Here is an 84,666-nt window from a genome sequence, read left to right as displayed (position 1 = left end):
TAGAGCACCTGGTTTGGGACCAGGGGGTCGCATGTTCAAATCGTGTCATCCCGATTCGAATCGAAAGACTGCTTTCAGTGTAACTGAAGGCGGTCTTTCTTTGTTATAGGTTGAAAATAAGGCTGATGGCAAAGCGGAACTGAATAATTTGGCAGCTTCCCGGTCACAATATGAAAAACATTGAATAGAAGGGGATAACCTTGAGTGTTTTTCATTTCTTTAAGAAGCTGTTCAGGAAACGCTGGAGACGCTGGAGACGCGCGATATGGTCCTGTGCGATCCTGATGGTCGCAGGTATCATGATATGGTCCGGCCAGAATATAAAGGATCAGATGAATAAGCTGCTCACTGCGGCATCTGACGAAACGCCACTGGCCGTAGAAACGATGCATTACTTGCAGATCGAAGATGATAAGTTGGAAGAACGCCGGCAGGATCAGAGGGAATTTATGCAAAAGCTGAATACCTCGAAGGGAAAGAAGCATGTTCATGTTCGGATCACCTATGTATGTGGCATCGAAGAGCAGGATATGGGAAAGCTTACGGCGGACGGTATTTATGAACTGATGAATAAGAATCCTTTATGGCAGGGACGATTGGATAACAAAGGCGAAGTCTGGCTGGAGCAAACCGTATCCGACCTTTCACCCACCTGTAAGCGGCAAGCCTATATGAGCATTGATTCCAACGGAAACTTAACCTTGTTTGATGGACCACCGGAGGAAGAGAAAGTGATGCGGACCTTTTTTCAGCTGGATGTCGGTTCAATGGAGTCGTCTTTGCCTAAAGATGTGATTCAGCAGCTTGAGGAAGGTATTCGAATTCAAGATATGGAAGAGTATAACAGTGTTCTGTCAACCTTTAGCGACTATGCACGGGACATGGCTGAAAATGTCATGAACCCGACCCCATAGATCCTTTCGGCCTTGACGCTTGGTGACCGAAAATGCTGCTGCCCGGAAATTTCCCGGGCAGTTTTTTGCGTTGGACGGGTATGTCAGCGGTCTCAACATACAGGATACGTAACCGGTGCTTAATGGATCAAAGTTTTTCCTCAACAGAGGCCGATCTTTTGTTATAATGGGAGAACGATACATATGTTCGCTTCATCAGAGGAGAGATTGTTTTGCGCATTTTAGGGATCGACCCCGGGATTGCGATTGTAGGTTTCGGGTTTGTAGATAAGGTTGGAAGTAAAGTCACACCGGTACAGTATGGCTGTATCCAGACGGAAGCCCATACACCGGATGAGGAGAGGCTGCACCACGTGTACGAGGGCATGACGCAGCTTATTGATAAATATGAGCCTGAGGCCGTTGCTTTCGAGAAATTGTTTTTTAACCGGAATGTAACCACGGCGATGTCCGTATCCCAGGCCAGAGGGGTTCTTATCCTGGCTGCGGTCCAGCGCGGGCTTCCGATAGCAGAATATACACCGATGCAGGTGAAGCAGGCCATTGTCGGCTATGGTAAGGCCGAGAAGAAACAGGTACAGGAGATGGTCAGGATGTTCCTGAAGCTGCAGAGCATTCCCAAACCTGACGATGTGGCGGATGCACTGGCTGTAGCGATCTGTCACGCTCATTCCTATACACTGAATTCCAAGTTAAATGAGGTATTGCGAAAATGATCGATTTTTTACGCGGACAAGTTGTCCACTTAGAGAGTGAATATATTGTATTGGATGTTCAAGGGGTAGGGTATCAGGTGTTCTGTCCGAATCCGTATGCCTTTGCCAAAACCGAAGGAACGATCACGGTGTTTACCCATCATCATGTCCGTGAGGATGCCATCCTGCTGTTTGGTTTTCCGACGCGGGAGGAACAGAAGCTGTTCCGTAAACTGATCGAAGTCTCGGGAATCGGCCCGCGTGTGGCGCTCGGCATATTGGGCGGGGGATCTCCGGATCATGTGGTTTCCGCGATCTACCAAGAGAATGTATCCTTCTTGATCAAGCTCCCGGGGATCGGTAAGAAAACAGCGCAGCGCATGATCCTGGACCTGAAGGACAAGCTCGAGGGATTCGGTAATGCGAGCATGATGACCGGTCTGTTTGCCATTCAGGAGCCTGAACCGGAAGCTGACGGCTCGGCGTGGTCTGAGGCACGCGAGGGACTTAAGGCTCTTGGATATACGGATAGCGAGCTGGACAAGGTCTGGCTTAAGATTAAGGATTCTGCCGCAAGCGGTGAATCCGTCGATGTGCTGATGAAACGGGCACTGCAGCAGCTGTACGCCGGCTAGAGGATCGCTGCAGGAGAGGAGTTTAATAGATGGATGATCGAATTATTTCCGCCAATCTGATGATGGACGAGCAGGCTGTCGAGCTTAGTCTGCGTCCACGCTATTTGGCTGAATATATAGGGCAGAATCAAGTTAAGGAAAATCTCAAGGTATATATCGAAGCCGCAAAAATGCGTAACGAAGCGCTTGACCATGTGTTGCTGTACGGTCCACCGGGACTCGGAAAAACGACGCTGGCGAATATTATCGCCAATGAGCTTGGCGTTAATCTCCGTACGACTTCCGGTCCGGCCATTGAGCGTCCGGGAGATCTCGCTGCGCTTCTCACCAATTTGCAGGAAGGAGATGTCCTGTTTATTGATGAGATCCATCGCCTGCACAGGACGGTAGAGGAAGTGATGTATCCGGCCATGGAGGATTTTGCGCTGGATATTATGATTGGCAAGGGGCCAAGCGCACGCTCGGTTCGCCTGGATCTGCCACCGTTCACCTTAATTGGTGCCACCACCCGGGCTGGATTGCTCTCTGCGCCGTTAAGGGACCGTTTTGGCGTGGTAAGCCGTCTGGAATTCTATACGGTCGACGAGTTGAGTTACATTGTGTCGCGTAATGCCGATCTTTTGGGGATCGAGATATTAGGAGAGGCAGCGGAAGAGATTGCCCTGAGATCGCGGGGGACGCCACGCATAGCCAATCGACTCTTGAAAAGGGTGCGTGATTATGCCCAGGTCCGAGGAGATGGCATGATAACGCCTGGCATCGCTCAGGAAGCGTTGAAGATGCTGCAGATCGATCCGATGGGTCTCGACTTTATTGATCATAAAATGTTGAATGCCATGATCAAAAGCTTCCGCGGAGGACCGGTAGGTCTGGATACCATTGCGGCAACCATTGGAGAAGAAAGCCAAACCATTGAAGATGTTTATGAACCGTATCTCCTACAGATCGGTTTCTTGCAGCGTACACCCCGGGGACGAGTTGTAACGCCCACAGCTTATCAACATTTAGGCATTCCCTTCCCTGAGGATCGTCGTTAGATAATTTAATCATTACATTTCATACCAAATCCTAATAGCTAGAGGAGGAATTACGCAAATGGATAGGAACTGGACGAAATCATTATTCGGTTGGACCACCAAAGGATTTTTGTCACTGGCTGTTGCCGGAACCTTATGGAGCGCGCCTGCGGTACATGCGGCCGCTCCTTCATTAGATACGATTCGTGTTGCGATGTTCCTGGATCTGGGAAGCCAGTATAAATCAACAACCAATGCCGTAACACTGAAATCCGCTGAGGCTCTGACGGCATCGCTGCTTGCATCCGGTGCACAGCAGGCTTTGATGAACATCCCAGCAAACCAGCAGGTCCGAATGAGTGTGGATACATACCGCGTCAAGGTGCTTGAGACCACGGATTGGAAAACGGCTTCGGAAGCAGCAAAAAAACTGCAAGCGACGAATGACAAACCATTGCTGTTTGCGGACGGCAATGTATATAAACTATATGCCGGTATGTACGAAACAGAGAAAGCGGCCTTGGACGGGGCTGCGCGTACTGCGAAGACGGCAGCTGCTCATCTGAGTGGTCAAACGCCTTCGGTTAAAGGCGGGCTGCATCTGTCAGCAGGATCGTACGGATCGGAGGCAGAAGCCGAGTCTGTGCGTAAGACGTATGCAGATGCCGGCATGGATGCTTTTAACGTTCTGGTGCCCAGCGGAGGTGCATCCGTTTATGAGGTGTGGGTCGGCGAGGCAGCCAATACAGCCGATCTGGCTGCAGTCAAACAGGAGGCTTCTAAAATATCCGGCTCCCTCGTTGAACAGAATGCGTCGGCTTCGGGTCTGATTATGAGACGAGATGTAGGCCTCAACCTGGCGTCTCCTCAAGAGACACAGCATTATATGTTGTCGGGTGCTCAGTCCGTTCTGCGGCTAGAAGGGACTTCAGGCGCCGGGACGAATGTAAAGGAACGATCGGATCGTTCGTATCGAGGCGCTTTGGAAATCGGACAAAAGAACGGTCAATTGTATCTTGTCAATGAGCTGCCGTTCCAGCAGTACCTGTATTCCGTCGTTGGAGCCGAGGTGCCGTCTACCTGGGGGGCTGAAGCACTGAAAGCACAGGCTGTGGCAGCGCGCAGCTATGCGCTCTTCCAAGGTAATAAGTTCGAAGTAGCTCATGTCGTGGATACAACGTTAAGCCAGGCTTATTACGGAACCGCCTATGAGTATCCGAGCATTATTCAAGCAGTGGATGCAACCGACGGCGAAGTGGTCATGAAGGACGGCAAAATTGTGGAAACCGTCTTTTCTTCCAATAGCGGAGGAATGACGGCAGATTCCAGCGAGGTGTGGGGTAACCGTAACGATCTGTTTGCTGCGGTGGAAAGCCCTGGAGATTCCTCATCCCAGGCAGCGCTTAAATCCTGGTATCATGTACTTCTTCCAAGTGGTGTTACAGGCTATGTACGTGAGGACAATGTGAAGGAAACCGGAAACAAAACCTCGGCAGGACTCCTGTATATGACGGTTACCGCCAAGGATACGAACGTACGCCCACTCCCATTGATCCAATCGAGCGTTGAGCCTGTAGGCAAGATGAATCCGGGCGAAACGGCCGTCGTCCTAGAGAAAGTGGCTGAATCCAACAGCTATGACTGGGTCCGCGGTCCCTATACTTCAGATCAATTGCTCGCCTCTCTAAAAGGAAAAACCTCCAATAGCCTGCCTGCTTCCATTACTTCGCTGGATGTAACGGAGCGAGGCCCGTCGGGACGTGCCCTTGCGGTTAAAGCCAACGGCCAAGTGCTGGACGTAAAATATCCGGATATGTTCCGCTCGGCTTTTAACGGTCTGCCTAGCACATTGTTTGATATTGAATCAACCGGAAGTTATACTGTATTGAGCGCGAATGGTGCAGTATCAACGGTTTCAAGCGGCCAAACGGTGCCCGTCATCTCAGGGAGCGGCAACGGAAATGTCAAAGGTTCCGGTACCGTTGTGATGAATGGAACGGGGAAAGCACGCGTGATTGAAAGCTCTTCCGGCTTTAAATTTACCGGTAAAGGCTTTGGTCATGGACTGGGCATGTCCCAATGGGGTGCCAAGGGAATGGCAGACGAAGGGTATGATTACAAGCAGATACTCCAACACTATTACCGCAACACGACTATTACGAAGGACTGACCGACATGAATGTGGATTTGTATGATTTTGAATTACCCGAACATTTAATTGCGCAGACACCGCTGCTGGATCGAAGTTCTTCCAGGCTCCTCACGCTGGATAAACAGAACGGAGATATACGCCATCAAACGTTTGCGGACATCATAGACGACCTGAATCCGGGAGATACGCTTGTATTAAACGATACCAAGGTCATCCCGGCCCGATTATTCGGTGCAAAGGAAGACACCGGTGCGAAGGCAGAGGTCCTTCTGCTGAAAAATATGGGCCAAGACCGGTGGGAGGCACTTGTAAAACCTGGAAAGAAGCTGAAAAAGGGAAACGTCATTTCCTTTGGCGACGGAAAATTAAAAGCAGTCATCGAGGAAGAAGGGGAGATGGGTGCCCGCACCTTATCCTTTTCGTATAAGGGGATATTCCAAGAAATCCTCGATGAACTGGGGCAAATGCCACTCCCGCCATATATTAAGGAAAAGCTGGATGACCGCGATCGTTATCAGACCGTGTATGCGAAGCATGAAGGATCTGCAGCCGCACCGACGGCTGGCCTGCACTTCACGGAAGCTCTCCTGGAACAGATCCAGGCCAAAGGGGTGGACATCGCCTTCATCACCCTGCACGTGGGGCTGGGGACATTTCGTCCGATGTCCGTGGATCAGGTCGAGGATCATGTCATGCATGAAGAGTACTATTCCCTCTCCCAGGAAACCGCTGAGCTTCTGAATGAGACGAAGCGGCGAGGCGGACGGATTATCGCTGTGGGAACCACCTCTTGCAGAACGCTGGAGACGGTTGGATCGGAGTTGAACGGCGAGCCTCTGCGCGAAAGCAGCGGCTGGACGAGCATTTTCATATATCCCGGTTATGCTTTTACCGTCGTGGATGCGCTGATCACGAATTTTCATCTGCCGAAATCCACGTTGGTTATGCTGGTCAGTGCGCTGGCCGGTCGCGAACACATTATGAAAGCGTACAAGGAGGCTGTTGAGAAGGAATACCGGTTCTTCAGCTTTGGTGACGCGATGTTTATCTATTAATTCGGAGGTTGGTTATCACAATGGCAGCAGCTGTTACTTATGAACATATTAAAACGTGCAAACAATCAGGCGCCAGGCTCGGCAGAGTGCACACCCCGCACGGGGTGATCGATACGCCGACATTCATGCCTGTCGGAACCTTGGCAACCGTAAAAACCATGAGTCCGGAAGAGTTGAAAGCCATGGATGCCCATATTATTTTGAGCAACACCTATCACCTCTTCCTGCGTCCTGGACATGATATTGTGAAAGAAGCGGGCGGACTGCACAAATTCATGAACTGGGACCGTCCGATCCTGACCGATAGCGGCGGCTTCCAGGTATTCAGCTTGGCAGAAATGAGAAAAATATCGGAAGAAGGCGTACATTTCCGTTCTCACTTGAACGGAGATAAACTGTTTATCTCCCCGGAAGTTGCGATGGAGATCCAGAACGCACTCGGATCTGATATTATGATGGCTTTTGATGAATGCCCCCCTTATCCTGCGGAGTATGAGTACGTTAAACAATCTACCGAGCGGACCTCTCGCTGGGCTGAACGCTGCCTGAAGAGTCATGCCAGACCGCAAGACCAAGCCCTGTTCGCTATCGTCCAGGGAGGCATGCATGAGGATCTGCGCCGTCAGAGCGCCTATGATTTGACTTCCATGGATTTCCCGGGTTATGCTATTGGTGGACTTAGTGTGGGAGAATCGAAGCAGCTTATGTATGAAGTGCTGGATTACACGGTGCCCCTGCTGCCGAACAATAAGCCTCGCTATTTGATGGGAGTCGGATCACCCGATGCGTTGATTGAGGGCTCGATTCGTGGTGTGGATATGTTCGATTGCGTGCTTCCGACGCGGATCGCTCGCAACGGGACAACGATGACAAGTCAAGGCCGTCTTGTCGTTCGAAATGCTCAATATGCCAGGGATTACGGACCGCTGGATCCGGAATGCGACTGCTACACTTGCCGTAACTACTCGCGTGCTTATCTGCGTCATCTGATTAAGAGTGATGAAACGTTTGGATTAAGATTGACGACGTATCATAACCTGCATTTCTTGATTAATTTGATGCGTAACGTGCGTCAGAGTATTATGGAAGATCGTCTGCTTGATTTCCGCGATGAGTTTTTTGATAAGTACGGCCTACATGATAATGAAAAAGGGTTCTAAAGCAAGATTTTGGCCATCATGATAAGTTTGTGAAAGGGGGGAAAGAAATGTTTGGAACTACATTTGATCTCGCAGCAGGACAGACCCAAGGCGGCGGAGGCATTTTGGGATTGATTTTGCCGTTCGTGCTGATGTTTGTCATCTTTTATTTTCTGCTTATTCGTCCACAGCAGAAAAAACAGAAGACCAGAAATGCCATGCTTAGCGCCTTGTCCAAGGGCGACAAAGTGGTAACGATCGGAGGTCTTCACGGCACGATTGTGGAGATTACCGACGACATTGTGGTCTTGAAAGTGAACGATGTAACGAAGTTAACCTTCGACCGCAACTCGATAAGCCATAGTGTGAATGCGGATGCATAATGACGTGTCGCATACATATGGAATATAATCGTTCAAACAAAGGACCGACTCCCTCATGGGAGCCGGTCCTTTGTTTTATATGAGCGTGAAGAATGGGAGGGCAGAAGTCCATTAAGTCATGGAGAGAGCATTTGAGCCAGCGTTATTTTTTCAAATTGACCCCAAACATCCCCCCGATGGCGCCGCCAGCAAATACTGTAGCAATCAGCGTCAAATCTCCGAGAGATAAGGAACTATCCAAAGCAAGAAAGCCAATGACGAGCAGCGTAATGCCATATACCAGTCCTGTCAGGCAGCCGTAATACCAACCTTTGTTTCCTGCGCGCTTGCCGCTCACACAACCTCCGATAAAGGCGGAGACGGCATGTACAAGAAACGTGTAGAACGATAAATCATCTTCGGCCAGCCCGCTGCCCCATAGAAGCAGGGATAACGCCAACGCGCCAAGAAACATCCAGAAAAAAGAATACAACAGTCCTGAAAGAATCGGATTGGTGATCCTGAAAGTGAAGGCTCGCCGGATCGGTTCCATGAATCATCCCCCTTAACTAATCTTGATTATTAAATTGTATGGCCAAGCCTGTACATATAGTACAAACTGAACATTTTGCTGCCGGTTTAACATGATTTCCATTAATTAATTGCTTGTAATCGAATGGGAACAGCGCTAGCAGGTCAGAATAGCTGTACATGAGAATGTTCGACAAGCTAGGAGGGATTGATTATGTCTCATATGACTATTCTGATTCTGCGGACCATTCTGATGTACGTGGTCATCTTTATCACCATGAGAATCATGGGCAAACGGGAAATTGGAAAGCTATCCATCTTCGATTTGGTCATATCCATCATGATTGCAGAGATCGCCGTTTTTGTTCTTGAAGATATCAAAAAACCGATATGGGAGGGACTAGCTCCTATCGTAGTTTTGGTTGCCATTCAAGTAGGACTTGCATATATCGGTCTGAAAAATCGGAAAATAAGGCTGTTTGCTGACGGAAAGCCGAGCGTGTTGGTGTCCCGGGGCAGACTCCATCGCAAAGAGATGGCAAGGCTTCGCTATAATTTGGATGATCTGATGCAGCAGCTGAGGGGCAAAGATATTGACAGTCTCGCGGACGTGGAATTTGCGATACTCGAAACATCCGGCCAGCTTACCGTGATTCCGAAGGATACGGGCAGCAGCTCCAACGGCAGTTCGAATAGCTCTTCAAGTTCATCCAACACCTCAGGCGTCACCAACTCTTCATCCACTTCATCTCCATCCGAAAAAGAAAACCCTACAGTCGTAGATATTCCTTACGATAAAATTACGTATGAAGGACTGCCCATACCTCTTATATTGGATGGAAAGGTGCAGGACGAGAACCTTGAACTGATCCAAAAAACGCGGTTCTGGCTTAAGAACGAAATACAGCATTACGGTGCGAAGGATTTTAAGGATATTTTTCTATGCTCCATTGACCATAAAGGCCGGATTTACATTGACCGTAAAGACAGGATCTAACGGCGGCTGAATTTATTGAACCAGGAACCGATGACAGGCACTCGCTCCATATCTCGCGGTGTTACCAGCTTGGTCATAAAAATCATGATGGAATAAACCAGGATACCAGCTGCGATGGAGGTCCAAAATTGCAACCATGGCGCGGTCGAGAACGGAAGATGTTTGTACCCATAGAGAACGCAGGCACCCATAATGATCATCACTGCCCCGATTTTGACATAATCCAGCAGACGGAATCGAAAGCCGATCAGTCTCGATAGGCTGAAACCGTGGAGCAATGTAACGGCAATGCTGTTTACGATAATGGCAATGACGGCTCCTTTTATGCCAAAGGCGGGATTGGATGCCAAATACACGATGAGGCTCATTTTGATGATCGCCCCGAATAACGTATTAAGTAATGCCCTACCCGGACGGTCCAGTGCTTGCAAGGCAGCTTGAAGCGGGGACTGCACATACAGGAATAAGGCGAACGGCGCCATGATTTTGAGCATATCGCTAATCTCCGCGTTGTTGTACAGGAGCAGACATAAGGGCTCAGCCAGGACAAACATAATGATGGCGAACGGAGCTCCGGAGACAAGCGCCAGCCGAAGGGATTGATTCATACGTTTGTGGATCGTAGACCGGTCATTACGGGCAGCTGCCTCCGAAAGCGAAGGTACCAGAGAGATGGCAAGGGAAACCGTCAGTGCACCGGGCAGCAGCAGGAGCGGGATGATCATCCCTTGCAGCGCACCGTACTGGGCTGTGGCTACGGATGTCGCTATACCTGCCATGGCCAAGCTGCGATTGGTCAGAATCGTCTCCAGCAGGTAGGAGAAGGACCCTACCATCTTCCCCCCCGTTACAGGCAGTGCAATGCCGAGTAAACGTTTCAGGATACCTTGATTCGACGGGGAGTCTTCTTCTGCTTTTTTTTCAGATACCGCTTCTTGGGGCTTGGGTAAAAGTTTACTCGTTCGCCGTCCCTCGCCGGAGTATTGCAGCAGCAGCGCGATCATGCCAATCAATTCCCCTACGGCTGTTCCGAGCATGGCACCCGCTGCGCCGTAAGCAATGCCTTTGGGCATCAAGAGATGTGCAAACCACAGCATGCATATAATGCGGACAATGGTTTCGATCACGGAGGAGCTTGCGGAGGGAATCATATTCTGTTTGCCCTGGAAGTATCCGCGGTAGACTGACGAAACGGCAATGATGATCATCATGGGCGTCATACTGATAAAGGTCTGGTATACACGCTCGTCCGGCAAAAGCACGCCGGTTACCCAAGGGGCAAGGAGCAGACTAAGTCCCATAAAGAGGGTTCCTGCTGTAAGCGTCAGCATTAAACTGACATGCAGAATTTTTTGGGAAGCATCCTGCTTCCCGGCGCCTTCCGCTTCGGCAACCATTTTGGCAATGGCCAGCGGAATTCCGCCCGTAATGATGGTCACGAGCACGATGAAGAAGGGGTAGCCGAGCTGGTAAATTCCGACACCCTCGGGTCCGATGATCCGGGGGAGGGCGATCCGGGGGATAAAACCGAGTAGGCGGTTTAATATGCCGGCTGCAAGTAAAATCAGCGTTCCTTTAATAAATGATTGCTTGTTCACTGTCCATCCCACTCCCTGGTTAAGACTGAATACGATGACACGACATGGCTATTCTTATGGATATGCCCTACCTGTCCCATCTGATGCCTTTACTTTTTTTTCAGGACATGGTAGGAATAGAAGGAAAGCAATGTATCATGTCGAATGTAACTTAGGGACAACAGGGAGTCAGTGAGGAGGCCATATGCATGGAACTCGAGCAAATGAGCGAGGAAGAATTGATGAGCACCATTGAAATGGTATGCTTGAGCAAGGTTGAGGAAATGCATTTGATTGGGTACGAGTATGTGACCAGCGACGATATTTGGAACTGTGTCAGCAGCAAATATGAAAAGGAAGGCGTTCCCTCCCTCCATAAACTGGTCAATGACATTCTGTCCTTGAAGGCGACAGCGTTAATGAACTATATGACAATATCAGCATATAAGGGATCTTCTTTCGATTAATCGAAGAGGTCCCTTTTGCCTTGCGGATATAAGGGTTCATTCATAAGCCCGACAAATTTTGATAAATTGACTGGGTTTTATGACATCGCTATAATAGGAATATTGAGTAAAAAGGGGGAACAAAGGACGGCATGAAGAGAATTATCAGTTTCGTCGGAACCGTACTCGTGATCACTGTATTAATGGCCGTTACAACTCCGGGCTTGCTGAAAGACGTCCGTCTAGGTTTGGATCTTAAGGGTGGATTCGAAATCCTTTATGAAGCAGAGCCTTTGATGGAAGGGCAGCAAGTCACAAAAGAAGCACTGCAGGAAACCGCTAAGAGTTTGCAAAAGCGTGCGGATGCAATGGGAACATCAGAGCCTGAGGTTACGCCTGAAGGGGCGAACCGGATTCGCTTAAAGGTGGCAGGCGTAACGGATGAGGCTGAAGTTCGAAAAACAATGAAAGAACCCGCAAACCTCACATTCCGAAGCAATGACGGCTGTAAAGAAGGCGAGGAGTTCTGTAAAATTGAGCTCCGCGGCGACGATTTCGTCGAGAACGGCGCATCGGTTGCCTATGATCAGCTTAATCAGCCTATGATAGATATTAAAGTGAAGGACAAAGGGAAGTTTGCTGAAATTACAGAACGACTTCTCGGTCAAGAGCTGGCTATCTTCATGGACGACCAATTGCTGTCAGCTCCGACGGTGCGAGCCGTATTAACGGACGGTACCGCACAAATTACGGGGAATTATTCGCTGGATGAAGCAAAGCAGATCCGGGATACGATCAATCTCGGCGCCCTGCCGCTGAAACTGGTCGAGAAGTACTCTCAGAGCGTAGGAGCTACGCTTGGTATGAAGTCTCTTACGAAAACGGTACAAGCAGGTCTTATCGCGTCTGTTGCGATTCTGCTGTTCATGATTATCCGGTATCGCGTACCGGGTTTACTGGCAAGCTTTGCACTTATTTTGCATACATGGCTTCTGATCCTTATTTTCGTATGGGCTGACTTTACGCTGACGCTTCCAGGTATTGCGGCATTTATATTAGGTATTGGTATGGCGGTTGATGCCAATATCATCACCTATGAGCGCATTCGGGAAGAGATCAAAACTGGCAAGAGTGTTCCATCTGCGGTGAAAGCAGGCGGTAAGTCATCCCTGCGAGCTATTATGGACTCCAATTTGACGACGATACTCGTTGCCGCTGTTATGTTCGGATTTGGTACCGGCGCGGTCAAAGGTTTTGCGCTTGTATTGATTCTGGAGATCATCGTGAGTATTGCCACGAACGTTTATTTCTCCCGTTTCTTGCTCAATCTGCTTGTGAATATTGGTTGGGCCCGCAAACCTAGCCATTATGGCGTAAAGGAGCGTGACATTCGTGAGCTTTAAGAACTTTGATTTCGTAGGCAAAAGCAGATTTTTCTATATATTATCCATTGCAATTACGATTCTGGGCTTGGTCTTCCTCCTGACTCGCGGTCTTAACTACGGAGTTGATTTCCAATCCGGCTCGAACGTGGATATTTCCCTTTCCAAACCGCTGACTACGGAGCAGATTAATACCGTATTAGACGATGCAGGAATCGGAGAAGATGCGAGTATTACACCTGGTAATGATCGAGTGAATATTCGATTCAGCGAGGTGCTGACCGAGGACCAGGATCTGAAGCTGCGTTCCGGCATTGAGAAGCTGGATAATACGGCAACATTCGAGATCAATACGGTTGACCCCGAGATGGCTAATGAGTTAGGTCGGAACGCAATCTATGCGGTGCTGCTTTCCTGTATCGGGATTATCATCTATGTCAGCATCCGCTTTGAATGGCGCTTTGCGATTGCAGCAATCGTAGCCCTTCTGCATGATGCATTCGTGGTTATCAGTATTTTCTCTATCCTCGGTCTTGAGGTGGACCTGACATTTATCATCGCCGTCTTGACCATCATCGGTTATTCGATTAACGATACCATCGTCATCTTTGACCGAATCAGGGAGAACCTGAGGTTTGCCAAGATTAAGAGAGCCTCGGATCTTAAGGATCTGGTTAACAAAAGTTTGTCCCAGACGATCGGACGTTCGATCTATACGGCCTTGTCCGTGTTCATTGCTGCATTCTTCATGCTTCTCTTGGGCGGTGAGTCGATCCAGATGTTCTCGCTGGCGATTTGTATCGGTTTGGCATTCGGCGCGTACTCTTCGATCTTTATCGCGAGTCCGTTGTGGCTCCTCCTTAAAGGGCGCAATATCAGCAATAAACCAAATTCGCCTAAGCCAAGCAAAGACAAGATTGAAATCTAATTCAGATGCTGTTGGCGTAGCAGTCTAGATAGCAGAGGATCCTATACAAGTGAAAGCCGCGTCGCAGGCGACGCGGCTTTCTAAAGTTAACAGCGTGATAAGCACAGGATCACTAGTGACATTGAGGGGGGCCTCAAGTGAGCAATGAACGTTTGAATCATACGGAGACTGTCCTTTGGACAGGCATTGTAACGGATTTTGCATTGGCTTTGTGCAAAGGGGTCGCCGGTTATTTATCCGGCAGTAAGGCTCTAATCGGAGATGCTCTGCATTCTGCCGCGAATGCCGTGACTTTATTGGTGGACCGGTTGCCAAGCCTAGGTATATTCGGTAATAAAAACTTAATTCGGGACAAACGGAACGTTTCGGGCACAACGGAGCCGGTGATCTCGATCCTATTTGCCGTTTTATTGATCATGGGCGGTATTCAAATTGCGGTATTCGCGATCCAAACTATGGCATCAGGCGACCTGGAGCCGCCGACCGAATCGGCATTGCTTGCAGTTTTCATATCACTTGCGGTGAATGAAGCCGTGTTTCAGTACCAATCCCGGCAGATAAAAAGAAACAATGACCCTAGGTACGAGATGCTGTCCGCTGATCATCGATTTACTTTGTACTCTTCGCTAACGGTATTGATCGGCGTGTCACTAGCGATGGGGGGCTCCTACTTCGATTGGACACCCCTGCTCTATATGGATTCGGTTGCGGCTTTGATTGTAGCTTGCCTCGTGGTCCGCAAGGGGTATAAATTAATCGTTCATTCCGTTTATGGTACCCTCGTGGAAGAGAAGCGGCATGAGCACGAAGCCGAATTCATGGACACGATTCAGCGAGTACATGGCGTGATCACGATCGAGGAACTGAAGGTTCAGGAATACGGGCAGATCCGTCATGTGAACATTGAAGTGAAAGTTACCGTAAATCCCCGGACGTCCGTGTTGGAGGCTCAAGAAATTGCCGAACGCATCCGGAAGCTGTTAACTCATCGTTTTATTCAGGTTACGGATGCCAAGGTTCACGTTGTACCCTATGAACCGGGTTATCCGTATAAATCGAACTATGACTTGATGGACAACGATATGCCGACACTGCCGCAGTAGCGTCTGGAGGTAACAGGTAGAAGACAGCAGGAAAAAGGCAGGAAAAGGAAGGTGAGTCCCTGTGCTGTATTCCAAATATGAATGGAGAATACGCTCGGCAGAGTCATCGATCACCGATAGGCTGGCCCAGAACCTGTCGTTGCCACCCATGGTGGCTACGCTCATGGCGTCACGAGGGATACAATCAGCCGAGGATGGACGGAGATTTCTATATGGAACGTTTGAGCTGACGCATGACCCTTATCTCATGCAAGGGATGCAGGAGGCTGTTCCGCGTATTCGTAAAGCGCTGGAGGATCGGGAGCATATTCTAATTTACGGCGATTATGATGCGGACGGTGTTTCCAGCACGTCATTGATGATTCATCTGATGCGTTACTTGGGTGCATCTTATGATATTTATATACCTCACCGATCCAATGAAGGTTATGGCTTACATAATCATGCGCTGGATTGGGCCCATCAACAAGGGGTCAGTCTGGTCATTACCGTCGATACCGGGATCAGCGCAGTCGAGCAGATTGCGTATGCCAACAGCCTTGGCATCGACGTGATTGTTACGGACCATCATGAGCCGCCTGAGGTGCTGCCAGAAGCTTATGCGCTGATCAACCCGAAAATCCCTACATGTCCCTATCCCTTTAAGGGGCTGGCGGGCGTAGGCGTGGCTTACAAGCTGGCCCAGGCACTTGTTGGAGAACCGCCGGAGGAGTGGCTTCAGATTGTTTCTATCGGAACCATTGCTGACTTGATGCCGCTCACGGGGGAGAATCGGGTGCTTGTGAAGCACGGGATCGAATCGATGCGGAATACGAGGTATGAAGGCATTCGATGCCTGCTTGAGGTATCAGGGATCCATGTGGAGCAGGTGACAGCGGTTAACGTGGCATTCTCCATGGCACCACGGATTAATGCCAGTGGCCGTCTGGATCATGCAGGCCGTGCCGTCACGCTGCTTACAACAGAACACCGGGAAGAAGCCGAGCGGCTTGCCTGGGAATTGGATGGACTGAACAAGGATCGGCAGCAAGTGGTCGAACACATCGTCCAGGAAGCGCTGGGCATGGTTCAAAACCGCTGGAGAGGACAGGAGATTCCTTCTGTAATCGTATTGGCGGGTGAAGGCTGGAATGTTGGCGTGGTTGGCATCGTGGCCTCCAAAATACTGGAGCGATTCTACAGGCCGGTCGTTATCCTCGGGATTGATCCGGAGACGGGGAACTGCAAAGGTTCCGCCCGATCGATTCCGGGATTCGATATTTATGCGGCTCTGCACTCCTGCAAAGACGTCATGGACCATTTTGGGGGTCATCCATCCGCAGCGGGCATGAGCCTCCATCGGGACCGCTTGGAGGAATTTGAACAGGGACTTCATCGCTATGCGGAAGAAGCGCTCGAAGCAGAGCATCTGATTGCAATCTGTGAAGCGGACCTGGAGGCCAGCTTGTCGGAGGTATCGGTACCTGTTATTGAACAGATTGAACAGTTAGGTCCGTTTGGCATGGCCAATGCCGTACCGAAGATTGTCTTTCGGGATGTTGTCATCAAGGACGTCCGAAAAATCGGCAAAGAGGGGAAACATCTGAAGCTTCGTTTGCAGCAAAAGCGGGAGGTTATCGATGCAATCTCATTCGGCTGGGGACATCTAGCCGATATTTTGCCGGTGGGATCGGTTGTGGACGTGCTTGGCGAGCTTTCCGTGAATGAATGGAACGGGAGCCGTAAAGCACAGCTCATGATTCAGGATATCTGCGCCCCTTATCAGCAGGTGTTTGACTACCGCGGAATCAAGGAGCCGATACAGGAAATTCAGAGGTGGAGAGCGGAGCTGGAGCCGCATCTGCGCTGCCCGGCAGTCCGTTCGGCAGCAGTGTACGCAAAAGATTCACACCCGGAAATAAAAAGTCAATTGTATGATATGTGCCTTTGGGTATATGATAGGAATGCTGGCATCATGCCGGATAATGATATTGCTGAGAACAGTCAAGAAGATATTTCCGTTTTGTTCGTACTGGATGTACCGGAGACGGCTGAACAACTGGATGCATTCATGTCAGCCTTCCATTCCGTTCCCAATATATTCATGCTGCATCCGACCCGGAACCTGCGCGAACGGCTGCAAATTCCGGACCGCGAACAGTTTAAAAAGCTGTACGTTTCACTTGCCGGAATGACGTCCGCTCCCGTGTCGGAGAATGAGGTTGTAGCGCGTCTGCAGAAGCAGACGTCCTTGTCCGAACGCATGCTGTTCAAAGTACTGGATGTGTTTGAGGAATTGGCGTTCATCGAGCGCGTCCAGGGACAGATTACCTTTATACCGAAGCCGGAGAAAAAACCGCTGGACGCTTCCCGTCATTTTCGTGAACTGAGCGATCTGGCAGATATGGAGCAGCATCTGCTGCATGCCGGTACGGAACAATTAACCCAATGGATGATGTCCCGCACAAAAGGCGTATCTTAACCGCAACTATACAGGAGGAGATTATTTTGGATTTTAAAGATTATATTCGTGTCATTCCCGATTTTCCGCAGGCGGGGATCAGCTTCAAGGATATTACTACACTGCTGAAGAATGGTGAGGTGTATCGTAAAGCCATCGAAGAATTGAAGGTCTTGGTATCCGATCTCAAAATTGATGTGATAGCTGGTCCCGAAGCCCGTGGATTTGTTGTAGGTGCTCCGCTGGCTTATGCGCTTGGCGTAGGATTTGCGCCTATTCGCAAAAGCGGAAAGCTTCCCTACGAAACGATCGAAGTGGGATATGACCTTGAATATGGTAAAGATCGCTTGGCGATGCATACCGATGCCATCGAGAAGGGTCAAAATGTATTGATTGCGGATGATCTTCTTGCAACAGGCGGTACGATTGCGACTTCGGTTAATCTCATCCGTCAATTGGGCGGAAACGTTGTTGGAGCTGCTTTCATGATCGAGCTGGCTGATCTCAATGGCCGTTCGAAGCTGGATGGAATCGATGTATTTACATTGATGCAATACGAGTAATCGACAACTTTCTTCCCGATTTTCCCGGGAAATAATAAAATGCCCTGAGCTGACAGCTGCTGTCAGCTCAGGGCATTTTTCTATTTTGCAATCAAGTTGTCGTTTCAATCCGGCGTTTTTTCTACGAGAGGCTCATCATTTTTTTCATTGGAGAGGCCGGTAATCTCGAAGACTTTGAAGAGGAGGGCCATGAGAACACCTACGATGGTAGCCAGGGCCATACCCTTCAGCTCGATGTCAGTGTTAGGAATCTTCAATGTTACGCCGCTAATCCCCGTAACCAGGACCAGCGTAGCCAGGATCATGTTGCTTGCTTTAGAGAAATCGACCTTTTGCTCAACAAAGATCCGAAGGCCGGAAGCTGCGATAACCCCGAACAGCAACAGAGATACGCCGCCCATTACAGGCGTAGGAATGTTCGCCACAACGGCGGAGAACGTTCCGGAGAAGGAGAGCAGAATCGCAATAATGGCTGCTCCGGCAATTACGAATACCGAGTATACCTTTGTGAGTGCCATGACCCCGATATTTTCACCATAGGTGGTATTTGGTGTGGAGCCTACGAATCCTGACAGGATGGTGGATATACCGTTGCCGAGAAGGGAGCGGTGCAGGCCAGGGTCTTTGGAGAGGTCTTTGCCCACGATATTACTTGTTACCAGCAAATGCCCGATGTGCTCAACGATCACAACGATTGCCACCGGTATGATGGACCAGATCGCCCCGTTATCGAATACCGGGGTTGTCAGCTCCGGAGCCGACAGGAACTTCGCGTTCGCGATTTTCTCGGTGTCTACCACGCCTAGAGCGAAGGAGAGAGCGTAACCGACAACAATTCCGATCAGGATGTGAATGATTTTGGCGAAGCCGCGGAACAGGATGGATCCGAGTACGGTGACGCCGAGTGTTACGAGTGAAATCGTAATGATTTTAGGATCAATGGATTGTCCCTCTTCTGGCAAGAAGCCGGCCATACCAGCGGCAACCGGTACAAGCTCAAGCCCGATCATGGCAATAATGGCACCCATGACCGCTGGCGGGAATACAAAGTCGATCCATTTGGTTCCTGCATATTTAACGATAAGAGCTACCAGGCAGAAGATAATCCCTGTTACGATAAAGGCGCCCAGTGCCTTGCTATAGTTGGCTTCCGGATCTTTGGCGAGCACGACCAGAACCGGTGCGATAAAGGCGAAGCTGGAGCCGAGGTAGGCCGGGATCTTCCCTTTACATAAAAAAATGTAGAGCAGCGTGCCGATGCCGTTCATCAGCAGGATCATGCCGGGATCCACGCCGAATAGGTTCGGTACAAGCACCGTACTTCCGAACATGGCGAACAAATGCTGCAGGCTCAGAAGGAAACCTGGGCCAAACGGAAGTTTCTCATCTACTTGAATTTCTCGTTGCAAACCATTTCACTCCTCTTAGGACTTTAAATATAGGACCGTTCGCGTACGATCTTTAATAGATTAAATACAATCGTTCGTTTTTTCAACACTAAATTTTACAGTTCGTCAAAATATCCATTTCATGTCAAGTTTTGATGTCTCCGAGCCGGAAACGGGCATACTATAAGTGTCAGAACGCTCGACATGTTGACGTATATCGTCACAAGCGTCATAATGATAGGAAAACAATCACGAGGGAACCTGCACGTTTTGACAAGGGCGGGTTCCATTTTATATAGAAAGGGAAGAGAAGGACTCCAAAATGGGCATAGAGCGATTACTCGAAAAGGCCAGCGCCTATATAAAAGAACCCGATCTTCTCCGCATCCAGGAAGCTTATGAATTTGCGGAGCAAGCCCACCACGGACAAGTGCGGAAATCGGGAGAACCTTATATTCTTCATCCGCTTGCGGTTGCAGACATCGTGGTGAATATGCAGATGGACACGTTGTCTATTATTGCTGCGTTGCTTCATGATGTCGTTGAGGATACAACTGTATCACTCGAGCAGATCCGTGAGCGCTTCGGGGATACCTGCGCACTGCTGGTGGATGGTTTAACGAAACTGGAACGTATCCAATTCCGATCCAAAGAAGAACAGCAGAACGAAAATTATCGTAAAATGTTTATCGCGATGGCCCGGGACATCCGGGTGATCGTGATCAAGCTGGCGGATCGGCTTCACAATATGCGCACGCTTAAGTATCAGTCCGAGGAAAGCCAGCGCCGTATTTCCTATGAAACGCTAGAGATCTTTTGTCCGATCGCTCATCGTTTAGGTATTTCCGCGATTAAGTGGGAGATGGAGGATATTGCGCTTCGTTACTTAAATCCGCAGCAGTATTACCGCATTGCGAATTTGATGCACAAGAAGCGGGCTGAACGTGAGCAGTATATCGACAATGTCATAGTCTGTATTCATGAGAAGCTCGACGAGATGGGCATACAAGCCGACTTATCGGGCAGACCGAAGCATATCTACAGCGTGTTTAAGAAAATGACGGTGAAGAACAAGCAATTCAACGAAATTTATGATCTTCTTGCAATCCGCATTATTGTGGACAATATCAAGGATTGTTATGCTACGCTTGGCATCATCCATACCTTGTGGAAGCCGATGCCTGGCCGTTTCAAAGATTACATCGCCATGCCAAAAACGAATATGTATCAATCCCTTCACACGACGGTGGTCGGACCGAATGGGGAACCGACAGAGGTTCAGATCCGGACCTGGGAGATGCATCGTACGGCAGAGTACGGTATCGCGGCTCACTGGTCCTATAAAGAAGGTTCCGCAGGCAACGGAGGCAGCTTCGATAACAAGATGACGTTCTTCCGTGAAATATTGGAGCTGCAGCATGAGACGAAGGATGCCTCGGAATTTGTAGAATCTCTGAAGATGGACTTTTTCTCCGATTTGGTTTTTGTGTTTACGCCAAAAGGTGAGGTGATCGAGCTGCCTTCAGGCTCCGTCCCTCTTGATTTTGCCTACCGGATTCATACTGAAGTAGGTAATCGAACGATTGGTGCCAAGGTCAACGGCAGAATCGTTCCGCTGGATCATCAACTCAAGACCGGCGATATCGTGGAAATTTTAACATCGAAACATTCGTACGGTCCTAGCCAGGACTGGTTGAAGATTGCCCAATCCTCCCATGCCCGCAGTAAGATCAAGCAGTGGTTCAAGAAAGAGAAGCGGGAAGAGAATGTGGAGAAGGGACGCGATATGCTGGAGCGCGAAATCAAGCGCCTCGGTCTTGAGGTGTCCGAATGGACGACCGATGATAAATTAATGGAGGCGGCCAAGAAATTCGCCTTTAATGATATCGAGGATATGTTATCCGCGGTAGGCTTTGGCGGGATCACTGCCGCGCAAATCTGTACCAAAGTGACCGAGAAGCTCCGTAAGGAGCAGGAGGAAGCGAATCAGCTTGAATTGACTTCCGAGATGAAGGAAATCAAGCCTGCGGAGAAACGAAGCCGTCCGACTAACGGCGTGCGCGTGAAGGGGATTGATAATCTGCTCGTGCGTTTCGCGAGATGCTGCAACCCCGTACCCGGCGATGATATTGTCGGTTACGTTACCCGCGGACGCGGTGTATCGGTCCATCGTTCGGATTGTGCCAATCTGCCGTCCATGGGTGAAGGCGAGGATGCCGCGCGCGTCATCGAGGTGGAATGGGAAACGGCGGTCGAGGCTAATTACAGCGTCGATATCGAAGTGACGGGCCATGATCGCAACGGACTGTTAAATGAAGTTCTTCAGGCCGTTTCAGAGAGCAAAACGAATATTTCCGCTGTGACCGGCCGATCTGACAAGAACAAAATGGCGATGATTCACATGACGATTTTGATCCGCAACACGGATCACCTCCATTCCGTAGTGGAGCGAATCAAGCGGGTGAAGGATGTATATACCGTTCATCGAATCATGCAGTAACGCCAGTGATGGCACGGTAGCGTGGTTACGGACTCCGGGGTTTCATGGACATGGACAGTCTCGGATGATAATACGAATGCGGTCTGTTATCCTGCGGGAGACAGGCCGTTTTATTTTAAGATGTCAGTGTATAGACTTCGGAGGATCTGCTGCCTGATATCACAAGAGAACTGCCGATAAACGCGGTCTTCTTAGAGAGCACATCGATAGACATTTTTGTTACGGAAAAGAAGGAGCTAAACACGATGAGAGTGGTTATTCAAAGATGCAAGCATGCGCAAGTCACGGTTGACAATGAAATCGTTGGCCAGATTGAATCGGGATTGATGGTGCTGGTCGGTGTGACGCACGAGGATGAAGAGAAGGATGCCAAATACCTTGCTGAGAAGGTTGCGGGGCTGCGCATTTTTGAGGACGAGGATGGAAAAATGAATTTTAGCGTCCAGGACGTGGGCGGAGCCATTTTGTCGGTATCCCAGTTTACACTTTATGGTGACACCCGCAAGGGAAAACGTCCGAATTTCATGGCCGCCGCCAAACCGGATGAAGCGAATGCATTATATGAGGCGTTTAACCGCGAGCTCATAGCGAAGGGGTTGCAGGTTGAGACCGGGGTGTTCGGAGCCATGATGGACGTGTCGCTAACCAATTGGGGCCCGGTTACCCTGATCATTGACAGCAGATCATAAGCGGGCAAAAAAGACGGGCAGCATGCATCATATTGGAGAGTTGGGGCATCCTGAGTGAACAAATGCTTGTGAGGCATTCACACAAAAAAGGAGCCGTGTTTGCTATGCGCCAACCTCCCAAATTTTCGATATGGAGCAGTTTGCCCACGATGGTCGGGTCCGGAGACATTAGGGAAGCAGCGAGTACAGAGCGCATGGTTGCAGCTTCGGAAGATCCTGTACAACTCATCAGCATAAAAGGACATATGCGGAAGCAGCTGCCGAGATCGTAGGACCAAATAGGATAGGGTGTCACTTCTGGTGACTTCATGAAAGAGCCTGAGAATATTCTCAGGCTCTTTTTCATAATTCGGGAGTCCCACACAACCCTGTCATGACCCTGTACTTGAATGGTGCAGATCGCAGGGCTTTGTCCATTCCGCTGTTATAAAAAGGACATTCCAGGGTAATAACAAATCGAGGACAATCATGAAGGGAGACATGCCAGATGAGTAAAGTTGCATTTCTACTAGCTGACCAATTCGAAGATTCCGAGATGAGAACTCCTTATGATGCCGTGAAGGAAGCGGGGCATCAAGCTGATATTATTGGGTTGAAGCAAGGACAAGAGGTTAAGGGTAAACAAGGCAAGGCATCGTATACAACGGATAAAGCCATTGCCGACGTCAATATAAACGATTATGATGCGGTGGTTATTCCAGGCGGCTCTTCCCCTGAAAATTTGCGTCTGGATTCCCATATATTGCAGTTTGTTGCAGCAGCGGACAAGGCAGGCAAACCGATTGCCTCGATATGCCATGGGCCGCAAATTCTGGCAAGTGCCAACCTGCTAAAGGGACGCACGATCACTTCCTATCCTCCGCTTCAGGATGATATGGTAAATGCCGGCGCTAACTTTAAGGATGAAGAAGTCGTCGTGGATCGTAACTTCATTACGTCCCGGACGCCGAAAGACGAGCCGGCCTTTGTGCGCGAGCTGTTAAAGGCACTGTAAGAAGAAAGCAGCTGATGCTGTATGGTTGTCCATGGTATACCGGTCTTTCAAACAAATGGGTTGAAAAAAAGGAGGAATGGACATGTCTAGACAAATTCAAGCTTATTTCAGAACGGAAGACGACGCCGAAGGCGCAAGGACGAGGCTGTTAACGTACAACACGGAGCAGCTGGAGGTGGGACAGCTTCAGGATTCGGTTCGAGGCGGAGGCAATATCCTCGTGCCGCTGGTGCCGTGGGGTAATTCCGGCACGGGTGGAGCGACTGCAGGGGCTACAACGATGGGAGTTCCCGGCGGAGTCGTCGGGGCTCCCGGGGTCATCGTGGGCTCCCGTGACGCCAATGACAGCCGCGATATAGCGCAAGATAGACCGCACGGCGATGACACGCTGGGCGACGCGTGGCGCGAAGCAGACGTAACGGACCGGGACTATGATGATCTGAGATATACGTTGTCCGTTAAGGTAAGGGACGAAGATTACGATCAGATCGTACATGATTTGCGGGCGAATAACGCTTATGTGGAGCGATTTGACTAAATAGCGAAGAAACTAGCAGCGTTATTCCCTTTGGGAGATGGAAGATCATCATTCTCGGGGAGCTGTCCCTGGGAACGCAAAAGGGCTGTTCCGCGAATGGAGCAGCCTTTTTACGGCTATTACATTAAAAGCGCTTTCTCGCTTGTAACATAACTGTAATGTTTGTTCAATGTTCCTTTAATATTCCCTGTTTATAATAACAGCATGACCCCCTTTTTTATATAATATATGCTTTGGACCTACAACGTGGTTTGTAGGTTTTTTTCTTTTTTCGGGCAATTTCAACAAAGTTTCTTGACTTTAGCGTGGTAGTTCATTAGAATCTAAAAATATAATGTTTTGGGTATGATATATTTATCAATAACAGATTTCATGACGGGAACAAGTACTCCATCCCCACAAGACCAGAGAAGAATCCCTAGGCTGTAAGGATTCGCTTGATGAGTGGACGAATGACCTCCCCGAGAACAGACGGCGAAGCAAGCACCGGTTAATAACCCGGTGGGATAGACAGTAGCCGAACTGCGCGGCCGGGCGTTATACGGATGAAGCGGATGATTGAACGCACTGATTAAGGTGTGTCAACGCCGGAATGTGGGTGGTACCACGGGTGATTATATGACTATCTCTCGTCCCTGTTGTCTTAGGACAGCGGGGCGGGAGATTTTTTAGTTTTCACGGCTTGTTGCGAAATGACTCCCTAGGAGTTTTTCCATAATTAGTTCTAAGTTAGTTTCAAGAAGTGAACCAGATCAAGGCCATGGACATGTTCCAAGGGTGAAGATGTCATAGGACGTGGAGGGATGAAGATGGCAAACGAGAAATTCGAGAAACCGACAGGCACGCAGGACATCCTGCCAGGTGCCGTCGAGAAATGGCAGTTTATCGAGGAGAAGGCACGCGATTTGTGCCGGAGATACAACTATCGCGAAATTCGCACACCGATCTTTGAACAGACCGAGTTGTTCGAACGCGGGGTGGGCGAAACCACCGACATCGTAGAGAAGGAAATGTATACGTTCAAGGATAAAGGGGATCGCAGCATGACCCTGCGTCCAGAAGGAACGGCAGGCGTCGTGCGGGCATATGTGCAGAACAAGCTGTATGGAGAGCCTGACGTCACGAAACTGTACTACATGGGTCCCATGTTCCGCTACGAGCGACCACAGGCGGGACGTTACCGTCAGTTCCATCAGTTCGGCGTCGAGGTATTCGGGACGGCAGATCCGGCTATCGATGCCGAGGTAATTGCGCTGGGGTACAGCTTCTACAAGGAGCTTGGGCTGAACGGGGTAAAAGCAGAGATTAACTCGGTAGGGACGCCTGAAGTACGGGCGGCTTACCGCAGTGCGCTGCTTGCTTTCCTGGAACCTATGAAAGAGAACCTATGCTCGGATTGCCAGTCGCGCATGGAACGCAACCCGCTGCGCGTGCTGGACTGCAAGAAGGACCAAGGGAAGTTCGATGGTGCGCCTTCGATTCTGGACAGCCTGGATGAGGAATGCAGCACGCACTTTGAGAAAGTGAAAGGGTACCTGGATGCGATGGGCATCGAGTATGAAATCAATCCAAGACTGGTTCGGGGATTGGACTATTATACGCATACCGCATTTGAATTCAAGGCCCAGGGCATCGGCGCGATCGACACGGTAGGCGGCGGAGGGCGGTTCAACGGACTGGTCGATCAGATCGGCGGGCCGGACCAGCCTGGCATTGGGTTCGGGATTGGTCTTGAGCGAATCCAATTGATTCTGGAGCACCAAGGGGTCAATCTGTCGGCAGCCAAGCCGCTGGATGTCTATCTGGTGGCGCTGGGTGAAGCCGCTGAGCGGGAAGTGGCCAAATTGATCTACGAACTGCGAAGCAAGGGCGTAGCTGCCGAACGCGATTACCTTGGCCGGAAAATGAAAGCCCAGATGAAATCCGCAGACCGTTTGCAAGCTCGTTATACCGCCATTTTGGGTGAAGACGAACTGGCGCGCGGAGAGATTGCACTGAAGTCGATGGAGACCGGCGAGCAGCGTACGGTTAGATTGGACGGTCTGGTTCAAGAATTGGTTTAATCGTCGCATGAAGCGACTTAATTATAGTAAAGGGGAATGATAAACGATGAAAAGGACGCATCAATGCGGTCATCTGACAACCGCGAACATTGGAGAAACTGTAACACTGAACGGCTGGGTACAAACCCGCCGCGACTTGGGCGGCGTGCTGTTCATCGATCTTCGTGATCGGAGCGGCATCATGCAAATCGTATTTAACCCGGATTTCTCAGGCGAAGCTTTGGCTGTTGCCGATAAGGTCCGCAGCGAATTCGTGGTGGCCGTATCCGGTAAAGTCGTAAAGCGCGATCCTGAAACGTTCAACCTGAATCTGCCTACTGGCGAAATCGAAGTTCAAGTGACAAGCATTGAAGTGCTGAATGCAGCCAAAACGCCTCCGTTCTTTATCGAAGACGGCGTGGAAGTGGATGAGCAGCTTCGCTTGAAGTATCGCTATCTGGACCTTCGTCGTCCAGAGATGCAAAAAACGCTGATGCTGCGCTCCAAAGCGTCGAAAGTATTCCGCGACTTCCTTGATGACGAGGGCTTCGTGGACGTAGAGACGCCAATTCTGACCAAGAGCTCCCCGGAAGGCGCACGCGACTATCTCGTACCGAGCCGCGTACACGCAGGTGAATTCTTTGCGCTTCCGCAATCTCCACAAATTTATAAGCAGCTCCTTATGGTGAGCGGGCTTGAACGTTACTACCAAATTGCACGCTGCTTCCGTGACGAAGACTTGCGGGCTGACCGTCAACCCGAGTTTACCCAGGTCGACATCGAGACATCCTTCATGGAGCGCGACGACCTGCTGAACATGATGGAGCAGCTGATGGTGAAGCTGTTCAAGGAAACCATCGGCGTTGAGCTTGCAACGCCATTCCAGCGTATCAGTTACGCTGATGCGATGGGTAAATACGGCTCCGACAAGCCGGATCTCCGCTTCGGTATGGAATTGATCGAAATGAACGATATCGTTGCAAGCAGCGGCGTCAAAGTATTCTCTTCCGTCATTGAAAAAGGCGGCGAAGTGAAGTGTTTGAACGCTAAAGGCTGCGGGACTTGGACGCGTAAGGAAATTGACGATCTGGGGCCATATGCAGCCCGTTACGGAGCGAAGGGTCTTGCTTGGATTCAAGTAAAAGAAGGCGAGTTCAAGGGGCCGATCGTGAAATTCTTCAGCGAGCAGGAAATTGAAGCGGTGAGAGAACGCACAGGAGCCGAAGACGGCGACTTGCTGCTGTTCTCCGCAGACAATAAAAAAGTGGTTGCCGACGTGCTTGGCGCACTCCGCTTGAAAATCGGACGTCAGCTTGGCCTGATCAACGACAACGAGTACAAGTTTGCTTGGGTTCTGGACTTCCCGCTGTTCAGCTATGATGAAGAGGCGAAGCGCTATGTGGCCGAGCATCATCCGTTCACCCGTCCAAAAGACGAAGATCTGGAGTTGATGGATACGGATCCGCTTGCCGTGCGCGCGGAAGCTTACGACATCGTTCTGAATGGATACGAAGTAGGCGGCGGGTCCATGCGGATTTTCAAACGCGAGATCCAAGAGAAAATGTTTGCGGCTCTCGGCATGTCACCGGAAGTGGCGCACGACAAATTCGGTTACCTTATGGACGCCTTTGAGTACGGTACTCCTCCACACGGCGGAATCGCGTTCGGGTTGGACCGTTTGGTGATGCTGCTTGCCGGACGCACGAACCTGCGTGAAACGATTGCGTTCCCGAAAACGGCCAGCGCAACGGATCTGTTGATGGACGCTCCTTCCCAGGTGGACGGAGGACAGCTGGAGCAGCTGCATATCAAACTCGCCAAGAAGCCGGGCGACGAGAAATAAGTCCGTTGTTCTTGATAAAGGAGGTTGCCTGAATTATGCTGCACCAATTTTCCCGTACGGAATTAGCCATAGGTCCTGAGGGCCTTGAGGTCATGAAGAACAGCACGGTGGCGGTGCTCGGTATCGGCGGCGTGGGATCCATTGCGGTGGAGGCCCTCGCCCGTACCGGGGTTGGCCGTATCATTCTGATTGACAAAGATGTGGTGGATATCACCAACATCAATCGGCAGATTCATGCGTTAACGACCACGGTAGGCCAGAAGAAAGCGGATCTGATGGTTGATCGGGTCAAACTGATCAATCCGGAGTGTGAAGCAATCGCCCTGAACATGTTCTACACTGAAGAGACGTATGAAGAGTTATTTAAGTTTGATCTGGATTACGTGATTGACGCGTCGGATACGATTATTTATAAAGTACATCTGATCAAGGAATGCCTGCGGCGAGGTATTCCGATCATCTCCAGCATGGGGGCAGCCAACAAAATGGACCCCACGAAGTTCCAGGTGGCTGACATCTCCAAAACGTCCATGGATCCGATTGCCCGTATTGTACGCACCAAGCTGCGCAAAGACGGCATCAAGAAAGGGGTCAAGGTCGTATTCTCACTAGAGGAGCCGATGAAACCCCGCCAGGACGTTACGGAGAAGATTGTACCCGAGAATGCTCCTGAAATCCGGAAAGCGAAGCAGCCTCCGGCAAGCAATGCATTCGTTCCGCCTGTGGCCGGACTGATTATGGTCAGCGTAACGGTAAAAGAACTGCTCGAAAAAGGCGGCGTCTCGTTGTAATGAGAGGTCCGGGCAAAATTAAACCCGGATCGAGAGAACGATAGATAAACGGAAGGCAGCGAGTAAGAACAGCCTTTCGGCAAAGTTGATCGTGGTTAACCAAACGCAGCGTCCAGCCAAAGGACGCTGCGTTTTTTGCTGCCGTGGACGAAAGCGATCAGGACAATAAATCAAAATAATTGTGACAGAGCTTTGCTAGTATATCCGGGCCAGGTGTGCTACAATGAAACTCCTTTTTGTGTCACGGCCCTCAAAGCCAGACTTTCGATGCGAAAAAAATATGTTTCTTAGGAGGTAACTGAAAGTGTCAGAATCTTTTCAAAGTGCCTATCAAGAAGAAGAGTCAAGGCTAAACGAGGTTATCGTTGAAATTGACCGTCAGCTTGAACGTTTGCGCGGGATTCCGGTATACACGGGTCATGATTTTACGGAGCAGGTGCTCGAAGCGGGGCGGGAAGAGAAACGGCAGGCCCTCGCCAAAAGTTTGCCGGAGCCTTACTTCGGAAGGCTGGATTTTCAGGAGAGCGGAACGGGAGCAAAGAAACCGCTCTACATCGGGAAGATCGGCTTCGATAAGGAAGATGCCGGGGATCACCCGATGGTGATTGATTGGCGAGCTCCGGTCGCGAGTCTTTTTTATTCGTTTACCGGCGGTACCGACCCGGCTTCGTTCGAAGCACCCGAAGGAATCATCGAGGGGCTAGTGTATTTAAAACGCAACGTCGTGATCCGGAAGCAAATTTTGGAACGGGTATCGGATACGTACAATCGGGAAAGCGGCGGACCTGCGGTATCCGATGAGTTTTTGGTTTACCGTCTCGGGGAGAACAAGGATAACCGGCTGCGGGATATCGTATCCACGATTCAGGCGGAGCAGGACAAAATCATCCGGGCTGCCAAAAATACCGCACTTATCATCCAAGGGGTGGCGGGAAGCGGAAAAACGACGGTGGCTCTGCATCGGCTGGCATATTTGCTCTATCAGTACAAGGAGCAGGTAACCGCGGAGAAAATGATCATATTCGCACCCAACCTGATGTTCCTGGATTACATATCCGATGTGCTGCCCGAGCTTGGAGTCGGCGACATTCAGCAGCGGACCTTTGGTGATTGGGCAGCGGAGCTGCTCGATATTCAGCTTGCATCGGATGATCATGCACAGACGCTTCATCAGTGGTTCGAGACAGAGCCAGGTCAGGGTACCCCGAATATTGACGATAATGTCAGCGGGCGCTACAAAGGCTCCTTGAGACTGATGGAGATCATCCGGCGGTGCGTGGAGTCCATCGAAGCGGAGGCTCTTCCGGACGGGGACTTCTCACCATGGGATGGGGCTGTACTGAAACAGGAGACGATCGCGGAATGGTTCTACCAGGAATATAAGCCGTATCCCCTGGCCAAACGGAAGGAACGGCTGCTGGCCAGATTGCACCGCTGGGTGGAGATGGAGCTGAAGAAATCGCCATCAGCGGCCGTAATGAAGGAACGGAAGAAAAAAGCGGCTCAAAGAGAAAAAGCTTATGGGAACCGATGGCCGAAATTTGAGCCGGTCTCATTATATAAACAATTGTTTGGGGCGGTTAAGGCAACGGGATCGTGGTTTGAAGAGCTAGCCGCTATGATTCCGTCCGAGGTGCTCGCCGCAACGCGTAAGGATCTGAAGAAGAACGTGGTCCGCGAAGAGGATTTGCCTGCCTTGCTGTATTTCCACTGCTTATTGAATGATATTACCGGAGAGCAGCGTTTTGACCATATCGTTATTGACGAGGCTCAGGATTTCTCTCCATTTCAGGTGGCGGTGCTGGACCTGTTCGTCAGAGGACATTCTTTCACCATATTAGGTGATTTGTCGCAGGGCATTCATGCCTATCGCGGCGTTCATAGGTGGGAAGAGATGAGCTCCCTGTTTAAGGAAGAGGAAACAGCCTATTTTGCGCTGACACGCAGTTATCGCTCTACGATGGAGATCATCGAATTTGCGAACGGCATTTTGGAGAAGGGTGTCAGCAGTGATCTGCTTGCAGTACCCGTATTCCGAAGCGGCGATGCCGTTCGCCTGATTCCATATGATTCGGCGAATTCCAGAACGAGAGATTTGGAACGGGCGATGGAGGCACTCATCGCTAAGGAATACCGGACGGTCGCTATACTTACTCGAACCTTGCGAGAAGCGCAAGAGCTGCATGAGCAATTCGTTAGTGCGTGGCCGATGCTGAATCTGATCGATGGCAGCAAAGGAACGTATCAGGGCGGCTACTCGGTGCTTCCTGTTTATTTGTCCAAAGGACTTGAGTTCGATGCGGTGGTAGTTGCGGATGCGGATCGGGAGCATTACGCGGAAAAAGCTTGGGATGCCAAGCTGATGTATGTGGGATGTACGCGGGCACTGCATGAGCTGTGGCTGCTGCATGGTAAAGCTCGTCCTTCTTATGTCACAGCAGACGCATCGGATATTACAGCCATCGGCTGGCCTGCGGAGTAAGGTGAGATTGCGTTACTGACGTTGTAGAGTTAAGTGTGAAATGGAAAGATGGGAAGATGTCCCGTAGGGTGGCACATGTCTCAATGTGCTTACTCTGCGGGACTTTTTGTTCTGCTTTTTGCTTAACCTAGCATTTGGTAGGAAGAGCCCAGATTCTCGATATACCGGATCAAGGTCCAAACGATGAGGATGGAAAGTGCGGCTGCCAAGATGATCAAGAGGGTCATTTTTCGCACAGGTTTTCGTTTCAATTCAAAAGCCTCCCTTCGAGCTCTCATGGTCTAATGAGAATTCGTCTTCCTCACTGCGGATACCCTGTTTAATTTCCTATAATATGTAACGCTCCGGAAAGATAAAAGTTGGTTAACAGGTTAAGCGATAGCGAATTTCGACGGATTTCCGAATCACGGGAGTGGATGTCATAGGGTTGCTACAGGCATGGCGAAATTGAATATGGTATGATAGAGTGTGACGGATTTGATTGAAACCGGCTTATCTTTACATTGAAATCAGACAAGGAAGTGTAGCAATGGATTTATTCAGTATCGGGCGTGAAGGGGACCGGGATTCCCGGCTGCTGGCCGATCGGATGCGCCCTTCGTCGCTGGATGAATATATAGGACAGGAACATATTATCGGTCCGGGCAAACTGCTCAGACGGGCCATAGAGGCAGACCAGGTTTCCTCCATTTTATTGTACGGCCCGCCGGGATGCGGCAAAACAACGCTTGCGCATATTATCTCACAGCATACGAAGGGGTACTTCGTTCGGCTGAATGCGGTGGAGGCCTCGGTTAAGGACGTCAGGGAGGTCATTGAGCAAGCCCAGAGCAACCGCAGTCTGTACGGCACCAAAACGATCCTGTTTCTGGATGAGGTCCACCGCTTTAACAGCTCAAGACAGGACGCGCTGCTGCCTGCCGTGGAGAACGGCACGATTATATTTATCGGCGCGACGACAGAGAACCCCTTTCATTACGTAAATGGGGCCTTGATGAGTCGTTCAACCTTGTTCCAGCTTGAGCCGCTGAATAAGAATCATTCCATGGTCGCGATGCAGCGAGCTTTATCCGATCCGGATAAAGGTCTTGGATTCATGGAGCTCCAGGCAGATGAGGAAGCATTGGAGCATATTGCAACGATGGCGAACGGCGACATCCGGCGTGCATTGAATGCGCTTGAGCTCGCTGCGATGACGACCCCGCCTGATACGGGCGGGACGGTCCATATTACGTTGGATGTGGCCGAGGAATCGATACGCAAGCCGCTCGTCAAGGCGGACGAGTCCACGCAGTATGACGTGCTGTCCGCCTTCCATAAAAGCATTCGGGGTTCCAGCGATGCGGCCTTGTTCTGGTTCCTGTATGCGGTCGAAAAGCTGGGGATGGATCCGATGGTATTCATCCGCCGCTTGATTGCTGCCAGCAGCGAGGATATCGGGCTGGCTAATCCGCAAGCGATGGTGCAGGCGGTAAGCGCCCTGGACGCCTACCGGAATAACGGCTGGCCGGAAGCCAAGCTTAATATCGCCCAGGCTATCCTGTTTGCGGTGGAAAGTCCAAAATCCGATGGCGTTGTGACCGCCATCTCACGGGCGATGTCCGCCATGGATGAAGTAAAATCGGCGGAGGTCCCGCTGCATTTGCGTGATGCGCATTATTCGGGGGCGGTAAAGCTGGGGCATGTCGGCTATAAGTACCCGCATGATTATCCAGGCCATTACGTGAAGCAGGAATATTTGCCGAAGGAGCTCTCCCGCCGGGTGTTTTATCAGGCGACGGAGCAGGGGAACGAAGCCAAGATCGCTCACAACCAGCGATTACGACGCGAAGAATAGGGTCTTACAGCGATAACGGGATCTACGGCTGCCAGTTTAGTTAAATGGAGGAAACGAATGATGAAAACAGGGAAACAACGGTTTGTCATCCTGCTGCTGTCCGCCGGCCTTATGCTGAGCGGCTGTTCGGGGAAGAGCGCCCAGGAGCAGGTCGAAGGTGGACAGGCAACCGAGGCAGCGCATGAGCATGGACATCAGACGCAGCTGTCCAACGGGGATATCCAGGAAGCGACGGCTTCGATTGATGAGCTGCCTGCCTTTTTGAGCAGCCAGACCAGCGAGCTCCAAACGATCTATGCCTTGTCCGCGCAGGTCAGTGATGTCCTGAAATACATTCCTTGTTATTGCGGCTGTGGGGACAGTGCCGGTCATGAGAGCAACCTGAACTGTTTTATTGATGAGATCCAGGAGGACGGCACCGTGGTATGGGACGATCATGGCACCCGCTGCGGGGTATGCCTGGACATTGCCGTGGAATCTGCCAAAATGAGCAGCGAGGGCAAAAGCCTGACGGATATTCGGAACGCAATCGACGAGAAATACAGCACAGGTTACGCTCAGCCGACAGCAACCCCGATGCCGCCTGCCGAGAGTTAATTCTATTGTGGTTAAACAAGAAGGTACCCGATGTGATCAATGGATCACTCGAGTGCCTTTTTTCTGTTGGGATTCATATCTCTAAGGACGTTATCAGGAATCGCTGATACGCTTCATAGGATCAACAGGGGTGATCTATCTCACAGCATTAAACTATATATGGATGTAAATTGATTGAGCGAAACCATATATAGTGTTTGAATGATCTTGATAAGAAGGAGTTGATCGTTTCATGAAAGTCATGAAGAGAGACGGATGCTTGGTGAACTTTGAGATAAGCCGGATTGTGAAGGCAGTGGATAAAGCTTTTATAGCTGTTGAGGGTGTATCCCGCAAGGAGGCTTCCCTGCAGCTTGGCGAGGAGGTTGCTCGCGCCACCGCGGGGATGGAGCAGGTGAGTGTGGAGGAAATTCAGGATATGGTTGTTAAGCATTTGGAAAGCACAGGTTATGCAGCGGCCGCGGCAGCTTATCAACATTACAGGGAGGCCCGTGATCTGGAGCGGATGCGGCGGGGAGAGCTCTACAAGATCAGCAGGGATGTGATTGGGGTAACGAATCTGGATCTGCTGCGGGAGAATGCGAATCTGAACGGGGAATCCTTCAGTGGAAAAATGAGTCGGATCGGCTCCGAGTACGCCAAATGGATGGCAAGCAAATTTATTCTGCCCGGAGAGCTCATGAGAGCGGTGAGGGATGGTTATGTGTACGTGCACGACCTGGACCAGTATGCGCTTGGTACGACGAACTGTATCTTCATCCCCTTTGACCGTCTATTGGCCAAGGGATTCAATACCGGTAACGGATCGGTCAGGCCGCCGCAGAGCATCATGACCGCGATGGCGCTGGTGGCCATCATATTCCAATCTCAGCAGAACAGTCAATTCGGCGGCGTGTCGGGAAATAAAATCGATTGGGATCTGGCCCCGTATGTCGGCAAATCGTTTCGCCGGCATTTTCGGAAAGGGCTTGCCTACTTCGGAGAGGTGGAGCAGGTCGAGCATAGACCCCATGTACGAGTTCTACCCGATAACGAATTATACATAGATAATGAGCAGCTGAAAGACATGTACCCGCGAATATATCACTATGCATATAACGAAACGGTAAATGAAGTAAAGCAGGGTGCGGAATCCCTGATTCACAATCTGAACACGATGAGCAGCCGCGCCGGCGGACAGATCCCTTTCACATCGTTGAACTACGGCATGTGCACGTCAACGGAAGGAAGGCTGGTGTCCCACGCTCTGCTGGATGCCACGATGAGAGGGCTCGGCGGGGGAGAGACGCCGATATTTCCGCAGCATATTTTCCAGTGCAAGCAAGGGGTAAACCAGGCGGAAGGGGAACCCAATTACGATCTGTTCCTCAAGGCCGTTGAGTGCTCCAGCCGCAGGCTCTACCCGAATTTTGTCAACGTGGATGCGTCGTTTAATCTGGTCTACTATAAGCCCGGCGAGCCAGACACGATTATTGCCACCATGGGCTGCAGGACCCGGACGATTTCAGACCGGTTCGGGCGAAACCGCCTGAGCGGAAAAGGCAACTTGTCCTTCAATACGATCAATCTGGTTCGTCTCGGCATCGAGCATGGCATCATCGAAGGCAAGCGGGATATGCCAGACCTGAGCCTCTTCTACGAGCAGCTGGATCTGTATATGACGATTGCGGTAGAGGGTTTGATTCACCGTTACGAGCTGCAGGCGGACCAACCGGCCAAAGCGTCCGATTTTATGATGCGGGAAGGCGTGTGGGAAGGCGGCGAAGACCTGGCCCCGGAGGACAAGGTACGGGAACTGATTAAGCACGGCACTCTGGCACTTGGATTCATTGGGCTTGCAGAATGCCTGAAGGCGTTGACCGGGCTGCATCACGGGGAGGATGAAAGCAGCCGCGGGCTGGGGATCGAAATCATCCGGCATATGCGTCAGTTCTGCGATGCGGCCAGTGAAAAATACGATCTGAACATTACGTTGTTTGCCACGCCGGCCGAAGGGCTGTCCGGAAAATTCACGAAGCTTGACCGGCAAAGCTTCGGTGTGATCGAGGGTGTGACAGAGCGTGAATATTATACGAACTCGTTTCATGTTCCGGTGTACTATCCGATGGCCGCGTACCGCAAAATTCGTTCCGAAGCTCCATTCCATGAGCTGTGTAATGCAGGAGCGATTTCGTATGTGGAGCTTGACGGCAATGCACGGCAGAATACGGCTGCTTTTCGGGACATCGTGCAGTTTGCCCTGCAGCAGAACATTGGATATTTCTCCGTAAACCATCCCGTTGACCGCTGTCCGGCATGCAACTACGAAGGGATCATCGGAAGCTCTTGCCCTGGATGCGGCGCTACGGAAGACAATGGGAACTTCCAGCGGCTGCGGAGGGTGACAGGATACTTAACGGGCAATTATACGGAGCGCTTTAACTCGGCCAAGCAGGCTGAGGTCAGGGATCGGGTGAAGCATCTGTGAATGTGTGCGGTTATATCCCCGAGAGCATTAATGAAGGCCCAGGACTTCGGGCCGTTTTATTCGTGAGCGGCTGCCGTCATGCCTGCGCCGGATGCTTTAATACGGATTCCTGGGACTTTGAAGCGGGGGAGCCGTTTACAGAAGAATTGTCCGCGTCCATACTGCAAGATATCGTCGACAACCCTTTGCTGGATGGCGTAACCTTATGCGGTGGGGACCCGTTCTTCTCGCCGGATGAATGCGCGGCATTTATTCGCAAGCTCAGGACCCTCTGTCCTGAGAAAAGCATATGGGCCTATACGGGCTTCACCTTTGAAGCGCTGATGAGGCAGCCAAAGCTGCGCGAATTGGCAAAACAGTGCGACGTTATCGTGGATGGCAAATTCCAGTTGGAGCTAAGGGATGTCTCGCTTCCCTTCCGAGGCAGCTCGAATCAGCGTTTCATTGACGTATCCGCCAGCCTGGAACGCGGGGAAACGGTAGAATATGTTCTTCGCTAACATGTAAAAAAAAAGAGCACACACTTCACGGAATCTTCCGTGTTAAGTGTGTGCTCTTTTCGTTTAGGCCAGCGGATTAATAAGGAACTTTATCCGCCGTTTCGATCGTTCCGCCGCCAAGGCATTCGTCCCCTTGGTAGAAGACAACGGCTTGGCCAGGCGTGATTGCTTTTTGCGGCTTCGCAAACGCGACATGAACGGTTCCGTCTTCGCGCGGAGTGATCGTTACTTCCTGGTCCGGCTGGCGGTAGCGGAATTTCGCGGTGCAGGTGTAGGCGTCTTTGGGCATAGCGTCTTGTCCTGCAATCCAGTTCATTCCGGAGGCAACGAGTCCGGTTGAATACAAACACGGATGATCGCCTTGAACAACGTACAGAATATTGGTAGTCAAATCCTTGTCGGCAACAAACCAAGGCTCTCCGGAGCCTGAGCCGCCGATTCCGAGACCTTGGCGTTGTCCCAGCGTGTAGTACATCAGGCCATCATGGCGGCCTTTCACCTCACCGGTGACAATGTCCACCATATCGCCGGATTGGGCGGGGAGGTATTGTCCAAGGAATTCTTTGAAATTCCGTTCGCCGATGAAACAAACGCCGGTGCTGTCTTTTTTCTTGGCGGTATACAGTCCGGCTTCTTCGGCGAGTCGGCGGACTTCCGGTTTCGGCAGATGCCCGATCGGGAACATCGCCTTGGAGAGCTGCTCTTGGCTCAGCGCATTGAGGAAGTAGGTTTGGTCCTTGTTGCTGTCGACGCCGCGCAGCAGCCGGTACTGTCCGTCTTCTTCAATGACGCGGGCGTAATGGCCGGTAGCCACGTAGTCGGCTCCCAGATCCATGGCCTTGTTCAGAAATTCGCCGAATTTGATTTCACGGTTGCACATGACATCGGGGTTCGGCGTTCTCCCGGCTTTATATTCATCGAGGAAATAGGAAAATACTTTATCAAAGTATTCCTTCTCGAAATTGACGGTATAGTAGGGAATGTCGAGCTGCTCGCACACGCGGCGCACGTCTTCAGCGTCCGCTTCAGCTGTGCAGTAGCCAAGCTCATCGGTATCATCCCAGTTTTTCATAAAGATGCCGATCACTTCATAGCCCTGCTGTTTGAGCAGGAGCGCTGTTACGGAGGAGTCGACGCCTCCCGACATGCCGACAACGATACGAGTGTTATGTTTTTCTTTTGACATCGTTATCACCATTTTCATATTGAATTGTGCCCATGGAGGTATTTTAACATATTGGAACAAGGTTCACACGTTTCATTTTGTCCACTCAGGGTGAACATTTTTCAATCTTTCCAACTGGAATATTACCCATTGAGGTTCAGGATATGTTACCATAAGCTGAGGGTAATGATCGGAATACGGAGAAAAATAATGGATAAGCTGTTTCACACGTAGATTAGTCCGTATTTATCGCTCACCCGCCACCTACAAATCATGTACAGGATGGACATAATATACAATTACCGAAAGAGGTGTCACCTTTGAAGATATCAACAAAAGGAAGATACGGATTAACGATTATGATGGAGCTGGCCGCCAGGTTTGGTGAAGGGCCGACTTCGCTGAAGAGCATTGCCGAGAAGAACCAGCTGTCGGAACATTATCTTGAGCAGCTGATCGCGCCGCTGCGGAATGCAGGACTGGTCAAAAGCATACGCGGCGCATACGGAGGTTATATCCTGTCCCGTGATCCGGCATCCATAACGGCCGGCGACGTCATCCGCGTATTGGAAGGGCCGATATCTCCCGTGGATTTCACGGAAGAGGACGATCCGGCGAAGCGGGATCTGTGGCTCCGTATCCGCGACAGCATTGCTGAGGTGCTGGATTCCACGACGCTGGATTATCTGATCAACTATCAGGAACAGTCTGCTGCAGACAACTATATGTTCTATATTTAAGGGTGACGGATATGAGATCAGTATATTTGGATCATGCCGCATCAACCCCGGTTCATCCGGAGGTGGCCGAGCGGATGATGAAGGTGATGACAAGCCAATACGGCAATGCTTCAAGCGTTCATGCTTTTGGACGGGAAGCCAAGAAGATCGTGAATGGGGCGCGTGATCGAATTGCGTCCCTTTTAGGATGCCAATCGGACGAGCTGGTGTTCACCGCCGGCGGAACCGAGAGCGATAATCTGGCTATACTTGGATTGCTGGAGTCGCTTGGTGCGAAGGGCAAGCATGTGATCACGTCGGCGATTGAACACCATGCGGTGCTTCATACATGCCACGAGCTGGAACGGAGGGGCTGTGAGGTTACCTATGTACCCGTCGACTCTACCGGGCGTGTCTCTGTGGAGGACATTGCGGGCGCAATTCAGGACAACACAGTGCTTGTCACCATTATGTATGGCAACAATGAAGTAGGCACCGTTCAGCCGATCATCGAAATCGGTGAGCTCTGCCGCAGCCGGGGCATCGTGTTCCATACCGATGCTGTTCAGGCCTTGGGATCGGAACCGATCAACTGCCGCGAGCTGCCTGTGGATATGTGGAGTTTTTCCGCCCACAAAATCAACGGGCCCCAGGGCGTCGGAGCATTGGTTGTCCGCAGAGGTCTCAGCGTATCTCCGCGTCTGTTCGGAGGGCTGCAGGAGAAGAAGCGTCGCGCCGGAACAGAGAATATGGCTGGAATTGCCGGTTTTACGGCAGCAGTGGAATGGACCGTTAAGAATATGGAGGCGCGTATCCGGCATTATCGCGAGCTGAGATCGACGCTCCTTGAAGGGCTTCGTCAGGAGATTGGCGAGGATGCTTTTGTGATCAACGGAAATTCGGAACATTACCTACCTCACATCCTAAATATCAGCTTTCCCGGTGCCAATACGGAGACGATGCTGATGAACCTCGATATGGAAGGAATTGCGGCGGCAAGCGGCTCGGCTTGTACGTCGGGTTCTCTGGAAATATCCCATGTACTCCAAGCAATGAAACTTTCTGATCCTGTTTTGCGCTCCGCGATTCGTTTTAGTTTCGGTTTGGGTAATACTACACAAGAAATGGAGTACACTGCCCAAAAAATTGGAACCATCCTTAATCGGTTACGTAAATAGATGTTAAGGGATTTCTCCTTCTAGGGAATAGGGGGTATGCGTTCGTCCATTTCATCCTTGGAAATGGCCCGTCAGGCTAACGAAATTTTGACCGGCGGCTGATTTCAAACCATGAAGGATGAGGAGGTGTCCACCGTATATGAAACTTCAAGAAATGATTGGACTGGCTGTATTCGACGTGGAGAACGGTAAGGAAATCGGCAAAATCCACGATTTTATACTAGATGAGAACTGGTTGATTACCGGGTTGGAACTGGAAGGCAAGGCTTTGTTTTCCTCGCATGTGAAAAGCGTCTCATGGGAAGATATCGTAGCATACGGGGAAGATGCCGTCATGATCCGGAGCCAAGAGGCTGTCCGCAAGCTGGGCGCCAATGATATACCGCTTACGTACCTTTTGGGCAAACGCAAACTGAAAGAGATGCAGGTCTTGACAGAGGATGGCATCCTGCTCGGGCGTATATCGGATGTTTATTTTGAGCAGGAACAGGGCAATACAATACTAGGGTTGGAAATATCCGATGGATTTGTCTCGGATTTGATCGAAGGTCGCAAATGGCTGCCTTGCACAGCGGAAATGGCTATCGGCGAAAGTGCCGTTATGGTACCCCCGATGAGCGAACAGCGTCTGGAAAAAGCCATTAATTCTGTGAACGGATAGGGTGAGGTAGGATGAAATGTCCAAACTGTAGTTCCAAAGATATCGGGAAAATCGGCTCCCACCAGTTTTATTGCTGGGGTTGCTTTATCGAATTGACAGTCAACGGAGAGAAAATGTCCGTATACCAGGTAGAAGAGGATGGCACGCTCAGCTCGCTGGATGATTTGTTCTTCGGTGATGAAATGCAGCCGGATTTCCCTCCTATGCACGCGTCTTCCTAAAGAACGCGTACATATTGTAAGATAACGACTCCTTGCTGAAGGCCTGTACGGCTGAGTAAGCAGGAGTCTTTTTCACTTTGACCGGCGGAAATGTTAGTTTATTTCTGGATGCTTGTACATATACTACAGGGTAGCTTTCGAAAAAGGAGGGTGCCTGTGTGGAACAGCTGACCGAGAACAAATGGTTTCGATTGTTGGTATGGTTAATGCTCGGACTCATCTCTCTTTACTTTGTCTGGCTGCTGCGTCCGCTGTTTCTGGATGTCTATCGATTTCTGAAAGCAGTCCTGGCACCATTTCTGGTTGCCATGATCATATCTTATGTGCTCAATCCGGTTGTATGCATGCTCTCTGACCGCAAAGTTCCGCGGAGTATGGCGGTGCTCCTCATATATGCCGTTTTTCTCACGTCGCTTGCCGTCATTCTGATAAACATGATTCCGATGCTGATTCGGCAGCTGGAGGAGCTCAACGAGCACTTGCCTGAATTAACGATGAACGCCCAAAGCTTGATGACCAATCTGGACAGCAGGCTGCTGCCTCCTGGAGTAAGGACAGGCGTCAACAGCTGGTTCCTTCAGATGGAATCGAGGCTGGCCGGAGGGATCTCGAATTTCATGGACAATATCGGCAACACGATTAATATCCTGTTTAACGTGTTAATTGTTCCATTCCTGATCTTTTACATATTAAAAGATTTTGAGGTGTTCCAGCGAACCGCCGTATCCTATCTGCCGCGGAGCCGCCGGAAGTCGATTGTTACGCTGCTTAAGGAAATCGACACGGCTCTTGGCAACTATGTCCGCGGACAATTCCTGGTATGCTTAATCATCGGCGTACTGGCTTATGTAGGCTATATGATTGTTGGTATGCCGTACGCACTGCTGCTGGCAAGCATCGTGGCGGTGTTTAACATCATTCCGTATTTGGGCCCCTTTCTCGGAGCGGCTCCTGCGCTCGTGATGGCATCCACGATTTCCTGGAAGATGGTGCTGCTGGTGGCGGCCGTTAATATGATCTGCCAGACGCTGGAGAGCAACATCATTTCGCCCCAAGTGGTAGGGAAAAAGCTGCATATGCATCCGCTCCTGATCATTTTTGCGCTCCTTGTCGGCGGTCAAATCGCAGGAACCGTGGGCTTGATTTTGGCTGTTCCCGTCTTTGCCGTCATCAAAGTGCTGTTGCAGCATTTTTTCGCTTATTATGTCAGAAGGAAATCCGGCTGAAGACTCCAGCCTGTAGCGGCAATGTTCACGCATTGACAGATAGTTTCGCCCTATATATACTTGAAATGATAAACCTATAAACGTACAAATCGATGAGAAAATCAAGTAGGCTTTGCGTACCTTGCCCAGAGAACAGGTTCCTGCCCGGAAAGTTTCCGGCTGGCTGCGAGAACCTGGAAGCGAACCTGAGCCGAATGCTAATTTTTGAGTGTGATTCAAATTCACCGGGTGGCCCCCGTTATCCAGCCGTTACGAGGCGATCGCCACATATGTTGTTCCAGGAGAACACTGCTGGAGGATGAATGGGCGATAACCAGGGTGGTACCGCGAGAACATCGTCCCTGAATTCAATTCAGGGGCGTTTTTTGTGTTCGGAACCAAGTGATCCGGGCGCCATATTATGACTGGAGGAAGTGTAGAGATGAAAGCTAGTGAAATCCGTTCCAAATGGCTAGAGTTTTTTGCAGAGAAAGGCCACAATATCGAGCCAAGTGCATCGCTTGTTCCGCACAATGACCCGTCCCTGCTCTGGATTAATGCAGGCATGGCTCCGCTCAAACCTTATTTTGACGGGCGCGTGAAGCCGGAGAATCCGAGAATTGCGAATTCGCAGAAATGTATTCGGACCAATGATATTGAGAATGTCGGCAAAACCCGTCGTCACCATACATTTTTCGAAATGTTGGGCAACTTCTCCATCGGGGATTATTTTAAGGAAGAGGTTATCACCTGGGCTTGGGAGTTCCTGACGGACAAGAAGTGGATCGGATTTGATCCGGAGAAGCTGTCCGTTACCGTGTATCCGGAAGACGAGGAAGCCTTCAAATTATGGAACGAAAAAATCGGACTTCCGAAAGAACGCATCATTAAGCTGCAGGATAACTTCTGGGATATCGGCGAAGGACCTTGCGGACCTTGTACCGAGATTTTCTATGATCGCGGTGAAGGATACGACACGGATGCTCCGGAATCCGAAATGTTCCCTGGCGGTGAGAATGAACGCTGGCTCGAAGTATGGAACCTCGTATTCTCCCAGTTCAATCACAACAAGGACGGCAGCTATACACCCCTTCCGAACAAGAACATTGATACGGGTGCGGGACTCGAGCGCTTTGCTTCCATCCTGCAAAATGTGGCGTCCAACTTCGATACCGACCTGTTCCAGCCGATCATCCAGAAGACGGCAGAGCTTGCCGGCGTTAAATACAATGAAAAGACGGAGTACGATATCGCGCTGAAAGTCATTGCAGACCATATCCGTACAGTTGCATTCGCAGTAGGCGATGGCGTGCTGCCTTCCAACGAAGGACGCGGATATGTCATCCGTCGATTGCTCCGCCGTGCGGTTCGTTACGGAAAGGTGCTCGGTCTGGACAAACCATTCATGTATACTTTGACCGGAACCGTAGGGGATATTATGGGCGTATACTACCCAGAGGTCGTTGAGAAACGCGCCTTTATCGAGAAGGTCATCGCAACGGAAGAAGAACAGTTCCACAAAACGCTCTCCGACGGCTTGAACATCCTGGCTGACGTTAGCGCCGAAGCAAAGAAGCAGGGCAAATCGGCCATCAGCGGCAGCGATGCGTTCAAATTGTATGACACGTATGGCTTCCCGTTTGATTTAACGGAGGATTATGCGTCCGAACACGGATTGACCGTGGACCGTGAAGGCTTTGATGCCGCGATGAAGGAACAGCGTGACCGGGCGCGTGCGGCCCGTCATGAAACGGAAAGCATGAAGGTTCAAGGCGGCGTTCTTTCCGATTATACGGTTAAAAGTGAATTTGTTGGATATAATGACACCGTCAGCGAGGCGAAAGTGCTCGCCATCGTTTCCGGTGACAGCTTCGCGGACAGCGTCAGTGAAGGCGAGACGTGTCAGGTCATTCTGGACGTTACCCCGTTCTATGCCGAAAGCGGCGGACAGGTCAGCGACCAGGGAATTATAGAAGGCGGATCCGTTCGTGCCCGAGTGGAAGGTCTCTTCAAGGCTCCGCATGGACAGCATGTGCATTTCGTAACCGTAGAGCTCGGCGAGCTTAAAGTGGGCGATACGGTCAAAGCGCAGGTGGACGCCGCTATGCGCAATGACATCGTCAAGAACCATACCGCTACACATCTATTGCATAAAGCATTGAAGGAAGTGCTGGGCGATCATGTCAATCAGGCAGGTTCCCTTGTTGAACCGCAGCGTCTGCGCTTCGACTTCTCCCACTTCGGCAGCATTACGCCGGAGGAGCTGGCCGATATTGAGCGCCGCGTGAATGAACAGGTATGGAAGAGCATTCCGGTCGTTATCGAGCGCAAGGCCATTGATGAAGCGAAGGCGATGGGCGCCATGGCGTTGTTCGGAGAGAAATACGGAGATATCGTCCGTGTCGTTCAGCTCGGAGATTACAGCATCGAGCTGTGCGGCGGATGCCATGTAGGAAACACCTCCCAGATCGGAATCTTCAAGCTGCTTGGCGAGAGCGGCATTGGCTCCGGCGTTCGCCGCATTGAAGCCGTAACGGGACGTTACGCTTATGAGCATCTGGAAGGCCAAATGGACCTGCTTAAGCAAGCCGCAGGCTTGTTGAAGAGCAGTCTTGCCGACGTGCCGAAGCGGATTGAAGGCCTGAACCAGCAGGTGAAGGAACTTGCCCGGGAAAACGAGTCCCTGCAAGGCAAACTTGGAGCGATTGAGGCTAGCCAGTTGACCGATAAAGTGAAGCAGGTCGGAAACACGTCGCTGCTTGCAACTGAAGTGCAGGCTGGCAGCATGGACGGACTCCGCGGCATTGCTGACGAATTGAAGGGCAAGCTGCCGGAGACGATCCTCGTGCTCGGCTCCAAAGCAGGCGACAAGGTGAATTTCGTCGTAGCCGTTCCGCAGGATCTGGTGAAGCAGGGCTATCATGCCGGCAAACTCGTTAAAGAAGTGGCTTCGATATGCGGCGGAGGCGGCGGAGGCCGTCCGGATATGGCGCAAGCCGGAGGCAAGGATGGTTCCAAACTGACCCAGGCGCTGCAGCATGCCGAGGATCTCATTGCTCGAGGCGTGTAACAGATTTGTCCAGATTGTGTACGGCAAGCAGTCGTAAGCGGGATCCAACATTTTGCTGTACACAATCCCGAATTTTTTGGAACACTCTCTAAATATTTCGCTTTCGATTTCCGTAGAGACTTAGGATTATGTTATGATATAACTAGATCAAGCTGGTAAATATTTATTCGACGAAGCATGGTAAACATGTTCTTTGAAGAAGCGAGGTGTGTCACACATGGACTCCATGGATAAGACTGTCAAGTTCAATGTAAAAGGTGATGAGAAGGAGGCTTCCGCCCAGGACATTCTACTTTCGGTATACGATTCGCTGGTAGAGAAGGAGTACAATCCGATTAACCAAATCGTAGGGTATCTTTTGTCCGGGGATCCCGCTTATATACCTCGGCACAATAATGCCAGAAGTTTGATCCGGAAAAAAGAGCGAGATGAATTGATTGAAGAGCTGGTCCGGTTCTATTTAGCCAGTCACCGTTAGGAGCACACAGGGATGAAGAAAATCATGGGATTAGATTACGGGGACCGCAGAATCGGTGTTGCCATAAGCGACGTGTTCGGATGGACGGCCCAAGGGGTTGAAGTTATCGAGCGCCGCCGTGATGAAGGCGAACTGGACAGAATTGCCGCACTCGTCAAAGATAACGAGGTCGGTGAAATCGTGGTCGGCTTGCCTAAAAATATGAACGGCACGATTGGTCCGCGGGGCGAAATCTGCATGGAATTCGCAAGCATATTGCGAGAGTCCCTATCCTTACCCGTTCACCTTTGGGATGAACGGCTATCAACAGTATCCGCTGAAAGGACATTGCTTGAAGCCGATGTCAGCCGAAAGAAGCGAAAACAGGTTGTAGATAAAATGGCGGCAAGTTTGATTTTGCAAAACTACTTGGATTCTAAAAGGTAAAGGTGAGGGTGATTACAATGGCTAATGAGCATATTGGTATGGAAGAAGAACCGGAAATTATTTATATTCCCGACGATGAAGGCAACGAGGAAGAATTCGAAGTCATCATGAAATTCGAAGTGGATGGCTCGGATGCTAAATATATGATGGTCGTGCCAAGGGAGTCTGCCGACGAAGAGACAGACGAGGTCTATGCCTTCCGTTATGAGGAAGACGGAGACGACTTGAAATTGTTTATGATTGAAGACGATGAAGAATGGGCCATTGTTGAAGAAACCTTCAATACGCTCGTGGAAGAGCTGGACGGGAGAGACGAATGATGTCTGATTTTTCGGTTGAGAATATCGTATGGACCCAAGTACTTAAGGAAGCATTCGGTGAGAGTGTCGAGCTTGAGGACGATAAAGGCCATATCGAGGTTTATGATATTGCCGCCGAATTTGAAGTGGATGGTCAAGGGTATGCCATTCTGGTTCAGCCGGATCGAACCGATGAAGAGTACGAGGTACTTCGTATCGTCAAGGGCGAGGACGGCGGTTTGCAGCTGGCAACCATTGACGACGACGAGGAATGGGAGAATGTGTCAGAGCTTTATGATGAGCTGACATTTCCCGAAGGAGACGAGGATTAAGTTCCCTCCTGCAGGAGCACATGCTTAATTTTCAAATGAAAGTTCAGGAAGGGGCGGAGCTGTCCGCCCCTTTTGGTGTGAAGGGATGAGTAGATTGAAGAAACTGGCAATAGCGGTATTGGTCCTGATCCTCCTTGCGGGCGGGGCCGTATTTTACGTATGGAATGGTTTACAGCCCGTTCAAAGCACGGAAACTCCCGTCGAATTCACCGTGGAGTCCGGCATGAGCACGTCCTCAATCGCCGATCTGCTTGAGGAAAAAGGGCTGATCAAGAATGCCCTTATACTTAAAGGTTATTTAAAGCTTAGCGGGGAAGGAAGCCGTCTGATGGCAGGGACCTATGAGGCAACTCCAGGCACTCCGTTCAAGGAACTGTTATCCAAGATGAACAAAGGCGAAGTGAAGCCTGAGGAGATGGTTCGTTTCACGATCCCTGAGGGATATACGATCCTTCAGATGGCGGAGACCATCGCTCAAGAGAGCGGAATCGATGAGAAGGAATTCCTGAAGGTTGTGGATCAGCCTTCCGGCTGGGATGTTCCGATTGCGGGAGAAATTCCCCAGGAAGCAGACCTTAGGCATCATCTCGAGGGATACTTGTTCCCGGCGACCTATGAACTGCCGAAGAAGGATATCACGGCAAAAGGCATTGTAGAAACCATGCTGAAAGAAACGGAGAAGCGTTTGGCCGAAATTCCGGGTTGGGAGCGTCAATTGGAGGCTCGCGGCGTAACGTTCCATGAACTTATGACCATCGCTTCGCTGGTGGAGCGGGAAGTGGTTGCAGATCAGGAGCGTGCACTGGTGGCCGGCGTTATATATAATCGATTGGAAGAGGATATGAGGCTGGAAATCGATGCAACCGTTCAATATCTGTTAGATAAACCGAAGGAACGGTTGCTTTATGCCGACCTTGAGGTTGAAAGCCCGTATAACACATATCGTCAAAAGGGTCTGCCGCCTGGCCCCATCTCGAGCCCGAGCCTGGAATCCATTCAGGCTGCCCTGAATCCGGAGAAATCCGATTATTTGTTCTATGTAACAAAGAAAGACGGTACACAAGAGCATCTGTTTGCCAAAACGTATAAAGAGCACTTGAAGAATATCGAGACCAGCAAGAAGATGGCACAACAATAATATTACGTGTTGAGCAAGTCCGCTGATGCGCTGAGCGACAAGGAACAGATCCAGCTCGTACTCAGAAGAGTCTTGTTGAACAACCTCTAAGTAGGGAGGAATTTTAAATGAGTATCAAACCTGAATTATTGGCAGCAGCCGGGTCTCTGGCTGATGCCGCTGCTTACTTGGAAGCGGGAGCCGATGCACTGCTCGTCGGCGAGGATCGATTCGGCATGAGATTGCCAGGCAGTCTGACATTGGACGAAATAACCCAAGTCGTACAGCTTGCTCATGAAAGAGGAAGCAAAGTGTACGTCAGCTTGAACAACTTGATGACAAATGATTTGCTGCCCGAGTTACCTGCTTATGTTAAGGCGCTCGGAGAAATCGGAGTAGACGCGGTGGAATTCAACGATCCATCCGTACTCACTGCCGTAAAAGAGCTGGCACCCCAGATAAAACTCCATTGGAACGCAGAAATGACCGCCACCAACTATTCAACGGCCAATTACTGGGGAAGCAAAGGCGCCTCCCGGGTTATTCTTGCGCGTGAATTAAATATGGACGAGGTAACGGACATGAAGCCGCAGCTTCAGCTGGAAGCGCAGGTTCAGGTTCATGGCATGACCAACATCTATCATTCCAAGCGGCGCCTGGTGAACAGCTACATGCAGCAGCAGGGCAGACCGGTCAACGAAGGCAGCCTTGGGAAGGAGCGCGGTTTGTTTCTCATTGAAGCTGAGCGTCAAGAAGAGAAATATCCGATCTATGAAGATATCAACGGAACCCATATTATGAGTTCGGAGGATATTTGCATCCTGGAGGATTTGCATCTGTTAATGGCAGCAGGCATGGACAGCTTTAAGGTTGAGACGCTGCTGAAACCTCGGCATTACAATGAGCTGGTGATTCGAACCTATCGCCATGCGATTGATTTATATGCTGCAGATGCATCCACTTATGCTTTTCAGGAAGAGTGGATGGACGGAATCCGCGCGATTCAGGATCCGGAACGTGAATTGTCGTTTGGATTTTTCTATAAGGAACAAGTTTATTAAGGAGTGGACAGCATGGAAGCAATGGCACAGCCGAAGTACAAGGGCAAACGTTATCGCCTGGACAAGCCGGAATTGCTGGCCCCGGCGGGTAATTTGGAAAAACTGAAATTTGCGGTGCATTATGGCGCCGATGCGGTATATATTGGAGGTCAGAAATACGGACTTCGTTCAAATGCGGACAATTTCAGCTTTGAAGAAATGAAAGAAGGCGTGGAGTTCGCCAAGAAATACGGCGCAAAAGTATTCGTGGCAACCAACATATATGCTCATAATGAGGACATTGAGGGAATTGAATCCTACCTGCGAAGTTTGGAGGAAGCGGGCATTGCGGCAATCATCGCTGCAGATCCGGCTATTATTGAGGTGGCCAAACGGGCCGCGCCCAAGCTCGAAGTTCATCTGAGTACACAGCAATCCACACTTAATTGGCAGGCCGTGAAGTTCTGGAAGGATGAAGGATTGCCGCGGGTTGTACTTGGACGCGAAGCAAGTCTGGAGGAAATCGCGGCCATTAAAGAGCATGTCGATATTGAGATCGAGGCCTTTATTCATGGCGCGATGTGCTCCTCGTTCTCCGGTCGCTGCGTGTTGTCCAATCATTTTACGGATCGTGATTCCAACCGTGGCGGATGCTGCCAATCCTGTCGTTGGAAATACGATCTGTTTGTGGATGGAAGAGAAGAGCAAGGCCAGTGGGTTTCGGAAGAGCAGCAGTTGATGGAACAGCCGGCCCCTGCTCCGTCCCCATTCAAACCGGGCGTTACGCAGATCCCGCTGTTCCAGCCGGATGACAACCCGTTTACGATGGGGTCGAAGGATCTCTGCATGCTCGAGCATATTCCGGATCTGATTGAGGTGGGAATCGATAGCTTCAAGATTGAAGGACGGATGAAATCGATCCATTACGTAGCGACTGTGGTTAATGTATATCGACAGGCGATTGATTCCTATATGGCCGACCCTGATCATTATGTATTGAAGCCGGAATGGATTGAAGAAATTAATAAAGCGGCCAATCGACCGCTGAATACCGGATTCTTCTATGATACACCGGACCATGAGGATCATATCTATGAGCCCGAAGAGAAGGCGGTCCCTTATGACTTCGCCGGCTTGGTGATGGAGTATGACGAGAAGTCGGGAACAGCTGTCATTCAGCAGCGGAACCACTTTAAGCCAGGGGATAAAATCGAGTTTTTCGGACCGGAAGGAACCTTCTTTAAGCAGACTGTTGGTCCTATTGAGGATGAGAACGGCAATGAACTTGATGCAGCTCGCCATCCTTTGCAGCTCATTCGCTTGAAGGTGGATCAGCCGGTGCGCCATTTTGATATGATGAGAAAGCGTAAAGGATAACAAAACATAATACTAAAGAACTACACAATTGAGAATCCGGGTCTGTGGATGGACCTTGGATTCTTTTTGTTTGTAAAAAAATTAGGGATTAAGAATTATTTTTTTGCGAAAACCCAAAGGAAAACACCTCCAATTGTCGAAATAAAGAGTAACGAATACGTTTCAAGGGATTGGACAGACGTATTAATAATATGATTGTGGTAGGTGAACAGCTAATGTCAGAAGTTGAGCAGCATGATAAGAAGCCGAAAAAGGGCAGGAAGCCCGGGGGTATCAAAGAGAAAAAGGAAAAACCTTCGGCATCAACAGGGATACATACTGCCAAGTCGTTTTTCTCAAACGTGGGAACGGCTATAAGCCGGATGCCGATGAACCCGGCAAAATCCGTCGGAATCCGGTTGTTCCTGATCTTTTTGTCAGCGATTGTATTTTTTGTGATCGTCTTGGGTTATCTGTCCTACGATAAGGCGAAGAGCACGATTGAGAAGAATGCTGCAAACGGCAATCAGCAGACGATCATTCAAACGTCTGAGAAAATCGACATCATTCTGGAGAAGTACGAGAACGCCGGTAGACAAATCTTCTACGACATTGAATTGCAGAAGTTGTTGTCTGAATACACGAATAAAAAGTTAAGCGATTACGACGCGTTTACGGTGGAGCGCAGCATTCGGGATAAACTATCCAATCAGATTACATCGGATTCGTCGATCCGAGCCATTTATTTGATCCCTACCAAGAGCGAGAAGATCATATCGGCAGGTCAAGCCTCGGAGTCTTCGAAAACCGTCCTTGAGCAAAGCTGGTATACCGAATTGAAGGAAGGCGACAAGAAGATTATGTGGCTGCCAACGATGCAGAACAGCGGGGCTCCATATTTCACGATCGCCCGTTCTTTGGGGTCTATGAACGATCTGACTTCAACATATGTGGTGATGTTTGAACTTAACGCCTCGGTACTGGATACGCAGCTGAAGGGAATCAACCTGGGTGAGAACGGCCAACTGCAATTGATGAGTCCGGAAGGCATCGTTGTTTCCTCCAGCGAGTCCTCCATTGTGGGTTCGGAAACCGCCTGGGCGTTTGCGAAGGAATTTCCGGCCGACACCAAAACGGATGACGTAAGAACGAAGGATGAGGAAGGAAGAAGTGTACTGGCGGTTTATAATACGCTGGACACCAACGATTGGAAGCTCGTAGGATCTGTCCAAACCAGCGAGCTGACGAAGGATGCATCAAGCATACTGGTGATCACGCTTATCGTGGCTGCCATCGACGTTATTTTTGCCATTCTGATCGGGATTTGGATGGTAAGAATGATTGCCCGTCCATTAGGCAAGCTTAACCTGTTGATGAAGGAAGGCGCCAAAGGCAATTTGAATGTTCGCACAGACCATAAGAGCCAAGATGAAATCGGTCAGCTCTCCGCGAGCTTTAACGATATGATGGAGCAGATTACCGGACTCGTTCAGCAAACGAGCAATACCGCTCAGGAAGTGCTTAGAACGGCGACCGAGTTAAGTGATGCCTCCAAGAAGACGGCTATTTCCGCCAAAGAAATTGCCGTAGCGACCGAGGAAATTGCCAACGGTGCCAGCAGTCTGGCGGTTGAAGCCGAGCGCGGCAGCGATCTGACCAACAATATTTCGAAGCAGATGCAAATGGTCGTTTCAGCCAACGAAGAGATGGGTAAATCGGCCCGTCACGTGGAAAGCGCAAGTGAGCTTGGAACGAAGCATTTGAGTGACTTGCTGGATAAGACCCATCAGACCGAGGATATGACCCGTTCGATGATGCACAAGGTCGATGGATTGAAGGAGACGACTTCCTCGGTTGTCAAAGTGCTGGACGTACTTCAGAATATTACAAAGCAAACGAATATCCTTTCATTGAATGCAACAATCGAGGCTGCCCGTGCTGGGGCGGCTGGTAAAGGCTTTATGGTCGTGGCCGATGAGATCCGTCAGCTGGCAGACCAATCCAGGCAGTCCATCGATATGGTCAGCCAGATTACAGACCGGATCATGACCGAGATGAATGAAACCGTCCAGGTATTGCTGGATGCGAATCCACTCTTCAAAGGTCAGATGGATGCGGTTAAGGAGACAAATGATATCTTCGTATCCGTTCAGCAGCAGATGGTCGATTTCATCGAGTCCTTGGATTCGGTAACGCATTCGATTGATGAACTGAATGAATCTCAGAATGTACTTTCGGAAGCGATGAGTAATGTGAGCGCGGTAGCCGAAGAATCCTCCGCAACTTCGGAAGAGGTGGCTTCTCTTTCTACAGAGCAGCAAAGCGTCAGCGGTCAGCTGGTTAATCTATCATCGCAGTTGGAGAATGTATCGAATGACCTCAAAGAGACCTTGTCTCGTTTTAGACTGTAAGATTGAAATATAATTCAAAGGCTGCTCCATCCGTATAAGCTGATGGGGCTGTCTTTTTTTAGTTTACAGAATGTTCAAGTCTTCAGCGAGCGCATAAGCGACGAAGCATAGGCTCCACTTTGTGGGGTTATTTTTGATGCCGGATAATCGGGGGTTGTCTTTTCTGGACAGCTCCATTTGGTAGAGAAACGAAGGTGATTGAGCCAGCTTCCATATGGAAATAATGATGAGACATCGACCATATTGGAGGAGCAAGACATGAGGCTTATCCGCAATAAGAGAATTACATACGGATGGCTGATACTCACGCTTTTAATCGCGGTATTGACGCTGCGTCTTGCATGGGTGCAGCTCGTGATGAAGCATCAGCGGGTTCCCGGCAGCCGGCATACGATGGTAGAGGCATCGCTGATCCAGAGGGAGCGGGGCATTGTGCTGGATTCCGGTCGCGGTCATTTTACGGATCGGAACGGAAAACCGCTCACGGGCAAACTCATCTGGGCAGCCGTGATGTTTCCTGCTGGCGAGCAGGAACTAAAGAACTCCCATCATCAGTTAGTGAAGCTGGCCCGCATACTGGGAACAAATAAGAATCATTTGATACAGACCTGGGGTAAGTTAAAGGAACCAGAATTGTGGCATGGGGACAATTCCCTCATTCCTCGTTCCTTAACCAAGGATGAGATTGCGCAGATTCAAGAGCTTGAACTTCCGAAACTCAAGGTTCTTCCTTATGAGCAGCGATACGGCAATCGCCAATCGGGAATGCAGTGGCTTGGTTTTGTGTCCGGTCAGCGTAAGGAAAGCCTGTTCTTTGACGATCATCCAGTGGTTACCGGAACCAGCGGATTGGAGAAAACGATGGATTCGTTGATACGGGGGCAAGGGCCGACCATCGTCTATTTTCCGGTTAACAGCACCAATGAAGTCATTCAGGATATCAAGCCCATGGTGAAGGCGCCTGACAATCGGTACTATCCGTTACGGATATCCACCACGATTGATATCGATATTCAACAAGGGATTGAGGCTATAACGGAGAAAGCGGGCATGAAAGAAGGAGCGGTTGTTGTGCTGGATGCCCGAAATGCGGATATTGTGGCCATGGTTTCAAGACCATTCTACAATCCGGAGCAGATTCATCCGAAGGATGGTCAGTGGGAGAATCGCGGGTTGAAAGCAGCCACGCCAGGGTCCATCTTCAAGCTGGTCACGGCTGCAGCCATACTTGAGCATGGTTTAAGCTCTGAAGGCGAACATTTCCATTGTGATGGCGAATACGGTAAGTTCGGAATGTCCTGCTGGAAAAAGGGGGGGCATGGAACGATTGATCTTCGTGAAGGCTTCGCGGAATCATGCAACGTCGTATTTGCTGCACTTGCGGAGAGACTGTCCGCTCAGCAAATGGCGGATGCGGCCGCCGCACTCGGATTCGGGCAAACGGTAGGCTGGAAATCCCAGCAGTTTCTAGGGCTCCGTTCCTTTGCGCCGTTGGATCATGAAGAGAAGGGTACGGTATTTTCCAGCTCGGCGGACGCCTCTGATGCAGGTGTTAGAGTCCAGACAGGGATAGGCCAAAGGGACGCTGCCGTATCCCCGCTGCAAGCCGCCAACGCGATGGTAACGCTGCTTCATGGCGGGGTGAAGACCCAGCCCCGTATTTTACAGCAGATCCGGTATGCTAACGGGCAATTGCTGCAAGATACGGATCCTTTAAAGAAGCGAACATCTGGAAAAGGTATTTCCCGGGAAACCTCATCCACTCTCCTCGAGTGGATGGAGGATGTTGTCGAAGAGGGGACAGGCAGCACATTAAAAAATCGCATATGGACGCTTGCAGGTAAATCCGGTACGGCCCAGGTAACAGTCAAAAGCCGTGCCCGAAACAACCAGTGGTTTGTCGGGTACGGCCCAGTGGAGAAGCCACGTTATGCCGTGGCTGTATTGGTTGAGAATCGGAGTCCGAACAGCAGCAACCAGGCGACCGACATATTCGGTCAGGTTTCCGATTTTTTGGCTTCGGTTGAATCGGCCTCCGGCTCTGCGTAAGAGCGGGACATGTCCCATGGAGACACATCGAATTCTTCGCTCGGCAGCCGGATCCACTGCTTCAGATATCCCTGCGTGAGCAGTTCCTTGATAAGAATCAGCAGGATGGGCGCCAGGATCAAACCGGCAACTCCAAAAATGGACAGCGAGATCATCATAAAGGACAACATCAGAAATGCAGAGGATACGCCGATCGAGTTTCCTGTAATTTTAGGCTCGAGCAGCTGTCTGGAAATGACAACCACGGCAAGCAGCACGATCAAGCCAATGGCGAGTCCCGTGTTCCCGACGATGAACAAATAGGTAATCCACGGAATAAGAATAACGGGAACACCCAGCAGCGGCAATACATCGAACACGGCGCAGATGAGCGCAACGGACAGGGAATTTCCCGTACCTAATATCAGAAGTCCTATGTATACAATAACAAAGGTAATGCTGACCAGCTTCATCTGGGCTTTTAAATAGGCGCCAATTGCCTTGAATACATTATCTTTGAGGAAAACAAAAGCCGTCTTGAGGGTTCTCGGCGTCTTGTCTTTGGCGATTCTCCGCCAGCTGCCGATCTCAGTGCTCAGGAAGAAAGCAAGGATAATCGCAACCCCGAAATTCGCGATGAACGAGGAGAACGACCCCATAAATCCAACGACATAATGGAAAAATGATTCTGCAGCACCTTGGGCAAAGGTTGTGATGTCCTGGAAATAACCGTTCAGACGTTCTGTCAGATCCGGTGGCAGGGCGTCGAGCCTGGTCTGCAGGAATATGAGGGTTTCCGAAAAATGTTTTTGGATCGTTTGGGTGTAACCCGGCAAATTATCCTGCAGGTTCATGAATTGCGACACGATCAGAGCCCCTGCTCCGAACAGGACGCCCAAGATGATGAGCAGGAAGAGCAGAACGGATATTGCCGCGGCAAATGGTTTCGGGAGCCCCCTGCGGTGCAAAAATTTGGAGAAAGGCTCGATAATCAGGAAAACGAGGAAAGATAAAAACACTGGAGCGGCAATTTGGTACAGCTTGCTGAATATGAACATGATGAGGTAAACCGTAAGCACGATCAAACCTATATCAAAGGCGGTTCTCCAATATTTTTTATACAAGGGAAGCATAGTGGGATATCGGCTCCTTTATACTTTATTAATTGATATCATTGTACACGATTTGTGAAAAAAAAGCCTATTTCTTTAAGTGCTATGCTAAAATAATAATAGTGGGTTCTTTAGAAAAAGAAATAAAAAGCGGGGAGTTAGCATGCAAACATTACTGCTATGGTTGTTTTACCTTTCATCTTTTTATGCATTTATTCCCGGCATCTTGACCCGGATATTTGGTTTCCGAGTATTTCGCAGGGGAACAGGCTCGAACGACTTTGCCTTAACCTTTGATGATGGTCCTGATCCGCTCTATACACCAAGACTCCTGGATCTTTTGAAGGAGTATAATATGAAGGCGACGTTTTTCCTTGTGGGTTCCCATGCCGAGAAGCATCCAGAAGTTGTAAAACGCATTCATAGCGAAGGTCATCTGATCGGGATTCACAACTATGTTCACAAGAGCAATTGGTTCATGCGGCCGGTGACCGTCCGTAAACAAGTCAAGCGCACGGATGATATTATTTACTCCATCACCGGTGAACGATCAAGTTATTACAGACCGCCGTGGGGAATCGTGAATTTATTCGATTTTGCCAAGAATACCGGCTGCCGCATCATCCTATGGTCTTCGATGTTTAATGATTGGCGGAGCAAGATCGGCGCAGACAAGCTGACCCAGCGAATGCTTTCCAAGCTTAACGGTGGTGAGGTTATGCTCCTACATGACTGCGGCACGACGATGGGGGCGAATCCCGATGCACCGGAGCAAATGCTGATCGCGCTGGAACGTGTTCTGAAAGTCGCAGAGCAGAAGGGAATGAGAAGCATCCGAATCGACGATATGATGGCGAAGGAAAGCAAAGCGAAAGCGAAGAAACTGTCTCCTCTGAAGCGTATGATCGTCTCGTTGTGGCTTCTGTGGGAAAAAGGATTTCATGCGGTATTTGCGCTCAAAACGGTCTCGCCTGCAGATCCGATGCTGCATTTCCGGAAGCGCGCTTTTACCGGCAAAACGGTCGTAATGGAAGATGGCAGCCAGCTTGAAAAGGGAGACCAGGTGCTGGAACTCCATTTTGATAACAAAAAATTGTTCGAGATCGGCAGCCGCTCCCGTTCGGAAGTGCAGCTCGCCATCAAAATGATTCGTGCCGTGCAGAAAGATCTGCCTTCTCTGGCGGATATGGTATTGGAACGGCCTGAGTACAAGGATATCAAGGGCTTGTATGCTGTAACCATGATTTCACGGGGACCGGAGCAATTCGGATTTCATGTCATGGATTTACCGCGGGGACTGTTTGCAAGCTCGTCCAGACTGTATCTGAAACTGCTGCTAAGCGTCATTCATCCGAAAGGGCAGGCCCGTCTCAAAGAGGGCAGTCAGATCATGGAGCCAAAAATGCTGATGATGCCGGTGGATGTTCTGATCGGGCGTTATGCTGAGCAGAAGAGTCAGGTTCAGCCTCCATCCGAGGAGCAGCAGGAAATACAACAGGAACATGTCGCTGACCTGGCGGTTGCCGGTGCATCGCAGGGCATGTAGTTCATCGAACCGATGGTTTACTGTCATTATGTTGGATTATCTCATAGATGTAACGTGGATATAAAAAAGGGGTTATCCCCGCAGGTTTATCAATGCCTGCGAGGGATAACCCCTTTGCTTTGTACGAATGATGAATTAGATTTTCAATACGCCGCCTGAGCTGGCGTTCGTAACAAGCTTCGAGTAGCGAGCAAGATAACCGGTCTTCACTTTCGGTTCGAAGTCAACCCATTTGCTGCGGCGTACAGCCATTTCCTCATCGGAAACGTCCAGCAATTGAATGGTCCGGTTATTCAGATCAAGCTCGATGATATCACCGTCTTCAACGAAAGCGATAGGTCCGCCTTCCGCCGCTTCCGGCGAGATATGTCCGATGCTGATACCACGGGAAGCACCGGAGAAGCGTCCGTCTGTGATCAGACCGACTTTGGCTCCAAGTCCCATACCTGCGATCTGTGAGGTCGGCGCCAGCATTTCCGGCATACCCGGTCCGCCCTTAGGCCCTTCATAACGAATGACAACCACATGACCTTCCTTGACCTTGCCGTTGGCAATTCCGCTAAGCGCCTCGTCCTGAGAGTTAAAGCAGATAGCAGGCCCTTTATGGTATCCGCCAACCGATGGATCAACGGCACCCACTTTGATGATGGAACCTTCAGGAGCCAGATTGCCATACAGTACCGCGAGACCGCCGCGTTCGGAATACGGGGAATCGATCGGATGGATGACGTTCTCATCCTGGATTTCACACCCCGCTACGTTCTCGGCCAGCGTCTTGCCTGTTACGGTGATGCAATCCCCGTGCAGTGCGCCCGGCTTCTTGAGAAGCTCATGCAGAACCGCACTCACACCGCCTGCCAAGTGTACGTCTTCAATAAAGTAATCCGAAGCTGGAGCCAGCTTGGAGATGTGAGGAACGCGGTCAGCAACTTCGTTGATCCGCTCCAGAGGGTAATCGAGACCGGCTTCTTGTGCGAGAGCCAACGTATGAAGCACGGTGTTGGTGGAGCCGCCCATCGCCATATCCAGCGCAAACGCGTTGTCGATTGCTTCAACGGTTACGATATCACGCGGTTTGAGGTCCATTTTGACAAGCTCCATCAATTGTTTGGCAGACTGCTTGACGAATTCTTTACGCTCTTCGGCGATGGCAAGAATGGTACCATTACCCGGGAGAGCAAGACCCAGCGCTTCGGCTAGACAGTTCATGGAGTTGGCGGTGAACATGCCGGAACAGGAACCGCAGGTTGGACAACCGAATTGCTCCAGTTCCAGGAGCTCTTCATCATTGATTTTGCCGACCTGGTGAGCGCCGACGCCTTCAAATACGGAGGTCAGGGACAATTTGCGGCCTTTGCTGTCCACGCCGGCTTTCATTGGCCCGCCGCTGACAAACACCGTAGGGATATTGACGCGCAGGGCACCCATCAGCATGCCGGGCGTGATTTTGTCACAGTTCGGTATACACACCATGCCGTCGAACCAGTGAGCCGATACGACGGTTTCTAGGGAATCCGCTATGATCTCGCGGCTTGGCAGCGAGTAGCGCATGCCGATATGCCCCATGGCAATTCCGTCATCCACGCCGATGGTGTTGAATTCGAACGGAACGCCGCCAGCTTCACGGATCGCTTCCTTCACGATTTTACCGAATTCCTGAAGATGGACATGACCCGGAACGATGTCGATGTAAGAGTTACATACGGCGATGAACGGTTTGCCGAAATCCTCTTCCTTAACGCCTGCTGCACGCAGAAGGCTGCGGTGCGGCGCGCGGTCAAAGCCTTTTTTGATCATGTCTGAACGCATTTTTTTGGTTGTCATGATGTCGATTTCCCCCCAGATCTATTATAAAATTGTTACGCTTTAGCGCGGTCTTCCGGCAAAGCAGCCGGGTACCTGTAATCAGCGAATAGGTTTTAAATGAGTCTATCACAAAAAGGTAGGTTTTTCTACATGATATTAATAGGAAGCGATGGAAAGACGCCAGCTGTGATGGCATGCAAAGAGCCTGTTTCCCTTGGGTGGGATCAGGCTCCTTTTTGAGTGGTGATGCTATTTCTTGCCGCCTTTGCGGCCAATTTCCTGATAAAATTCACGATTATGATTCCGTGAGGTGGCTTCGCCGCCCTTCTGGCCGATTTCCTGGTAAAACTCGCGGCTATGGTTCTTGGACGTCGCTTTGCCGCCTTTTTTGCCGATTTCCTGGTAGAATTCCCGGCTGTGTTTTTTCGCGGTCGCTTCGCCGCCAAGACGTCCTGCTTCTTCGCGGGTCATCTTTCGATTGCTGTTGTTTGCCATCACAAATCACTCCTTTACCGTCGTATTTGCTATGCGTATATGTTACTTACCACGGCTTATTTGTCATGAATCAAAACATTCGACTAAAGATTGGTAAATTTCCATTTCGGATCGAATTCTGAGACCGGCGTTATTTCCGCTTAAATCAGAGTTTATTTCATGGTTTAATAAGAGTATGATCAAAAATAGGATAGGGAGGTTATTTAACATTGCCATTTGTTCAAGTGAAGGGACGAACCGTTCCCTGCAAAGGGATTTTGTTTGATAAAGACGGAACGCTGCTCCATTTCATGGCGCTATGGGGAGGATGGGCCGATTATGTGCTCAAGTACATGGAGGAACGGCTGGGATTAATGGGAGCCGGATTCACGCTGCCGACAGGGCAGGTGCTGGGCACAAAGCATGATGCAAGCGGACGTGTGACGGGTTACGACGTTCAGGGGCCTCTCGCCATGGGCACTGTGGAAGAGACAAACGGGCTGCTGGCTTGGCAGCTGTACGCTGCAGGAATGCCCTGGAACGAAGCGATTATGCAGGTCCATCAGATTACGAAAAACGCCATGTATGAGGTTCGTCAGCAGAAGCCGGCATTCCCGATGCCCGGGCTGGAGAATCTTCTGAAGAAATGCAGTTTGGCGTCCGTGAAGATGGCCGTGGTTACTTCGGACGAGACCTCAAATGCCAAGGAACAGCTGGAGTGGATGGGGCTGCACACTTCCTTTACAGCCATTTTGGGAAGAGATCAGGTTCGAAACGGCAAGCCGCACCCTGAAATGGCGGAGACCGCTTGCCGCCTGCTTGGGATTACGCCCGAGGAAGCAGTGGTGATCGGTGACAGCAACGCGGATATGCAAATGGCGAAGCAAGCAGGCGCCGCTCTGGCTGTGGGTTTAATGACAGATGAAGGGGAACCTGTACATCTGACAGATGCCGATGTCGTCATATCCGATTATAATGAATTAGACGTGTACAGGTAGACGTGTTATTTTAAGGGCTGTACGGAGGTGTAAAAGAGTGGAGAACAGGGAAAAGATCGAGCAGTTGGCAACATGGATCGAAGCGAGCGACTACATTGTTTTTTTCGGGGGAGCCGGTACCTCCACGGAGAGCGGGATTCCTGACTTCCGTTCGGCAGCCGGACTATACCAGAGCGAGCACCAATCTCCGTATCCGCCGGAGGTCATGCTCAGCCACACTTTTTTCATGAAGCATCCGGAAGTGTTTTACGACTTTTACCGAAGCAAGATGCTTCACCCGCAAGCGCAGCCGAACGGCTGTCACCGGTTGTTGTCGAGACTGGAGCATGACGGTAAGCTGAAGGCGGTGATCACGCAAAATATTGACGGTTTGCATCAGACCGCCGGATGCTCCGAGGTGCTGGAGCTTCATGGTTCTGTGCACCGCAATTATTGCATGGATTGCTCCCGATTCTACAGCCTCCAGGAAATACTGGACATCAAGGAAACCGTCCCGCGCTGCAAGGATTGCGGAGGACTGGTGCGGCCGGATGTCGTGCTGTATGAAGAGGAATTGGATCAGAACATCATCATGCGCTCGATCCAGGAAATATCGACGGCAGATTTGTTGATTATTGGCGGGACTTCCCTGACGGTGCACCCCGCTGCGAGTTTGATATCCTATTTTCATGGGAGCAAGGTAGCTTTGCTGAATGCAGATCCAACACCTTACGATCACCGGGCAGGCCTCTTGATTGCGGATCGGATCGGGCAGGTCATGACGCAGGTGGATAAACTGATCAGCACGTAACGGCGACGGCGGCTTGGGCGCTGCTGCACCTATGACTGTAATCGTTTTCTTGTCAAAGGACGACCAAACACGATAAGATGGAATTTAGCAATGGACCTATCACTTAGAGAGGCAGGGATTGCAAGTGACCTATGTGGCTAGCGAAGACCGCTATGAAGGAATGAAGTATAACCGCGTGGGGCGATCCGGATTGAAACTTCCGGCAATCTCCCTTGGATTATGGCATAATTTCGGTGGTGTCGATACGTATGAAAACGGGCGTCATATGATTACGCGCTCCTTCGATCTGGGCATTACCCACTTCGATCTGGCGAACAATTACGGACCGCCTGCAGGCTCTGCCGAAGAGACGTTCGGTAAGGTTCTCTCAAGAGATCTTAAGGCATACCGTGATGAGCTCGTCATTTCGTCCAAAGCGGGCTATTATATGTGGCCGGGGCCTTACGGCGACTTCGGATCGCGTAAATATTTGGTTGCAAGTCTCGATCAGAGCTTGAAGCGTATGGGCCTGGACTATGTCGATATTTTTTATCATCATCGGATGGATCCGGAAACGCCGCTTGAGGAAACCATGGTAGCGCTGGACCATCTTGTTCGTTCAGGCAAGGCGCTGTATGTCGGAGTCTCCAATTATTCGCCGGAGAAGACGCGGGAAGCGATCTCGATTCTGAAAAGCCTGGGAACTCCGCTGCTCATCCATCAACCAAGCTACTCCATGCTGGACCGCTGGGTGGAGAACGGACTGCTCGATATCCTGGAAGAGAACGGGGTCGGAAGCATTGCCTTCACTCCGCTTGCTCAAGGACTGTTGACCAACAAATATTTGAATGGCGTGCCCGGCGATTCACGCGCCGCAAGCGCATCCGTATTCTTGAACGAAAGCAATATCACGCCAGAAGTGCTGCGCAAGATCAGAGCTTTAAACCAAATCGCTCAAGCGCGTAACCAGAGTCTCGCCCAATTCGCTCTCGCTTGGGTCCTTCGCGGCGGCAGGGTGACATCTGCCCTGATTGGGGCTAGCAAGGTGAGCCAGATCGAAGACAATGTGGCTGCCTTGAACAACCTGGAGTTCTCGAAGGAAGAACTGGATCGAATTGAAGCGATTCTGAAAACGGAGAACGCTCCTTCTGCTGAGGCATAATCATTACCACTAAGGATAGCATGCTGAACACATATCATAGATACCAAGCTACATGAACGGAGCGCCTCAGGATGATGACAGACCTGACAAGGCGCTCCTTTTTCGTTTAGATATATCGGGCAGGATACCGTTAAGAAAGTGCGGATGATGAGAGGATATCCTTGCGGTACCTTGTAGGGGATCGACCGACGAGACGCTTGAACTGACGGGAGAAATAGAGCGGATCGGTGAGTCCAACAGATGCGGAAACCTGCTCGATGGACAAATCGGGACGTTCGCGCAGCAGCCGCTTGGATTGGTCGATTCTTAATTTAAGCAGATACGTGATCGGAGTCATGCCCGTTTCCTGCTTGAAGATGCGCGACAGGTACGCGCGGTTGTAGCCCAGGCTTGCGCACATTTGTTCAATCGATACGGGATGGGCGTATTGAGAAGCCATATAACTGATCATCTGCTTCACCGTGCGCTGAACCTGCGGCTCTGCCAACGTTAAACGGGACGGTCGGTCACTCCGGTTCATGATCTCGGCCCAGATTAAATGCAGATAACCGATGGCGGCGATGTGGGAGCTTTCCTCCTTGGATTGAAAATGGCTTTGAATGAGGGAAACATACCCGGGAATCGGGTTGTTCTCCATGAGATGGAGGACGGGCTTTTCGGGCGTGAGTCCCGAGCGGTATACGCCGTCGCCGGCGTGTTCTCCATCAAAGGCGACCCATCGATAACGCCAAGGATGACTCGCATCGGATACATAACTGACAATCTGACCGGGATGGATCAGGAAACAGTCGCCGGGGCTGAGCTGATACCTGTCGGTTTCGGTTCGAAATATACCATGTCCCGACTCGATGATATGCAATAAGTAATGATCGTATATTTTTGGCCCCAATGCATGCTCCGGCCGGGTCTGGCTCTCGCCGGCGAATCGGACGTGAAGCGAATCGCTGCCTTGCTGCGCAGGATTGGAAGCAACAGAATAGGTTGGTTTCATTATTCATTTTCCTTTACAATAAGTTTGGGAAAAAGAGGAACTGTATGGACAGCGTTGATTTTTATGAATTCATTGTACCTCCAGAAGTCACATAAATCCATATGTAACGCACAAGATTTCATTATCGGTTAACGAGATTTCCATTATACTGAAGACAGTAAAACTACCATATGTACAGGATGGAGTGATGGGCAGTGACGACGGAACAGCTTATGGAAAGATTTATGGACAAGCACGGTGAGAGCCGGCATAAGGTTCGCATATTTAACGCGCCCGGCCGCGTGAATCTGATCGGGGAGCATTTGGATTATAACGGAGGCTACGTGCTTCCGGCCGCCTTGGAGTTTGGCACGACCTTGATTATAAGGCCTCGCGACGATAACAAGGTGAGCTTTTCATCCACCAATATCCCCTATGAATTAACGATCAGCCTGGATGAGGATTATGGCTATAAAAGCGATCAATGGACAGATTATCCGGTTGGCGTCATAACGGAGCTGAATAAAATCGGCTGTAACCTTAGCAGCGGTTACGACCTGCTCTACCATGGGGATATCCCGAACGGCGCGGGTCTCTCGTCCTCGGCGTCCATCGAAGTGGTCACGGCTTTCGCCTTCTTGAAGATGGAAGGCAAGGAGACGGATACGGTGGAGATTGCGAAGCTCTCCCAGCGGGTGGAGAACCTGTTCGTCGGCGTTAACTCCGGCATTATGGATCAATTCGCCGTAGCCAACGGCAAGCAGGATCATGCCATTCTGTTAATGTGCGATACGCTCGAATATGAACTGGTGCCATTCCGGACCGGAGCTTACAAAATCGTGATTTCGAATACCAATAAACGGCGCGGACTCGTGGATTCCAAATACAATGAACGCCGCAGCGAGTGTGACCGCGCATTAGAAATGCTGCAGAAGGAGCTGCCGGCGTTATCGTATCTCGCTCAGCTGAATCCGGATCAATTCGTCACCTTGCAGGACAGCATCCGGGATGAAACCGTCCGAAGACGTGCCCAGCATGTCGTTGAGGAAAACCAGCGTGTGCATGATTCCGTGAAAGCCTTGAGGAACGGAGATCTGGAAGCATTCGGACAATATATGAATCAGTCCCACGACTCCTTGCGTTATCTGTACGAAGTAACGGGCGACGAGCTGGATGCGCTGGTGGAAGAAGCCCAGCGGATTCCGGGCACGCTGGGTTCCAGAATGACAGGAGCCGGCTTTGGAGGCTGTACGGTATCTCTCGTACACGAGGAGGCGGTGGAGCGTTTCATCGCCGAAGTGGGACAGCAGTACGAAGCCAGAACGGGACTGAAGCCGGACTTCTATGTATGCGGCGTAGGTCAAGGTGTGCATGAAGTGAAGGAGGGCGAATAGTATGGCTATTTTAGTGACTGGCGGTGCGGGTTATATTGGTTCTCATACCGTAGCGGAGCTATTGGAGCAAGGGGAAGAAGTTGTTGTGATCGACAGCCTGGAGACGGGACATCGCGAAGCGCTGCTGGGGGGAAAGCTGTATGTCGGCGATCTGCGCGACAAGGCGCTGCTGAAGCGGTTGTTCTCGGAAAACGACATTGATGCCGTTATCCACTTTGCCGCGAATTCACTGGTCGGCGAGAGCATGAAGGATCCGGTGAAGTATTACGATAACAACGTATACGGAACGCTGTGCCTGCTGGAAGCCATGAATGAAGCGGGTGTCCGGAAGATCGTCTTCTCGTCAACGGCAGCAACCTACGGCGAGCCTGAGAAGGTACCGATCGAGGAAACGGACCGAACGCAGCCGACGAACGTGTACGGGGAAACCAAGCTGATGATGGAACGGATGATGTCCTGGTTCGATACCGTGCTTGGCGTGAAGTATGTGTCCCTTCGTTACTTTAATGCAGCCGGATCGCATGCCAGCGGAAAAATCGGCGAGGATCACCGTCCGGAGAGCCATTTGATCCCGCTTGTCCTGCAAACCGCTTTGAAACAGCGCCCAAGCATCTCGGTGTTTGGCGACGATTATTCAACACCTGACGGCACGTGTGTCCGCGATTACATTCACGTCAGCGATCTTGCGAACGCTCATCTGCGCGCGGTTGATTACCTCCGCCGCGGAGAGTCCAGCAATGTGTTTAACCTCGGCAATGGACTCGGGTTCTCGGTTAAGGAGGTTATCGAGACCTCGAAGCAGGTGACGGGTGCTGACATTCCGGTTGTCATGGAGGCGCGGCGTGCCGGTGACCCTGCCGTGTTGGTAGCGTCTTCGGATAAAGCGCGTACCGTTCTCGGATGGACCCCATCCAGAACGACGCTGGAGGAGATTATCGAGAGCGCATGGAAATGGCACAGCAGTCACCCGGACGGTTACGGTGACAATTAATCCAAGGGGGACGATGACCATGAATGCAGCAACATCAGGAACTCCCGAATCCAAGCAGGTTCTTCGTGCAATTGAAATGCTCGTGCGTTTTGCACTTCATAAAGGTCTTATCCAGGCAGCGGACGCGGATTACAGCCGCAACCTGCTGCTGGAGGATTTCGGGTTCAGCGAGCCGTATGGAGACGAAGTCAACGACCCGGTACCGGATGGGCCGCAGGCCATGCTCGACGTGATGATCGATTACGGCGCAGCGCATGGAATGATTCCCGAGAATACCGATACGTACCGGGATCTGCTGGACGCCAAAATCATGGGTCGGCTCATGGCGAGACCTTCGGACGTAACGGCTCAGTTCCGGACGGTCCAGCAGGAGCAGGGGATTATTGCGGCAACCCGGCAATTTTACAATCTATGCATCGACTCCAACTACATTCGCATGGATCGCGTAGCCAAAAACGAATACTGGCGGCACGCCAGCCCGTATGGCGATATTGAGATTACCATCAATCTCTCCAAGCCGGAGAAAAGTCCGAAGGAAATCGCCATGGCTAAATTGCTGCCTCCGCCGGTTTATCCGAAATGCCAGCTCTGCCGCGAGAATGTCGGTTATGCAGGCAGAATCAACCACCCTGCACGGCAAAACCTGCGCATTATTCCGTTGGAGCTAAACGGGGAACCGTGGTTCTTCCAGTACTCGCCGTACGTTTACTATAATGAGCACTGCATTGTATTCCATCATGACCATGTGCCGATGAAGCTGACCAAAGCGACGCTTGCCCGCCTTTTGAGTTTTGTTGATGCTTATCCGCATTATTTCCTCGGATCGAACGCGGATCTCCCCATAGTCGGGGGCTCGATTCTCACGCATGATCATTTCCAGGGGGGACGGCATACCTTCCCGATCCAGAAAGCACCGAAGGTGGCCGGGTTTACGCACGCGGATTATCCAGACGTATCCGTGGCCATCGTAAAATGGCCGATGTCGGTGATTCGGCTATCCTCAAGCGATCGGAATTCGCTTCTTGAATGCGCGAACGGCATTTACGAGTCATGGAAAATCTACAGTGATCCTTCAGCAGACATAGAAGCGTCCAGCGAAGTAGACGGACAGCGGGTCCGCCACAATACGGTTACTCCGATCGCCCGCCGAAATGACGAGGGCGTCTACGAGATGGACCTGGTTCTGCGGAACAATCGCACGAATGAGCAATACCCGGAAGGGATCTTCCATCCTCATCGAGAGATGTTCCACATCAAGAAGGAAAACATCGGCCTGATCGAAGTGATGGGGCTGGCGATCCTGCCGGGCAGGCTCAAGGAAGAGCTCGATCAAATCGCCGACATCCTGGCAGGGAACGAGAAACTGTACGCGAACAGCAAGGCTGAGGACCATCCGCTTGCCGTTCACGGGGACTGGATCGAGGAGCTGCGTGGACAGGAGACGGCAGCGCCGGATAAAGCCGGGGCGATCGAGCTGATTCGCCGGGAGGTCGGCCACAAGTTCACGACGATTTTGGAGCATGCCGGGGTATACAAACAGACGGCAGCTGGACAACAGGCATTTCAGCGATTCCTGAGCCGTATGGGATACGTCCCGGACAGCAAATAGACATTCATTGATGGATAAAGGATGTATTGAAGTTCACGATATTTCTGATCATCATGCAAACAGCCGATCTTTCTGTAGAAGGACGGCTGTTTGTTTTGCATAAGGGGAATGGTATAGAATGAAAAAGCATGCAAGATAAAATAAAGATGCGAAACAGATGCGATGGAGGTAATGCACATGAGACCTTTTGTCTTTCATAATCCGACTCAGTTGATTTTTGGTAAGGGCAAGCTGAGCGCTTTAAGTGGTGAAGTGGCTAAATACGGCCGGAACGTATTGCTTGTATATGGCGGCGGCAGCATCAAGCGCAGCGGACTGTACGATCAGGTTATTGCGTTGCTGAAGGAAGCGAATGCGGCCGTAACGGAGCTTGCCGGTGTGGAACCGAATCCTCGCCTGTCGACGGTCCACAAAGGCGTGGCATTGTGCCGGGAGCATAACATTGATCTTATACTGGCCGTTGGCGGCGGAAGCGTCCTTGACTGCTCCAAGGCCATCGCCGTTGGTGCTAAATATGACGGAGATATGTGGGATTTCGTCGAACGCAAAGCCGTTCCGCAAGCGGGTCTCCCACTCGGAACCGTGCTTACGATGGCTGCGACCGGATCCGAGATGAACGGCGGCTCCGTCATTACCAATGAAGTAACCCAAGAGAAGATGGGCTGGGGAAGTCCTCATGCTTACCCTGCATTTTCCATTCTGGACCCTGTACATACGTTCTCCCTTCCGCGGGATCAAACGGTGTACGGTATCGTGGATATCATGTCTCACGTACTGGAGCACTATTTCCATCAGGATACCAACACGCCGGTACAGGACGGCTTCTGCGAAACGATTCTTCGGACCGTTATCGATACGGCGCCGAAGCTGGTTGAGGACCTGGAGAACTATGAGCTCCGCGAGACGATCATGTACTGCGGCACGATGGCGCTGAACGGCATGATCAATATGGGTATGGCCGGCGACTGGGGAACCCATAATATCGAGCACGCGGTATCTGCCGTATACGACATTCCGCACGGCGGCGGCTTGGCCATCCTGTTCCCGAATTGGATGAAATATAATCGGAATGCGGATCCTCAGCGCTTCAAGTCTCTTGCCGTGAACGTATTCGGAGTTAACCCGGCAGGAAAAACCGATGAAGCCATCGGATTGGAAGGGATCGAAGCGCTTCGCAGCTTCTGGACTTCCATCGGTGCGCCAAGCACGCTGGGAGCGTACGATATTGACGACAGCCAGATCGAGGCCATGGCCGATAAGGCGATGCGATTTGGTCCTTTTGGCAACTTCCGCAAGCTGCAGCGCGAAGACGTCGTAGAGATTTATCGGATGTCGCTATAAGGGTTGTCCTGTCGTTATATGACAAGGAATTGTAATGGTTTTTAAGCCTGCCGGTTCATGCCGCGCAGGCTTTTTTGTGAGTGTGCCGAATACAGATATGAAGAGATTTCCATACGTTTGAGGGAAATAATTGAAACTTTAGCAAACTTTTTGCCGTATTACTTGTTATACACAGTAAGGGATTTCAGAGGGGGCAATCAACATGGAAGCGTTATATTGGGGCTGTCTGATCGGAGGCGTGATATTTGCCATCGTAACCGTGGTGCTTGGCGACATACTTAGCTCGGCGCTTGACGGATTGTTGGACTTTTTGTCAGTGGATTTTTTCAATCCGGTTGTGATCGCAGGAGGAATCACCGTATTTGGCGGTACCGGAATCATGCTGACGAAATACACGGAATTGGCGGCAGGTGCCCATGTAACGCTGTCTATCTTAGCGGCTATCGTCATTTCGATTCTCGTCTATTTCGGGTACGTGAAACCGATGGAGAACAGCGAGAACTCGACGGGCTTCTCCATCAAGGAGCTGGCTGGGAGGATCGGCGTTGTCACCGTACCGCTTCCTGCAGAAGGATTCGGTGAAGTGATGGTCAAGATTGGCGCAGGCAACACAACACACATCGCGTCTAGCTTTGATCGCCAAAATCTTCCCGCAGGAGTCCGCGTGGTGGTTGTCGACGTTGTTGAGGGTGTCCTGAGAGTGTCCGAACTGGAAGAACGAAAAGGAGAGGATTGATTCAATGCCAGAATACTTAGTAATTCCGTCAATTGTTGTAGGTGTCATTGTCGTGTTAGGACTTGCGTTCTGGGCCCGTTACAAAACGGTGAGCCCGGATGAAGCGATGATCGTAACCGGTTCTTTTTTGGGAAGCAAAAATTTATCGGAGGATGAATCCGGCCGCAAAATCAAAATCGTGCGCGGCGGCGGCGCTTTTATACTCCCCGTATTCCAGCGCTCCGAATTTGTATCGCTTTTATCTCATAAACTGGATGTTATGACGCCTGAAGTGTACACGGAGCAAGGCGTTCCGGTTATGGCCGACGGGGTTGCCATCATAAAAGTGGGAAGCTCGATCGAAGACGTGGCAACGGCAGCCGAGCAATTCATGGGCAAGCCGATTGAAGCGCTGAAGGGCGAAGCCCAGGAAGTGCTGGAAGGTCATCTTCGTGCCATTCTCGGTTCCATGACGGTAGAGGAAGTATACCGTAACCGCGACAAGTTCGCGCAGGAGGTTCAGGGTGTCGCTGCAAGAGACCTCAAGAAAATGGGTCTGCAGATCGTATCCTTTACCATTAAGGACGTTCGCGACAAGCATGGATATCTGGAAGCGCTGGGTAAACCGCGGATCGCTACGGTAAAGCGGGATGCGGAGATTGCCGAAGCCGAAGCGATGCGCGACGCGCGGATTCAAAAAGCGCGTGCGGAGGAAGAAGGACAGAAGGCCGAGGTTATACGCGATACGAATATCGCGGAAGCCGAGAAGGAACGGGAGCTGAAGGTCGCTTCCTTTAAGAAGGAGCAGGATACGGCCAAGGCCGAAGCAGACCAGGCCTACCATATTCAGGAAGCCCGAGCCAGGCAGACGGCAGTTGAGGAACAAATGAAGGTTGAGCTCGTTCGTAAGGAGCGCGAAATCGATCTGCAGGAAAAAGAAATCATGATTCGCGAGAAGCAGTACGACGCGGACGTGAAGAAGAAAGCCGAAGCGGATCGCTATGCCGTTGAGCAGGCGGCCGAAGCGGATAAGGCCCGCAAGATGCGCGAAGCGGATGCCTTGCAGTACTCCATCGAAACCCAGGCCAAAGCGTCTGCCGAACAGAAGCGCCTGGATGGTCTGGCCGTTGCGGATGCCGAGCGTGCCAAAGGTACGGCCGAAGCCGAAGTCATTCGCCTGCGCGGTATTGCCGAAGCCGATGCCAAAGAGAAACTCGCCGAAGCGTTCCAGAAGTTCGGAGAAGCTGCGGTGCTCGATATCATCGTAAAAATGCTGCCTGAGCTTGCCGGCAAAATTGCTGAGCCAATCTCGTCCATCGACAAGCTGACGGTTGTAGATACAGGCAAAGGCGAAGGTGCGGCTCGCGTGAGCAATTATGTGACCGAGCTGATGTCCACGGCGCCTGAAATGCTGAAGAGTGTGTCCGGGATTGATGTGGAAGAACTGATTAAGGGCTTGACCAAGAAGCCTGCCTCGGCAAAAAAGCCAGTAGCTGTGGAGCAGGAACTTGTACCGGTACCTCTTGAGACAAGTGCTGCCAAGGAAGAGTAGAGCGAGCGGCAAGTAGGATTGGGATAGCGGTCGCGCAGGCAGCGGTTCGGCACTTTGGAGGCTTTGGCAACCATATATGATTTTGCCGCGCTCTTATATTTCTGATAAGATATCCGAGTATACGCGTATGAATCAAAAAGAGGTGCAAACGTGAGCAGCTTACAAGTGGCTAAAGTGTTGAACAATAATGTAATCATAGCGAAGCATCCTCAACATGGCGAGGTTGTTGTTATTGGCAAGGGAATAGGCTTTAACCGGAAGAATAAAGACCTTATCCCTGCCTCCGCTGCCGAGAAGATGTTCATTTTGACCAAACCGGAGGAGCAGGAGCAGTATAAGCAGCTGGTGCCTCACATCGATGAGAAGCTGATAGAGGCGATGAATGACATTATTCTGAATGCTGCCAAATCCAGCGATGCTCCTCTGAATGAGCATATCCACATAGCGTTGACTGATCATATTGCATTTGCCATTAAACGTCATGCCCAAGGTCTCTATATTCATAATCCTTTTTTATACGAAACCCGGGAGATGTATCCTGAAGAGTACGAGATGGCGGAATACGCCGTCCGTACCATCCGGGAGAAGCTTGGGGTCGACTTGGGCCAAGAGGAAATCGGATTCATTGCCCTTCATTTTCACGGTGCCCTCACAAACCAGCACATTTCGGAGGTTCGCAAGCATTCCGAGCTGATTGCGGATTTAGTACGTACCGTTGAACAGCAGCTGGATTATGCTATCCCGAGGGATTCTTTGGATTATTCCCGTCTGCTGACTCATCTCCGGTTTGCCTTGGAGCGGATTCGGCGGGGAGAAGCGGTGAACGAGACGAGTTCACTGGATGGTCTGTTGAAGCGCGAATATCCCGAGACGTATTCCTTGGCATGGAAACTGACAAAGATGATGGAACAGCGGCTGAAGAAGCCCGTATATCCCGCCGAGGCCGGTTATTTGACCATTCATCTGGAGCGGCTGGTCCAGCGCAAAGAGCAGGGCGAGCAAATGTGAAGATTTTATTAAGTCCCTTACCATGTGGTTGCAACGAAAAATGAATGGTGTTACAATACGAAACAGTTATGAAGCATAAAACTTCAAATCAAACGTGTAACTGATTCGATCAGGCATGAGTATTGCAGGAATTTGGTTGTTATTACCCATTTCTGGGTAATCTAATCCATGAGATTAGCCATCCATTCTCCCGTGGTTACTCATGCCTTTTTTTTGATTTGGTGTTTTATGATGCTCTACATTCAGCTTGTGACCACAACTAGATAGAGGGTGAGAATTTTCATGTTTAAGCGGCTTTTTGGCGTACTGCAAAGGGTCGGTAAAGCTCTGATGCTGCCCGTGGCGATATTACCGGCGGCCGGACTTTTGCTCGGCCTTGGTAATATGCTGGTCAATCCCGATTTCCTGCAGTATGCACCGTGGCTCGATGCGGCTTGGGTTCAATCAGCTGCCACCGTCATGATGAATGCGGGACAAATCGTGTTCACGAATTTATCCTTGCTGTTTGCAGTAGGGGTTGCCGTCGGCTTGGCCGGAGGCGAAGGTGTGGCCGGGCTTGCGGCTATCATCGGTTACCTCGTCATGAACGTTACCATGGGCAGCGTGATCGGCGTGACGCCATCGATGATTGGCACGAATTACGAATATGCCAGCGTGCTTGGCATTCCGACCTTAGCCACTGGGGTATTCGGCGGGATTATCGTAGGTATATTAGCGGCAAGCATGTACCGAAGATTTTTCAAAATTGAGCTTCCGTCCTATCTGGGCTTTTTTGCAGGAAAACGGTTTGTTCCGATTATGACGGCTGCAACCTCCGTTTTGCTTGGTCTGTTGATGGTCTTTATATGGCCTCCGATCCAGTCTGCGCTTAACACTGCCTCCCATTTCATGCTGGAACAAAACCTGATGCTGTCCGCTTTTGTGTTCGGCGTTGTGGAACGCGGATTGATTCCGTTCGGTCTGCACCACATTTTCTATTCTCCCTTCTGGTTTGAGTTCGGGGAATATTTGAATCAGGCAGGTCAAATGGTGCGCGGTGATCAAAATATATTCATGGCTCAGCTTCGAGACGGCGTCGAGTTTACGGCAGGCACCTTCATGACGGGTAAGTATCCGTTTATGATGTTTGGTCTTCCTGCGGCTGCGCTTGCCATCTATCATGAGGCGAGACCGGAGAACAAAAAATTTGTCGCCGGTATTATGGGTTCGGCGGCGCTGACCTCCTTCTTAACAGGGATTACGGAACCGCTTGAGTTCTCCTTCCTGTTCGTTGCGCCGATCTTGTTCGCCGTACATGCATTGTTCGCAGGTCTGTCCTTCATGACCATGCATATTCTGGGTACGAAGATTGGCATGACCTTCTCGGGCGGTCTGATCGATTACATGATATTCGGTGTTATTCCGAACCGGACGCCATGGTGGAATGTACTCATTGTTGGTGCTATCATGGCAGTAATCTATTATTTCGGATTCCGGTTTGTCATTCGGAAATTCAATCTGAAGACGCCGGGCCGGGAGGAAGCTTCCGCATCGGAGTCGGAATCAGGTTCCCAGGGAGCAGGTGGTAACAGTAAAAATGATCTGCCGCTTAACATTCTGACTGCGCTTGGCGGCCAGCCGAACATTGCGCATCTGGATGCCTGCATCACCCGGCTTCGGGTAGAGGTGAAGGACAAGGGCTATGTCGATAAGGCGAGGCTGAAACAGCTGGGTGCGTCAGGTGTGCTGGAGGTGGGGAATAATATCCAGGCGATATTCGGAACACGTTCCGATACCATCAAATCGCAAATCCAGGATATTATGTCGGGAACAACGCCGACAACCGCGCCTGAAGCAGCGGATCCGAAGACGATGCCGACTGCTCAAGAGGAGCAGCAGGCTGGTCAGGACGGGGAAACGATTGTGATGGAGGAAATCGTATCTCCAGTCGATGGTGAGCTAATGGATATTTCCCATGTGCCTGATCCTGTGTTTGCAGAACGAATGACGGGTGATGGATTTGCGGTATTACCTCATAACGGAACGATCGCTTCTCCTGTTAACGGAACCGTATTTAATGTATTCCCCAGCAAGCATGCAATCGGCATTATGTCCGATGGCGGTAAGGAAGTGCTTGTCCATATCGGCGTCAATACCGTTAAGCTGAAGGGACAGGGTTTTGAAGTTCTTGTACAAGAGGGCGATCTGGTATCCACGGGTCAACCGATCATGCAGGTGGATCTGGATTATGTGAAGGAGAATGCCAAATCGATTATTTCTCCTGTGATCTTCTCGAATTTGCCGGAGGGAGCTTCCGTGAAGCTGAACAAGACCGGTGAAGTAAAAAGCGGTGAAAAAGGGATCATCACCATATCGAAGCCTTAACTTCACGGTGATCTCAAGGATTCTAAAAAAATTAAAATATACGAAAGTAGGATGATGAACATGCAACAAACATTCAAAATTATTGACGAAGACGGAATTCACGCACGTCCGGCAACAGCATTGGTCAATACGGCTAACAAATTCCAGGACACCAATTCATTTGCCGAAGCTAACGGCAAAAAAGTAACGCTGAAATCGATCTTGGGCGTTCTGTCCCTCGGATTGGAGCAAGGGGATACATTGACACTGATCACGGAAGGCGGCAATGAGAGCGAAGCGCTGACAGCACTGCAAGAAGTGATGGTGAACGAAGGGTTAGGCGAGCTTCATGAATAATTTGAAAGGAATCGCGGCTTCCGCAGGCATCGCGATTGCACGCGCTTTTACACTGGAGCATCCTGATTATTCTGTTACGGAAAAGCAAGTAACAGACACGGATGCCGAGCTTTCGAAGCTGGATGCGGCGCTGGCTCAGTCCCAGGCTGAGCTTGAAGCGATCAAAGCTCGCACGCTTCAGGAACTCGGGGAGAAGAAGGCTGAGATTTTCGAATCTCACCTTCTCATCCTGAACGATCCGGAATTGATTGACCCAGTCAAAGCGAAAATCGCTTCCGATTCGGTTAATGCGGAGTACGCCTTAAATGAAACGGCTACCCAATTCATTCAAATGTTCGAGAACATGAAGAGTGCTTACTTGCAGGAGCGGGCAGCGGATATGCGCGACGTCACCAAACGCATTCTTAAGCATCTGCTCGGCCTGAATTATGTCAGTCCTTCGGAAATCAGCGAAGAAGTAATTGTGGTTGCAGAGGACTTGACTCCTTCGGATACAGCGCAGTTGAACCGCAACTACGTTAAAGGATTCACGACGAATATTGGCGGGCGCACCTCGCATTCTGCCATCATGGCCCGTTCGCTTGAAATTCCGGCTGTCGTCGGAACGAAAAACGTGCTCTCTTCAGTCCAAAACGGGGATTTGATCATCGTTGACGGACTGGAAGGGGATGTCATCATTAATCCTACGGAAGCCATCGTGGCACAATACCGTGCGAAGCAGGATGATTATGCCAAACAGGTCGAGGAATGGAAGAAACTCCGCTCCGAACCAACGGTATCCAAGGACGGGATCCATGTGGAGCTGGCCGCCAATATCGGCACACCGAACGATGTAACCGGCGTGCTGGAGAATGGCGGAGAAGCGGTAGGACTGTATCGTACGGAATTCCTGTACATGGGCCGAGATAAACTTCCTTCCGAAGAGATCCAGTATGTCGCCTATAAATCGGTACTGGAGAAAATGGAAGGCAAGCCGGTTGTTGTCCGCACGCTCGATATCGGCGGGGACAAGGAGCTGCCATATCTGGATCTGCCTAAGGAAATGAATCCGTTCCTGGGATTCCGGGCCGTTAGGCTGTGCCTGGACCGTCAGGATATTTTCAGAACCCAGCTTCGGGCACTGCTCCGCGCAAGCGTCCACGGCAATCTGCGAATCATGTTTCCTATGATCGCGACGCTTGGTGAATTCCGTGAAGCCAAAGCGCTTCTGGAGGAAGAGAAAACCAAGCTTGTGAGCGAAGGCATTCCGGTATCCGAGGACATCCAACTCGGGATCATGGTGGAGATTCCATCTACCGCGGTTCTGGCGGATCAGTTTGCCAAAGAGGTCGATTTCTTCAGTATCGGAACGAATGACCTTATCCAGTATACGATGGCCGCTGACCGCATGAATGAGCGGGTTGCTTATTTGTATCAACCCTATAATCCGGCGATTCTGCGATTGGTTAAAATGGTCATCGATGCCGCTCATCGCGAAGGCCGCTGGGTTGGCATGTGCGGTGAAATGGCGGGTGACGCCACGGCGATTCCGATTCTCCTCGGCTTGGGGCTGGATGAGTTTAGCATGAGCGCTACATCCATTCTTCCGGCGCGCAGCCAGATCGGGAAGCTGTCCCGCAGTGATATGCAGGCACTCGCTGCCAAGGCGCTTGAAATGGGAACCGCGGAGGAAGTAGTGGCTCTGGTGGAATCCATAGAAACTGCAGCCGAGTAAGAAGGAAGACAACTTAACAACTTGATCGATCCATGCAGTATCGTATTTCGTTTGTTTTTTGGGGACTCTACCAATCTTTTTCCACGATTGCTTTACATTGACGCATCTGTCCATTTGGGCAGATGTTTTTTTGTCAAAAGAAAGACACCCGGCATATTTACGAGTATAATAGCCTAAATATATAGTTATTTGGCATCAAACCCAAACCAAATCAGGGCTTTTGGCATATCATGATATATGAAAGCGTTCTACATTCATGTGCTAGAGGTCTGTCTTATGATTCAGGCGCCCATACTAGGAAGTAAATCTACTTATAAGTGACGGTGATGATGACTATGGACATGATCAAGAGCTGCACAAGTGTTAAGCTGGGGGCAACCTACCGAAGAGAGGGAACGACCTTTCAGGTGTGGGCTCCGGATGCGGTTCATGTAAAACTGGCTTTGTATGAAAGCCCGGGAGAGTATAACGAGCAAGGTCTCGTAACGGATCACGAGAGTGGCACATTCTATTCGATGGAACGTAATGGCGACGGCATATGGTCGGCTGTCGTAAACAGGGATCTTCACGGAACCTATTATATGTACCAAATCGAGTCAGCGGACGGCGACGTGCATTATGCCGTTGACCCCTATGCAACAGCGGTGTCAGCCAACGGCTGCCGCGGGGCGGTTGTCGATCTGGCAAAGAGCAATCCGCCGGGGTGGGAGCAGGATGTTAGACCCAAGCTGCTGAAGCCTACGGATGCGGTGCTCTATGAGCTTCACGTACGCGATTTCTCGGTTCATACCGATTCGGGAATGAAATATAGAGGTAAATATAAGGCATTTACAGAAGGTGGCCTACGGGATTCCGAAGGGAATACCATTGGACTGGATCATCTCGAAGAATTAGGTGTGACCCATGTGCACCTGCTGCCGATATTTGATTTTCGAACGGTCAATGAGCTGGACGGCTATGCAGCCGGCAGCTTGAGCCGCGAGTATAATTGGGGGTACGATCCGCAGAATTACAATGTTCCTGAAGGTTCATATTCGACAGACCCTATGGATCCGATCCTGCGCATCCGGGAGCTAAAGGAGATGATTCTGGCTCTGCACGCAAGAGGAATCCGTGTCGTCATGGACGTGGTTTACAACCATACGTATACGGTGGATGACGGCCCGTTTGAACGATTGGCGCCAGGGTATTTCTATCGCAAGGATGGATATGGACATTTATCGAACGGTTCAGGTGTAGGCAACGAGCTGGCTACGGAGAAACCGATGGTACGCAAATATATCAAGGATTCCTTAAGGTACTGGGTCGAGGAGTATCATATCGACGGCTTTCGATTTGATCTGATGGCTCTGATCGATACAACAACGATGAAAGAGATTGTAAGCGAACTGCGTCGTGAGGTCGATAGCTCTCTCTTGTTTTACGGTGAGCCCTGGACGGGAGGAATGAGTCCGCTGACGGAGCAAACCGTCAAAGGAAGCCAGAAGGGTCAAGGCTTCGCTGTATTCAACGATCATTTCCGGCATGCCATCAAGGGTGACAATGACGGGCGCGGCCGAGGGTTTGCTACGGGCGAACCGTGGTACGAGGGTGCTGTCGTTGAAGGGATGATGGGCTCGATCCATGATTTTGCCCTTCATCCGGATGAGACGGTCAATTATGTCACCGTGCACGACAATTTGAATCTGTGGGACAAAATTTTGGTGGCGAGCGGGATGGAAGTACAGGCAGGTCTGCTTCGCATGACGGACGGGAAGCTGGATAACGGCGGCGATGTATGGCAGGCAACGGCTGCTTCAACACCCTATGCCGGTATTCCCGATGATGATGTAATGTCGGCCGCGGCTGTGCGCCGCAGCTTGCTGGCTAACGGGATTGTCCTGCTCTCTCAAGGGATTCCGCTGCTGCATGCCGGCGATGAGCTGCTTCGCACGAAATTTGGCGATCATAACAGCTACCGCAGCTGCGATGCCGTTAACTCCATCCGCTGGTCGAATAAGAAACGATTCAAACCCGTGTTTGATTATTACAAAGGCCTTATTGGCTTGCGCAAAGCCCATCCGGCATTTCGTATGGCAGCAAGAGAAGAGATTGAGGAACATATGGAAGTGCTGCGCAGCAGCGATCGGATTATCGCCTACCGATTAACGCACCATCCACAAGACAGCTGGGGCCAGATTGTAGTGATCGCGAACGGAAATGAGCATGAAATGACGGTTGATCTGCCGCCAACACCTTACCGCTGGAGCATCGTGGTGAATGATCGTCAGGCAGGTACGGATACGATCGAGACGTTGGACCAAGGAGCTATAGCGGTCCCAGGGCTGTCGCTGATGGTGTTGTACGAAGACCCGGCCCAGAAGAAGCAAGGCTTGACTACCGTTGAGATTGAATATGAGAGACGTGATCAAGCATATGATGGCTGGAACGTGTGGGTGTGGGGAACGGGCGTGGAGGATGGCAGCGTGCCATTCTCCAGAGTGGACGGCGGCAAAGCACGAGCGGTCTTCTACGCAGCTCCCGGAACCAAGCAGGTCGGCTGTATCGTCAGGTTGAATGATTGGGAGGATCGGGAAGGCGAGAACGACTGGTTTATCGATATTCCGCCAGACGAAGCCAAGGTACGGATATCGCTGCTAAGCGTCAAAGACGACGGCTCTGAGGGCCAAGAGCAGCGGGATATGGCGAGCTGAGAATTGTATATGAGGATTGTAAAATTAAAATGTAAATTAAAAAATCAGGAGCCCTCCTTTTGTACTGAAAAGGGGGCTCCTGTTATTTATATTTCAAAAGGGGTACCATTCATTACCCACAGGGTTGAAATTTAAAACATCTGAAACCCATGATTAGTTAGCAGGTAAATAGGGTAATAATGAGATAGACTTTGTTTTCGATAAAGGAGGATGTCACTCATGTCAAAAGGAAACACAGTTCAACTCCAAGCAGATGTTCGTGATGAATTTACCCGGGCTTCTCGCCGAGTGCTTCGCGAAAATGGCGGAATCCCCGGCGTTGTATACGGCGCGGGCGAGGAAAGCATCCCCGTAGCTGTTAATTTCAAGGATACGGCCAAGCTGTTCCACACCGGACGTTCAGAGGTATTTCAGCTTGATATTCCAGGCTCCGGTAAAATTCCGGTTTTGATTAAGGACATTCAAAAGAGACGCGGAACCGTATCCCATGTGGACTTTCTGCGGATCTCCATGAACAAGCCGGTTCGCGTCAGCATACCGGTCGATTATCAAGGTACTGCTGCCGGAACGAAATCCGGCGGTATTCTGCAAACCCAGGTGACCGAAATCGAAGTAGAGGGATTGCCGGGCGAGCTGCCTACTACCCTCGAAGCGGACGTATCCGCTCTGGAGGTTGGCGACAAGCTTACGGTTGCAGATATTAAAGTACCGGAAGGTATTACATTGCACGCTTCGGATGAGGAGATTCTCGCAACCGTCATCGTGCCACGCGCCGTTGAGGCTGCAGAGACGGTGGATGATGCGGACGCTGAGGAAGCGGATGCGGGAGAGACAACCGAAGAATCATAATATGCGCATGTAAAAAGGCGCTTGCTAGGCTGGGATCCAGCGGAGCAGGCGCTTTTTTGTCAGGAATTTAGAAATTCTATTTAACTTTTCGATCATGGATGCCCTTATAACTCATCGGCGCGTCTCCAAAGTATTTGTTCCATATGGTCAGATACGTTCCGTCCTGCTGCATGGTAGCCAGTGCATTATCAACGGCGGCCACGAGATCCGGATTCCCTTTTACAAAGGCTGCGGAAATCTCGGACACCTGATCGGCGGATTCGGCGGCAGCGACCGGCAGATCCGGAAACTGCTGCTTCAGGTTGGTTACGGATAACTGGTCCGAAATGACGGCATCCAGCTCTCCGTTTGCGAGCTTGTGAGCTGCGTCTGATATATATTTGATCGGGACAATTTCCGCTCCATGCTTCTTGGCCATATCCTTATAAATTCCGGTTGGGTTCAGGCCGACACGCTTATCCTTGATGTCCGAGAAGGTGCGAATCTGATCTTCACCGGAGGAACGCACGAGCAGAACCGGGGTTGAGGATAGATATGCAACGGAAAAATCATAGAGGGCCCGCCGGTCCGGCTTGTCTTCAATCTGGTTGAAGACGGCGTCGTATCTGCCTTCCGTCAATCCTGGCAGCAGATTCTCCCACTCGGTTTCAACGAATTCTGCCCTTAGCTCCATATGGCGGGCAACCTCTTCGGCGATTTCCACATCAAAACCCGTAAGTCTTCCGCCCGTTCCATGGTAACTAAAAGGGGGGTAATCCCGTTCCGTTGCAATTCGCAGGGTCCCGCGCTCCACGGCATTCCGAAGCAGGAAGCCTGTGTTCACCCGGTAAGGGTTCACGCCCATGTTGGGGGTCGGCACCCGGTCATTGCTGTTAGGCGTGCATCCGGCAAGTACAATTGAACCGATCAGTGTGAATAAACAGGCAAGACTGATCCAACGTATCGATTTTGTTCCGCGCATGATTCCAGAAACCATCCTTTCTTTATTCACGGTCCTTCGAGGTCCATTTCGTAAAGTTAGGATGTCCCAAAGGATGGTTGGTATATTCGTGAAATGTCGGTACACGGCAAGAACTTAGGATCTCTAATCGGATGGAAGAGGAGAATGCAAAATAGGCCGTGCTATCTCTGCCTGCAGCAGCGGAAAAGCACAGCCTCTTTTAGCTAGATTGAATTGAAGCTTACGTTGATATGCTCTTGATACAGCGTTTTATCCTTCTTACCGGGCCATCCATCCGCCATCAACACAAAGCACATGTCCGTTCATATAATCCGAAGCGGCGGAAGCGAGGAATACGGCGGGTCCGCCAATATCCTCGGGTTTCCCCCAGCGTCCGGCAGGAATGCGATCCGTAATGGAAGTCCGTCGTTCCTCATCCTGACGGATGGCTGCCGTATTATCGGTTTCGATATAACCGGGAGCAATTCCGTTCACTTGGATGCCGCTGGCTGCCCATTCATTGGCCAATGCTTTCGTCAGGCCGGCAACGCCATGCTTGCTTGCCGTGTATCCGGGCACGTTGATTCCGCCCTGATAGGACAGCATGGAGCAAATGTTAATGATTTTGCCGCTGCCGCGTTCAATCATATGTCTTCCGGCAAGCTGGGATAGCAAAAATACGGTATTGAGATTCAAGTCAATCACGTCAAGCCAATCTTGAGTCCCATGATCCTTGGCGGGCGTCCGGCGGATAATGCCGGCATTGTTTACGAGAATGTCCACATGCCCCGTCAGCTCCAGCGCCTGGTCAAAAGTTTGCTGGAGTTTGCTCTGGTCGCTTAGATCGACCTTGATTTCGGAAGCTTTTCTGCCGAGTGAAGTGATGGCTTCTATCGTTTCGGCGCTTGTATTCATGGACACGGCAACGATATCGGCGCCGGCCTCGGCTAGAGCTATCGCTATGCCTTGCCCTAGTCCTCTGGCGGAGCCGGTGACGATTGCGGTTTTGCCTGATAAGTCAAACCTGTTCATGCTCCAGTATCCCCTCTCATTTGCTCTCTATTAGTAATTATGAAGTTAGGCCGGTTATGAATTTTCAAGCGGCGTTTACAGCAGGGTAACGCCGGCACCTTCATATTGTGTGATTGTCTCGGAAGACAGTCCCGCATCGGTAATGATGCCGCTGATCTCCTGCAGGGATGAAAAAGTCCTTAATGCCGTTTGACCGAATTTGTGATGGTCGACAACGGCATAAACCTCCAGCGAGGTTTCGATTAATGCCCGTTTGAAAGGGATCAAGTCCCCGGTATATATGGACAATCCATGATCAAGATGGACGCCCGTGGCGGATATGAAGGCTTTTTGAATGTTCAGCTGTGACACATACGATACACCTTCAGGGCCTGCGAGCATATTCCGGACCCGGTAGCCCCCCGGAACGACCAAACGGATATGATTCTTGGTCGCCAATTCGCTGATGATATACACATCGTTCGTAATGACCGTCAGAGGCACATCCTCCAGCCTGCGGGCAATCTCCAGCGTGGTGCTGCCTCCGTCTAGGGCAATGATGTCATCGGTATTGATATGCTTCAGCGCTTTCAGCGCGATTTCGGTCTTTTCAGTCGGATGCTTGGCAAGCGGTTCTTTGGACGGCAGGATGCCGAATTGATCGCTGTGCGCAAGGACAGCTCCGCCATGCACACGAACGATTAGACCCTGTTCCTCCAGCTTGGTCAGATCCTCGCGTATGGTTTTTCCGGTTACTTGAAGCTGCTGGCTTAGGTCGGCGACAGTCACTTCTTTATGGGTTAGAAGGTACTCCATTATTTTTTCATAGCGTCGTAACGGGTTCATATGAATCTCAACTCTTCCGTGGGTTAATGGATAATCCCCTCTATTTTAAATCTTTCATGGACACCGGGTCCATATCATCGTAACGTTTATTATCTCCGGCCATGCCCCAGATGAAGGTATAGTTACTTGTGCCTACCCCGCTGTGGATCGACCAGCTTGGCGAAATCACGGCCTGTTCATTGCGCATGACGATGTGCCGCGTTTCATTGGGTTCGCCCATCAGATGGATGACAACCGCTTCTTCCGGTAAATCAAAATAGAGATAAGCCTCCATGCGTCTTGGGTGAGTATGGGCAGGCATCGTGTTCCACATGTTTCCTTCTTTCAGCAGGGTCATACCCATGACAAGCTGGGCGCTGTCGATGCCTTTTTGATGGATGAAACGATAGATCACGCGATCATTGGAATTTTTGATATCGCCCAAAGCGCTGGAATCGGCTTCCTCCAGAGTGGCCTTCGCCGTCGGGAATGATTGGTGCGCCGGAGCAGAATTTAAATAGAATTTAGCCGGATTTGTTGGATCCGTGCTTTTAAAAATAACCTCTTCCGTGCCCATGCCAACGTACAAGCATTCTTTGTTGTTCAGCTCATGCTCCGCACCGTCCACCAGCACGGTACCATGTCCGCCAATATTGATAATGCCAAGCTCACGGCGTTCCAGGAAAGAGGAAACACCCAGCTCTTTAAGGTCGGTTTCCAATTTGACTTGTTCTTGGACGGGAGCGGCGCCACCGATAATCATACGATCTTCGTGCGTCAGGACAAGCTCCAGCTTGTCAGGCGTAAACAGGACGGGGATATGGAATTCCTTGCGGAGTCTTTCTGTGTCATATTGTTTCACTTCATTAGGGTGTGATGCATAACGTCTTTCCATGTTCGTTCATCTCCTCATTCTATTATAATGAATTCATAATGTTCATATAAGTACAAATTACTCCATTTACGTTCATATTACAAGAACTAAATATAAAATGAACCATAATTATACTTGGTGAACATCGGGCCGCCATTTATATCTGACTGAATTTAGAGCAGAAAGGGAAGAATTAGCATCAAAGAGGATGGGCAGGCTGCCATGCTATGAATCTTCGGCAAGGCTAGCTATGAAGTGAACAAGGGACGACTAGGAGATTGATAACCCGATGAAAAGAATGATTGTTATTTTAACAGCTGTGCTCGCAGTGACCGGTTCTCAAAATACGGCCGATGTCTTGCATTATCCTTATCATCAAACCGGGGAACAGGAAGTCTGGATGAGGTCGGAGAATGAGCGCGATGAGTCCTGGGTTAATATCGCCCATCGAGGGGCATCGGGTTATGCCCCGGAAAATACGATGGCTTCTTTTGTCAAAGCATTTGATATGGGAGCGGATATGCTGGAATTGGACGTCCAATTGAGCAAGGATGGGCAAGTTGTTGTGATTCATGATTCCACGGTTGAGCGAACCACCGATGGGCAGGGTGAAGTAGGCGATTTAACCTTTGAGGAGCTGCGTATGCTGGATGCAGGCTCATGGTACGATTCGGCGTTTAAAGGAGAAGTCATTCCCGCTTTGGCGGAGGTGCTTGAGCATTTTGCGGGGCGTATCGGGCTGTTGATCGAATTGAAATCTCCCTCCCGGTATCCGGGTATCGAGCAGAGGGTTGCAGACATATTGAAAAGGTATATCATCGGCGCTGATGGTGGTGAGAGGTACAAGGACCTGATCATCGTGCAGTCAGCAGATACGGACTCGCTCCTTCGATTCCGCCGGCTGATGCCCGATATCCCCCTGGGCGTTATTATTACCAGCGCGGGCGACTTATCCAAGCAGCGGCTGGAGGATATGAAGACCTATGCGGAGTATGTGAATGTATCGATGAGGCTGGTATCCAAAGGGCTGGTCCAAAAGATACATCAATCCGGGCTGAAAACGATGGTCTGGACGATCCGGGATATGCTGCAAATCCCTTATGTGCTTCAAATTAACGTGGATGGGATTATTACGGATTATCCGGATCGGGTACCGATTTCGATTTCGAACAGGAAAATAATTAGATAAATGGCGTAACGGTAAGGACAACCTTTTGAGGAATCAAAGGTTGTTTTTTTGTGGTCGTTTTACGATGGGGGAGCCGGGAGAACGTGGGGGCTTTAGGGGCCATGATCCCGTAAAT

71 protein-coding genes and 1 pseudogene are annotated in these 84,666 nt (G+C 50.6%); 59 read left to right on the top strand and 13 right to left on the bottom strand.

The annotated features are described in order from the left end of the window. Nucleotides 1–200: 200 nt before the first annotated feature. The 8 genes from DP091_RS28590 to yajC all read left to right on the top strand — a co-directional run bounded on the left by DP091_RS28590 (nucleotide 201) and on the right by yajC (nucleotide 7,989). The gene (locus DP091_RS28590; protein ID WP_113061444.1) at nucleotides 201–914 is read left to right on the top strand and encodes a BofC C-terminal domain-containing protein; all 714 of its coding nucleotides are present in this window, start codon (nucleotides 201–203) and stop codon (nucleotides 912–914) included. A 212-nt stretch (nucleotides 915–1,126) separates the two neighbouring features. After that, nucleotides 1,127–1,630, top strand: coding sequence for a crossover junction endodeoxyribonuclease RuvC (gene ruvC, locus DP091_RS28585; protein ID WP_113061443.1), 504 nt, complete (start codon nucleotides 1,127–1,129; stop codon nucleotides 1,628–1,630). Beyond that, a complete protein-coding gene (gene ruvA / locus DP091_RS28580) occupies nucleotides 1,627–2,244 on the top strand; it encodes a Holliday junction branch migration protein RuvA (RefSeq protein ID WP_113061442.1) in 618 nt (205 codons plus the stop codon). Before ruvC ends, ruvA begins: the two co-directional genes overlap by 4 nt. Nucleotides 2,245–2,273: 29 nt before the next feature. Beyond that, a complete protein-coding gene (gene ruvB, locus DP091_RS28575; protein WP_113061441.1) occupies nucleotides 2,274–3,281 on the top strand; it encodes a Holliday junction branch migration DNA helicase RuvB in 1,008 nt (335 codons plus the stop codon). A 58-nt stretch (nucleotides 3,282–3,339) separates the two neighbouring features. Beyond that, complete coding sequence (locus DP091_RS28570) at nucleotides 3,340–5,430, top strand: SpoIID/LytB domain-containing protein (RefSeq protein ID WP_113061440.1); 2,091 nt, start codon at nucleotides 3,340–3,342, stop codon at nucleotides 5,428–5,430. 5 nt (nucleotides 5,431–5,435) lie between these two features. Further along, nucleotides 5,436–6,467 carry a tRNA preQ1(34) S-adenosylmethionine ribosyltransferase-isomerase QueA gene (queA, locus tag DP091_RS28565; RefSeq protein ID WP_113061439.1) on the top strand — a complete coding sequence of 344 codons (1,032 nt, stop codon included), beginning with the start codon at nucleotides 5,436–5,438 and terminating at the stop codon, nucleotides 6,465–6,467. 20 nt (nucleotides 6,468–6,487) lie between these two features. Then, nucleotides 6,488–7,627, top strand: a complete 1,140-nt coding sequence (gene tgt / locus DP091_RS28560; RefSeq protein ID WP_113061438.1) for a tRNA guanosine(34) transglycosylase Tgt — start codon at nucleotides 6,488–6,490, stop codon at nucleotides 7,625–7,627. A gap of 47 nt (nucleotides 7,628–7,674) precedes the next feature. After that, entirely contained in the window at nucleotides 7,675–7,989 is a 315-nt protein-coding gene (gene yajC / locus DP091_RS28555; protein WP_113061437.1) for a preprotein translocase subunit YajC, read from the top strand. A gap of 142 nt (nucleotides 7,990–8,131) precedes the next feature. Here yajC and DP091_RS28550 read toward each other — a convergent pair whose 3' ends face one another. Then, nucleotides 8,132–8,521 carry a TIGR04086 family membrane protein gene (locus DP091_RS28550; protein ID WP_113061436.1) on the bottom strand — a complete coding sequence of 130 codons (390 nt, stop codon included), beginning with the start codon at nucleotides 8,519–8,521 and terminating at the stop codon, nucleotides 8,132–8,134. Between the two features lie 192 nt (nucleotides 8,522–8,713). Between DP091_RS28550 and DP091_RS28545 the strand changes: the two genes are divergently transcribed. Then, complete coding sequence (locus DP091_RS28545; protein WP_113061435.1) at nucleotides 8,714–9,496, top strand: YetF domain-containing protein; 783 nt, start codon at nucleotides 8,714–8,716, stop codon at nucleotides 9,494–9,496. Here DP091_RS28545 and spoVB read toward each other — a convergent pair. After that, nucleotides 9,493–11,094 carry a stage V sporulation protein B gene (gene spoVB, locus DP091_RS28540; protein ID WP_113061434.1) on the bottom strand — a complete coding sequence of 534 codons (1,602 nt, stop codon included), beginning with the start codon at nucleotides 11,092–11,094 and terminating at the stop codon, nucleotides 9,493–9,495. The genes DP091_RS28545 and spoVB overlap by 4 nt on opposite strands. A gap of 188 nt (nucleotides 11,095–11,282) precedes the next feature. On the opposite strand from spoVB, the gene DP091_RS28535 reads away from it, so the two are divergent. The 6 genes from DP091_RS28535 (at nucleotide 11,283) to DP091_RS28510 (ending at nucleotide 17,935) form a co-directional block, all read left to right on the top strand. Then, entirely contained in the window at nucleotides 11,283–11,540 is a 258-nt protein-coding gene (locus DP091_RS28535) for a post-transcriptional regulator (RefSeq protein ID WP_006208841.1), read from the top strand. A gap of 131 nt (nucleotides 11,541–11,671) precedes the next feature. Beyond that, nucleotides 11,672–12,922 carry a protein translocase subunit SecD gene (secD, locus tag DP091_RS28530; protein WP_113061433.1) on the top strand — a complete coding sequence of 417 codons (1,251 nt, stop codon included), beginning with the start codon at nucleotides 11,672–11,674 and terminating at the stop codon, nucleotides 12,920–12,922. Further along, nucleotides 12,912–13,829, top strand: coding sequence for a protein translocase subunit SecF (gene secF / locus DP091_RS28525; RefSeq protein ID WP_113061432.1), 918 nt, complete (start codon nucleotides 12,912–12,914; stop codon nucleotides 13,827–13,829). Before secD ends, secF begins: the two co-directional genes overlap by 11 nt. A gap of 137 nt (nucleotides 13,830–13,966) precedes the next feature. Next, nucleotides 13,967–14,932 carry a cation diffusion facilitator family transporter gene (locus DP091_RS28520; protein ID WP_113061431.1) on the top strand — a complete coding sequence of 322 codons (966 nt, stop codon included), beginning with the start codon at nucleotides 13,967–13,969 and terminating at the stop codon, nucleotides 14,930–14,932. Between the two features lie 61 nt (nucleotides 14,933–14,993). Next, nucleotides 14,994–17,393, top strand: a complete 2,400-nt coding sequence (gene recJ, locus DP091_RS28515) for a single-stranded-DNA-specific exonuclease RecJ (protein WP_113061430.1) — start codon at nucleotides 14,994–14,996, stop codon at nucleotides 17,391–17,393. 26 nt (nucleotides 17,394–17,419) lie between these two features. Further along, complete coding sequence (locus DP091_RS28510) at nucleotides 17,420–17,935, top strand: adenine phosphoribosyltransferase (RefSeq protein WP_071222758.1); 516 nt, start codon at nucleotides 17,420–17,422, stop codon at nucleotides 17,933–17,935. 104 nt (nucleotides 17,936–18,039) lie between these two features. On the opposite strand, the gene uraA is transcribed toward DP091_RS28510, so the two are convergent. Beyond that, on the bottom strand, nucleotides 18,040–19,344 hold the full coding sequence (gene uraA, locus DP091_RS28505; protein ID WP_113061429.1) for a uracil permease: 1,305 nt from the start codon (nucleotides 19,342–19,344) through the stop codon (nucleotides 18,040–18,042). 301 nt (nucleotides 19,345–19,645) lie between these two features. Here uraA and DP091_RS28500 point away from each other — a divergent pair, with 301 nt between their 5' ends. The 8 genes from DP091_RS28500 to DP091_RS28465 all read left to right on the top strand — a co-directional run bounded on the left by DP091_RS28500 (nucleotide 19,646) and on the right by DP091_RS28465 (nucleotide 31,202). Then, nucleotides 19,646–21,823, top strand: a complete 2,178-nt coding sequence (locus DP091_RS28500) for a RelA/SpoT family protein (RefSeq protein WP_113061428.1) — start codon at nucleotides 19,646–19,648, stop codon at nucleotides 21,821–21,823. 245 nt (nucleotides 21,824–22,068) lie between these two features. Further along, nucleotides 22,069–22,512 carry a D-aminoacyl-tRNA deacylase gene (gene dtd, locus DP091_RS28495; protein ID WP_113061427.1) on the top strand — a complete coding sequence of 148 codons (444 nt, stop codon included), beginning with the start codon at nucleotides 22,069–22,071 and terminating at the stop codon, nucleotides 22,510–22,512. A gap of 487 nt (nucleotides 22,513–22,999) precedes the next feature. Beyond that, nucleotides 23,000–23,506 carry a type 1 glutamine amidotransferase domain-containing protein gene (locus tag DP091_RS28490; RefSeq protein ID WP_113061426.1) on the top strand — a complete coding sequence of 169 codons (507 nt, stop codon included), beginning with the start codon at nucleotides 23,000–23,002 and terminating at the stop codon, nucleotides 23,504–23,506. An 82-nt stretch (nucleotides 23,507–23,588) separates the two neighbouring features. Beyond that, the gene (locus DP091_RS28485) at nucleotides 23,589–24,044 is read left to right on the top strand and encodes a hypothetical protein (RefSeq protein WP_113061425.1); all 456 of its coding nucleotides are present in this window, start codon (nucleotides 23,589–23,591) and stop codon (nucleotides 24,042–24,044) included. A gap of 809 nt (nucleotides 24,045–24,853) precedes the next feature. Then, nucleotides 24,854–26,107: a histidine--tRNA ligase gene (gene hisS / locus DP091_RS28480; protein WP_113061424.1), complete on the top strand. Its 1,254-nt coding sequence runs from the start codon at nucleotides 24,854–24,856 to the stop codon at nucleotides 26,105–26,107. Nucleotides 26,108–26,153: 46 nt separating this feature from the next. Beyond that, nucleotides 26,154–27,929, top strand: coding sequence for an aspartate--tRNA ligase (gene aspS, locus DP091_RS28475; protein WP_113061423.1), 1,776 nt, complete (start codon nucleotides 26,154–26,156; stop codon nucleotides 27,927–27,929). A 35-nt stretch (nucleotides 27,930–27,964) separates the two neighbouring features. Beyond that, the gene (locus tag DP091_RS28470; protein ID WP_113061422.1) at nucleotides 27,965–28,720 is read left to right on the top strand and encodes a tRNA threonylcarbamoyladenosine dehydratase; all 756 of its coding nucleotides are present in this window, start codon (nucleotides 27,965–27,967) and stop codon (nucleotides 28,718–28,720) included. A 304-nt stretch (nucleotides 28,721–29,024) separates the two neighbouring features. Beyond that, nucleotides 29,025–31,202, top strand: coding sequence for a HelD family protein (locus tag DP091_RS28465; protein WP_113061421.1), 2,178 nt, complete (start codon nucleotides 29,025–29,027; stop codon nucleotides 31,200–31,202). Nucleotides 31,203–31,324: 122 nt separating this feature from the next. Here DP091_RS28465 and DP091_RS32165 read toward each other — a convergent pair whose 3' ends face one another. Beyond that, nucleotides 31,325–31,453, bottom strand: a complete 129-nt coding sequence (locus tag DP091_RS32165; RefSeq protein WP_258394727.1) for a hypothetical protein — start codon at nucleotides 31,451–31,453, stop codon at nucleotides 31,325–31,327. A 278-nt stretch (nucleotides 31,454–31,731) separates the two neighbouring features. Here DP091_RS32165 and DP091_RS28460 point away from each other — a divergent pair, with 278 nt between their 5' ends. The 4 genes from DP091_RS28460 to nrdG all read left to right on the top strand — a co-directional run bounded on the left by DP091_RS28460 (nucleotide 31,732) and on the right by nrdG (nucleotide 36,603). Then, nucleotides 31,732–33,039 (top strand): replication-associated recombination protein A, encoded by a 1,308-nt coding sequence (locus tag DP091_RS28460; RefSeq protein WP_113061420.1) that lies wholly within the window; start codon nucleotides 31,732–31,734, stop codon nucleotides 33,037–33,039. 57 nt (nucleotides 33,040–33,096) lie between these two features. Further along, nucleotides 33,097–33,636 (top strand): PCYCGC motif-containing (lipo)protein, encoded by a 540-nt coding sequence (locus tag DP091_RS28455; protein WP_113061419.1) that lies wholly within the window; start codon nucleotides 33,097–33,099, stop codon nucleotides 33,634–33,636. 232 nt (nucleotides 33,637–33,868) lie between these two features. Continuing rightward, a complete protein-coding gene (locus DP091_RS28450; RefSeq protein WP_113061418.1) occupies nucleotides 33,869–36,103 on the top strand; it encodes an anaerobic ribonucleoside triphosphate reductase in 2,235 nt (744 codons plus the stop codon). Further along, nucleotides 36,100–36,603 (top strand): anaerobic ribonucleoside-triphosphate reductase activating protein, encoded by a 504-nt coding sequence (gene nrdG, locus DP091_RS28445; protein ID WP_113061417.1) that lies wholly within the window; start codon nucleotides 36,100–36,102, stop codon nucleotides 36,601–36,603. The genes DP091_RS28450 and nrdG overlap by 4 nt, the downstream gene beginning before the upstream one ends. A gap of 76 nt (nucleotides 36,604–36,679) precedes the next feature. Here the strand turns inward: nrdG and mnmA are convergent, their stop codons facing one another. Beyond that, nucleotides 36,680–37,789, bottom strand: a complete 1,110-nt coding sequence (gene mnmA / locus DP091_RS28440; protein ID WP_146747023.1) for a tRNA 2-thiouridine(34) synthase MnmA — start codon at nucleotides 37,787–37,789, stop codon at nucleotides 36,680–36,682. A 299-nt stretch (nucleotides 37,790–38,088) separates the two neighbouring features. Here mnmA and cymR point away from each other — a divergent pair, with 299 nt between their 5' ends. The 15 genes from cymR (at nucleotide 38,089) to DP091_RS28365 (ending at nucleotide 54,330) form a co-directional block, all read left to right on the top strand. Beyond that, a complete protein-coding gene (gene cymR / locus DP091_RS28435; RefSeq protein WP_071222772.1) occupies nucleotides 38,089–38,508 on the top strand; it encodes a cysteine metabolism transcriptional regulator CymR in 420 nt (139 codons plus the stop codon). An 11-nt stretch (nucleotides 38,509–38,519) separates the two neighbouring features. Further along, complete coding sequence (locus DP091_RS28430; protein WP_113061416.1) at nucleotides 38,520–39,665, top strand: cysteine desulfurase family protein; 1,146 nt, start codon at nucleotides 38,520–38,522, stop codon at nucleotides 39,663–39,665. Between the two features lie 139 nt (nucleotides 39,666–39,804). Continuing rightward, nucleotides 39,805–40,326, top strand: a complete 522-nt coding sequence (locus DP091_RS28425; RefSeq protein WP_071222774.1) for a PRC-barrel domain-containing protein — start codon at nucleotides 39,805–39,807, stop codon at nucleotides 40,324–40,326. An 11-nt stretch (nucleotides 40,327–40,337) separates the two neighbouring features. Further along, nucleotides 40,338–40,547: a hypothetical protein gene (locus tag DP091_RS28420; RefSeq protein ID WP_071222775.1), complete on the top strand. Its 210-nt coding sequence runs from the start codon at nucleotides 40,338–40,340 to the stop codon at nucleotides 40,545–40,547. Nucleotides 40,548–40,705: 158 nt separating this feature from the next. Then, nucleotides 40,706–41,773 carry an AI-2E family transporter gene (locus DP091_RS28415; protein WP_113061415.1) on the top strand — a complete coding sequence of 356 codons (1,068 nt, stop codon included), beginning with the start codon at nucleotides 40,706–40,708 and terminating at the stop codon, nucleotides 41,771–41,773. Nucleotides 41,774–42,194: 421 nt separating this feature from the next. Continuing rightward, nucleotides 42,195–44,822: an alanine--tRNA ligase gene (gene alaS / locus DP091_RS28410; RefSeq protein ID WP_113061414.1), complete on the top strand. Its 2,628-nt coding sequence runs from the start codon at nucleotides 42,195–42,197 to the stop codon at nucleotides 44,820–44,822. A 217-nt stretch (nucleotides 44,823–45,039) separates the two neighbouring features. Then, entirely contained in the window at nucleotides 45,040–45,300 is a 261-nt protein-coding gene (locus DP091_RS28405; protein WP_006208869.1) for an IreB family regulatory phosphoprotein, read from the top strand. Nucleotides 45,301–45,312: 12 nt separating this feature from the next. After that, nucleotides 45,313–45,726, top strand: a complete 414-nt coding sequence (ruvX, locus tag DP091_RS28400; RefSeq protein ID WP_113061413.1) for a Holliday junction resolvase RuvX — start codon at nucleotides 45,313–45,315, stop codon at nucleotides 45,724–45,726. Nucleotides 45,727–45,743: 17 nt separating this feature from the next. Next, nucleotides 45,744–46,046, top strand: a complete 303-nt coding sequence (locus DP091_RS28395; protein ID WP_071222779.1) for a DUF1292 domain-containing protein — start codon at nucleotides 45,744–45,746, stop codon at nucleotides 46,044–46,046. Then, complete coding sequence (locus DP091_RS28390) at nucleotides 46,043–46,357, top strand: DUF1292 domain-containing protein (protein WP_071222780.1); 315 nt, start codon at nucleotides 46,043–46,045, stop codon at nucleotides 46,355–46,357. The genes DP091_RS28395 and DP091_RS28390 overlap by 4 nt, the downstream gene beginning before the upstream one ends. A 94-nt stretch (nucleotides 46,358–46,451) precedes the next feature. After that, the gene (gene mltG / locus DP091_RS28385; protein WP_113061412.1) at nucleotides 46,452–47,495 is read left to right on the top strand and encodes an endolytic transglycosylase MltG; all 1,044 of its coding nucleotides are present in this window, start codon (nucleotides 46,452–46,454) and stop codon (nucleotides 47,493–47,495) included. 107 nt (nucleotides 47,496–47,602) lie between these two features. After that, nucleotides 47,603–48,535 (top strand): peptidase U32 family protein, encoded by a 933-nt coding sequence (locus tag DP091_RS28380; RefSeq protein WP_113061411.1) that lies wholly within the window; start codon nucleotides 47,603–47,605, stop codon nucleotides 48,533–48,535. Between the two features lie 12 nt (nucleotides 48,536–48,547). After that, nucleotides 48,548–49,891, top strand: coding sequence for a peptidase U32 family protein (locus DP091_RS28375; protein WP_113061410.1), 1,344 nt, complete (start codon nucleotides 48,548–48,550; stop codon nucleotides 49,889–49,891). 215 nt (nucleotides 49,892–50,106) lie between these two features. Further along, nucleotides 50,107–52,281, top strand: coding sequence for a methyl-accepting chemotaxis protein (locus DP091_RS28370; RefSeq protein ID WP_113061409.1), 2,175 nt, complete (start codon nucleotides 50,107–50,109; stop codon nucleotides 52,279–52,281). Between the two features lie 258 nt (nucleotides 52,282–52,539). Then, nucleotides 52,540–54,330 (top strand): peptidoglycan D,D-transpeptidase FtsI family protein, encoded by a 1,791-nt coding sequence (locus DP091_RS28365; protein ID WP_113061408.1) that lies wholly within the window; start codon nucleotides 52,540–52,542, stop codon nucleotides 54,328–54,330. Here DP091_RS28365 and DP091_RS28360 read toward each other — a convergent pair. Then, nucleotides 54,279–55,442, bottom strand: a complete 1,164-nt coding sequence (locus DP091_RS28360) for an AI-2E family transporter (RefSeq protein WP_113061407.1) — start codon at nucleotides 55,440–55,442, stop codon at nucleotides 54,279–54,281. The two genes, DP091_RS28365 and DP091_RS28360, sit on opposite strands and share 52 nt — an antisense overlap. Nucleotides 55,443–55,584: 142 nt before the next feature. On the opposite strand from DP091_RS28360, the gene DP091_RS28355 reads away from it, so the two are divergent. Further along, nucleotides 55,585–56,967 (top strand): polysaccharide deacetylase family protein, encoded by a 1,383-nt coding sequence (locus DP091_RS28355; RefSeq protein WP_113061406.1) that lies wholly within the window; start codon nucleotides 55,585–55,587, stop codon nucleotides 56,965–56,967. 135 nt (nucleotides 56,968–57,102) lie between these two features. On the opposite strand, the gene ilvD is transcribed toward DP091_RS28355, so the two are convergent. Together ilvD and DP091_RS28345 are read right to left on the bottom strand one after the other, a co-directional pair. Next, nucleotides 57,103–58,791, bottom strand: a complete 1,689-nt coding sequence (gene ilvD / locus DP091_RS28350; RefSeq protein WP_113061405.1) for a dihydroxy-acid dehydratase — start codon at nucleotides 58,789–58,791, stop codon at nucleotides 57,103–57,105. A 237-nt stretch (nucleotides 58,792–59,028) separates the two neighbouring features. Further along, nucleotides 59,029–59,268, bottom strand: a pseudogene (locus DP091_RS28345) (KGG domain-containing protein); the annotation flags it as partial. A gap of 209 nt (nucleotides 59,269–59,477) precedes the next feature. Here DP091_RS28345 and DP091_RS28340 point away from each other — a divergent pair. The 3 genes from DP091_RS28340 to mgrA all read left to right on the top strand — a co-directional run bounded on the left by DP091_RS28340 (nucleotide 59,478) and on the right by mgrA (nucleotide 62,176). Beyond that, nucleotides 59,478–60,245, top strand: coding sequence for an HAD family hydrolase (locus DP091_RS28340; protein WP_113061403.1), 768 nt, complete (start codon nucleotides 59,478–59,480; stop codon nucleotides 60,243–60,245). Between the two features lie 37 nt (nucleotides 60,246–60,282). Further along, entirely contained in the window at nucleotides 60,283–61,035 is a 753-nt protein-coding gene (locus tag DP091_RS28335; RefSeq protein WP_113061402.1) for an NAD-dependent protein deacylase, read from the top strand. Between the two features lie 124 nt (nucleotides 61,036–61,159). Beyond that, a complete protein-coding gene (gene mgrA, locus DP091_RS28330; protein ID WP_113061446.1) occupies nucleotides 61,160–62,176 on the top strand; it encodes an L-glyceraldehyde 3-phosphate reductase in 1,017 nt (338 codons plus the stop codon). 130 nt (nucleotides 62,177–62,306) lie between these two features. Here the strand turns inward: mgrA and DP091_RS28325 are convergent, their stop codons facing one another. Further along, nucleotides 62,307–63,167, bottom strand: coding sequence for an AraC family transcriptional regulator (locus DP091_RS28325; protein ID WP_181469941.1), 861 nt, complete (start codon nucleotides 63,165–63,167; stop codon nucleotides 62,307–62,309). A 194-nt stretch (nucleotides 63,168–63,361) separates the two neighbouring features. Here DP091_RS28325 and DP091_RS28320 point away from each other — a divergent pair, with 194 nt between their 5' ends. The 12 genes from DP091_RS28320 to DP091_RS28265 all read left to right on the top strand — a co-directional run bounded on the left by DP091_RS28320 (nucleotide 63,362) and on the right by DP091_RS28265 (nucleotide 79,712). Then, nucleotides 63,362–64,540: a galactokinase gene (locus DP091_RS28320; RefSeq protein WP_113061400.1), complete on the top strand. Its 1,179-nt coding sequence runs from the start codon at nucleotides 63,362–63,364 to the stop codon at nucleotides 64,538–64,540. Between the two features lies 1 nt (nucleotide 64,541). Then, the gene (galE, locus tag DP091_RS28315; protein ID WP_113061399.1) at nucleotides 64,542–65,531 is read left to right on the top strand and encodes a UDP-glucose 4-epimerase GalE; all 990 of its coding nucleotides are present in this window, start codon (nucleotides 64,542–64,544) and stop codon (nucleotides 65,529–65,531) included. Between the two features lie 19 nt (nucleotides 65,532–65,550). After that, nucleotides 65,551–67,140 (top strand): UDP-glucose--hexose-1-phosphate uridylyltransferase, encoded by a 1,590-nt coding sequence (locus DP091_RS28310; protein WP_113061398.1) that lies wholly within the window; start codon nucleotides 65,551–65,553, stop codon nucleotides 67,138–67,140. Nucleotides 67,141–67,317: 177 nt separating this feature from the next. After that, nucleotides 67,318–68,481: an iron-containing alcohol dehydrogenase gene (locus DP091_RS28305; RefSeq protein WP_113061397.1), complete on the top strand. Its 1,164-nt coding sequence runs from the start codon at nucleotides 67,318–67,320 to the stop codon at nucleotides 68,479–68,481. A gap of 202 nt (nucleotides 68,482–68,683) precedes the next feature. After that, complete coding sequence (locus DP091_RS28300; protein WP_113061396.1) at nucleotides 68,684–69,217, top strand: NfeD family membrane protein; 534 nt, start codon at nucleotides 68,684–68,686, stop codon at nucleotides 69,215–69,217. Nucleotides 69,218–69,221: 4 nt separating this feature from the next. Continuing rightward, entirely contained in the window at nucleotides 69,222–70,748 is a 1,527-nt protein-coding gene (locus DP091_RS28295) for a flotillin lipid rafts scaffold protein FloT (RefSeq protein WP_113061395.1), read from the top strand. A 150-nt stretch (nucleotides 70,749–70,898) separates the two neighbouring features. Further along, nucleotides 70,899–71,756 carry a glucose PTS transporter transcription antiterminator GlcT gene (gene glcT / locus DP091_RS28290; protein WP_113061394.1) on the top strand — a complete coding sequence of 286 codons (858 nt, stop codon included), beginning with the start codon at nucleotides 70,899–70,901 and terminating at the stop codon, nucleotides 71,754–71,756. Nucleotides 71,757–72,038: 282 nt separating this feature from the next. Continuing rightward, nucleotides 72,039–74,120: a glucose-specific PTS transporter subunit IIBC gene (ptsG, locus tag DP091_RS28285; protein ID WP_113061393.1), complete on the top strand. Its 2,082-nt coding sequence runs from the start codon at nucleotides 72,039–72,041 to the stop codon at nucleotides 74,118–74,120. 60 nt (nucleotides 74,121–74,180) lie between these two features. Continuing rightward, nucleotides 74,181–74,456: an HPr family phosphocarrier protein gene (locus DP091_RS28280; protein WP_071222804.1), complete on the top strand. Its 276-nt coding sequence runs from the start codon at nucleotides 74,181–74,183 to the stop codon at nucleotides 74,454–74,456. Continuing rightward, nucleotides 74,449–76,170, top strand: a complete 1,722-nt coding sequence (ptsP, locus tag DP091_RS28275) for a phosphoenolpyruvate--protein phosphotransferase (RefSeq protein ID WP_113061392.1) — start codon at nucleotides 74,449–74,451, stop codon at nucleotides 76,168–76,170. The genes DP091_RS28280 and ptsP overlap by 8 nt, the downstream gene beginning before the upstream one ends. A 341-nt stretch (nucleotides 76,171–76,511) precedes the next feature. Continuing rightward, nucleotides 76,512–78,863, top strand: a complete 2,352-nt coding sequence (gene pulA / locus DP091_RS28270; protein WP_113061445.1) for a type I pullulanase — start codon at nucleotides 76,512–76,514, stop codon at nucleotides 78,861–78,863. A 219-nt stretch (nucleotides 78,864–79,082) separates the two neighbouring features. Further along, nucleotides 79,083–79,712 carry a 50S ribosomal protein L25 gene (locus DP091_RS28265; protein ID WP_113061391.1) on the top strand — a complete coding sequence of 210 codons (630 nt, stop codon included), beginning with the start codon at nucleotides 79,083–79,085 and terminating at the stop codon, nucleotides 79,710–79,712. 76 nt (nucleotides 79,713–79,788) lie between these two features. Here the strand turns inward: DP091_RS28265 and DP091_RS28260 are convergent, their stop codons facing one another. From DP091_RS28260 to kduI, 4 genes are all read right to left on the bottom strand, one after another. Next, nucleotides 79,789–80,673 (bottom strand): transporter substrate-binding domain-containing protein, encoded by an 885-nt coding sequence (locus tag DP091_RS28260; protein ID WP_113061390.1) that lies wholly within the window; start codon nucleotides 80,671–80,673, stop codon nucleotides 79,789–79,791. A gap of 258 nt (nucleotides 80,674–80,931) precedes the next feature. After that, on the bottom strand, nucleotides 80,932–81,684 hold the full coding sequence (kduD, locus tag DP091_RS28255) for a 2-dehydro-3-deoxy-D-gluconate 5-dehydrogenase KduD (RefSeq protein ID WP_113061389.1): 753 nt from the start codon (nucleotides 81,682–81,684) through the stop codon (nucleotides 80,932–80,934). Between the two features lie 75 nt (nucleotides 81,685–81,759). Then, entirely contained in the window at nucleotides 81,760–82,509 is a 750-nt protein-coding gene (locus DP091_RS28250; protein ID WP_113061388.1) for a DeoR/GlpR family DNA-binding transcription regulator, read from the bottom strand. Between the two features lie 40 nt (nucleotides 82,510–82,549). After that, a complete protein-coding gene (gene kduI / locus DP091_RS28245) occupies nucleotides 82,550–83,383 on the bottom strand; it encodes a 5-dehydro-4-deoxy-D-glucuronate isomerase (RefSeq protein ID WP_113061387.1) in 834 nt (277 codons plus the stop codon). A gap of 268 nt (nucleotides 83,384–83,651) precedes the next feature. Here kduI and DP091_RS28240 point away from each other — a divergent pair, with 268 nt between their 5' ends. Then, nucleotides 83,652–84,551, top strand: a complete 900-nt coding sequence (locus DP091_RS28240; protein WP_113061386.1) for a glycerophosphodiester phosphodiesterase — start codon at nucleotides 83,652–83,654, stop codon at nucleotides 84,549–84,551. Nucleotides 84,552–84,666 lie beyond the last annotated feature (115 nt).

This window comes from Paenibacillus sp. MDMC362, assembly GCF_003269305.1.
Taxonomy (GTDB): Bacteria; Bacillota; Bacilli; order Paenibacillales; family Paenibacillaceae; genus Paenibacillus_AQ.
The sequence above is the reverse complement of the archived record's forward strand: the minus strand, read 5'-3'. Positions and strand labels throughout refer to the sequence as shown.

Coding starts and splice junctions, on each gene's coding strand:
- ruvA (WP_113061442.1), top strand. CDS start 1,627: ATGATCGATTTTTTACGCGGACAAGTTGTCCACTTAGAGAGTGAATAT.
- ruvB (WP_113061441.1), top strand. CDS start 2,274: ATGGATGATCGAATTATTTCCGCCAATCTGATGATGGACGAGCAGGCT.
- DP091_RS28570 (WP_113061440.1), top strand. CDS start 3,340: ATGGATAGGAACTGGACGAAATCATTATTCGGTTGGACCACCAAAGGA.
- queA (WP_113061439.1), top strand. CDS start 5,436: ATGAATGTGGATTTGTATGATTTTGAATTACCCGAACATTTAATTGCG.
- tgt (WP_113061438.1), top strand. CDS start 6,488: ATGGCAGCAGCTGTTACTTATGAACATATTAAAACGTGCAAACAATCA.
- yajC (WP_113061437.1), top strand. CDS start 7,675: ATGTTTGGAACTACATTTGATCTCGCAGCAGGACAGACCCAAGGCGGC.
- DP091_RS28550 (WP_113061436.1), bottom strand. CDS start 8,521: ATGGAACCGATCCGGCGAGCCTTCACTTTCAGGATCACCAATCCGATT.
- DP091_RS28545 (WP_113061435.1), top strand. CDS start 8,714: ATGTCTCATATGACTATTCTGATTCTGCGGACCATTCTGATGTACGTG.
- DP091_RS28535 (WP_006208841.1), top strand. CDS start 11,283: ATGGAACTCGAGCAAATGAGCGAGGAAGAATTGATGAGCACCATTGAA.
- secD (WP_113061433.1), top strand. CDS start 11,672: ATGAAGAGAATTATCAGTTTCGTCGGAACCGTACTCGTGATCACTGTA.
- DP091_RS28500 (WP_113061428.1), top strand. CDS start 19,646: ATGGGCATAGAGCGATTACTCGAAAAGGCCAGCGCCTATATAAAAGAA.
- dtd (WP_113061427.1), top strand. CDS start 22,069: ATGAGAGTGGTTATTCAAAGATGCAAGCATGCGCAAGTCACGGTTGAC.
- DP091_RS28490 (WP_113061426.1), top strand. CDS start 23,000: ATGAGTAAAGTTGCATTTCTACTAGCTGACCAATTCGAAGATTCCGAG.
- DP091_RS28485 (WP_113061425.1), top strand. CDS start 23,589: ATGTCTAGACAAATTCAAGCTTATTTCAGAACGGAAGACGACGCCGAA.
- hisS (WP_113061424.1), top strand. CDS start 24,854: ATGGCAAACGAGAAATTCGAGAAACCGACAGGCACGCAGGACATCCTG.
- aspS (WP_113061423.1), top strand. CDS start 26,154: ATGAAAAGGACGCATCAATGCGGTCATCTGACAACCGCGAACATTGGA.
- DP091_RS28470 (WP_113061422.1), top strand. CDS start 27,965: ATGCTGCACCAATTTTCCCGTACGGAATTAGCCATAGGTCCTGAGGGC.
- DP091_RS28460 (WP_113061420.1), top strand. CDS start 31,732: ATGGATTTATTCAGTATCGGGCGTGAAGGGGACCGGGATTCCCGGCTG.
- DP091_RS28455 (WP_113061419.1), top strand. CDS start 33,097: ATGATGAAAACAGGGAAACAACGGTTTGTCATCCTGCTGCTGTCCGCC.
- DP091_RS28450 (WP_113061418.1), top strand. CDS start 33,869: ATGAAAGTCATGAAGAGAGACGGATGCTTGGTGAACTTTGAGATAAGC.
- mnmA (WP_146747023.1), bottom strand. CDS start 37,789: ATGTCAAAAGAAAAACATAACACTCGTATCGTTGTCGGCATGTCGGGA.
- DP091_RS28430 (WP_113061416.1), top strand. CDS start 38,520: ATGAGATCAGTATATTTGGATCATGCCGCATCAACCCCGGTTCATCCG.
- DP091_RS28425 (WP_071222774.1), top strand. CDS start 39,805: ATGAAACTTCAAGAAATGATTGGACTGGCTGTATTCGACGTGGAGAAC.
- DP091_RS28420 (WP_071222775.1), top strand. CDS start 40,338: ATGAAATGTCCAAACTGTAGTTCCAAAGATATCGGGAAAATCGGCTCC.
- alaS (WP_113061414.1), top strand. CDS start 42,195: ATGAAAGCTAGTGAAATCCGTTCCAAATGGCTAGAGTTTTTTGCAGAG.
- DP091_RS28405 (WP_006208869.1), top strand. CDS start 45,040: ATGGACTCCATGGATAAGACTGTCAAGTTCAATGTAAAAGGTGATGAG.
- ruvX (WP_113061413.1), top strand. CDS start 45,313: ATGAAGAAAATCATGGGATTAGATTACGGGGACCGCAGAATCGGTGTT.
- DP091_RS28395 (WP_071222779.1), top strand. CDS start 45,744: ATGGCTAATGAGCATATTGGTATGGAAGAAGAACCGGAAATTATTTAT.
- DP091_RS28390 (WP_071222780.1), top strand. CDS start 46,043: ATGATGTCTGATTTTTCGGTTGAGAATATCGTATGGACCCAAGTACTT.
- DP091_RS28380 (WP_113061411.1), top strand. CDS start 47,603: ATGAGTATCAAACCTGAATTATTGGCAGCAGCCGGGTCTCTGGCTGAT.
- DP091_RS28375 (WP_113061410.1), top strand. CDS start 48,548: ATGGAAGCAATGGCACAGCCGAAGTACAAGGGCAAACGTTATCGCCTG.
- DP091_RS28370 (WP_113061409.1), top strand. CDS start 50,107: ATGTCAGAAGTTGAGCAGCATGATAAGAAGCCGAAAAAGGGCAGGAAG.
- DP091_RS28365 (WP_113061408.1), top strand. CDS start 52,540: ATGAGGCTTATCCGCAATAAGAGAATTACATACGGATGGCTGATACTC.
- DP091_RS28360 (WP_113061407.1), bottom strand. CDS start 55,442: ATGCTTCCCTTGTATAAAAAATATTGGAGAACCGCCTTTGATATAGGT.
- DP091_RS28355 (WP_113061406.1), top strand. CDS start 55,585: ATGCAAACATTACTGCTATGGTTGTTTTACCTTTCATCTTTTTATGCA.
- ilvD (WP_113061405.1), bottom strand. CDS start 58,791: ATGACAACCAAAAAAATGCGTTCAGACATGATCAAAAAAGGCTTTGAC.
- DP091_RS28325 (WP_181469941.1), bottom strand. CDS start 63,167: ATGAAACCAACCTATTCTGTTGCTTCCAATCCTGCGCAGCAAGGCAGC.
- galE (WP_113061399.1), top strand. CDS start 64,542: ATGGCTATTTTAGTGACTGGCGGTGCGGGTTATATTGGTTCTCATACC.
- DP091_RS28310 (WP_113061398.1), top strand. CDS start 65,551: ATGAATGCAGCAACATCAGGAACTCCCGAATCCAAGCAGGTTCTTCGT.
- DP091_RS28305 (WP_113061397.1), top strand. CDS start 67,318: ATGAGACCTTTTGTCTTTCATAATCCGACTCAGTTGATTTTTGGTAAG.
- DP091_RS28300 (WP_113061396.1), top strand. CDS start 68,684: ATGGAAGCGTTATATTGGGGCTGTCTGATCGGAGGCGTGATATTTGCC.
- DP091_RS28295 (WP_113061395.1), top strand. CDS start 69,222: ATGCCAGAATACTTAGTAATTCCGTCAATTGTTGTAGGTGTCATTGTC.
- ptsG (WP_113061393.1), top strand. CDS start 72,039: ATGTTTAAGCGGCTTTTTGGCGTACTGCAAAGGGTCGGTAAAGCTCTG.
- DP091_RS28280 (WP_071222804.1), top strand. CDS start 74,181: ATGCAACAAACATTCAAAATTATTGACGAAGACGGAATTCACGCACGT.
- ptsP (WP_113061392.1), top strand. CDS start 74,449: ATGAATAATTTGAAAGGAATCGCGGCTTCCGCAGGCATCGCGATTGCA.
- pulA (WP_113061445.1), top strand. CDS start 76,512: ATGATCAAGAGCTGCACAAGTGTTAAGCTGGGGGCAACCTACCGAAGA.
- DP091_RS28265 (WP_113061391.1), top strand. CDS start 79,083: ATGTCAAAAGGAAACACAGTTCAACTCCAAGCAGATGTTCGTGATGAA.
- DP091_RS28260 (WP_113061390.1), bottom strand. CDS start 80,673: ATGCGCGGAACAAAATCGATACGTTGGATCAGTCTTGCCTGTTTATTC.
- kduD (WP_113061389.1), bottom strand. CDS start 81,684: ATGAACAGGTTTGACTTATCAGGCAAAACCGCAATCGTCACCGGCTCC.
- DP091_RS28250 (WP_113061388.1), bottom strand. CDS start 82,509: ATGAACCCGTTACGACGCTATGAAAAAATAATGGAGTACCTTCTAACC.
- kduI (WP_113061387.1), bottom strand. CDS start 83,383: ATGGAAAGACGTTATGCATCACACCCTAATGAAGTGAAACAATATGAC.
- DP091_RS28240 (WP_113061386.1), top strand. CDS start 83,652: ATGAAAAGAATGATTGTTATTTTAACAGCTGTGCTCGCAGTGACCGGT.